We start from the raw sequence: 110697 nt of genomic DNA, 5'->3' as shown, positions 1-110697 counted from the left end.
CCCGTCAGAACTGGGATGAACACGCCCAGATCCTGCAGGCAGTCATCGCCGGGGATGCCGACCTTGCCGCCTTGCTGGCCGCGCGCCATGTCTACAGTGCCGCCAAGGCGGCAGACTTGCCGGTGGACGGGCAGGGCAGGGCAGAGGCGGCCTGAGGGCGTTGGGCCCCGGTTTTTCCTCTCCCGTTTCCAGCATTTCGTTGCATGCCCGGCAACTGGGCATTGCATGCGCCGCCATGGCGCATTGCACCAATTTAGGTATACTGTAGGCATTCCAGATCAATAGGGATTTACCATGCAGTCGCCTGAGCAACGCTATCTTTCGCAACCCGTCGGCCAGCAACTGTTGCACCACTTTGCCGCGCGCAATGCCGTCCGCCATGCCACGCCGCTGCTGCCGCTGCGCCTGCGCGATATCGGCCGCTTCTTCCTGGCGCTGGGCGGCCGCGCCCCACGCCGTGGCCATTGCTGATCCAGCCTGACTGAGAGCCGGCGGCGTCAGCACGCCGCCGCTGCCTCCTGGCAGGCGTTCTGCCTGCCGACCATTCACCTTCTACGCTTTCCACTGCTGGCGTGCTTCAGCGCGCTCGCGCGTGACACTTTCGCTTGCGCTCCGTTCAATACGGAATATAGTATACCAACGCATTCGCAGCACTTCCCGAAGCTTGTCCTATACGCCCCCACCGCGCCGCTGCCGGCTCGGATAATGACAAGGAGTCGATGTGAACCTGTCCGACCGGGCTCCCGGCGGTTTTCCGCCGTTGTGGGAGGTGGCACAGCGGCTCGCCGCCGGCGAAGTCTCCGCGGTAGAACTGGTGGATGGCTGCGAAGCCGCGTGGCACGACTGGCACGGCATCATCAATGCGCTGGTGCTGTCAGATTTCGATGCCGCCCGCGCCGCGGCGCTGGAAAGCGACCGAAGGCGCCGGGCAGGGCAAGCGCGCGGGGTACTCGACGGCGTGCCGTTCTCGGTCAAGGAGTCGTTCGACGTCGCCGGCTGGCCGACCACTTGCGGCAATCCGGCCATGCAGGGCCGTGCGGCCCAGCACGACGCCGCGGTAGTGCAGCGCCTGCGCGATGCCGGCGCCGTCCTGCTCGGCAAGACCAACGTTCCGCTCGGCCTGCGTGACTGGCAAAGCTACAACGCCATCTACGGCACCACCCGCAATCCGCACGATCCGTCGCGCACGCCGGGCGGCTCGTCCGGCGGCAGCGCGGCGGCGGTGTGCGCCGGCCTGTCATATTTCGATGTGGGCTCCGATATCGGCTCCTCGCTGCGCAATCCGGCCCACTACTGCGGCATCTTCTCGCTCAAGCCCAGCCATGGCCTGGTGCCGCTGGCAGGCCACGGGGTGGGTCCGGCGCGCTTCGGCGAACAGGACATCAATGTCGCCGGCCCCTTGGCCCGCAGCGCGCGCGACCTGGAACCGGTGTTGCGCGCCATTGCCGGCCCGCACGGCGACGAGGCGCTGCCCTACCGCCTTGATCTGCCAGAGTGTCCGCACCGACGGCTGGCCGACTTCCGCGTCGCGGTGTTGCCCACCCATGCGCAGGCTGAATCCGACGGCGAGGTTGCCGCGCAGATCGAAAAACTGGGCTACTGGCTGGCCGGGCAGGGCGCGCGCGTGGACTGGCATGTGCGGCCGGATTTCGATGCGGCCGAACTGTGGCACGTCTACGTGACGCTGCTGCGCGCAACCACCGCGGTGCACATGGACGATGCGGCCTATGCCGACGCGTTGAACCGCACCGCCACAGCCGCCGCGGACGACCATGCCTACGCCACCCTCCAGTACACCGGCGCGACCCTGAGCCATCGCGACTGGCTGCGCCTGCAGGTGGCCCGCGAACGCTTTGCCACCGCGTGGCGGCGCTTCTTCTCCACCTATGACGTGCTGCTGTGCCCGGCCGCAGCCACCACGGCCTTCGCGCTGGACGAGGCCGGCCAGCCCTGGCAGCGCAGCCTCACCGTCAACGGCCGCGCGCAGCCGATGACCACGCAATTGTTCTGGGCCGGCCATTCCGGGCTGTGCGGGCTGCCTTCAGCGGTGGCGCCGATCGGGCCGGGCACCAGTAGCCTGCCGGTCGGCGTGCAGATCGTCGCCGGCCGCTACCGGGATCTCACCGCGCTGCGCTTTGCCAGCCTGCTGGAAGGCGCGGGCTACGCGTTCCGGCCCCCGCCGCGGCCGTCTGTCCTGCCGGCGGATCACAACAACTAAGCCACAACACCACACACACCACAGGGAGGGATCATGTTCGACTGGTTCCGTGATTTGTCGTGCATGGAGCGCAAGGGCTTCTATGGCGCGTTCCTTGGGCATGCGGTCGATGTCTTCGACTTCATGATCTATTCGTTCCTTATCTCCACGCTGCTGGGGCAGTGGGGCATGAGCAAGTCGACAGCGGGCGCCATCGTCACCTGGACGCTGGTGTCGTCGCTGGTTGGTGCGATCGGGGCCGGCATCCTGGCCGACCGCTACGGGCGCGTGCGGGTGCTGCGCTGGACCATCGTGGTGTTCGCGGGGGCCTGCTTCCTGTGCGGGCTGGCGCAGTCGCCGGAGCAGCTGATGCTGTTCCGCATGATCCAGGGCCTGGGGTTTGGCGGGGAGTCGTCGCTGTGCATGGTGCTGGTGACGGAGATGATCCGCAATCCGGTCCATCGCGGCAAATACTCGGGCTTTACCGCCAGCAGCTATTCCTTCGGCTGGGGCGCGGCGGCCATCGTGTACGCGATCGCATTCAGCGTGCTGCCGGCGGAGACGGCGTGGCGGGTCTGCTTCTTCCTCGGCATCCTGCCGGCGCTGGTGGTGGTCTACCTGCGCCGCAACCTGGAAGAGCCGGAAATCTTCCTGAAGAGCCGGGCGGCCGGCCGGCAGGGGGCGGCGCTGGCAGGCCTGGGCCGGCTGTTCCGTGGGCCGCTGCTGTCCAAGACCTTGTTGTGCAGCCTGCTGTCGGGCGGGATGCTGGGCGCGTACTACGCCATCGCCACGTGGTTGCCGACCTTCCTCAAGACCGAGCGCGGCCTGTCGGTGTTCGGCACCAGTTCTTACCTGGCGGTCACCATTATCGGCTCACTGATCGGCTACGTGGCGGGCGCCTACGCCACCGACCGCTGGGGCCGGCGGCTGACCTACATCGCCTTTGCGGTCGGGGCGTTCGTGGCCGCGCTGGTCTATATGGTGATCCCGGTGTCGAATACGTCGATGCTGTTCCTTGGCTTCCCGCTCGGCATCCTGATGCAGGGCGTGTTCGCGGGCATCGGCGCGACCATCTCCGAGTCTTATCCCAACGATATCCGGGCAACGGGGTATGGCGTTTCGTATAACGCCGGCCGGGTGATCGGTTCGCTGTTCCCGCTGTCGGTGGGGTGGCTGAGTACGGGGCACACCTCGCTGCCGATCGCGATCGCCATCGTGGCGGGAGTCGGCTACGCGATGGTAGTGGTCGCCGCGGTGCTGCTGCCCGAGACTACCGGTATGGACCTGGGGCAGGCGGGCGGCGGCGGGGAGAAGGAAGAGACCGCGCCGCTGGCGCAGCCCGCAGGCTCAATCGCCTGAGGCCCGTCCCGGTTCTAAGGGCGCGCGCGCCCTTAGAGCACCCACGCCGAAATCGCCGGCAGCATCAGGCTGGCCCCGATCCCGATCAACACCCCGAACGCCACCCTGCGCGTCGTGGCCGGCGAGAACGGCGGCGGAAAACGCCGCCCCAGCAACGTGGCGATCACCACCACCGGCACGGCAATGGCGGCCTGCACGCACACGGCGGCATCGAGCTGCCCCTGCCAGGCCGAGAACAGCGTGCGCACGGTGGAGGTCACGGTAAAGACCAGGATCAGCGCGCAACGGATTTCAACCGGCTTCATCGGCTGGCGGTAGAACTGGAAAATCAGCGGCGGGCCGGAGACGCCGAACATGCCGCTCAGCAGTCCGCCGAATACCCCGCTGACGAAGAAGGTGCCATCGCCGGAGCGTTGCGCCAGCGGCGCGGGCTTGAGTGCGGCGCTGAGGCCGCCATACAGGATCACGGCGCCCAGCAGCAGTTGCAGCAGGGTGGCTGCGCTGGAACTCAGGTACTCCAGCACCAGCACGCCGACCACTACCGACGGCAGGATGCCGATGGCTGCCGCGGCGACGGCGCGCCAGTCGATATGCTGCAGCTTGCCTGGCAGCGCGCAGGCGCTGTTGGCCAGCGTGACCAGGCTCACCACCGCGGCCACGGTGGCCACGGGCGCCAGCCCCAGTCCGCTGGTGACGCCCATCACGATCATGCCAAGGCCAAAGCCGGTCACCGTCTGGAAATAGGTGCCGGCACCGAGCAGGGCCTGCAGGCCCAGCAGCGGCAACAACAGTTCTGCCTTCATGCCGCCGCCTGCTCGCCCTTGCTGGCCTGTTCCGCGGTGGCTTGCGCCTGGACCACGGTGACGGCGATGACATGGAACACATCGTCCGCGCTGCAGCCGCGCGAGAGGTCGTTGGCGGGCTTGTTCAGCCCCTGCAGCATCGGCCCGATGGCCTTGGCGCCACCGACCCGCTCGGCCAGCTTGTAGCCGATATTGCCGGCTTCCAGGCTGGGAAACACCAGCACGTTGGCGTGGCCGTTCACCTGCGAATGCGCGACCTTGCGCGCGGCGATCTCGGCGACGATGGCGGCATCGAGCTGCACGTCGCCATCGATGGCCAGGTCCGGGCGTTGCGCGCGCACGCGCTCGGTGGCGGCCACCACCTTGTCCACTGCCGCATGGCTGGCGCTGCCACTGGTCGAGAACGACAGCATGGCCACGCGCGGCTCTTCCATCAGCAGCGTGCGTGCGCTGTCGGCCGCGGCCATGGCGATATCGGCAAGCGCATCGGCATCCGGATCCACCACCAGCCCGCAGTCGGAGAAGATCAGCCCGCCCTTGAGCGTGTGGAAAGGCTCGCACAGCATCATCAGGAAGAAGCTCGACACCAGCCGGAAGCCGGGTGCCAGCCCGATCAGCTGGATCGCGTTGCGCACCACGTCGGCGGTGGTGTGGTCGGCGCCCGCCACCGAACCGTCGGCGTGGCCAAGGCGCACCATCAGGTTGGCGAAGCACAGCGGATCGAGCACGGCGCGCTTGGCTTCATCGAGCGTCATGCCCTTCTTCTGGCGCAGCGCAAAGAGTTGCTGCGCGAACGAGGGCGTGAGCGCCGAGGTCGATGGGTCGACCAGCGTCATGCCGTCCAGCCCGATGCCGTGGATGGCCGCGGCGGCGTTGATCTGGCGCGTGTTGCCGACCAGCACGATGCGCGCGATGCCTTCCTGCGACGCGCGCTGCGCGGCCTGCAGGATGCGCGGGTCTTCGGCCTCGCACAGCACGATGCGGCGAGGCGCGGCGCGGGCGCGGTCGATGATGCGGAGGATGGCTTTCATGGTGGTTGGCTCGGTAAAACTGAAAAAAGGGCCAGCGACCTGCGCTATGCCCTTGGTGTTCTCCCCTCTCCCGCAAGCGGGAGAGGGAGCACGCCGTCAGCTGGCGGTGTGCAGTACTTCGATCAGACGTAGTCCTTGTACTTGTCCAGGTAACGCACCGGCTTGGCCAGCGCATCGCGGCGGAACGGGTCGCCCAGTTCACGCGTGCACATGATCTCGATGATCGTGGTCTTGCCATGATTCATCTGCAGGTCGATGGCGCGCTTCAGGGCCGGGCCGACATCTTCCAGCCGATCCACCACGATGCCTTCCGCACCCATCGCCTTGGCGATGCCGGCAAAGCTCTGGTTGTCCAGCTCGCCCGCCACAAAGCGGCGGTTGTAGAAGTCCACCTGGTTCTTCTTCTCCGCGCCCCACTGGCGGTTGTGGAACACCACCGCGGTCACCGGGATGTTGTGGCGCACGCAGGTCATGGTTTCCATCAGGCTCATGCCCCAGGCGCCGTCACCGGCGTACGACACGGCCGGGCGGTGCGGTGCCGCGACCTTGGCGCCGATGATGGTCGGGAAGGCGTAACCGCAGTTGCCCCAGCTCATCGCCGCGAAGAAGCTGCGCGGCTTCTCGAAGCGCAGGTAGCTGTTGGCCACCGAGTTGATGTTGCCGATGTCGGTGGACACCATCACATCTTCCGGCATGGCCTTTTCCAGCTCGCGCAGCACCTGGCGCGGATGCAGGTAGTGGCCGCCGGTGGGCGTGCGCTCCTGCTTCTGCTCTTCGATCATGTCCAGGCTGTACGGGTCGCGCTCATGGGTCCAGTCGTCCAGCTCCTTCTCCCACGCGGCCTTTTCGTTGGCGATTTCGGTGGCGCGGGCCTCGCGGCTGGCGTCGCAGGCCAGCGTGCGGCCGGCCAGGCGCTGGCTCAGCGCGACCGCGGCGGCCTTGGCGTCGCCGCAGATGCCCACCGAGATCTTCTTCACCAGGCCCAGCATCTTGTGGTCGGCGTCGATCTGGATGATCTTGGCGTTCTTCGGCCAGTAGTCCATGCCGTGCTGCGGCAGCGTGCCGAACGGCCCCAGGCGCGAGCCCAGCGCGATCACCACGTCGGCGCGCGAGATCAGCTTCATCGCCGCCTTCGAACCCTGGTAGCCCAGCGGGCCGCACCACAGCGGGTGGCTGGCCGGGAACGAGTCGTTGTGCAGGTAGCTGTTGACCACCGGTGCGCCCAGGCGCTCGGCCAGGGCCTTGCACTCTTCGATCGCATCGGCCATCACCACGCCGCCGCCCGAGATGATCACCGGGAATTTGGCGTTGGCCAGCAACTCGGCCGCTTCGTTCAGGCTCTGCTCGCCGCCGGGGCCGCGGTCGAGGCGGCGCGGCTGCGGGATCTCGACGTTGACCTTGCCGTAGAAGTGGTCACGCGGGATGTTCAGCTGGGTCGGGCCCATTTCCGCGGTGGCGCGGTCGAAGCAGCGGGCGGTGAACTCGGCCATGCGGGCCGGGTTGGTGACGTGGCCCTGGTACTTGGTGAACTCCTGGAACATGGGCAGCTGGTTGGCTTCCTGGAAGCCGCCCAGGCCGATGCCCATGGTGCCGGCCTCGGGCGTGACGATCACCACCGGGCTGTGGGCCCAGTAGGCAGCGGCGATCGAGGTCACGCAGTTGGAGATGCCGGGGCCGTTCTGGCCGATCACCACACCGTGGCGGCCCGACACGCGGGCGTAGCCGTCGGCCATGTGGCCGGCGCCTTGTTCGTGCACCACCGGGATCAGGCGGATGCCCGCCGGCGCGAAGATGTCCATCGCATCCATGAAGGCCGAGCCCATGATGCCGAACATGTCGGTCACGCCATTGGCGGCCAGCGTTTCAACGAAGGCTTCCGACGGGGTCATGGTCTGCGGGCCGGCCGGGACCTGGCTCTCCTTCGCGGCGGCCGAGCCACCGGAAACGGCGGGATTCGAGGTGGTATCGAGGTCGCGCATGGCGTTGTCTCCTGATGAGGGTCTTATAAAGTGGAACAGGACGTTCCGGAAAATTGCTTGCTGGAGGAAATGTAGGCGGAAGACTTTGGTTGGTCAATAGGAAGTTTTGATTTACGGAATGAAATTGATGAAAAATTGAGACAAGATGCGGTTTTGAGTGCCTCGTACGGCATTTATAGGGGTCCGTTGGCCGTTCCAGAGCGGCGACGGAAGGTGCGCCGCGGGCGAGGGCTCACCTGCGGTGGCGGAAACAAGGGGGGAGGAGGGTCAGGCGTGCGGCACTCGGATGGCTGCGTGCCGGCCTGGGGGCGGTTCAGTGAATGAAGCCGCCCTTGACGAAGCGCACCGGCTCGGCGTCCATGCGCAGGAGCAGCGCAGTCAGCCCGTCAGCCGCGGGCGAAGGCGCGCGCTGTGCGCCGGCGTCCGGTCCCGAGACGCAGACCAGGTCTGCGTCGGACCATTGCCGCCCCGGAGTGCCGCGGGCGCGCAGCCAGCCGCCGCGGTCGGCCAGCAGCTGGGTGCCGGCCAGGCGCGAAGGCGATTGCCCGGCGATTGCCGCCACGGCCTGCCAGGCATGCGAGGAGACCGCGGCGCAGCCGGCACGGAAGCGCGGCACCTGCGCCGGCGGTTGCCCGTCAGGCGTGACCAGCACGGTCAGGAAGCGGGGATCCTCGAACGGCAACGATGCCATCCCGTCCACCGCCACCAGCCGCACGCGCTGGTCGCCGCGCCATTGCGACAGCGCCAGCGGCGCGGCATCGGCGCAGCGGATTGCCATCTCCGGCAGCCGCAACGGCACCGGCCAGTTGCCCTCGGCACCACCGCCGGCCGACAGCGCTTTCATGTAGTCGATCACAGCCCAGGCCTCGCGGAGGCCGAGCACATTGCCGAAGGCCGGCATGGTGGGCTGGCCGTGACGGTCGCGCATGCCGGCCAGCACATGCCAGAACAGCTCGCCATCGACGCGGCGCGCCAGCAGCGGGCTGACCAGCGTGGGCGGCCACTGCGCCAGGCTGGCGGCCAGCGGCCCTTCTCCGCGCCCGTCCGCGCCGTGGCAGCTGGCGCAATGCTGCGCATAGACCCGGGCGCCGAGCGCGATGGCATCGACGGAGAAGCGGGTAGGGCTGGCGTGGAAGCTGGTCGGCGCAGCCGGCACCAACAGCAGCGCTGCGCTGGGCCAGGGGGCCGCCACCAGGGCGAGCGCACCGGCGGCCAGCAGCACGCCGCGATGGCGTCGCCAGGCCAGCGCGGCGGCAATGGCCAGCACGGCAAAGACAAGGGCGCACAGGCTCAGGCCGACCTGGCGCGCGAGGCCCAGGTCGATCAGCAGGGTTTCGCCCGCCACGCGCCGTGCCCACGGCCAGGCTGGCTGGCCGTGGCTGTCGCCGGTCAGGCCAAGGGCATGCCATAGCGACAACAGGGCCAGCTGGAATTTCTCGATCAGAACCAGCAGTGCATTGAGCCATGCCTGCGGCGGCGGGCCGTTCATCTGGCGGCCCGCGAGGTGAAGCGCAACGCCATTACCAGCTCGCGTCCAGCCCCAGGTGGCGCAGCGCTTCGTGCCGCAGCCCGGTCAGCCGCGGATCGCCGCGATGGCGCGGGTAGGGCAGGTCGACCCGGATCTCCGCCGCGATGCGTGCCGGACGCTGGCTGAAGATGATCACGCGCTGCGCCAGGAACAGCGCTTCCTCCACGTCGTGCGTGACCAGCAGCGCCGAGAAGCGCGAGCGTTGCCACAGTTCGACCAAGTCGCTCTGCATTGCCAGCCGCGTCAGCGAATCCAGCTTGCCCAGCGGCTCGTCCAGCACCAGCAGGCGCGGATCGTTGACCAGCGCGCGCGCCAGCGCCACGCGCTGCGCCATGCCGCCCGAGAGCTGGTGCGGGAAGGCGCGGGCGAAGGTCTCCAGCCCTACGCGCCGCAACGCATCATCCACGCGCGGGCGCTGGCTTGCCAGCACGCCGCGTGCCTGCAAGCCCAGCGCGACGTTGTCCCAAACGCGCCGCCACGGGTACAGCGTGGGGTCCTGGAACACCACGATGCGCGACGGGTCAGGCTCGGCGATCGAGGTGCCGTCCTGCAGGATCTCGCCGGAGGAGGGCTGGTCCAGCCCTGCCACCAGCCGCAGCAGCGTGGACTTGCCGCAACCGCTGGGCCCCAGCAGCGCGACGAATTCGCCCGGTGCGACGCTCAGGTCGACGTCGTCCAGCACCTGCAGCCCGTCGCTGCCGCTGCCGAACCAGTGGCTGACCTGATGGATGTCGATGCGGGCACCGGTCTGGGCTTCCGCGGTGTCGTCTGCCGCCGCGTTAGCTCCCCTCTTCCGCGTGCGGGAGAGGGGAGTCTTCTTCACGTGCGTGTAGGGTCTCGATGCTTTCAACCGCTCAACAACACTCACCATTTCACCGTCCCCTTCTGCCACGACAGCACCCGGTCACGCGCCACGAACAGCAGCGTGATCACGCCCGAGAACAGCAGCGCCATCACGATCAGCGCCGCATACATATTGACGTAAGAAGCCCAGCCCTGCGCCCACGTCAGGTACCAGCCCAGGCCCGACTTCACGCCCATCATCTCCGCCGTCACCAGCACCGAGAACGAAGCGCCCAGACCCATGAACAGGCCGACGAATACCTGCGGCAGCGCCGCCGGGATCGCCACGCGCAGCACCAGGAACCAGCCCGAGGCGCCCATGGTGCGCGCCACGTCGTAGTAGCTCTTGTTGACGCCGGCCACGCCTGACCAGGTCAGCACCGCCACCGGGAAGGCGGTGGCCAGCGCGATCAGGAACACCGCGGCGGAATAGCTCGACGGGAAGAAGTAGAAGGTCAGCGGCAGCAGCGCGGTCGACGGCAGCGGGCCCAGCACGCGCAGCACCGGATGCACCCAGTAGCCGATGCGGCGCGACCAGCCGATCGACACGCCCACCAGGAAGCCGGCCAGCCCGCCATAGGCCACGCCCAGCCCGAGCAGCCTGAGCGTGTTCAGCGCGCTGTCGCCGAGGCGCCGCCAGTCGTCGGCATAGACCTCGATCAGCGCCTGTGGCGGCGCGAAGAAGGGCGTGGGCAGGATGGCGGTCTTGGCGGTCAGGATTTCCCACGCGGCCAGGGCCACGGGCAGCGCCACCAGCCACGGGCCGGCGGCGCGCAGCGTGGCCAGCGCGCGTTGCGCGGCCCGGACCCGCTGGCCGGCCAGCGCAACCAGTGCCAGCAACGCGGCGCCTGCCAGCGCCGCAATCCCCAGCTCTGTCGTATAGGCCCAGTCGCTGAAGCCCACCGCCTGGTTGGGCCACAGCCATGTCAGCGCGCCGAACGCGGCCCACGCCAGCGCGGCGAGGATGCCGGTGGCCCAGACCGGGCCGGACGCGCGCGCGCTTGCGGCGGCATGCGGCACGGGGGCCGCGGCTGGCTTGCGCGCAAGCCCGGCGTCGAATGCAGGTTGGCTTGTCGTCATGGCATCACCCCAGCACATTGGCGTAGACGTGCTGCGCCAGGCGTTTGGCATCGGTGGTCTTCTTCAGCACGCCGATGCGGCGGAAATCATCGGCGTAGAAGGCGATCTCGTCGCGCAGGTCGACGCCGGTCGGGTGGTGGGTATAGGTCAGCGTGGCGTAGAGCTTGCGCAGGTCTTCCGGATTGATCTTGGGCGAGTACCTGGCGAAGACCCTGGCGGCCTCGTTGGGGTTCTCGTTGACATAGTCGGTGGCCTGCACGATGGCGCGCGCCAGCGACGTGGCCGCGGGGCGGTCGTTGCGCACCAGTTCGCCGCGGGCGCCGACCACGCAGCAGACCTTGCGTGCGTACTCGCCGGTGAGGTTGGTGGCCAGTTCCACGTAGGCGCCGTTGGTGCGCTTTTCCAGCAGGTAGAGGTTGGGGTCGCCGTCGGCGATCGCCTGGATCTCGCCCTTGTCCACCGCCACGCCCAGCAGGTCGGCCGGGTACTGGCGCCAGGTGATGTCCTTGTCCGGGTCGATACCGTTCTTGGCCAGCAGGATGGTGAAGAAGTGTTTGCCCGGTGCCGCCAGGTCGCTGACGCCGACTGTCTTTCCCTTCAGCTGCTGCAGGCTGGTGACCCCCGCCGCTTTCGATCCCACCAGCCGCACGCAGCCGCCGTGCGAGCTGCCGATGATCTTGACGTCGAAGCCGGCTTCCAGCGGCTTGAGCCAGCGGTGGATCATGCCGACCGCGGCATCGGCCTTGCCGGTGGCGATCGATTCCAGCAACTGGTCGGTCGAGCCGCTGTAGTTGATCAGGTCGACCTGCAGGCCGTTCTTCTCGAAGAAGCCCTTCTCCTGCGCCACCACGATCGGCGTCAGGCAGAAGGCGTTCTGGTTCCACGCGAAGGTCAGCTTGCGCGGCGCCGACCAGGCCTGTCGGCCCAGGATCAGCGACGGCGCGGCGATGGCCGCGGCACCGGCCAGCCGCAGCACGCTGCGCCGGCGCGGGTCGGCGTGATTGTTGTTGTCCTGGCTCATGGCGAGACTCCCCGTCTTCGTTGTGTGGTGTGGCGAGGCCATCAGGCGGCCTTGCGCTCCGCCTGCTGCGCGGCGCCGTGCTGCGCCACCAGCTCGCGCACGCGCGGGATCAGCTCGCGGCCATAGTCGATGGCGTCTTCCAGCGGATCGAAGCCGCGGATCAGGAAGGTGGTGACGCCCAGTTCGTAGTACGCGAGCAGGGCCTGCGCCACCTGCTCCGGCGTGCCGATCAGCCCGGTGGAGTTGGAGCGCCCGCCGGTCTCGCGCGCGATCGCGGTCCACAGGCGCTGGTCGACCCGGTCGCCTTGGTCGGCTGCAGCGAGCAGGCGCCGTGCGCCTTCGCTCTGTTGCGGGCCGCCGCGGCTGTAGCCGGCCTGCACGCGCAGGGCGCGGGTGTGCTCCAGGATGCTGTCGGCGCGGGCCCAGGCTTTTTCTTCGGTCTCGGCCAGCACCGGGCGGAACGACACCGAGAAGCGCACCGTGCGGCCGTGCTGCGCGGCTTCGGCACGCACGCGGCCGGTCAGCTCGCGCACCTGCTCGAGCGACTCGCCCCACAGCGCGTAGACGTCGGCATGCTTGCCGGCGACGGCCAGCGCCGCTTCCGAGGCGCCGCCGAAATAGATCGGCACATGCGGCTGCTGCGCGGGCTTGACCTCCGAGAAGCCCTGGGTAAAGCGGTAGAACCGGCCTTCGTGGTCGAACGGCGCGGGCTCGGTCCAGATGCGGCGCAGGATGTGCAGGTACTCGTCGGTGCGCGCATAACGCTGGTCATGGTCGAGGAAGTCGCCGTCGCGCTGCTGCTCGCTGTCCGAGCCGCCCGAGATGAAGTGCACCCCGAGGCGGCCGCCGCTGAACTGGTCGAGCGTGGCAATCTGGCGCGCGGCCAGCGTCGGCGCGGTAAAGCCGGGGCGGTGCGCCAGCATGAAGTGGATGCGCTCGGTCACGCTGGCCGCGTAGGCGATGGTCAGCGTGGCCGACGGGCCGGTGGAATGGTGCGGCACCAGGATGCGGTCGAAGCCGGCCTGCTCGTGGGCCTGGGCAAACGCGCGCACATAGTCGCGATCGATCACCGGGCCTGACGGCGGATGGATCTCGGACTGCTTCTGGCTCTGGATCATGCCGATGAAATCGACGCTCATGCGCGTTCTCCTGTATTCGGTGAGGGCGGCAGCGTGACCGCCCGGATGGTGTTGGGCTGAGGCAGAAAGTACGACAGGCGCGCGCGCTCGCTAACGAATAAAAACGACGGTCCATATTCAATAAGCGTCGTTTTCGTAATGCGGTGCCGGCGCTACGCTAGGCGGCATTCGGTGCGGGCCGCGCGCCGGCAGCGCGCCTCGTCGTTGTCCTTCCCGGAGTCTTTTTCCATGTCATTAACGTCTACCCTGCGCAGGCTGCCCAGCAGCGAAGCGCGCCTTGGCGAGGTGCTGGCCGGGCTCTGCGCGCGCTTTGCCGCCAGTGCCGGCGCGCACGATGCCGCTGCCAGCTTTCCGCACGACAACTTTGCGCAGTTGCACGCCAATGGCCTGGTTGCGCAGGTGGTGCCGCACGCGCAGGGCGGCGGCGGGGCAGGCCTGGCGCAGGCGCGCCGCATCGTGGCCGCGGTGGCGGGCGGCGATGCCGCAACCGCGCTGGTGCTGACCATGACCTACCTGCAGCACCGCGCGATCGCCCGCGCCGATTCGCACTGGCCACAGACCGTGCGCGACCAGGTCTTTGCCAGTGCGGTGCAGGACGGTGCGCTGATCAACGCGCTGCGGGTGGAACCGGAACTGGGATCGCCGGCACGCGGCGGCCTGCCGGCCACGGTGGCCACGCGCGTGGCCGACGGCTGGCGCATCAGCGGGCGCAAGCTGTACAGCACCGGCATCCCGGCGCTGCGCTGGCTGGCGGTCTGGGCGCGCACCGATGAGCCTCAGCCGCGCGTGGGCGTGTTCCTGGTGCCCGGACCGGCGGCCGCCATCGCGGGCGTGCGCATCGTCGAAAACTGGAACCACCTTGGCCTGCGCGCTTCAGGCAGCCATGAGACCGTGCTCGACAACGTCTGGATCCCGCCTGACCACGCGGTCGATATCCGTCCGCCGTCAGCATGGGCGCCGACCGGTGCCAGCCAGGCCGACATCGACGCCAACGCCGACCAGCAGGGCTGGATGATCGTGCTGCTGGGCAGCCTCTATGACGCGGTGGCACGCGCTGCCGCCGCATGGATCGGCGATTTCGTTCGCGAGCGCGCGCCCGGCAGCCTGGGCGCACCGCTGGCCACGCTGCCGCGCGTTCAGGAAGCCATCGGCGAGATCGCCGCGTTGCTGCGGGCCAATCAGGTGTTGCTGGACGATGCCGCCGCGCGCACCGACGCGGGCGAGGCGCCCACGCCGGCCGACAGCGGGCTGCTCAAGTACACGGTGACCGGCAATGCGATCCGCGCGGTGGAACTGGCACTGCAGCTCTCCGGCAACCACGGCTTGAGCCGGAACAACCCGCTGGAGCGCCACTACCGCGACGTGCTGTGCAGCCGCATCCATACGCCGCAGAACGATTCCATCCTGGTCGCCGCCGGGCGGGCGCAGCTTGGCCTGTAAGCGCGGGCCTGCCTGGCCGTGCTATGTTTGCAGCAGCACCGCCCCGCGGAGGGCCGCAGCGCAGGCGCCCGCCGCGCCGGCAAACCAGAACGAGACACTCCGGAGTCATTCCCATGGGCAGCACCCCCACCCCCAACCCGCTCGCGCCGCTGCGCGACTTCATCACCGGCCTGGCCGCGCTGCTGGACCAGCAGCCGGACGAGCCCCGCATCCTGCGCGAAGGCGGGGCGCTGCTGGCAAGGCTGGTTGCGCGCGACAACTGGCTGCCCGATGCCTGGGCCCAGCCGCATCCCGAGTACTACCAGCAGCACCTGCTGCATTGCGATTCCGCCGAACGCTTCTCGGTCGTCAGCTTTGTCTGGGGACCGGGCCAGCGCACGCCCATCCACGACCACACCGTATGGGGCCTGATCGGCATGCTGCGCGGCGCGGAAGACTCGCAGCCATTCGTGCTCGACGCCGGCGGCCGGCCCGTGCCGCATGGCGACGCCGTGCGCCTGCTGCCCGGGCAGGTCGAGGCCGTGTCGCCCACGGTCGGCGATATCCACCGTGTCAACAACGTGCATGACGACCGCGTCTCGGTCAGCATCCACGTCTACGGCGCCAATATCGGCGCGGTGCGCCGTTCGGTCTATGCCGAGGATGGCACGCGCAAGCCCTTTATCTCCGGCTATTCCAACCAGACCCTGCCCAACCTGTGGGACCGCTCCCGCGAAGTTGCCCAGTCATGACCAAGATTACTGCTACGCAAGCTGCATCGGTTTTCCCGACCTATTCGCCCGAGGACGTGCGCAAGGCCCTGCTCAACCACGACGAAATCGCACTGATCGATGTGCGCGAGGAAGACCCCTTCGCGCAGGAACACCCGCTGTGGGCGGCCAACTTCCCGCTGTCGAAGCTTGAGATCGAAGCGTGGGCGCGTATCCCGCGCCGCGACACGCTGATCGTCGTCTACGGCGAATACGCTGGCACCGACCTGGCGCCGCGCGCCGCGGCCGTGCTGCGCGAGCTGGGCTATACGCGCGTGCATCTGCTGGAAGGCGGACTGCGCGCCTGGATCGACGGCGGCGGCGAGGTGTTCCGCGACGTCAACGTGCCGAGCAAGTCGTTCGGCGAAGTCGTCGAAGCCAGGCGCCACACGCCGTCGCTTGCCGCCGAGGAAGTGCAGGCATTGATCGACACCAAGGCCGATGTGGTGATCGTCGATGCGCGCCGCTTCGACGAGTACCAGACCATGAGCATTCCCACGGCGACCAGCGTGCCGGGCGCCGAACTGGTGCTGCGCGTGCGCGAGCTGGCGCCCGATCCGAACACGCGTGTGATCGTCAACTGCGCCGGGCGCACGCGCAGCATCATCGGCACCCAGTCGCTGGTCAACGCGGGCATTCCCAACCCGGTGGCGGCGCTGCGCAACGGCACCATCGGCTGGACCCTGGCTGGCCAGCAACTGGACCATGGCGCCAGCCGCCGCGCGCCCGCCGCGGTCAGCGATGCCAACCGCGACAGTGCCCGCCGTGGCGCGCGCGAGATCGCCGACCGGGCCGGCGTTCGCCGCATTGCGCAGGCCCAGATCGAAACGCTGCAGCAGCCCGGGCGCACTGTGTACCGCTTCGACGTGCGCACGCCTGAGGAATTCGCAGACAGCCACCTGCCGGGCTTTGTCAACGCGCCGGGCGGCCAGCTGGTGCAGGAGACCGATCATTCCGCTCCGGTGCGCGGTGCGCGCATCGTGCTGGCGGATGATGACGACGTGCGCGCCAGCATGACCGGCTCATGGCTGGCGCAGATGGGCTGGGACGTCTGGGTGGTGGAACCGGCGACAGCGGCGGAACGTAGCGAAACCGGCGCGGTCAGCGCACCGGTGCCGGCGTCAGCGCCGGTATCGACCGTCACTGCAGCCGAACTGGCCAAATGGATTGACGCAGGCGATGGCAGCACCGCTGTCCTCGACTTCACCACCAGCGCCAACTACGTCAAGCGCCATATTCCCGGCGCCTACTTCGTCATTCGCGCGCAGCTTGCGGACGCGCTGCCGCGCATCCCGCAGCCCAGGCGCTACGTGCTCACCTGCGAATCGAGCCTGCTGGCGCGCTTTGCCGCGGCCGACCTGCAGCGCCTGACGGATGCGGAAGTGCTGGTGCTGGAAGGCGGCACCCAGGCGTGGATTGCAGCGGGGCTGCCGCTGGAAAGCGGGGAAACGCGCCTGGCCTCGGAACGCACTGACCGCTACCGCCGGCCGTATGAGGGCACTGACAACCCGCGCGAGGCGATGCAGGGCTACCTGGACTGGGAGTTCGGCCTGATCGCGCAACTGGAGCGCGACGGGACGCATGGGTTCAGGGTGGCGTAGGGCGCGGTGGCAGGTTATGTTTTGAGCATGCCCGGGTAGTGCTCTTGCAGCCAGTTGTGCATGGCTGCCTCCCCATCCATCGCTGCATATCATGCACTGTCACTGCATGATATGCAGTGGTGCAGAGGCGAAAGGGAGCTCAAAGCTTAAGGAGGAGTCGCAATGCCTCCTCCACTTTACTCATGTAATCAGTCCCCAATCTCGCGACCGGCCGGCCGCCGATGAACCGGCGATTGGACACCGCTCGGACCTGATCGATCAGCAGGTCCGTCTCATAGGCCAGGCCAGGCAGCTTGCCCAGCGCGACCCGCAACGGAAAGCAATCCTCGCGCTCGATTTGTGATGTGCCCGGCACGATGATCGTGGTCGGGTGGCCGGCGTCGTTGAGCAAATCCGTCTGGATGACCAGCGCCGGCCGGTTGCGCTTGGCCGGCTCTTCCCGATGGGTCTGTGGGTTGAGGTCGACCTCCCAGATCTGCCCGCGTTTCAGCTCAGTCAAGCCCGTCTCCGGCCGATGCGTCCATTTCCTCGCTGGCGGCCAGGTGCTTTGCCGAGAGCTTGCGGGAAAGCACGGCGATACGGGAGGCCATTTCCCGTTCGTTCTTCTCGCGCACGGCGTCGCGGATGTAGTCGGAGGTTTTTTGTCCCGATGCCTTTGCCAGCGCGCGAGTCTGGTCGGCCAGTTCTTCGCCGGCGCGGAAGGACAAGGTCGTTCCTTGCAAGCCCTTTCAGGCGCCCGATCTCTCTACAGCAAGGGAACGAACGTAACGATTCCCTGTCAATCGTAATCGTTCAGTTACAATGCTGTCCTGCAGCATCCTGCCGGCCACGCCCCCGACTGGGGACGGCCGGCGGATGCCGTCAATGCCCCCGATTCAATGCGACTGTTGTTCCTGCTGCTGACTGCCATGTGCCTGTCGCTGCTCTCCTTCGGAGCAGTGGCGGACGCGCGCGCGGCGCTGCAGGCGCAGGCCAGCGTTGACCTGGTGGACCTGGCGGCGGCACAGCCTGTCGACGACCTGGGCCGCATCATCGTGCCCGGCGACGACGGCTTGCATGACGACGATATCTGCGACGACCCGCCCCCCGGGTATTGCAATATCTGGTCGGCGGACCTGCTTGACCCCCTCGACCTGCTCGACGAGATCGAGGAATCCAGTGCCCTGATTGCCTTGCCGCCAGTGAAGCTGCTGCTGCCCTCCGGCGATGTCGCCCAGCATCCGCCTGGCCGCGCCGAGCCGCCGCCTTCGGCCTTCTTCCGGCCACCCATTTCCCGCGCCTGAGCGTTTCCTGCGCCCGCACCGCACGCGCTGCAGCATGCCGCCTCCGTGCCGCGGGCCGCGCCCCCTTGCCTGATATCGCCAGCCTGCCTGTTGCCTGACCGCGCGGGCAAGCCGCTGCCGTTGTGCGTCCTGCCGTGATCGCGTCCAAGCGACCGCTCGCCCGGGGCGGGCGGCAGCATGGCGACAGGCAGCCGTATTGCTTGCTTTCCCGACTCATGACAACAACCAAGCTGACCCTGATCGCGTCGCTTTCGCTGATCGCGCTCGCCGCTGCACCGGCCCATGCCGGCGCACAAGGCGGGGTGTCCCCGAAGCCAACGGACGCGGCCGGTGCCGCGCCAGCCGCCCCCGCGCCCCTGACCAAACCTGCTGCCGCACCCATGCCGGGCTCCGCCATCCTGGCGGCTGCGGCGGTGCCGAAGCCCGCATCCGCCGCAGCGGCCGGCGCCCAGGCGGGACCCGCCTACTCGCTGCCCCAACTGCTCGAGCTGGCCCAGTCCACCAACAAGGGCGTGGCCGCCGCCGAGGCCGGTGTCGATGCCGCCAGCGCGGCAATCAGCAGTGCACGTGCCTATCCCAACCCGCAGGTGGAAGTGATGTACGGCCGCTTGTCCGGCAAGCAGCCGGGCGTGACCAGCGGCAATGCGCCCAGCTACGCCGTGGTGCAGAAGCTGGACTACCCGCACCAGCGCAGCCTGCGCGAGGCCATGGCCACCCGCGGGCTGGAGTCGTCGCAGGCCATGCGGCAAGGCTTCCGGGCCGACCTGGCCGCCCGCGTGAAGACTGCCTACTACGACGTGCTGCGCCGCGAGAGCGAGCTGCATGCCGCCGAGGAAGACCTGGCGATGATGCGCCAGATCCATTCGCGGGCGCGCCTGCGCGTGGAGGTGGGCGAGGCGCCGCGCTATGAACTGATCAAGGCCGAGACCGAACTGCTGGCCTCGCAGAAGAGCCAGCAGACTGCCGGGCTGCGTGTCAACCAGGCCAAGGCAGCGCTGCGCCAGCAGGTGGGCGGTGCCATGCCGGGCCAGTTTGCGCTGGCCGGCACCCTGGGCCAGTCGCCCGACGTGCCGCCGCTGCCGGTGCTGCGCGACACCTTGACCGCCAGCAATGCCGAGCTGGTCCAGCGCCGCATGGAGCTGGAGCGCGCGCAGCTGGGCGTGAACTACCAGAAGTCGCTGCGCTGGCCCGAGGTGGCGGTGCGCGCCAGCACCGACCGCCAGCCTGACAACAACGTCTCGCAGATCGGGCTGGTCCTGACCATCCCGCTGTGGGACCGCCGCAGCGGCCCGGTGGGCGAGGCCACGGCGCAGGCCACGCAGGCGCGCAGCGCCCTGGAAGCGCGCGAGTTCGAGCTGACGCAGGAGCTGGAAGCCGCCTACCGCCAGTACGAGATCAACCAGGCCCAGGTGACGGCGCTCGAGTCCGGCATCGTGCGCGAGGCCGAGTCGGCGCTGGGCGTGGCCGAGTCCGCCTACCGCTTCGGCGAGCGCGGCATCCTGGACTACCTCGATGCCCAGCGCGTGCTGCGCGGCGCGCGCAATGACCTGATTGCCGCCCAGTACGACCTCCAGGTGGCCGCCATCCAGATCGAAAAGCTCATGTCGACCGCCCCGGGCGCTACCGCAGCGCCGGGCCTGCAGCCGACCTCCACCATCGAACAGAAATAACCATGCGCCCCAATTTCCTGCTTTCTCTGACGGCCGCTGCCGTCCTGACGTTCAGCCTGGCGGCCTGCTCCGACAAACCTGAGCCCGTCGCCGAAGCGCCCAAGCTGCCGCCGGGCGTGATCCAGCCCGAGGGCAACCTGCAGAAGGGGCTGAAGGTGGCGCCGGTGGCTACTTCCCCGTTCAGCGAGATGCTGCGCGTGGCCGGCCGCGTCGACTTCGACGAGCAACGCGTGGCCCGCATCGGCGCCAGCGTGACCGGCCGCGTGACCGACCTCTATGCCACCCTGGGCCAGGAAGTGAAGGCCGGCCAGGTGCTGGCGCGCCTGCACAGCAGCGAGCTGGGCGCGGCGCAGATGGCCTTCCTGAAGAGCGAGGCCCAGACCGAGCTGCAGGGGCGCAACGCCGAGCGCGCGCGCCAGCTGTTTGCCGCCGACGTGATCGGCCGCGGCGAGCTGCAGCGCCGCGAGAGCGAACTGGCGATTGCCTCGGCCGAGATGCGCGCCTACCGCGACCAGTTGCGCGTGCTGGGCATGTCGCAGGCATCGATCGCCGAGCTGGCCAGGAGCGGCAGCATCAACTCGCATTCGCCGGTGTTTTCCAGCATCAGCGGCACCGTGGTCGAGCGCAACGTGGCGCAAGGACAGGTGGTGCAGCCGGCCGATGCGCTCTACACCGTGGCCGACCTGTCGCGCGTGTGGGTGGTGGCCGAGGTACCCGAGCAGCAGGCCGCCCAGGTGGCCGAAGGGCAGAGCGTCGACATCGAGGTGCCTTCGCTTGGCAACGGTGCGGGCAGCAAGAGCATCACCGGCAAGCTGATCTACGTCGGCCGCACGGTCAACCCGCAGTCGCGCACGGTGCTGGTCCGCACCGAGCTGGAGAACCGCGAAGGCCGCCTCAAGCCTGCCATGCTGGCCAGCATGCTGATCGCCGGCAAGCCGGTCGACCAGCTGGTGATCCCGGCCGCCTCGGTGGTTCGCGACGGCAACGACGAGCTGGTCTATGTCGAGATGCCGGGCAACAAGTACCGCCTCACCAAGGTCAAGCTGGGCGCCGAGAGCGACGGCATGCGCGTGGTGCAGAACGGTGTGAAGGCCGGCGACCGCATCGTGGTCGATGGTGCCTTCCATCTCGACAACGAGCGCAAGCGCCTCGAGCAAGGGTAATCGGCCATGATGAAATCCCTAGTCGAAGCCGCCATCAAGCAGCGGCTGGTGGTGTGCGTGATTGCCGTGGTGCTGTTCTTCTTCGGCCTGCGCGCTGCCACCAAGCTGTCGGTGGATGCTTTCCCCGATGTCACCAACGTGCAGGTGCAGATCGCCACCGAAGCCGCGGGCCGCTCGCCCGAGGAAGTCGAGCGTTTTGTCACCGTGCCGGTGGAAATGGCCATGACCGGCCTGCCCGGCCTGGAAGAGATGCGCTCGCTGAACAAGGCGGGCCTGTCGCTGATCACGCTGGTGTTTACCGACGCCACTGACGTGTACTTTGCCCGCCAGCTGGTGATGGAGCGCCTGATCGAAGTGGGCGGGCGCATGCCGGAAGGCGTGTCGCCGGTGCTGGGCCCGGTTTCCACCGGCCTGGGCGAGGTCTACCAGTACACGCTGGACCGTGCCGACGACGGCAACCGCGAACTGACGCAGGAAGAGCTGGCCGAGCGCCGCATCGCCCAGGACTGGGTGGTGCGCCCGCTGCTGCGCTCGATTCCGGGCGTGGCCGAGATCAACTCGCAGGGCGGCTACGTGCGCCAGTACCAGGCGCTGGTCAACCCGGAACGCATGCGCCACTACCAGATCTCGACCCAGCAGGTGTATGAGGCGCTGGCGCGCAACAACGCCAACTCCGGCGGCGGCGTGCTGCCGCATTATGCCGAGCAGTACCTGATCCGCGGCGTGGGCCTGGCCCGCGGCGTGGATGACCTGGGCAGCATCGTGCTCAAGGAGATCAACGGCACGCCGGTGTACCTGCGCGACGTGGCCAACGTCACCATCGGGCATGAGGTGCGCCAGGGCGCGCTGGTCAAGAACGGCCAGACCGAGGCGGTCGGCGGCATCGTCATGATGATGCGCGGCGGCAATGCCAAGGAGGTGGTCAGCCGCGTGAAGGCGCGCGTGGCCGAGATCAACGAGCGCGGCATGCTGCCGGGCAAGCTGCAGATCGTGCCGTACTACGACCGCAGCGAACTGGTCGACTCCGCACTGTGGACCGTGACCAAGGTGCTGCTGGAAGGCGTGGTGCTGGTGGTGATCGTGCTGTTCCTGTTCCTGGGCGACGTGCGCTCGTCGGTGATCGTGCTGGCCACGCTGGTATTGACGCCCTTGCTGACCTTCATGGTGATGAACGAGGTGGGCCTGTCGGCCAACCTGATGTCGCTGGGGGGGCTGGCCATCGCCATCGGCCTGATGGTGGACGGCTCGGTGGTGGTGGTCGAGAACGCGTTCGAGCGGCTCGGCCACAAGGAGCCGGGCCTCACCAAGACCGAGATCCTGGTCAAGGCCGTGCAGGAGGTGGCCACGCCGGTGATCGTGGGCGTGGGCATCATCATCCTGGTGTTCCTGCCGCTGATGACGCTGTCGGGCATGGAAGGCAAGATGTTCGCGCCGCTGGCGTTCACCATCTCGATCGCGCTGGCGATCTCGCTGTTCCTCTCGCTGACGCTGTCGCCGGTGCTGTCGTCGTACCTGCTCAAGGGCGGCGCCGAGCACGACACGCATGTGATCGCCTTCATGAAGCGCCACTACCTGCGCCTGCTGCACTGGGCGCTGGGCAACAGCCGCAAGACGGTGATCTGCGCGGTGGCGGCCTTCGTTGCCACGGTGGCGATCGTGCCGCTGCTGGGCACCTCGTTCATTCCGGAGATGAAGGAAGGCTCGATCGTGCCCGCGCTCGACCGCGTGCCCAACATCTCGCTGGAAGAGTCGATCAAGCTGGAGAAGGAAGCCAACAAGCTGGTGCTGAGCGTGCCGGGCGTGAAGTCGGTGGTGTCCGGCGTGGGCCGCGGCGAAAGTCCGGCCGACCCGCAGGGCCAGAACGAGTCGACTCCGATCGCCAGCCTTAAGGACCGCGGCGAGTGGCCCGACGGCTGGACCCAGGACGATATCGCCAACGCCATCCGCGAAAAGCTCAAGGCCATTCCCGGCGTGCAGATCGTGATGGCGCAGCCGATCTCGGACCGTGTCGACGAAATGGTCAGCGGCGTGCGTTCTGACGTGGCGGTGAAGGTGTTCGGCGACGACCTGGACAAGCTGCGCGAGCTGGCGGGCGAGATTTCGCGCGTGGCCGGCGGCATCCAGGGCTCGCAGGATATCCGCATCGAGCGCGTGTCGGGGCAGCAGTACCTGTCGATCGAGATCGACCGCCAGGCGATTGCGCGCTACGGGCTGAACGTGTCCGACATCCATGACGTGATCGAGATTGCCATCGGCGGCAAGCGTGCCACGGACATCTTCGAAGGCGAGCGCCGCTTTGCCGCGGCGGTGCGCCTGCCGGAGGAGTTCCGCAACAACGAGCAGGCCATCCGCCAGCTGCTGGTGTCCACCCCCAACGGCACCCAGGTGCCGCTGCAGAGCGTGGCCAAGATCGAGGTCAACGACGGTCCGGCCCAGATCAGCCGCGAAATGGCCAAGCGCCGCGTGGTGGTGATGATCAACGTGAAGGACCGCGACCTCGGCGGCTTCGTGGCCGAGCTGCAGCAGGCCACCGACGCCAAGGTGAAGTTGCCCGAAGGCTACTACCTGGAGTGGGGCGGCCAGTTCCAGAACATGGAACGCGCCATGGGCCACCTGAAGATCATCGTGCCGGTGACCATCGCCGCGATCTTCTTCCTGCTGTTCCTGCTGTTCAACTCGCTGCGCTTTGCCACGCTGATCATCACGGTGCTGCCGTTTGCCTCCATCGGCGGCATCATCGGGCTGTTCGTCACCGGCGAATACCTGTCGGTGCCGGCCTCGGTGGGCTTTATCGCGCTGTGGGGCATGGCGGTGCTGAACGGGGTGGTGCTGGTGTCGTATATCCGCACGCTGCGCGACTCGGGTTTGTCGCTCGATGAAGCGGTGGTGCAGGGCGCGACCCAGCGTTTCCGCCCGGTGATGATGACCGCGACCATTGCGATGCTGGGCCTGGTGCCGTTCCTGTTCTCGACGGGGCCGGGCTCGGAAGTGCAGCGTCCGCTGGCGGTGGTGGTGATCGGCGGGCTGATTACGTCGACGCTGCTGACGCTGGTGATGGTGCCTACGCTGTATCGCTGGTTTGACGATCGCAAGCCGGATCCGACCAGGGATGTGCCGGTGTAAGGCAGCACAGACCTTCAAGTCCCGCTGGTTTGCTCCCTCTCCCGCAAGCGGGAGAGGGAGCACGCAAGTGGTCATTCAGAACCCTGCGCGCTTGCCAGCCGTTACAAGACAAACGCCCCATGCTTGGCATGGGGCGTTTCTTTTTTGCACAGCCGCCTTATTCAATAGCCGTAATACGGCTGCTGCTGTTCGTAATACCCCGACGGCTGCGGGCCGCAAGGCACATAGGCACGGTCGTAGTCGCGGTAGCAATACCCCGGCGGCGCTGCCGGCGGTGCGTATGAGACGGGAGCCGGCGCGTAGGTCACCGGAGCCGGTGCGTACGTGACGGGGGGCGGTGCCGCCATGACCGGCGTCGAGGCCAGGGCCGCGCCAAAGGCCAGGCCGACCAGCGCGCCGACAGCCAGCACCGCTCCGGCATTCGAGCCGCCGCCGTGGTGGTGGTGGCGGCCGCGCGCGGATGCCGGGCCGGCTGCCACCAGCGCCACGCTCAGGGCAACCGCTGAAACGATTCGGGTGGAGGGGCGCATATCGGACTCCTTCTGATGCAGCTTGTGTGCATTCATGATGCACGCAAAGCGCCCCTCAAGGTGTTTCTGCGCGGCCGGCGACTTGTTAGGGTTGTAACGGCTGCTTTAATGCCGGTCAGCCGGCGGCCAGCGCGCGCTCGGGCTCCTGCCCGAATGGCGGCATGTTTTCCAGCCGCAGCGATTGCGGCACCGACAGCGAGATGTCCGCGGCGCGCAGGCGCTTGAGGATTTCGAACAACAGGTCGCTGCGCGTGTTGGCGGCGATGCGCGGGCTGCCGACATAGCCCGTCACCGACAGCGTGATGCCGTTGGGCGCCAGCTGGCTGAACATGACCGAGGGTGCCGGCACGTCCAGGATGCTCTCGTTCTCGCGGTAGACGTCCAGCAGCAGGTCGCGCAGCTGTTCGGGGTCGGTATTCAGGGGGAAGGTAAGTTGCAGCGACGCCACTCCCTGGGTGCTGTTGCTCATGGTCACGTTGCGCAGGTTCTGCGAGATCAGCTGCGAGTTGGGCACGATCACGGTGGAGCGGTCGCCCAGCTGGATTTCGGTAGCGCGCACGTTGATGCGGCGGATATCGCCCTCCACGCCGGCAATGCTGACCATGTCGCCCACCTTGACCGGACGCTCGGTCAGCAGGATCAGGCCGGAGACGAAGTTCTTCACGATCTCCTGCAGGCCGAAGCCGATACCCACCGACAGCGCGCTGACGATCCACGCCAGGTTGTCCCAGCGCACGCCCAGCAGCGACAGCACCAGCAGCACCAGCAACACGTAGCCGACATTGCTGTACAGCGTAATCAGCGAGGCGCGCAGGCCCGGCTCCTTGCAGACCTTGGGCAGCAGTTCTCCATCGAGCCAGCGCCGCACCGAGCGCAGCAGCCAGATGCCGACCCCGAGAGCGACCAGCGCATTCAGGATGCGGTCGGGCATGATGTTGAGGCTGTGCAGCTTCTCGCCGCCCAGCACCATTACCAGGCTGTTGAGCAGGTCCGCGGGTGTGGTGCCGAAGCCGCCGGTCAGCAGCGCCAGCACCGCCACCAGCAGCAGCACGCTGGCGCCGATGCCTGACAGGATGGTGGAGGCCTGCTCCAGGTGCGAATCGTCCACGCCGAACAGCTGCTTGATGACACGGCCGCTGGCGTAGTTGGTCGAGAGCAGGCTTTCGCAGACGTCGCGCGTGACCTGGGTCAGCAGGTACAGGCTGCACAGCACGATGTCGAACCAGACCAGCTCGTAGGTCAGGAAGCGCGCAAAGCTGATGTAGCCGGCCAGCAGCGCCACCACCGACACCAGCACGATGACCGACACGCCGGCGTGGATCATGCCCGCCAGCGTGGCGCGCGCCTCGGGCCGCTCGCCGGCGGCCGCCAGCAGGTTGCGCACGCGATTGGCGCGCAGTAGCGCGGCGCCGATGGTCAGCACTACCACCAGCGAGACCAGCCCGCGTCCCAGCAGCGTGACCTGCACGCTGGTATCGGCAATGCGGTTCAGCTGCTCGAGCGTGCCGGCCAGCAGCAACAGGCCGGCCAGCACGGCGGGGAACGGCTTCATCGCCAGCGCCACCGGATCGGCCAGCGCCGGCAGGCGCCAGGAGGGATGGCGCGTGCACAGCAGCGCGCGCCCCAGGCCCGCGATCAGCGCGCTGGTCAGCGTCAGCTTGAGCAGCTGGCCGTACAGCTCGACCAGGTCCGGCGGCAGTTCATAGCTGCGCGTGAAGGCGTTGTAGACCAGCTGCACCGCCAGCCCGGTGGTGCACACGGTGGCCAGCGTGGTGGACAGTGCCAGGGCGCTGCGGCGCAGGCGCGTCTCCGGCAGCTTGTGCAGGCAGAACCACGCCAGTGCCCGTTCCGCCAGGCGCCGGCCCAGGGTCCATACCGCCAGGGCCAGCAACAGCAAGGCGATGGTGGCGGCGCGCTGTGACGGCTGCCAGGCCAGTTGCGCCATCGGCACCACCTGGTCGGTAAAGGTGGCCAGGCGCGCCTGGTCTTCCTGTGTCGGGCTGACCAGCGGCTTCCAGAACTGCGGGTTCAGGATGCTCTCGGAGCGCAGCGCGAGCTGGTCCTTCATCTGGCCGCGCTGCAGCCGCGCCAGCTGGTCGCTCAGGTTGGCGATGTTCGCCTTGCTCTCTCCTGCCTGCTTGAGTTGTGCGTCAAGCTGGGCACGGCGCGCATTCAGATCGGCGCGCTGCCTGACCACCGCCGGCGCTTCCTTGGTGGTGGCGGCCGCCGGTGGCGGGCCCAGCACGTCCAGCTGCGCCTGCAGCTGCGCCCGCTGCGGCGTCAGCGCCGAAGACAGCTTGTCGACGTCGGCATCGAGCTTCTGCAGCGTTTCTTCGAGTTCATGCAGCCTGGTGTTGCCTTCCGGGTCGGAGGCCTGCTGCTTGATGCGGTCCTGCTCGGTCTGCAGGCGCTTGAGTTCGGCGGCGGCCTCGCCGTGGCTGATGGCGGGCGCCTGCTGGGCGCCGGCCTCGGAAGCCGCTTCTGGTGCCGGGGCGGCCAGTGCGGCCGGCGTCAGGTGGCATAGCGCAGCGAGCGCAAGGCCCAGTGCGAGCCGTGAAACTTTGCTCATGGCGGAATCTCGTCGGATGGTGACTTGCGGCGGCTCCGGCATCGGCAACGGCATCGCGCTGGCACGCGTCGGGTGCGGCGGCGATGGGATGCGGGAACGGCCGGAGCACCGGCAATGAACACGGGAAGGGAGCCGCTCGCTGGCGCTCCCTTCAGCGAAGTCTGGTCAGGGCACGAAGCGCGGCGGGCTGCCTGGCAGGCCGGTGTGCGGGACACGGGACGTGCTGACCGATGGCGGCGGGACCAGAGGACACGAAAAACGGCCTTGCCGCGGTTCGCGAAATTATACGAAAGCGGATACGCCACCCAGCCGTTCCTTGTGTCGGATAGCGCACGGGGTGACATTTTGATACGGATACGCGCGCGGTGGCGCGTGGTCTGCGGGAATCGCATTACCATCACGGTCTTTCGGGCCGCAGGCGGCCCATTTCATTACCAGGAGATGGCATGGCTGTTCCGTCAGGCACGGAAAAGGCGCAGCTCGGCGGCGAGGCCGGGCAGATCGAAATGTTGGTGGACCGTCCCGCCGGCGCGCCGCGAGGCATCGCCGTGGTCGCGCATCCGCATCCGCTGCTGGGCGGCTCGGCCACGCACAAGGTGCCGCACCAGTTGGCCAAGGCGCTGGTGGCACGCGGCTTCCTGACCGTGCGGCCGAATTTCCGCGGGGTCGAGGGGTCCGCGGGGCAGCATGACCAGGGCAGCGGCGAGGCGCAGGACATGCTCGCCGTGGTCGCCCATCTGCGCGAGGCCCATCCCGGCCTGCCGCTGGCACTGGCCGGCTTTTCCTTTGGTGCGTTCGTCATGGCCAATGCCGCCGCCACGCTGGCGGCGCGGTCCGTGCCGATCCGCCACCTGTTGCTTGCCGGCACGCCTTACGGCACCGTCAAGGCGCACCGCAGCTATGACACGCCGGCCGTTCCCGCCGATTGCCTGGTGGTCCACGGCGAGCGTGACGAGCGCGCGGAACTCGGCGCGCTGTTCGACTGGGCGCGCCCGCAGGGGCTGCCCGTGGTAGTGGTGCCGGGGGCGGACCACTTCTTTACCGGCAAGCTGCCGCTGCTGGTCCGTATCGTCGGCGGCTACCTGGATCGTCCCGAGGCCGGGGCGGCCGCCTGACGGCTTAAGGGCGCCAGGCCTCAGGCGTTCGGCATCGCCGGTGCGCCGCCGATCGGGTCGGGATGGATCTGCATCAGCGCGGCGCGCTTCTCCAGCAAGTGCTGGCGCAGGATGGCCGCCAGCCGCTTGCCGTCGCGGGCTTCCAGCGCGTGGATCATCTCTTCGTGATCGTGCACGGCGCGGTCCCATTTGTCGGTCTGGTGGTTGGAGCGGAAACGCATCGCCTTGAGCCGCCGGTTGAGCGTCAGGTAGGTCTGCTGCAGCGTCTGGTTGCGCGCGGCACCGGCGATGCGGTCGTGGATCTCCTGGTTGCGGGCGTAGTAGCCGGGCAGGTCGTTCTGCGCGCGGCAGGCCAGCATGGCGTAGTGCAGCGCCTTGATCTCGGCCAGCTCCGGCGGCGTGATGCGCTCGCACGCCAGCTCCCCGGCAAACGCCTCCAGGCCGCTCATCAGCTCGAAGGCTTCCCAGGCCTCGGCCTCGCTCATCCGTGACACGCTCGCGCCGCGGTTGGGCGAGATCTCGATCAGCCCCTCGGCGGCCAGCACCTTCAGCGCCTCGCGCAGCGGCGTGCGCGAGATGCCCAGCGTTTCACACAGCTCGCGCTCATTGAGCTTCATGCCCGGCGGCAGCACCCCCTCGACGATAAAGTTGCGCAGGTGGTCGACCACGGTGTCGTGCAGCCGCTGGCGCACAACCCTGGGCAGGAGCGGGGCGGCGGCTGCACCGGTGCCGTCCGGAGTTTGCATGCAATGTCCCTGTTATTGGCGTTGCGCCATTCTAAGACATTGCCGGCGGGCGGCGGCCCGCTCCTCGCCTATCGCGCCGGACCGCGCAGCGGCATGCCGTTTTCACGCGGCGCCTGGGAGCCTTCGCCCCGTCCGATCAGCGCCACCGACAACGCCGACACCACCCCCGCAAAGGCAACGTAGGCGCAGATCTGCCAGGGCTTGCCGCCGCCCGACTTGAGCAGTGCCGTGGCGATGATGGGCGTGATGCCGGAGGCGAAGATTCCCGAGAACTGGTAGACGAACGAGATCCCGGTGTATCGCACCCTGGCATCGAACAGCTCGCAGAACAGCGCAGCTTCCGGGCCGTAGACCGCGGCGTAGAGGATGCCGAACGGCACCACGATGGACAGCCACAGCAGCATGGTGTTGCCGCCGCTGTTCAGCATCAGCCAGAACGCCGGGAAGGCGGACAGCGCCGTGATCAGCGAGCCCCAGAAATACACGCGGGTGCGGCCGATGCGGTCGGACAGGTGGCCGAAGAACGGAATGAAGAAGCACATCGCAATGGCCGCCGCCATTACGCCGACCAGCGCTTCAGTCCGGCTGATATTGATGGTCTGGGTCAGGTAGGTGATCGAGAACACGCCGAAGATGTTGAAGAAGACCCCGTCGATATAGCGTGCGCCCATGCCCTTGAGGATATTGCCCGGGTAGCGCCGCATCATGTCGACAAAGGGAATCTGGGTCTCGGCATTGCGCTGCTTGATCACGGCGAATTCAGGTGTCTCCTTGACGTTGAGGCGGATATACATGCCCACGAACACCATCCCCGCCGAGATCAGGAAGGCCACGCGCCAGCCCCACGCCAGAAACTGCGCATCGGTCAGGGTCAGCGACAGCAGCGCCACCACGCCGGATGCCAGGCACAGTCCGATCGCCAGCCCGATCTGCGGCAGCGACGCATAGAAGCCCCGTTTGCCCGGCGGTGCGTACTCATAGGCCATCAGCACCGCGCCGCCCCATTCGCCACCCAGGCCGATGCCCTGCAGCACGCGCAACAGCAGCAACAGGATCGGCGCCAGGATGCCGATGCTGTCATAGGTCGGCACCAGCCCGATCAGGAAGGTGGACACGCCCATGATCATCAGCGTGATCACCAGCATGCTCTTGCGGCCAACCTTGTCGCCAAAGTGCCCGAAGATCACGCCGCCCAGCGGCCGCGTGACAAAGCCCACCGCAAAGGTGGTGTAGGCCAGCATGGTGGCCACCAGCGGGTCATTGCCGGGGAAGTACAGCTTGTTGAAGACCAGGCCGGCGACCACGCCGTACAGGAAGAAGTCATACCATTCGATGGTGGCGCCGATCACGGACGCCAGCGCGACCTTGCGGATCGCCTGTTCGTTGGGGCTTGTCATGCTTGTCTCCTCTGGTGATGGGCGGCGTCCTCTGGAAGGATGGTTATGGACGCCGGATGCACTGCAGGGTTTGGCCTTGTTATGGGTGCCTGGCCTTGGTTGTTCGCAATCAGGATTGGCGCAGGCCGCTCAGGCGGCTGCTGCCATCTTGGTTGCCACGTCGACGGGATGCACTTCCCGCCGTGCGTCTTCGCGGATGAAGTCGGCCGCGCGCTCGGCCATCATCACCACCGGCACGTTGGTGTTGCCTGAGACCAGCGTAGGCATCACCGAGCAGTCCACCACGCGCAGCCCGCCCACGCCATGCACGCGCAGGCGCGCATCGACCACTGCCAATGGATCGGCGGCGGGCCCCATTTTCGCGGTGCCCGACGGATGGAAGATGGTGGCACCGTACTCGCGGCAGAAATGCAGGATCTCGTCGTCGCTGCGCACCTCGTCGCCCGGCCGGAACTCGCGCTTCATCAGGCCGCGCATCGGTTCGGCCTGCGCCACGCGCCGGGCGTAGCGCACCGCTGCCACGGTGCAGCGCCGGTCCAGCTCGGCCGACAGGTAGTTGGGCTGCATCGACGGCGGCTCATACGGATCGGTCGAGCGGATCCGCACCGTGCCGCGCGACTCGGGCCGCAACTGGCATACCGAATAGGTGCAGCCGGAGAAGGGATGCACCGTGCCGCCCGCCATGTCGGCGGACAGGGTCGAGAAATGGAACTGCGTGTCCGGCGTGGCGCTTTCCTGCGGCAGTGCGCGGCAGAACATCGCGCCCTGGTTGATGCCGATCGCCAGCGGCCCCTTGCGCATCAGCAGCCATTCCAGGCCCATGCGCGCCTTGCCCGTCAGCGAGCGCAGCTGGTCGTTGGTGGTGATCGGCTTGGCCACCTCGTAGATCAGTCGCACCTGCAGATGGTCCTGCAGGTTCTCGCCCACGCCCGGCAGGGCATGCACCACCGGTACGCCCAGGTCCTGCAGCAACGGCGCCGGGCCGATGCCCGACAGCTGCAGCAACTGCGGCGACTGCAGCGCGCCCGCGCACAGGATCACCTCGCGCCGCGCCCGCAGGATATAGGGCTGGCCATGCTGGGTGTAGCGCACGCCCACGGCACGCTTGCCTTCGAACAGGATCCCGGTGGTGTGGGCATCGGTCTCGACGCGCAGGTTCGTGCGCCCGCGCGCCGGGCGCAGGTAGGCCACCGCGGTGGAGCAGCGCCAGCCGTTGCGGGTGGTGAGCTGGTAATAGCCCACGCCCTCCTGGTCGCCACCGTTGAAGTCGGTCTTGCGGGGCAGGCCCAGCGCCTGGCCGGCGCCGATGAAGGCATCGACCAGCGGATGCTGCCGGTCGATCGAGGTCGCGTTCAGCGGGCCGTCGGTGCCGCGCGTGGGGCCGGCGCCAAGGTCGTTGTTCTCGAGCTTGCGGAAGTAGGGCAGGCAGTTGTCCCAGCTCCAGCCCGGATTGCCCAGCGTTTCCCAGTGGTCATAGTCCTCGCGCTGGCCGCGTACGTAGATCAGGCCGTTGATGGCGCTGCTGCCGCCCAGCGTGCGGCCGCGCGGCCAGTAGATGCGGCGATCGAGCATGTTGGGATCGGGATCCGTATAGAAGCCCCAGTTCACTTGCTTGTGGAACATGGTCTTGCCATAGCCGATCGGGATATGGATCCACGGGTAGCGGTCGGGCGGGCCGGCCTCCAGCAGGCAGACCGAATAGCGGCCGTCTTCGCTGAGCCGGTTGGCCAGCACGCACCCGGCCGAGCCGGCGCCTACCACGATGTAGTCAACGGTTTGCGACATCGTCGCTGTCTCCTTTTTTGGCCGGCAGGCACGTAACCATCCGGCTTGGATCTATAATCTGAAACATTCTGTTCCGGATTTTATTTTTCAAAGCCGGAATGGAAAGCTCAATCGCGAGGAGACGCCGGTTGTGAAACAGAACGTGCAATTCCCGTTTCAGAATCGCACTGCAGCAGAAGACGGGGCGGTGGAGGACGATGCACGCAGCCTGCGCGTGCTGATGGTGCTGTCCAGCCTGGCCAGGGCGCAGCACCCACAGACGCTGTCCCAGCTTTCGCAGCGGTTGCATGTGCCCAAGGCGACACTGATGCGCCTGCTGGCCGCCATGGAGCGCACCGGCTTCGTGGTCCGCATGCCCGCCGAGCGCGGCTATGTGCCCGGCCCGGGCGCCGCGTCGCTGGCACTGCAGACCCTCAGGAGCCCGCCGATGCTGCGCGAGTGCCGCGCCATCCTGGCCAGGCTGGTGGCGAGCCTGGGCGAGACCTGCAACCTCACCGCGCTCGACGGCGACCGGGTCCTCTATGTGGAGCGGGTCGAGACGCACGAGCCACTGCGCCTGCAGCTGTCGCCCGGCATCCACGTGCCGCTGCACTGCACCGCCAGCGGCAAGCTGTTCCTGTCAGCGATGAACCGGCTGGAGCGCCAGCACATGCTCAGGCGGCTGGACCTGGCCCCGCACACGCCGCGCACGCTGTCCGATGTGCCGGGACTCAACACCGAGCTGGACCGGCTGGGCGCGCGCGGCATCGGCGTGGACCACGAGGAATTCGTGCGCGGCATGTGCGCGGTGGCAGTGCCGGTGCGCGAGCCGGATGGAGAGGGTTCAGGCCGGGTGGTGGCCGCGATTGCCTGTCATGCGCCGACTGCGCGGGCTTCGCTTGAGGCGCTGCTGCAGGCGGTGCCGACGTTGCAGGGCGCGGCGAGGGAGATGGCTGCGGTGCTGTGCGCGCACTGAGCCGGGCCGGCTTCCCGTTCAGCGCTTGCGAACGCCGGCCGCCGCCACCGCGCGCGCGGCCAGCAACGGCACTGGCTCGGCCACGAGGGTCTCGCCGGCGCGACGCATGACGAGCTCGCGAAACAGGCGCGCCGGCGTGCGTGGCGTGAGTTCGTCGTTCCAGACCGCGACCACCGGCTCCACGCGGCTGCCGAGTTCGAAGCGAAGCACTCGCGCCACCTTGGCCAGGGTGAGCTGCGCGGCAATGCGCTCGGGGAACACCGCGAGGAAATGACCCGCCTGCAACAAGCTGGCCGTGGCGGCCACATCGCTGGTGCGGATGCCCAGCGAGGGCGCCGGCGCCCCTAGGGTATGAAACGCCGTGTGCAGCAGGTGAAGCATGCGCGAGCCGGCCACCGGAATGCACCATTGCTGCCCGGACAGTTCCCGCGCCGCCAGCTTGCGGCGCGTGAGCAGCGGATGGTCCAGGCTGGCGACAATCACCACCTTCTGCGCCGGGACTACCGGTGCCGTGCGCAGCGCGGGTAGCGACAGGCGCGGATCGTCATAGGCGAACAGCAGGTCCAGCGAGCCATCCACCAGTTGATCCGCCAGTTCGCCGATGCCGCCTTCGATCACGCTGATCTCCACGCGCGGATGGTCACGGTAGAAGTCGCTCATCGCCCGCGCCAGGAAGGGCTGCACCGACATCGTCCGGAACGCGATGCGCAACGCCCCCTGGCTGCCGGCACGCACTGCCTGCAGCGATTCGGCGAGCCGTTCGAGCTGCGCCAGCAAGACCGCCGCATGGGCTGCCATCTCCCGTCCGGGCTCGGTCAGGTGCAGGCCGCGGCGGCTGCGCTCGAACAGCGGCATGCCCACGATGTCTTCGATCTCGGCCAGGGTCTTGGACACCGCGGCGGGGCTGACATGAAAGCGCGCGGCGACGGCTGCGGCGGTTGGCATCTCGCTCAGCGCCAGCATGATGCGCAGGTGGCGCAGCTTGAGGCGGCCAAGCAGGGTATGGGCGAAGGCTTCGGCGGGCATGGGGCAGGCGACGATCGGCGGGGCCGGGTGGCTCATTCTACAAGTTAACCATTTGCTCAACAAACAGCGATTTTTATTCGCTTTTGGTATCGGAACCGATCCCATATAGTCGGCGCATCACCTGATTCATTCCAAGCCATCACGAGGCAATCAGACCTCAGGAGGAGACCCATGGAAGCCATGAGCCATTTGCGCTCGATCATGCGCGGCATGCTTGCCGGCGCAGCCTTGCTCGCAGCCACTTGCGCAACTGCCGCACCCGCGTGGCCCGACCGGCCGCTGCGCCTGGTGGTGCCGTTCCCGGCCGGTGGTTCCTACGACATCATCGGCCGCACACTCGCGCGCAAGCTGGAACAGCGGCTGGGGCAGCCGGTGATGGTGGAGAACATCGCCGGTGGCGCGACCGTGCCGGGTGTGTCGTCGGTGCTCAAGGAGAAGGCCGACGGCAACACGCTGCTGCTGGCCAGCGACGGCACGCTCAGTATCAATCCGTTCACAATCAAGGGCCTGCGCTATCGCCCCGAGACCGACCTGACGCCGGTGACCATCGTCAGCACCGTGCCGCACTGGATCATCACGCGCGCCGACCGCAAGGAGATGACGCTGGGCGAGCTGAAGACGCATATCCAGCGCAATCCCGGCAAGGTGTCGATCAGCATCAACGTCGTCGCGGGGGCTGCGCACCTCGGCCTGGCCGACTGGAAGCGCCGCAATGGCCTGGATTTCACCATCGTTCCATACCGCGGCTCGCCGCCGGCCATGGCGGACCTGATCGGCGGCCAGACCTATGCGCATGTCGATGTGATCGGCTCTTCGGTCAATTACGTCCAGGATGGCAAGGCCAGGCCCCTGGCTACGCTGCAGGCGGAGCCCGTCACGCAGTTTCCCAGCCTCGAAACGCAGAAGGCGGGCGGCACGGATGTGCTGCAGGTACGCGGCAACCTGGCGCTGGTGGTCAAGGCGGGTACGCCGGCCCCGGTCATCGACCGGCTCTACAGGGAAGTGAAGGCCAGCGTGCAGGAAGCGGACTTTGCCGCGCGCCTGCAGACGCTTGCCTATGAGCCGGTACTTTCCACCCCCGAGCAGGCCCGCCGCTTCCTGCAAGCGGAAACGATCCGCTACGGCGCCATTGCGCGCGCAGTCGATCTCGAATCCAACTGAACCGTTCACGCTGTCGGAGCCAGTCCATGCGTTTTGTCATTGCCCTGATGCGGCATGAAACCAATACCTTTTCGCCGATTGCCACGCCATTGAGCGCGTTCAACCGCGGCAGCACCGCTGGCCCGCTCTACGGCGACGACGCGGTGCGTGCGTGCCAGGGCACCAACAGCGCCGCGGCCGCGTTCATCGACCTGGTACGCCGCCAGGGCGACGAGTTCGTGATGCCCCTGATGGCGAACGCGGTGCCCAGTGGCATGGTGACCGCACAGGCATTCGAGTCGATGGCGGCCAGCATTGTCGAGGCGGTGGGCGCGGGCTGCGATGCCGTGATGCTGGACCTGCACGGCGCCATGGTGGCCGAGGGCTATCCGGATGCCGAAGGCGAACTGCTGGCACGCATCCGTGCCGCCGCGCCCGAGGTGCCGATCGCGGTATCGCTGGATTTCCACGCCAACTTCAGCGCTGCGCTGGTTGACAATGCGACCGTGATCGCCGGCTACTGCACCTATCCCCACGTGGACGTGTACGAGACCGGCGCACGCGCCGCCCGTACCCTGATGGCGGCGCTGCGAGGCGAGGCCCGCCCGGTCCTGTTGTGGCGCACGCTGCCGATGCTCACCCACATGCTGCGCCAGACCCCGCGCGCGCAACCCATGAAGGACATCATGGAGCGTGCGATGGCGGCCGAGCGCGATGGCGAGGTGCTCAACGCCTCGGTGTTTGGTGGTTTTCCGCTTGCCGATATCCCGCATACCGGCCTGGCCGTGGTGATCGTGGCGGATGCCGCCAGGGTCGACGCAGGGCGGCGCCTGCTCGACGAGCTCTGCGGCATGGCGTGGGAACGCCGGGCTGATTTTGTTTTTCCGATCGAGCCGATGGAGGAATCCATCGCGCGCGCCAAGACGCTCACGCAGGGCCCGGTCGTGCTGGTCGACCATGGCGATAACTGCGGCGCTGGCGGGCCGACGGATGAAATGACGGTGCTGGGCGAAGTCCTGCGCCAGGGGCTCGAAGGCGTGGTCGCCGGGCCGTTCTGGGACCCGGGCGCGGTGGCGGAACTGATTGCCGCCGGCGTCGGGCAGTCCGTCACACTGGATGTGGGCGGCAAGACCGACATGCCCGCGCTGGACCTGAAGGGCCGTCCGTTGCGGCTGAGCGGCCGGGTGCAGTGCATTACCGACGGCAACTACCAGGTCACCGGCCCGATGTTCACAGGCATGAAGCTGAGCCTGGGCCGCACCGTGGTGCTGGATGTCGCCGGCACGCTGGTCGTGATCTGCGAGAAGCCGCAGGAGCCGTTCGATACCGGCGTGTTCACGCATGCGGGCATCGACCTGTCGCGCCGCAGGTACATCCTGATCAAGTCGCGCCAGCACTTCCGCGCAGGGTTCGAGCCGATCGCCAGCGAGATCGTGCTGGTGGCCGGCCCCGGAGTCTGCAGCTCTGACTACAGCCAGTTCCCGTTCCGCAACCTGCGCCGCCCGATCTATCCGCTGGAAGTGCACACTGCGCTCGAGGCCGCCTGAGCGCATCCGCCGCCGTCAACCGGAGTAATCCGTATGCTATTTCCGAACCCCTTGCGACGGCTGGCCGCCGCGCTGGCATTGGCCCTGGGTGCCAGTGCCGTTCCTGCCATGGCTGCCCCCGCCAGCGGCGACGCGCCCGTGCGCATCGTGGTCGGCTTCGCGGCCGGTGGCGCGCTGGACATCTTCGCGCGCGCGCTTGCTGAAAAGCTGCGTGTTTCGCTCGATACGCCTGTCCTGGTCGAGAACCGCCCCGGCGCATCGGCGCGGCTGGCGCTGGAGAACGTCAAACGCGCGCCGCCGGACGGCAAGACGGTGCTGATCTCGCCCGCGCCGCCGTTCACCATCTTTCCGCTGACCTACAAGCGCCTGGCCTATGACCCCGACAAGGACCTGGTTCCGGTCGCCTACCTGGCCGACGTGCCGCTGGTGGCGTCCGCCAGCGTCAACCAGCCCTATCGGACCATGCCGGAATACCTGGCATGGGTGAAGCGCAACCCGGACAAGGGCGGTGTCGGGCTGGTCACGCTCGGCGGCAGCATTCATTTCGGGGTGCTGTCGCTCAGCAAGTCGATTGGCGTGCCGTTGCTGCCCACTGCCTATCGCGGCGCCGTCATGATGCTGACCGATGAGATCGGCGGCACGCTGCCGCTGGGTATCGATGCGGTGGGGGGGCAGATGGAGCTGTACCGGGCGGGCAAGATCCGTTTCCTCGGCGTCACCGGGACCCGCCGGTCGGCGCTGCTGCCTGATGTGCCAACGCTGGCGGAGGCGGGCGCGCCGGGTTTCGAGGCGGCGTCAGGCTGGTACTCGGCCTTTGTGCCGGCGGGGACGCCGCCGGCTGCGGTGGCGAGGATCGAGAAAGCGCTGCTCGACGCCGTCAAGGATCCCGTGGTGCGCGACAAGATGTCGGCGCTGGGCATGGAGATGAACGGCAAGCCGGGGGATGCCCTGCGCAAGCTCATCCAGGCGCAGCGCATGCAGTGGGGACCGGTGGTCGCGGCTTCGGGCTTTACGGCCAGCGAATGAGGTGAGCGGGCCAGGCGACGGTGGCGCGGGTATCGCTTGCTGCCTACCCTGATTGCGCAGGGCCGTGCCGCAACAGCCGGCCAACCCGCTCACGCAACATCGGCAGCACCTCGTCCTCAAACCAGGGATGCTGCTTGAACCACGGCTGGTTGCGCGGTGACGGATGCGGCAACGGCACGAAGCCGGGCGCGTAGTCCTTCCATGCCCTGACGGTCTCGGTCAGCGTCGGCTTGCGGCGCGCCCCGAGGAAATGGCGCTGCGCGTACTGGCCGACCAGCAAGGTCAGCTCGATCGACGGCAGTTGCGCCAGCAGCCGGTCGAGCCACAATGGCGCGCACTCGCGGCGCGGCGGGTTGTCGCCGCTCTTGCCGCGTCCGGGATAGCAGAACCCCATCGGGATGATCGCGAACTGCGATTCGTCGAGGAAGGTGGCGGCATCGACCCCGAGCCACTGCCGCAGGCGGTCGCCGCTCGCATCGTTCCAGGGAATGCCGGTTTCATGCACGCGTATCCCCGGCGCCTGGCCGACGATCAGGATGCGCGCGTCGGCCCCGACGCGCACGATCGGGCGCGGGCCCAGCGGCAGGTGTGGCGCACAGGCGCGGCAAGCCCGCACTTCGGTCAGCAGGGCATCGAGCGAGGCGTAGCGGAGCCGGCTCATCGTCACTGCGCCATCACGCGTGGTTGCCTGCCACCTGCCGCGACAGGAAGCTGCAGGTGGCCACCAGCACTTTCGCGCACTCAGGGATGCACGTCTCCATCCGGTTCTTCGGCCCTGCCACGGCAATGGCCAGGGTCTCATTGTTCAACGTGAGGAAGGTCGCGACGGCCCAGACGTCGCTGACGTTCTCGCCGCGCGTGACGAAGTAGCCGGCGCGCCGGCTTTCCTGGATGTCGCGCACGAGGGCCTCTGGGTCGGTCTTGGTGGCCATGGTGATGGCGGGCAGTTCCCGGCCGGCCAGCCAGCCGCGCAGCTCCTGCTCCTTCAGGCCGCCCAGGATGGCCTTGCCGATGGAGCTCGAGTGCAGCGGCTTGAACTCCCCCGGCTTGGCCGTGTAGCGGATCGCGTGCACGCCTTCGATGACCTGCAGGTAGATCACGGATTCACCCTGCCGCTTGCCAAGGATCACGGTTTCCCGCGTGGCGTCGCGCAGCCGCTCCAGCACCGGCGTGGCGCGTTCCACGAACGGGTCTTTCTCGGTGATGTCGCGCGCCACGTCATAGATGCGCCGGGTGGGATAGAGCGCGCGCGGACGGGTGAGGGAATAGAGGTAGCCGCGTGCCATCAGGGTCGAGACGATGGCGTGGCAGGTGCTCTTGGGAATGTCTATCGCCTCCGCCAGCTCCGTCAGCGACAGCGGCCGCTGGTTTGCCTGGAAGGCTTCAAGGATATCGATCACCCGCTCGATGGCGGTCACCGTGACGCCGGACATAGTCCCCTCCTTTCGCTTGCACCTGGCTGGAAGAAATTCGGCCGGCTGAACAAACGCCGGCGGCGTGGCCGTATTCCGCTGCATTGTACTCATTTGTTCGAGATACGGAACTAGCGTTCTTGTGCCGGAATAAACCCCCGCCTAGCATCCATTCAAACCAGTCGGGAGGCAGAACAGCGTGTACGCAGCTAAGGACATCACCGTGGAGGAGCGCGCCGGCGGCGCGCTATGGATCACGATCGACCGGGCGCAGAAACACAATGCGCTGGCCCGCCACGTGCTGGCGGGATTGGCGCAGGTGGTGAGCGCCGCGGCGGCGCAGCCCGGGGTGCGCTGCATCGTGCTGACCGGCGCCGGCCAGCGCTTCTTTGCGGCAGGCGGCGATCTGGTCGAGCTGTCCGGCGTGCGCGACCGGGAGGCTACGCTGGCCATGAGCGAGCAGGCGCGCGGTGCCCTGGATGCGGTGCGCGACTGCCCGCTGCCGGTGCTGGCCTACCTGAACGGCGATGCCATCGGCGGCGGCGCCGAGCTGGCATTGGCCTGCGACATGCGGCTGCAGTCGGCGAGCGCGCGCATCGGCTTTATCCAGGCGCGGCTGGCCATCACCTCGGCCTGGGGCGGCGGCCCCGACCTGTGCCGGATCGTCGGCGCGGCGCGGGCCATGCGCATGATGAGCCGTTGCGAGCTTGTCGATGCGCAGCAGGCGCTGCAGTGGGGCTTGGCCGATGCGGTGGTCACGGACGGACCCGCCGGCAAGGACATCCACGCCTTCCTGCAACCGCTGCTGGGCTGCGCCCCGCAGGTGCTGCGCGGCATCAAGGCGCAGACCGCGGCCAGCCGGCGCGGCGAGTCGCATGACGCTGCCCGCACCATCGAGCAGCAGCAACTGTTGCATACCTGGCTCCATGCGGACCATTGGAACGCTGCCGAGGGCATCCTCTCCAGGAGGGCCCAATGAGCAACGCTGAGCTGTCCATGACGGATGCGGGCGCCGAGCCGGCCTTGCGGCCGGTCAGCCAGAGCGGCATCGAGGTTCCGGCGAGCGTGGATGCGGCGGCGGTCCATCCGGACAGGATCGGGGACCCCGGCAGCTACCCGTTCACGCGCGGCATCTTTCCCGATGGCTACCAGGGCCGGCTGTGGACCATCCGCCAGTACTCGGGATTCGGCACCGCGGAGGAGTCCAACGAGCGCTACAAGTTCCTGCTGGCGCAGGGCCAGACCGGCCTTTCAGTGGCGCTGGACCTGCCGACCCAATGCGGCTTCGATCCGACCCACCCGATGGCCCGGCCGGAAATCGGCAAGGTCGGCGTGTCGCTGTCGAACCTGAGCGAGGCCGAGATCCTGTTCGACGGCCTGGACCTGTCAAGGATCTCGACCTCGTTCACCATCAACGGTACGGCCGCGATCGTCTATGCCATGTACCTGGCCGTCGCAGACAAGCAGAACGTGCCGCGCAGCAAGCTGACCGGCACGATCCAGAACGACATCCTGAAGGAGTACGTCGCGCGCGGCACCTGGATCTTCCCGGTGCGGCCGTCGATGCGGCTGATCGCCGATTCGATCCTCTATTCGAACGAGGTCTCGCCACGCTTCAACCCCATCAGCATCGCCGGCGCCCATGTGCGCGACGCGGGGGCCACCGCGGCCGAGGAAATGGCGTACACCCTGGCCAACGGACTGGCCTATGTGGACGAGCTGCGTGCCCGGGGCGGCGACGTGGAGAAGTTTGCCAAGCGCCTGTCCTTCTTCTTCTACGTGCACATGGACTTCTTCGACGAGATCGCCAAGTTCCGGGCGGGCCGCCGGCTCTGGGCGCGCCTGATGAAGGAGCGCTATGGCGCCAGGGATGCGAAGGCCCAGCATTTCCGCTTCGGGGTCGTCTGCGGGGGATCGTCGCTGGTGGCGCCCCAGCCTTACAACAACGTGGTGCGGGTGGCGGTGGAGACCATGGCCGCGGTGCTGGGCGGGGCCCAGTCGATCTTCACCTGTGCCTTCGACGAGGCCTTCCAGATCCCGACCGAGTTCTCCGCCGAGCTGGCCGTGCGCACGCAGCAGATCATCGCCTATGAAAGCGGCATCGGCCGGACCGTCGATCCGCTGGGCGGCAGCTACTTCCTGGAGCAGCACACCGACCGGATGGAGGCGCAGATCGTCCACGTGATGGACGAGATCGAGGCGTACGGCGGCGTGATCCCTGCCATCGAGGATGGCTGGATCCAGATGCGGCTGGCCGAGCGGGGCCTGCAGCGCAAGCTGGACACCGATTCCGGCCAGACCGTCATCGTCGGCCAGAACCACTTCAGGAAGGAGGGGGAGGAGATCCGGGTCGGCGAGGTGTTCACGCTGGATCCGACCGTCGCGCAGCGGGCCCTGGAGAAGTTCCAGCGCGTGCTGGATACGCGCCAGCAGTCAGCCGTGGACGCATCGCTGGCCCGGCTGACGGCCGCGGCCGCCAGGGACAGCGAGAACGTCATGCCCTATCTGGTGGATTGCTGCCATGCCTATGCCACGGTCGGAGAGATGGTGGCTTGCCTGAAGCAGCAATGGGGCGAATTCAAGGAGCCGGTGAACCTATGAACACCTTGCAAGCCGCCGGCGCGTTGTCCGGCAAGCGGATACTGATTGGCAAGCCCGGCCTGGACGGCCACGATATCGGCGCGAAGATCATCGCGCTGACGTTGCGCAATGCCGGTGCCGAAGTCATCTACACCGGCCTGCGCCGCAGCCCATTGCAGATCGCGCAGGTCGCTGTCGACGAGGGCGTTGACGCAGTCGGCCTGAGCATCCTGTCTGGCAGCCACAAGGAGCTGGTGGGGGAGGTCATCGCCCAGCTGCGCGAACTCAATGCGCATGACATCAAGGTCTTTGTCGGCGGCACCATTCCCGCCGAGGACCAGCCCTTCCTGCGGACGCTGGGGGTCACCGCTGTGTTTACCGCCGACATGCCGCTGGAGACGGTGGTCAGCAATCTGGGCAGGAGCCTGGCGTGAGCGCGCCCCTTGCCGGCATCCGCATCATCGAAGTCGGCCACATGCTTGCCGGGCCCTACTGCGGGCTGATGATGACCGACCTGGGCGCCGAGGTGATCAAGATCGAGACCCCGGAAGGTGATATCGGCCGCACCATCAGCCCCCATTTCATCGGCCCGCACAATGCCTACTTTGCCAGCCTGAACCGCAACAAGAAAAGCGTGGTGCTCGACCTCGCCAGCGAGGCAGGGACGCTGGCACTCGGGCGGCTGTTGCGGCAATCCCATGCGCTGGTGACCAACCTGCGTCCGGCGGCGGTGCGCAAGCTCGGGCTCACCTACGAGGTGCTGCGCCAGTGGAATGAGCAGCTGGTCTGCGTGGCCGTCACCGGCTACGGCCTTGACGGCCCCTATTCGGACAGCCCGGCATACGACTATGTGATCCAGGCCATGACCGGGGTCATGGCCTTGACGGGAGATCCGGCGGCACCGCCCACCAAGGCCGGCTACTCGGCGGTGGACAACTCGGCTGGCCTGGTTGCCGCAGTGGGCTTGCTGGCGAAGATCGTGCAGGGGCGGGGTGGGCAGGTGGACGTGGCCATGTACGACGTGATGCTGTCACAGCTCAACTACCTTGCCGGGGCCGCCCTGAACGCGGGGGAGACCATCGAGCGGCTGGCCGACTCGTCGCATCCCTACCTGGTGCCCGCACAGATCTTCCCGACCGCCAAGGGCTGGCTGACGCTTTTCATCACCCATGACCGCTTCTGGAAGACCTTCTGCGAGGAGGTGGACCGGCCGGCGTGGACCACGGATCCGCGCTTTGCCACCATGGCGGGCCGCCGCGCGCACCGTGCCGAGGTGATACCCGAGATTGCCGAGGTGCTGCGCTCCGCCCCGGCGGCGCAATGGGTGCGGCGCCTGGGGCCACAGGGCGTGGTGGTGTCGGAGGTGGGCACATTGAATGAGGCGTTGGGCAGCGACATCACCGCTGCGCGCTCGCTGATCGTGGCGCTGGGACAGGGCGAGTTGCCGCTGCGCGCGGTGGCAAGCCCGATCCGCTTCTCGGATTACGAGCCGAGCTATGGCCTGCCGCCGTTGCTTGACGAGCATCGCGATGAAGTCCTGGGCAAGGTGGCGCCATGAACCCGTCCTCGCTCGACCGGGGCGCGCTGGGCCGGACGCTGACCCGCATCGCCAACGCCACGCCCGCGGAGCTGGTGCAGCGAGCGCAGCGGGATACCCCGCTGCATCCGGCCAGGCGCATCGGCATGACCGGTGCGCCCGGCGCGGGCAAGAGCACCCTGTTGGGCCACCTCGCCATGGCGCGCGCGTCTAAGGGGCGCCTCGGCGTGCTCGCGGTGGATCCCAGCAGTCCCAGGAGCGGCGGCGCCATCCTCGGGGACCGGATCCGCATGGATGAGCTTGGCACCAGCCCGGAACTCTACATCCGCTCGCTGGGCTCGCGCGGCACCTCGGATGGCCTGGCTGACAACCTCCCGGAGATGCTGGATGCGATGGATGACTTCGGCTTTGCCGAGGTGCTGCTGGAAACGGTCGGTGTCGGCCAGACGGAATACGCGGCGCGCGCGCAGGTCGATACGCTGGTGCTGCTGTTGTTGCCGGACAGTGGGGACATGGTGCAGGCGATGAAGGCGGGAATCATGGAAATGGCCGATATCTTCGTCGTCAACAAGGCAGACCTGCCGGGCGCCCAGCGCATGGCCACGGATATCCGGCGCATTGGCGCCATCACGCGGCATGCGCAGGGCGCGTGGGTTCCGCCGGTGCTGCTGACCGCGGCATCGCGTCCCGCCTCGGTCAGTGCCCTGTCCGATGCCATCGACCGGCACCAGGCGTGGCTGGCTGCCGCCGGGCGGCAGGCGGCCTTGCGCAGGCAGCGGGCCCGCTACCGGCTGAAGCGCCTGCTCGAGGTCCAGGTCGCCGAGGTGGTCGCCAATCAGGACGATGAATTCCTGGCCCTGCCACTGCGGCAGCAGCTGTCCCAGGCCTGGACCCAGCTGGGCAAAGCCATTGGCGCGTAGCGCTGCCAGTCCGAACAACGCCGGAGCCGCAAGCACCATGTCGCGCGAAAGAATCAAGGCACTCAAGAAAACCATCCGCACCGCCGGCCGCGCCGAAACCCCGGCGCACCAGGTGCCAGATGTGCGGGCGGCCGCGCTGGCGCTGCTGCGGCACAGCGTCAGGATGCGGCACGAGCGGCTGGCGGTAATCCGCCTGCTGGACGCGATCAGGCTGCGTGCCGACATAGACGGGGAACTGTGGCGCTATTTCGAAACGGTGGAAAGCGTGCGGGCAAATCCGGGGCAGTTGCGCAGGCTCAGGAAAGCGCACCTGTCCGCATTGGCCAGCCCGGCCGGGGCAGAGGCAGCGCCACCAGGCGGGATGCGGGCGTGAACGGATGCAGTGCAATCTGTCGACAGGAGGGGAGATGCGGATAAATAGAAAACGAGTGCCTGAAGGCCGGGCAAGGCGGATCAGGTGGCCGGCTGCGTTGCTGGGCATGGCCGGCCTGGCCCTGGCCGGACCGGCTGCGGCCCAGTTCAGCGACGAGTCGGTGAAGATCGGCGTGCTGGCGGACATGTCAGGGCTTTACTCTGACATGGGCGGCAACGGCCTGGTCGAGGCAGTGCGGATGGCGATTGCGGATGCCGGCGGCGAGATCAACGGCAAGCGCATCGAGCTGGTCCACGCCAACCATGCCGGCAAGCCCGATACCGCGGCCACGCAGGCCCGCGAGTGGTTCGACCGGCAAGGGGTGGACATGATCATCAGCGGGCCCAGTTCCGGCACCAGCCTGGCGGTGGCCAAGGTCGCAGCGGAAAAGCAGCGCCCGGTCATGGTGACCGGCGGCGTGGCGGCGCAGCTGACCAATGAGGAGTGCTCGCCCTATACCATCCACTATCTCTATGACACCGTGGCCCTGGCCAGGGGCACCGGTGCCGCCATGACCAGGCAGGGCGGACGGTCGTGGTACTTCCTGACGGTGGACTATGCCTTTGGCGCCTCGCTGGAGAAGGAGACCGCGGCGGTGGTCACCGCCGGCGGCGGCAAGGTCCTGGGCAGCGTCCGGCATCCTTTGTCCGCCTCCGATTTTTCCTCCTTCCTGCTGCAGGCCAAGGCATCGCGGGCCCAGGTCCTGGGGCTGGCCAACGGCGGCGGCGACACCATCAATGCGATCAAGGCGGCCAACGAATTCGGCATCTCCAGGTCGATGAAGATCGCGGGGCTGATGCTGTTCATCACGGATGTGCACGCCCTCGGCCTGGGACTGACCCAGGGCATCACCCTGACCGAAGCCTGGTACTGGGACCAGAGCGATGACTCAAGGAAGTGGGCAGGGCGGTTCCAGGACAAGATGAAGAAGAAGCCCACCAGCATGCAGGCGGCCAGCTACTCGGCGACACAGCACTATCTGCGCGCGGTGAAGGCTGCCGGCACGGATGCCGCCGCGAAGGTGATCGCCGGCATGAAGGCCACCCGCATCAACGATATGTACGCCCAGAACGGCTATATCCGCGGAGACGGACGCATGGTGCACGATCTGCGCCTGATGGAAGTGAAGAGCCCGGCTGAATCACGCCAGCCGTGGGACTACTACAAGGAGGTGCAGCGGATTCCCGGGGAGCAGGCCTTTGCTTCCAGGGCGGAATCCCGATGCGCGTTCTGGAAGTGAGATGTGTGCAGTGGAAGTTTGATCAAGCCGATCCACCGTATCGGCGGGCAAGGCAGCACGTTCCCCGTATCAGTCAAACCATAGGAGACACCGATCATGACAGCAATGCCATCCCGGGCTGCGGCCCAGCCGTTGCAGGCCGCTCCCTCAGAGCAGGTGCGCGCAGCCATAGCGCGCGGGACCGACCTGCCCATTCTCGACCTGGGCCCCTACCTGGCTGGCGTGCCCGGCGCGCTTGAGCAACTGGCCGCCGACGTCAAGCTGATCCAGGAGGAGCTGGGGTTCTTCTCGGTGATCAATCACGGCATCCCGCACGCCCTGATCGACGAGTCGTTCCGCCAGACCGCCAAGCTCTTCGAGATCCCGATGGAAGAGAAGCTCAGGCACCGGGTCGGCTATCACCACCAGGGCTACCTGCCGCCGAAGGCATCCATCCTGAAGTCCGAGGCGATCCGGACCAAGATTGCGGAGAACACCAAGAAGGATACCAATTCGGCCTGGCTTTTCATGCGCAACCGCACCGAGGACGACCCCCAGGTGCGGGCCAATGTGCGTCATCGTGGCCTGAACCAGTGGCCGGAGAGCCTGCCGGAGTTCCGCCAGACGCTGTACGACTACCAGTTGTCGATGGAGCGCCTGGCGCTGAAGTTCCTGCCCATCTACGCCAGGGCGCTGGAGCTGCGCGCGGACTATTTCGACAGCATGTTCAAGGCGCCGGAATACTACCAGCGCTGCGCCTACTACCATCCTGAGGAACACCTCGACGAGGGCCAGTACGCGCTGGCGCCGCATTCCGACGGCAGCTTCCTGACCTTGCTGCCGATGACCCCGGTGCCCGGCCTGCAGGTCATGACCCCGTCGCGCGAGTGGCTGAGTGTCAGCTACGTCAAGGACGCGCTGATCGTCAACACCGGCCAGATCCTGAACCGCCTGTCCAACGACCGCTTCATCGCCACGCCGCACCGCGTGGTCAATCCGCCGATGAAGCGCTATGCGCTGACCTTCTTCTTCTACCCGGACGATGACGCCAATGTCGGGCCGATTCCGGAATGCGTCAGGCCCGGGGACGAGATCAGGTATGACTCGCGCTCGTTCTATGACTTCTTCGTGCCCTACCTGGACGATCTCTATCACTACAACGACGCGGAGTTCATGAAGGAGTCGGAGTCGCCGGGCTCGCTTGCGCGGAGCCAGTAGGGGAGCAGACCGATTTCCATGGGCTGAGGCGGTACCGCTGGCCTGCGCGAGGCGCACAGGCCGGGAGTGGCCGCGGTGACGATAGATGTGCTGTTCAGGAGCGGCGGGTGAAGACGTTACTCATCGGAGGGAAATGGCTCGGCGCCATCGATGGCGAGACCATCGACGTGATCGATCCCAGTGACGGCATGGCGTTTGCGAAGATCAGCCGCGGCCGCGCCGCGGATGTGCAGCAGGCGGTGAGCGCGGCGCAGGATGCCTTGCAGGGCGAGTGGGGCAGCAAGACCGCGACCGAACGCGGGCGCATCCTGCAGCGGCTGGGACAAGGCATTCTCGATCACGCGGAAGAGCTGGCGGCAATCGAGGCGCAGGACACCGGCAAGCCGATCTCGGCCGCGCGCGCCGATGCCAGGGCGGTGGCCAGGTACTTCGAGTTCTACGGTGGCGCCGCCGACAAGGTCCACGGTCAGACGATTCCGTACCTGGACGGATACAACGTGAGCGTGGTGCGCGTCCCGCATGGCGTGACCGCCCACATCATTCCCTGGAACTACCCGGCGCAGATGATGGGGCGCACGCTGGCGCCGGCACTGGCGATGGGCAATGCGGCGGTGCTGAAGCCATCGGAGGATGCGTGCCTGAGCGTGATCCGGATTGCCGAGCTTGCCATGGAAGCCGGGCTGCCGCCCGGAGCCCTCAACCTGGTGACCGGGTATGGCGCGGAGGCAGGCGCCGCGCTGACATCGAACCCCGGCATCCATTTCGCCACCTTTACCGGCTCGCCCGAGGCCGGCGCCCTGGTGCAGCAGGCAACCGCGGCCAACCACGTCCCCTGCGTGCTTGAGCTGGGCGGCAAGTCGCCGCAGATCGTCTTCGACGACGCGGACCTGGACAAGGCGGTGCCGGCCGTGGTCAAGGCCATTGTCCAGAACGCCGGGCAGACCTGCTCGGCGGGCAGCCGGCTGCTGGTGCAGCAAGGCATCTACGATCGCTTCGTCGGCATGGTGGCGCAGGCCTTCCGTGCCCTGCAGGCGGGCGTGCCGGCCGCCGATCTGGATTGCGGGCCGATCGTCAGCGAGCGGCAGTACCGGCGTGTGATGGGGCTGGTGGAGGCCGCGCGGGACAGCGGCGTGCCGGTTATCGCCGAAGGCGGGTTTGCGGCGGATTTGCCCCGGGGTGGGTACTTCGTCAGGCCGGTCCTGTTCGGTCCGGTGCCGCGCGACCACGCGCTGGCGAATATCGAGGTATTCGGGCCAGTGCTGTCGGTGATGCCGTTCACGGACGAAGAGGATGCCATCCGGCTGGCCAATGCCACCGACTACGGCCTGGTCGCCGGCGTGTGGACCGAGAACGGCAGCCGGCAGATGCGGGTCAGCCAGCGGCTGCAGAGCGGGCAGGTCTTTATCAATTGCTACGGTGCCGGCGGTGGGGTCGAACTGCCCTTCGGCGGCGTCAAGAAGAGCGGGTACGGCCGGGAAAAGGGCTTCCTCGCGCTGGAAGAGATGAGCACCACCAAGACCATCGTGCAGCACTACCAATAGGGAGACAACATGTCGGAGCTATCAGACCAGGTTGCCATTGTCACGGGCGCAGGCAGTGGCTTTGGCGCCGCGATTGCGCGGGCCTTTATCCAGGCGGGAGCGAAGGTCGTGCTGGCCGATATCGATCGCGATGCCGTGCAGAGACTGGCGGACGAGTTGGGGCCGAATGCCAGTGCGGCCGCGTGCGACGTCACCAGCCCGGCGCAGATCAACGCCGCGGTGCAGCACTGCTGCGACCATTTCGGCGAGCCGGACGTGGTCGTCAACAATGCCGGCACCACGCATCGGAATCAGTCGATGCTGGAAGTCGACGAAGCGGTCTTCGACCGCGTCTTCGCCGTCAACGTCAAGTCGATCTACCACATGGCACGCGCGGTCGTGCCGCTGATGAAGCAGCGCGGCAAAGGCGTGATCCTCAATATCGGCTCGGTCGGCAGCCACCGGCCGCGCCCGGGGCTGACCTGGTACAACAGCTCGAAGGGCGCGGTGAGCGTGATGTCGAAATCGATGGCTGTTGAACTGGCCGCGCACGGGATCCGGGTCAACCTGATCTCGCCCGTGATGGCGGCGACCGGGCTGCTGCAGGACTTCATGGGGGTTGCCGACACCGCCGAGAACCGCGCCCGCTTTGTTGCCACCATACCGCTGGGGCGAATGTGCGAGCCGGCCGACGTGGCCAATGCCGCGGTCTTCCTGGCAAGCCCGGGTGCCCGCTTCCTTACCGGCATCGACATGCCCGTTGACGGAGGCCGGGCCATCTGAGCGAAGCCGGCGGCGTTTCCGGCATCGCTCATGCCGTCTGGAAACTCATCCGCTTTGCCTGCGAGATCGACATGGCCGCCACTTGCACATGCGGGGCCAGCTTGGCCTGGGCGGTTTCCAGCGTCCAGCGCGTGGACGGGACTGAGATATTGATGGCCCCGACCGGCAGCCCGCGGTGGTCGGTGATTGCGGCTGCGACGGAGATGTCGCCGACCACGGTCTGGTTCATGGCCACGGCATAGCCGCGTTCACCGGCCTCGCGGATCGCCGTCATCAGCTTGTCGGGGTCGGTTTCAGTGAACGGCGTGATGGGGTTCAGTGCGGTCGCCCGCACCACCTCCAGGCGCTGCGCTTCGGGCAGCTTCGACAGGATCGCAATCCCGGACGCGGTGTACACGGCCGGGAGCCGGTACCCGACCCCGAAATCGACGTTGATCAGGTGCTGCCCGGGGAAGCGGGCCAGGAACACGATTTCGTGCCCGTCGAGTTCCTGCAGGTTGGCGGTTTCTCCCAGCGTGCGGCTGATATCGAGCAGGTAGGGCGATGCGCGCTCGACCAGGTCGTTGGAGCGCAGGTAGTTGTACGACAGGCCCAGTGCCTTCGGCGCAAGCCCATACATCGCCGAATCGGGCAGGCGCCGGATGTAGCCCAGCTGTTCCAGTGTGTGCACCAGCCGCTGGGTGGCGCTGCGGTCGAGATCGGCCGCCCGGGCGATTTCCGCCATCGACATCAGGCGGCGGTCCGGGCCGTGGAAGGCTTCCAGCACCTGGAAGGCCTTTTCCACCGAACCGACGAACAGGGACGAACGCTCGCGCCTTGTGCGCAGCCCGTTGCCTTCATTACCTGAATCCACACAACCTCCTGCTCGTCCTTGTCATTGTTTTCATGGCTTACAGTGCGGCCAGCCGCGCGGCATGGTCGTCCGAGAGCGCGGCAGCGTCCAGCCTGGCTGCCTGCGGAACGCCGAGCAGCCGCAGCGTGGTCTCGAATTCTCCACGCAGGATGGCCAGGACTTCCGCCACGCCGCGGGGACCGCGCGCCGCCAGCCCGTACAGCGGTGCGCGCCCCACCAGCACGCCGCGGGCGCCCATTGCCAGCGCCTTGGCGATGTCGGCGCCGCGGCGCACGCCGCCATCGACGAATACGTGCATCCCGCCCGCCGCCGCGACGATGGCGGGCAGCATCTCGACCGCGCTGGGCGCGCCTTCCAGCTGGCGGCCGCCGTGGTTGCTGACCACGATGCCATCCAGGCCCTGGCGGGCGGCGATTTCCGCGTCGGCCGGCGTAAGGATACCCTTGATGATGACGGGCCCGTGCCAGTGCCGGCGCAGCCAGGCGATGTCGTCCCAGCACAGCGACATGTCCATCTGCCGGCTCAATCCCGCCGCCTGCGCCTTCAGGTCGTTGGCCATCCCGCTGCTGCGGGCCAGGTTGACCAGCTGCGGCGAGCCGCCCTGGCGCAGCATGCGCAGGCACCACCGCGGATGTGCCGCGAGGTCGGCCAGCAGCCGCGGCGTCCACGGCACCGGCATGCGAAAGCCGTTGCGGATGTCATGGTCGCGCTTGCCGTGCACCATGGTGTCGACGGTCAGCATCAGCGTGCTGAAGCCGGCGGCGCGTGCGCGCGCCATCATGCTCTCGGCGATGGCGCGGTCGCGCTGCACGTAGAGCTGCAGCCACAGGTCGCCGTCGCTGGCTGCGCGCACGTCTTCGATCAGCGAGGTCGATGCAGTCGACATCACGAAGGGCAGTCCTTCAGCGTGTGCGGCCCGTGCCAGCGCCTCTTCGGCCTTCGGCCAGTACAGTCCGTTCAGCCCCGTGGGGCCCACCAGCAACGGCAGGCGGTACTTGCGGCCGAAGATCTCCATGCCGGGATCGGTCTCCGTGACGTCGCGCAGCACGCGCGGCCGGAACAGCAGTGCCTGGTATGCGGCCAGGTTGCGTGCCAGCGTGCGCCCGTCCTCCGCGCCTCCCTCCAGATAGTCGAAGGCGAAGCGCGACAGCCGGCGCCGCGCCAGGTCCCGATAGTCCTTGATGGCCGGCAGCATGATCGTCGGCGCCTCAGGCGAGGGCGGCCTCGGCTTGCAGCCGCTGCGTCAGTTCGGCACGCAGCTGTGCCTGCAGCCCGGGTGCCGGCGCTACCAGCGGTGCCAGCACCTTAGGCGCGGTCACGCCCACCAGGTCGAGCACGGATTTCAGCGGCCCAGGATTGGTTTCGGAGAAGGCCAGGTCCAGCAACGGAATCAGCTGGCGGTGCAGGCGTACCGCTTGCGCGGTATTGCCGGCCACGCCGAGCTCATAGATGGCGCGCCAGGTGCGCGGCAGCACGGAGGCGGTCACGACCACGCCACCCCTGGCACCCGCCGCCATGTGCAGCGGGAACAGGCTGTCCTCGCCGCTGAACACGCTGAAGCTGTCGTCGACACCCGCCACCACCTTGAGGAAGTGGTACATGTCGGTGTTGCAGGCTTTCATGCCGATGATGTTTTCGTGGCGCGACAGCTCGTGCAGCACCTCCGGCGCGATCGCGATCCGCGTGCGGTAGGGGATCTCGTAGATCATGACCGGCACCGGCGAGGCGTCGGCATAGCGCAGGAAGTAGTCGCGGATGCCTTGCTGGGTCGGCGAGGTGTAATAGGGCGTCAGCACCATCAGGGCAGAGGCGCCGACGCCGGCAAAGGCCTTGCCCGCATCCAGCGCATCGTGGAACCCCGGGTCGAGCACGCCGGGAATGACGGGAACCTGGCCAGCCGCTGCTTCGACACAAAGGGCTGCCATGCGGACGCGCTCCTCGCGCGACAGGGCACCGTATTCGCCGGTGCCGCCCAGCGGCACCACGCCGGCAACGCCGTTGGCCAGCAGGTAGGCCATCAGCTTGCGCGTGGCGTCCTGGTCGATCCTGTCGTCGGCCGTCACGGGCGTCGGGATGGCGGGGAAGATGCCGCGCAGGTCGGCGGCGGTAAGCTTGTTGTTCATGGATAAGGTTCTCAGCGCCCGGCGCTCTTGCGGCGCAAGCGCTCGGCGCAGGTGATCAGGAGGGTAACGAAGACGAACAGGCAGGTAGACACCGCGGCAATCACCGGTGAAAGCTGCAGCGTCACCTCGTCCCAGAACTGCTTGGGCAGGGTGGCGCTCAGTCCGCCAGAGGCAAACAGGGCGATCGTCAGCTCATCGAACGAGGTGGCGAAGGCGAACAGGAAGGACGAGAACAGGCCGGCGGCGAGGATCGGCAGCGTCACGTAGCGCAGCGTCTGCCAGGGCCTGGCGCCCAGGCTTTGCGCCGCCAGGTCGAGCCGCGTGTCGTAGTTGCGCAGCACCGCCATCATCGTCATGACGACGTAGGGCACGGCAATGACGGTGTGGCCGATCATCAGGCCGAGCGAGGTGCCGACCAGCCCGACCCTGGCGAAGAAGTAGAACATCCCCACCGCGATGATCATGCGCGGGATGATGATCGGCGACAGCACGAACGCCAGCAGCAGCGACTTGCCCCGCATCTGCGAGCGCGCCAGCAGGAACGCCACCGGCGTGCCGACCAGCAGCGCCAGCACCGCGGCGCCAAGGCCGACCAGCAGCGAGCGCAGCCCGGCCTGCATCCACAGCGGCGAGGCGAGCATGTCCTGGTAGTGCTGCAGCGTGAAGCCGCGCGGCGGCCAGTTCAGCCCCGACTTGTCGGCGAACGACAGCGGGATCATCAGCAGCGCCGGCACGCTCAGGAACAGCAGCACCATCAGCACGATCGTGCGCAGCGGCAGCGAGTCGCCCGGCTGCGGCTCGCGCCGGCCGCGCGGCACCAGTGCCAGCAGCTTGTCGCTGACCGCTCCCAGTGCGCCCAGCACGCTGTCACCGAGCCGATGCAGCACGCCATCGTGCGCGGCGGCGGAGCGGGTGCGTTGCTCCGCTCCGCCTGCCATCGACGAGAGCCCGAGCACCTTGTCATACAGGGCGAACACCGCCAGCACGACCAGCAGCAGCAACACCGAGATCGAGCCGGCGAAACCCCAGTTCATGGTCTGCTGCACCTGGTCGATGATCAGCTGGGCGACCATGATCTCTTTGCGTCCGCCCAGCAGCGCGGGCACGATAAAGAAGCCGACGGCGGTGACGAACACCATGATGGCGCCGGCCGCCACGCCCGGCATCGAGAGCGGGAAGTAGACGCGCCAGAACGCCGTGCCAGGCCGTGCCCCAAGCGTAAGCGCCGCGCGCGGGAGGTTGCGGTCGATGTTCTCCATCACCGACAGCATGGTCAGCACCGCCAGCGGCATCAGCGCGTGCACCATCGCCACCAGCACGGCGCCGAGGCTGTACAGCAGGTTGGAAGGCGCATCCTGGATGCCGGCGGCGCTCAGCAACTGGTTGACCACGCCGTTGCGGCCCAGCATCACGATCCAGGCAAAGGCGCGCACCAGGAAGCTGGTCCAGAACGACAGCAGTACCCAGAACAGCCACTTTGCCTTCCTGTCCTTTGACAGCGAGGAGATCAGGTAGGCCACCGGATAACCGGCGACCACGGAGAGCAGCGTGGTCCAGAGCGAGATCTTCAGCGTGATCAGCATCACGTCGACGTAGACCGATGACGCAAACAGCTGGCGGTACTTGGCCAGCGTGAAGGCACCGTCGCTGTAGACGCTCAGCAGCAGCAGCTGGCCGACCGGGTAGACCAGCAGCACCACGAACAGGAGCACCAGCGGCGCGGCCAGCAAGGCGGGCCGCAGCCAGGGTAGGGGTCGGCGTTGCAGGGCGACGGCGGTCATAGCGAATCCGGGACGGCGACAGCGTCGCTGCGCTGCCAGGTAAGCGTGACTTGCTGCCCGACCGCATGCCGGGAAGCGCCCATCGAGGTGGGGTAGGACAGCACCACCGGGGCCTGGCCGGCGGCATCGGATTCCACGTACAGCTTGGTCAGGCTGCCGGTGATCATGCTGTCAAGCACTTTGCCGCTGACCGCATTGGCGGCGGTGACGCCGTTGGCCATGGCGATGTTCTGCGGCCGCACCATGACCCGCACCTTGCCCCCGGCGGCCACCGGCGCATTGGTGACCGCGTGGGCGACGGCGCCGCCCTGTGCCAGCGCCACCTCCACGTGGTCGCCGCGCACTTCCGTGACGGTGCCCTCGAACAGGTTCGATTCGCCCAGGAAGTCGGCCACGAACAGCGTGCGCGGGCGGAAGTACAGGTCCGACGGCGTGCCAAGCTGCTCGATCTTGCCGCCGTTCATCAGGCAGATGCGGTCAGACATCGTCATCGCCTCTTCCTGGTCGTGGGTGACATAGACGATGGTGGTGCCCAGCTCGCGGTGGATGCGCTTGATCTCCAGCTGCATGTGGTCGCGCAGCTTCTTGTCCAGGGCGCCCAGCGGTTCATCCATCAGGATGATCGATGGCTTGTAGACCAGGCAGCGGGCCAGCGCGATGCGCTGCTGCTGGCCGCCCGAGAGTTCCTTCGGGAAGCGCGCCGCGACGTGGGGCAGGCGGACCATTTCCAGTGCTTCCAGTGCCTGGCGCCTGGCCGTGGCCGCGTCGACCCGGCGCATCTTCAGCGGGAAGGCGATGTTCTCCGCGATCGTCATGTGCGGGAACAGCGCGTAGTTCTGGAACACCATGCCGATATCGCGCTCGTAGGGGGCGCCAAAGGTCACGTCCTTGCCATTGATCAGCAGCTGGCCGCCGTCCGGCACGGCCAGCCCGGCGATCAGGCTGAGCAGCGTGGTCTTGCCCGAGCCCGAAGGGCCCAGGAGGGTAAGGAATTCCCCCTCGGCCACTTCAAGGTCGGTCGGGGCCAGCGCGACGAAGTCGCCATAACGCTTGGTCAGCCCGGAAATCTTGAGTTTGGAATTCGGCATCGTGTCGTTGCTTGTGGTGTCTGGTGAAGAGGTTCAGATCACTTGAGGATCCAGCCGTTGAACTTCTCCATCACCGCGGCCTGGTTATCGAGCCAGTACTTGGCGTTGATCTGCACGCCCGACTTGATGTTGTCGGGGTGGGTCGGGCAGTTCTTCGCAACCTCGGGCTTGATGTACTTGAAGGCATCCGGCTGGGTCACGCCTGCCGGGAAGTACTCCACCAGCGAGGCCATGCGCTTGGGGTCGGACGCGAACTTGATGAATTCGCGGCAGGCTTGCGCATTCGGCGTGCCGGCCAGGATGGACCAGTTGTCCACGCCCCACAGGTTCTGGTTCCAGACGATGCCGACCTGGGCACCGGAGGCGGCCGCGCTCTGTGCGCGCGACACCCAGGTGGCCACCATGTCGACCTCGCCGGACTTGAGCATCTGCTCTACCTGGGCGCCGGAGTTCCACCACACGTCAACGTTGGCCTTGATCTTCTCCAGGTTGGCGATGGCCTGGTCGATATTGAGCGGATAGAGCGCGGAGGTCGCCGTGCCGGCGGCCATCAGCGACTCTTCCAGCGTGTCGAACGGGTGCTTGCGCAGGGCGCGGCGGCCGGGGAAGTCCTTGACGTTCCAGAAGTCGGCCCACGACGACGGTGCCTTGCGGCCCTTGAAGGCGTCGGTGCGATAGGCCAGGACCGTGCTGTAGACGTTGGTGCCCACGCCGTAGGGCGACATGAAATGCGCCGGAATGGTCTTGATGGTGGCGTCGCCCTCCAGGCCGTGCTTCTCCAGGTAGACCTTGCCGCCCTGCGTCAGCAGCAGGATGGCCGGCTGGCTGATCTTGGCCATGTCCCAGGTGTAGTTCCTGGTCTCGACCATGCTGCGGATCTGCGCCACCGGTTCGGCGTTGGCCTGCACGCCCACGACCTCGATGCCGGTCTTCTCGGTGAACGGCTTGTAGTACACCGCGCTGTAGGCCTTGGTGTAGATGCCGCCGTCGTCGCGCACCACGATGCGCTTGGACTGCGCGCGCGCATATTGCAGCACTGCGGGCGCGGCAAGCGTGCCAAGGCCGGCAGCGGCGACCTTGAGGGCACGCCGGCGAGAAGAGTTGATGGGGCTGTGGTCGTTCATGCGAGCTCCTTGATTGCCGTTATTGCTGGGAAGGTGGGGACGGCAGCAGCCGGCCGGGGTTGAACAGGTCGCGCGGGTCGAGCATGCGCTTGATGCCGTGCATCATGGCGATCTCGACCGCCGGCTTGAACTGCGCCATTTCCTCGGTCAGGACCTGGCCGATGCCATGTTCCGCGCTGAAGGTGCCGCCCAGTTCGTAGGCCACCTGGTCGATGGCGTGCTTGATGCGGGCGGCCACGGCATCGCGCTCTGGCAGCGCTTGCCACTGCGGGAAAGGCACCAGCGGGATGAAGTGGACGTTGCCATCGCCCAGGTGGGCCACGACGATGATCGGCAAGTCCGGCAGGACCGCATGCGCCGCCGCGGTGGCGCGCTCAATGAACTGCGGCACCGCCGAGACCGGCACGGCGCAATCGGTGTTCAGGCCCAGGCCCGCCTTCTTGTTGCCTTCGGAGACGCTATGCCGCACCTGCCACATGGCTTCGCGCTGCGCGCCGCTGGCGGCCACCACGGCATCGTCGACCAGGCCTTCGGCCACGCCTTGCTCCAGCACTTCCTGCAGCACCTCGTCGAGCAGCTCGCGCCGGCCGGTGTCGGCAAGTTCCACCAGCACGTGCCAGGGATGGCTGGCAGGCAACGGCGCACGGCGGCCGGGCACGTGATCGAGCACGATCTGCAACTGCACGTCATTGAGCATTTCAAACGCGGACAGGGTGGCGCCACAGCGCTGCTGGAAGCGTCCCAGCATCTCCAGCGCCGCCTGCGGCGTGCTCACCGCCAGCCACGCCATGGCGTGCGCGGTGGGCAGCGGGTGCAGCTTGAGCGTGGCGGCGGTGATCACGCCCAGCGTGCCTTCGGAGCCGATAAACAGGTGCTTGAGATCGAGGCCGGTGTTGTTCTTGCGCAAGCGGTACAGGCCGTTCCAGACCTGGCCGTCGGGCAGGACCACTTCAAGGCCGAGCACGTTGTCGCGGGTGTTGCCATAGCGCAGCACGCCGGTGCCGCCCGCATTGGTGGCGATATTGCCGCCGATCTGGCAGGAGCCTTCGGCGCCCAGGCTCACGGGATAGAGGCGCCCCTGTTCCGCCGCCGCCTGCTGGATCGCGGCCAGCACGCAGCCTGCCTCGACTTCCATCGAGTTGTTGGCCGCATCGATGGCGCGGATGCGCCGCATGCGTGCCAGGCTGATGACGATGGGCGGCGTGCCGTCCGGGGCCGGCACCGCGCCGCCGCACAGGCTGGTATTGCCGCCTTGCGGCAGCACGGGCACGCTGGCCTGGACCGCGGCCTGCACCACCGCGGCGACTTGCGCGGTGGAGGCCGGCAGCACCACGCACAGCGCCGGGCCCTTATAACGGCCGCGCCAGTCCTCGATGTAGGCGGCTACGTCCGCGGGTTCGGTGAGAACCGCATCGGGTCCCAACAGGTCTTTCAGCTTCAATACAAGTGACATCGCCTTGTGCCCTCGTGCTCGATTGAAGCCATACTAGTCGATTGTCATGAGCATATGTATAGGTGAAATCCACATACTAGTAATCGCAATGCGATTACTTTGTCGCTCGACAGGCAAAGGGCTGCAGACCAGATGTCGGGGGTTCCTTGTGCGAACGGCCTTCCGTGACAGCGGCCCGGCGGCGTGCCGCCCTACAATCTGATCCTGTCCTGACAACGAGGCTCACCATGTTCACCGCCTGTCCCACAGAAAGAAGCCGTGTCATTGCCGATCGCGTCGAGCGCTTTGTCCGCGACGTCGTGGTGCCCTATGAGCGCGACGTGCGCTGCGAAGCCCATGGCCCGACGGCCGGGCTGGTCGCCGAGCTTCGCGACCTGGCGCGCGCGGCCGGCGTCATGACGCCACATATCCTGCCCGACGGCTCTCACCTGACCCAGCTCGAAACCGCGGCCGTGCTCAAGCGCTCGGGCTTGTCGCCCCTCGGGCCGGTCGCGGTCAACACCATGGCCCCGGACGAGGGGAATATGTTCCTGCTGGGCAAGGTCGCCACGGAGGCACAGCAGCAGCGCTTCCTTGCACCGCTGGTCAGCGGCGAGGCCCGCTCCGCATTCTTCATGACCGAACCGGCGGAAGAAGGCGGGGCCGGTTCCGATCCGTCGATGCTCCAGACCACCGCGGTCAGGGACGGCGACGAATGGGTGATCCGCGGCCGCAAGAAGTTCATCACCGGAGCCGAAGGGGCCAGCGCCGGCATCCTGATGGCGCGCACCGGCGATGGTGAGCGCGCGCAGGCCACCATGTTCCTGGTCGACCTGCCGCATCCGGCGATCCGCATCGAACGCCTGCTTGACACCATCGACAGTTCCATGCCGGGCGGACATGCGCAGGTCCTGATCGACGGCCTGCGCGTGCCGCAGGACCAGGTGCTGGGCGAGGTGGACGAGGGCTTCCGTTATGCGCAGGTTCGCTTGTCGCCGGCGCGGCTGTCGCATTGCATGCGCTGGTTCGGGGGTGTGGCGCGTGCCGACGAGATCGCGCGCGCCTACGCCACCACGCGCAAGGCTTTCGGCAAGCTGCTGATCGACCACGAGGGCGTGGGCTTCATGCTCGCCGAGAACCTGATCGACCTGCAGCAGGCCGCACTGATGATCGACTGGTGCGCCGGGGTGCTCGACGGCGGTTCCCTGGGTACGGCCGAGAGTTCGATGGCCAAGGTGGCCGTGTCCGATGCCTTGTTCCGCGTGGCCGACCGCTGCGTGCAGATCCTCGGCGGCATGGGCGTGTCGCGCGACACCATTGTCGAACAGGTCTTCCGTGAAGTGCGTGCGTTTCGCATCTACGACGGCCCGACCGAAGTCCACAAGTGGTCGCTGGCAAAGAAGATCAAGCGCGATACCCTGGCAGCATCGCATCATGGTTGAGCGCCGCCCTGGCGCCGGGCCTGCCTGAGGGGGCCCGGCAGGTGCCATCGCGCCCATCCCCGATCCAGCGCGCCCTGGCCGTGCTGCGCGCGCTGTCCGATCCGGAAGTGCGCCGCATGAGCGACGTGGCGCGCGCCACCGGGCTCGATCCGGCCACGGCTTCGCGCATGCTCGACCTGCTGGTGCAGGAGGGGTTCGCCACGCGCGACCAGGCGCGCCGCTACGGCATCGGGCCCGAGATCTTCCAGCTGGCAGACGTGGCGCAGCGGCGCGTGGACTTGCGCAAGCTGGCGCGTCCGGCGCTGGAACGGCTGGTGGAGGCGTTCGAGGATACCGCCGTGCTGACCGAGGCCAGCCGTGGCGAGGCGGTGTGCACCGACCTGGAACCCGGCACGTATGCGATACGGGCGAACTACGTGACGGTCGGCACGCGCCGGCCGCTCGGCGTGGGCGCCGGCAGCCTGGCGGTGCTGGCATGGCTGCCCGCGCCCGAGCGCGCGCGCCGGCTGCAGCAGACCACGCGCAAGCTTGGCAAGCACCCGCGGCTCGATGCCGCGTGCATCGCCGCGGAAATCGAGGCAGCCCGGGCGCGCGGGCATGTGCTGTTTCTCGATTGGGTGGTCGACGGCATGGGCGGCATTGCGGTGCCGATTCTCGACTATGAGGGCCGGCCGATCGGTGCCTTGAGCGTGGCGGCGACGAGCGCGCGTATCCGCTCGCGCGAGGCCGCGCTGGCACGCAAGCTCAAGCAAGAGGCGCGACGCATCACCAGCGCCTGGACGCGCACCGTGATACCGCCGCGGGCCGACGCATGCACCGACGGCCGGCGTGCCAGGGGGCGCCAGTCCGGCGGTGGCTGACGCCTACCCCGGCGAGCCTATGACGCCGGCCCGCGCAGCAGGCCGGCCAGCGCGTCAGGTATCTCGACTTCGAAACGCAGCACGGCACTGGCCAGCGCCTTGCCGTAGTTGTCGATCGCGAGGCTGCGCGACACACCGCCGCCGAGCGCGCCCTCCGCGACGAAGTTGAGCACCTGCAGTCCATCCACTTCATGGCGCGTGACCGCGCCTGTGATCAGCGTGCCGTACAGCGCCTTGAACGCGGGTGCCGTCAGCTGTGCCTTGATATGCGGGTAGAACTCCGGCGCGTAGGCGATGACCGCCGTGTTCGAAGTATTGCCCTTGTCGCCGGAGCGGCTGTGTGCGAGACGTCGCAGTGGTACACGCATGGCGAATCCTCAGAGATAGTGGACCTGGGAGGTGATCAACGCGCGCGGCACCAGTGCCGACCAGACGCCGATGATCTCGCGCGTGCGCTCCTGGTGCGGCACGCGCTTGCCGGTGGAGGCCAGGCCGCAGACCGCCATGCCGTCGATCTCGCGGCCAACCTTGGCGGCTTCGTCGCGCGTGCGGGTGCGCGCGGCGACGCGGACCGCGATTTCGTTGGGCTCGCAGACAGGTTCGGGCGAGGCCGCGCCGTGCACGGCGTTGACGCCGAGGAAGTCGATGCGCACCTCATCCGCCTGCAACCTTGCCATGGCAAAGCGCGCTTCGAGGATGCGTTTGGCCAGCCTGGCCTTTTCCAGGCAACCCGGCCCCGCGTAGAAGAACATGTCTTCACCGATATGCCCTTCGGTGCAGCCCAGCGACACCTTGAGCGTATCGGTGCGCGGCTGCCCGCTCACACCGCTGATACGCACGCGGTCCGGCCCTACCTGTTCGAGCACCGCGGTCGAGAAGTCGACCACCACGTCCGGCGTGATGTAGCGGCGCGGGTCGTGGACCTCATAGAACATCTGCTCCTTGACGGTCTGCTGGTCGATGCGTCCGCCGCTGCCATCCACCTTGCCGATCACGGCGCTGCCGTCGGCCTCCACCTCGGCGATCGGGAAGGCCAGGTTCCATGGTTCCGGCACATCCTTGTAGCCGGGGTCGCCGAAATATCCCCCCGTCACCTGCGCGCCGCACTCGAGCAGATGGCCGATGGCGCTGCCGCGCGCAAGCCGAGTCACGTCGTCCGGCGACCAGCCGAAATGATGGATCATCGGCGCGAGGAACAGCGACGGGTCGGCCACGCGCCCGGTGATCACGATCTGCGCGCCCGCGCGCAATGCGGCGACGATCGGTTCGGCGCCTTCGTATGGTTCGGCGCTGATCAGGGTTTCACGCAGCGAGGAAACCGGTGCGCCGCTTTCCAGCAGGGTGAGATCCAGCTCGCAGATGCTCCCGGTCAGGTCCGTGGTGGTGACCGCGGCGATTCTGACGCCGGGCAGGCCCAGTTCCTCGCAGAGCTCGGCCACGCGCCGGGCCGCGCCGAGCGGATGAATCCAGCCCTGGTTGCTGATGATGCGCGTGCCATTGGCGATGCACGGGGGCAGCACTGCGCGCATGCGTTCGTCGAGATAGGTGTCGTAGCCGGCGAAGGCCGGGTCGCGCCGCTTGCGCACCTGCGCGGCGGATACCGTGGCCTCGGCCATGGTCTCGAAGCACAGGTAGTCGAGCTTGCCCAGGCGCGCCGAACGCTCGGCCGGCTCGACGCGGTCGCCCCACCAGCCCGATCCCGAGCCGATGCGAAGGGTGTTGGTCTTGGTCATGATTGTCCTGTATCAGGGGTTGGCGCTGCCCAGCCGCGTCATTGCGGCTTGATGCCGGCGGTCTGGATCACGCGCGACCATTTTTCCGTATCGCTCCTGATCTGCGCCGCGAACGCGGCGGAGCCTTCGCCGCCCGGCTCGGCGCCAAGCTGTTCGATGCGCTTGCGCACGTCGGGCGTGGCCAGCACCTTGTCCACCGCCTGCTGGAGCCGGCGCACGCGCTCGGGCGGCGTGCCGGCCGGCGCGAGCAGCCCGAACCAGGAATTGACTTCATAGCCCGGCAGCCCCGACTCGCGCACGGTCGGCACGGAAGGCAGCACCGAGGCCCGCCTGGCACTGGTGACCGCCAGCGCCGTCACCTTGCCAGCCTGGATCTGTGCGAGCGCGGACGGCAGGTTGTCGAACATCAGGTTGACCTGGCCCGCGAGCAGGTCCGTCATGGCGGGGGCGGCCCCTTTGTACGGCACGTGCTGCATGCTGACGCCCGCCATCATGTTCAGCAACTCGCCTGACAGGTGGGGCGACCCGCCGGTGCTGGTCGAGGCATAGTTGATCTTGCCCGGCTCGCGCCTGGCCAGCGTCACCAGTTCGCCCACCGACCTTGCGTTCAGCGTGCTGTTGACAAGCAGCACGTTGGGGGAATTGGCGACCAGCGTCACGGGCACGAAGTCCCGGGTGCTGTCGTACGGCATGCGCGGGTAAATGAACTGGTTGGTCACCTGCGTGCCCAACGTGCCCATCAGCAGCGTATAGCCGTCAGCCGCACTGCGCGCCACGGCCTCAGCGCCGATGTTGCCGCCCGCGCCCGGACGGTTGTCGACCACGATCTGCTGGCCCAGCGCCTCGCCGGCCTTCTGCGCAACCAGGCGCGCCAGGATGTCAGTGGTGCCGCCGGGCGTGAAGGGCACCACCAGCCGGATCGGACGCGAAGGAAATGCCTCTGCCGCGCAGGCCGGTGCGGACCAGGCGCACAAGGCAGGCAGGGTGGCGAGCGCCGCAACTATGGCACGCCGCGGGCGGGAATGACGCTGCATCGGGTTGTCTCCTGGGCGCGAGGCGGTGCGCGCGCATCTGGTTTCGTTGAGGGAAACTCTGTGCGGGAGATCTTAGGGAGGGGAGCGAACGAGCGTCAAACGAATGCCATATATTTTCATTGGTTGAAAATTTCAGGCGATTTCAAGCGGACCAGTGCCGTGGGCGCGTGGCGATGGAGAGCTGAACATGAAGCCTCGACCTGCGCCGGAAGATGCGCCATGGTGGCGGGCGGATGCCGCCATCTGCAAGAGTGACCAGCGCAGCAAGCTTGTGTCGTCCATCGCCATGCTGGCCCGGGAGACCTGCGACTTCGGGCAGAAGTTCCCGACCGGGTGGTCGGCTGGCGTGCGTTCGGCCTGGCCGTATGGCCCGTTCGATAAATCCGGATTGTCCTCCGGTGCCGCTATCCCGCACTCTAGCGCTGTTTGATAAACCGATCGGCGCGACACAGTCAGCGTGCCGGCGACATGGAGACGGTGATATGTGCGTTCAAGCGGGCAAGGCCACGCTGGCCGGTATGAAGTGGATCACGTGCGGAGCGCTTGGACTGGCGTTTTCCGCGGGGGCGCTGGCAGCGGATGCCTATCCGTCCAAGCCCATCACGCTGGTGGTGCCGTTCTCGGCCGGCGGCCCGACCGATGTGGTGTCGCGGGCCCTTGGCCAGGCCATGTCGAAGGATCTGGGACAGAGCGTTGTCGTGGAGAACAAGCTCGGCGCCGGCGGCACGGTGGCGGCCGCATTCGTGGCGCGGGCGCAGCCCGACGGCTACACCATCCTGATCCACCACAATGGCATGGCGACGGCGCCGGCGCTGTACAAGAAGCTCTCCTACAGTCCGATGAAGGACTTCGAGTACATCGGGCAGGTGGCGGATGTGCCGATGACGCTGCTGGGCCGCAAGGACCTGCCGCCGGCCAACGCGGCGGAGCTGATCAAGTATGTCTCGCAGAACAAGGAGAAGGTCTCGCTGGCCAATGCCGGCCTTGGCGCGGTTTCGCAGCTATGCGGCCTGCTGTTCGAGGAGGCAGTCAAGGTCAAGATGACTTCCATTCCCTACCAGGGCACCGGCCCCGCGCTGACGGCCTTGCTGGGCGGGCAGGTGGACCTGCTGTGCGACCAGACCACCTCGACGCTGCCGCATATCAACGCCAACCGCGTCAAGCTGTATGGCGTGACGACGCCTAGCCGCATCAAGGCACTGCCCAATGCGCCGACGCTGCAGGAAGGCGGCCTGAAGGGCTTCTCGATGAAGGTGTGGCACGGGATCTATGCGCCCAAGGGCACGCCGCCCGAGGTCACTGCCAGGCTGACCAGGGCGCTGCAGCAGGCACTGAAGGATCCCGCCGTGGCCAAGCGGCTTGACGACCTGGGTGCGGAGGTTGTGCCGGTAGACAAGCAGACGCCGGAAGGGCTGCGCACCTGGCTCAAGGCGGAAAGCGACAAGTGGCAGCCGCTGCTGAAGACGATGAAGGTGGAGGCCGACTGACATCCTGCAGGCGGCAAGCGCGCCAGCGCTTGCGTTCCGTTGCACCCTGAATGTACGCCGCGCGACGATGGCTGCGCGGCGTACTTGCGCTTACGCGGCGCCCGCGGAGCAAGCTTCGGGTTAACACCGCAGTAGAAGCCCCAGGCATGCCGCCCCTTGATAGCAGCAGCGGAATTTTCTATTTCACCGTCGCCACGGTTGCTCGCTACCATCGTTTCAAAGGGTGTCGACGCGCAATGCGCCACCCAATCAAAACTATCTTCGTGGAAGAGACATGAAACGCTTGCTTGCTCAAGTAGGGATCGGTGCGCTCATTTCGTTCAGCGCGCACGCCTAGGCTGCTTATCCTGACCATCCCGTCCGCCTGGTCGTACGCTTCGCCGCCGGCGGCAGCACCGACGTGGTGGCGCGCATCGTGTCGAACAAGCTCGGCGCCTTGCTCGGGCAGCCAGTCGTAGCCTGGAGATTCCGGCGGAGAACCTGATCGGCGAGGAACCCCCAGCGTTTGCAGCAAAGCTCAGTTCTCCTGCCACGGCATCTCTTTCCACAGCTGACGGAAGCCCGTCTCCCCGCGCTCCAGCTCCGCGCTGTAGGCGGCCGGCGCCAGATAGTGCAACGGCGCATACATCGCTTCGGCCTGCTGGCGGAACTGCGGATCCGCGACCACGCGCGCCATCGCCTCCACCAGTTTCTTCCTGACCGGCTCAGGCAGGCCCTTGGGCGCCGCCAGGCCGCGCAGCGAAGCCAGCTCAATGTCGAAGCCCTGTTCGCGGAAGGTGGGCACGTTCGGGGCCAGCGTTGCCCGTGTTGCGCCCATTTGGCCAAGGAACTTGATCGGCGAGCCGCCTTTCTGGTACTGCAGCGCTTCGCCCACGTTAATGGCCCCGATGGTGAGCTGCTGCCCGACCAGCGCCGCACGCACGTCGCCTGCGCCCTTGTAGCCGACATGGGTGAGCTTGACGCCCGCGGCCCTCTCGAACAGCAGCATGGCGAGGTGGTCGTCCGAGCCGACGCCGGTGGTGCCGACTGACACCTCCCCCGGATGCGCCTTGGCATGGCGGATCAGCGCGGCCAGCGAGTCGATGCCGTTGCTGTTGTGCACCGTGAAGCCGCCCGGATCGTCGACCAGGTTGCCGATCAGGTCGAAGCTGCGCCAGGTGAAGGTGGTCTTGCGCTCGATGGGAATGGTCAGCAGGTTCGGCGTATTGATAAAGCCGATGGTGTAGCCGTCCGGCGCGGACCGTGCCAGTTCGGCGAAGCCGATGGCGCCGCCCGCGCCGGGCTTGTTCTGCACCACCACCGTGGCGCCGCCGAGTTGCTTCTCGAGGTGGCGGGCCAGCAACCGTGCCACCAGGTCCGTCCCGCCCCCGGGACCGTAGGCCACGATCATCTGGATAGGGCGGTTGGGATAGGGCGCCTCTGCCTGTGCGCCGGTCGCGGCGGCGAGGCCGCAGGCCAGCGCGAGCGCGCCGGCCAGGCGAAGGGGAAAGCGCCGGCGCCATTGGTCTTGGGTCGGGTGCATGGTTGGTGTCTCCTCGCCGGTCTGGTATGCCAGCGTGTTATGTGTAAAGAATAGTCTGCGGAATTGCGGGCTAAGGTGTGACCGATGACAGGGCGGCAGCCTGCATCACCGCCGCAATGCGCAGGCGCGCTTGCGGCCAGACTTCGGGATTGACCAGCCGCTCGGGCCGCTCGCCACTGGTCAGCAGCGTGACGATTTGAGTGGCGGCCAGTTCGGCGTTCCTGCGCCGTGCCTCGTGAGTAACGCCAGCGGTGTGGAAGGTGGCGACGACGTTGTCCAGCGCGAGCAAGGGGTGGGCGCGTGGTGGCGGCTCCTGGTCCCACACGTCCAGACCGGCGCCGGCAAGATGGCCGCTGGCCAGCGCCGCATGCAGCGCGCCCTCATCGTGGATGCCGCCGCGCGCGGTGCTGACGAAGATGCTGCCCGGCCGCATCGCGGCAAAGGCGGCGCCATCCATCATGCGCAGCGTGGTGGCATCGCGCGGGCAATGCAGCGAGACGATGTCGGCACTGCGCAGCAATTCCTCGAAGGACACGGCCTGTGCGCCGCGTGCGGACAGCTCCGCCGCATCCAGCGCCGGGTCGCACCCGATCACGCGCATGCCCAAGGCGCGGCCGAGTGCGGCGACGCGGCGGCCCGCGTGGCCCACGCCGACCAGGCCGAGCGTGCGGCCGCGCAGTTCGTGGCCCATCAGGTCCTCACGGCTCTCGCAGTTGTGCGCGCGCAGGCTGCGGTCGGATTCGGCGATGCGGCGCAGTACCGCGAGCATCAGGCCCAGCGTCATCTCCGCCACCGAGTCGGCGTTGCCGCCGGCCTGGTTGAGCACCGCGACGCCGGCCTCGGTGCAGGCATCGATGTCGATGGTGTCGCAGCCGGAGCCGCTGGACGACACCGCCAGCAGGTTCGGGCAGCGCGCCAGCAGCGCGGCGTCGGCGAACCAGCGGCGCGGGATCTCGTCCTTGGCGGCCGAGATCTGGTAGACATGGGCGCCGGACAGCCGGTCCCAGGCGGCCGCGTCGGCGCCTTCGCGGGCGCAGGTGTGCAGCGTCAGGCCTGGCGTGGCCGTAATGATGCGGTCAAAGGCTGCGTCCAGCCAGTGGTCGAAACGGACCACCGTGCCGGCGGCAGGCATCAGCAGGACGGGCGCGTTCATACGACCACCCCCTTTTCGCGCAGCGTGCGCTCGACCCAGCTCCGATCGGCGCGGCCTTGCGCGATCGACTCGAGCACCGCTGCTTCGGTGCGTTGTACGTTCTCCACGCGCGCGGCGATTTCCTCGGCATCCTCGGCCGCAACGACCAGCAGGCCGTCGCCATCGCCCAGCACCAGGTCGCCGGGGCGCACCACCATGCCGTCGATGCAGACGGGCACATGCAATTCGCCGGGACCGTCCTTGTAAGGACCGCGGTGCGAGACCCCGCGCGCATACACGGGCAACGTCTCCTTGCCGATCGTATCGCTGTCGCGGATCAGGCCGTCGATGACGAAGCCCGCTGCGCCGCGCGCGATCGCCAGCGCCAGCATGATCTCGCCGATGATGGCATTGGGACCGGCGCCGCCGGCATCGACGACGATCACATCGCCGGGTCCGCAGAGGTCGAGGGCCTTGTGCACCATCAGGTTGTCGCCCGGGCGCGTGCGCACGGTGAGGGCGCGGCCGGCCATGACGCCATCGCGCCGGTGATAGGGCCGCAGCCGCGTGGTGCCGACGGTGCGGCACATTGCGTCGCTGACATTGGCCACCGGGAAGCTGCGGTAGCGTTCCAGCAGCGCGTTGCTGACAGTCGGCGCCGGCTTGGGGTGGATGCGAAAGCCGTGAAGCGTGCTCATCGATAAGTCTCCGGGTGAGGGGGCATGTGGGGTAGTGAAGCGGCAGGCCGGATGCAGGCAGGGCCGATGTCTGCCAGCCGGGTCAGGCCGAGCATTGCCATATCGCGCGAGATCTCGGCCTGCAACAAGTCGATGGCGTGCGCCACGCCGGGGGTGGACCCGACCGTCGCCGCATAGGCGAACGGCCGGCCGACAAAGACGCAACGCGCGCCGAGCGCGAGCGCCTTGATTACGTCGGTGCCGCGGCATACGCCGCTGTCGAGCATCACCGGCAGGTCGGGCACGGCGTGCACGATCTCAGGCAGGACGCGCAGCGGCGCGATGGCGCCGTCGAGTTGCCGGCCGCCGTGGTTCGAAACGATGACCCCGTCCACACCGTGCCGACGCGCCAGCAAGGCGTCTTCCGCGGTCAGGATGCCCTTGACCACCAGCGTGCCTTGCCAGCGCCGGCGGATGGCTTCAAGGTGCGTCCAGGTGAAATGCGCGCGGTCGGAGAAGTCGCGCAGCACGCGCGATGACAGGATAGGCGCGCCGCGGTGCGCATAGGCGTTCTCGAAGTGCGGCATGCCGTGCCGCAGCAGCGTGCGCGCAAAAGTGCCGAGCAGCCAGCGCGGATGCGTGATGCCTTGCCATGCCAAGCGCAGGCTTGGCCGCAGCGGTGTCGAGAAGCCGGCGCGCACGTTGTTCTCGCGATTGCCCGCAACGGGCGTATCGACGGTGATCACCAGCGTCGATACGCCTGCCGCCTCGACGCGCGACAACAGCCCGTCGATCTGCGCCACGTCGCCGGGCAGGTAGGCCTGGAACCAGGTGCCGGGCGCGGCTGCCATCACTTCTTCCAGCCGGATCAGCGATGAACCGCTCATGATCGCCGGCACCGCGGCCTGCTGCGCGGCCTGCGCGAGCACGATATCGCCGCGGTAAGCGAACAACGCGGCGATGCCCATGGGCGCAACGCCGAAGGGGGCGGCATAGCGCCTGCCGAACAGCTCGAAGTCCAGTTCGCGCGTGGCCACGCCGGCAAGCACGCGTGGCCGCAACGCGATCTCGGTGAAGGCGCGGCGATTCTCCGCCAGCGAGACGCTGTCCTCCACCGCACCGCTGACGTAGGCGTACAGCGGCCGGGGCAGGCGGCGGCGGGCGAGCGGTTCAAGGTCGTTCAGCGAAAGCACTTGGCGGCGCAAGGTACCTGCGCCGCTTGCGCTTGCAGTCGTCACGCGCGGCGCGGAAGCGGTGCCGACGGCATCTGTGGCGCGGTCAGCGGCGTTTTCTGCAGCAGGGGCATGAAGAGCTGACATGATCGATAGGGGGCCAAGGCGACGACGAGGCTTCAATCTAGCAACCGCAAGGAATCGATAAAAGCGAAAAATAACGAAGCTATAATTTCGCTTTTAGGAAACTAATAATCGCCGCCCGCGGCGCGGATCCCATGACCCTCAAGCAACTGGAAGCCTTCTACTGGGCCGCGACCTGCCTCAACTTCTCGGTAGCCGCCGACCGCTGCCATCTGTCCGTGTCTTCGCTGTCCAAGCGGGTGGCCGAGCTTGAAACCTCCCTCGGCGTGCAGCTGTTCGACCGAAGCGGCCGCCGCGCCGAACTGACGGCGCAGGGCGAGCAGATGCTGCCGCGCATCCGCGAATTGCTGCGGGTCGCGGCCGAGTTGCAGCAGTCAGCGGGGCAGAGCCGTGGCCTGCAAGGCCGTTGCCGCGTGGGCCTGGGCGAACTGAGCGGCCTGACCTGGCTGCCCCGGCTGGTACGGCAGACGGCCATCCGGCACCCCGAGCTTCAGCTCGAGCCCTACGTCGATATCGGTCAGGTGCTGGAGCAGCGCCTGGAAGATGGCGAACTCGACCTCGCGGTGATCGCCGGGCCGTCATCGCGCAGCAGCCTCGCGTCGGAGCGGATCGCGCAGGTCGACTTTGTCTGGGTCGCGAGCGAGTCTTTTATCGACCAGACCGGCACCGACGATCCCCGGCGGCTGATGGCGGAGCAATTGCTGCTGTCCCTGCCGGTCGGCGCGGGCGGCACCCGGGTGCTCGACCAGTGGCTGGCCACCCGTGGCATGGCGGTCAACCGTCGCCTGGTGTGCAACAGCTGGGGCGCTGTGGTCGGCATGGTGGCGGAGGGGCTGGGTTTCGCCTTCATGCCAAGGCAGTGGGCCGAAGCGCTGGAAGCGCGCGGGGTGTTGCAGATCCTGACGAAGGGCGGCGCGCTGGAACCCCTGCACTATGTCGTGCAATGGCGTCGCGACGACGCGCGCCTGCTGATCACGGAGATGCGCGATGTCATCAAGGACGTGATCGAATTCCAGGCGCCGCGTTGCCTGGTGTAGACCGCGTCTCGCAGGGTAGATTTGGCCCAAGGTGTGCAGATTTCGCACGCGGCAGTACAACCGTCGCCTCTATGAGTGGCAGTGGCGCGCCAGTTGCACGCCTGGAACGACCTTTGCGAGGGATTTTTTTAACCCGCCGGCAGATGGCGGGCCCTGAACAGCGCCGCGGACATTGCATCTGCCATGGCCCGTGCCGGATGACCGCGGCCGTCATGGAGACGACCATGCCAAGGGCATCGAGCATAGCCAAAGCCAGGGCAGACAAGAGAGCAGGCAAGTCGCCGACCACCCAGGCCGGCCATTTCGTTCACGACGAGATCGAAGCCGTGCGAAAGGGTAAGCACGGCGTGCGCTCGGCCAAGCAGGCCATAGCGATCGGTTTGTCGGAGGCACGCCGCGCTGGCGTCGATGTGCCGCCAAAGAAGGGCGCGACCAAGGCGGAAACCAAGGCTGCTGCCGCCAAGGCTGCACCGCGACGGGCGAGTTCAGAAAGCACGGCCAAGCGGTCCCAGGCCGCGCTCAAGGCACTCAAGCGCGAGAGCACCGCCGGTGCTTCTCCCAAGGCGCTGTCTGCCCAGGCCAAGAGCGCGGCAAGCAAGCGCACGGCGACCGATCGCTCGGCTGCCGCGAAGAAGGCCGCCAGCACCAAGGGAGCTGCCGGTCGCTCCGAAGCGGCCCGCAAGGCCGCTAGAACGCGTGCGGCAAGGAAGGAGTCAGCCCGTTAGCGAACCAGCGTACCGCTGTCGGCAAGCTGCGCGCCTGGCACGCCGCGTTCTCCGGCGTTCACCGCACTGAACCGACACGGAGGTAAGCCACCCACTCTCTCGCCGGCTTCGACTGTGCGGTCGAGCAGCGAGTAGGTCTCTTCGGCCAGGGGGCTGGCGTAGAATCTGTCGGTGCGCCCTCGGAGCCCGGAACGCCGGGGACACCGGCTTCGATCATGGCGCGTTTGGCGCTGACCTTGTCGCCCATGCGCCGGATCGAAGCCGCGGTAGGCCCGATGCCCAACCCGTCCCTTCCAACGGCTTTGGCAAAATCCGCGCTCTCGGACAAGAACCCATATCCGGGATGCGATGGTCTTTCACGTCGTGTGTCCGAGGCTTCCCCCAACGGAATCAACTTCTCCGCCCCCCCTGAATTGAGAGCCATAGATGCGATCGCCCCGCAAGCTGTTTCACATGGCCGCCCTGCTGGCCTCACTTGCCGTCGTCGGCCAGGCGCCCGCGGCGCCCTACCCGGATCATCCTGTCGAACTCGTGGTGCCAAGCACGGCGGGCGGTGGTACCGACACGGTTGCGCGGGCCTTCAGCGAAGCCATGCGAAAGTACCTGCCGCAGCCGCTGACCGTGGTGAACAAGCCAGGTGCCAGCGGCGCCATCGGCATGACGGAAGTGGCCCGCGCCAGGCCCGATGGCTACAAGCTCGGCATCATCATCGCGGAAGCCGTGATCGTCCCGCATCTCGGGCCGACCACCCTCGACGCCGCCGAGCTGGTGCCGATCGCGCGCCTGAATGCCGATCCGTCGGCGATCACGGTCAAGGCCGACTCGCGCTGGAACACCATCGAGGCGTTCCTGGCATTCGCCGCGGCGCACCCGGGGGAGGTGCAGGTCGGGAATTCCGGCCCGGGCTCGATCTGGCACCTGGCGGCGACGGCGCTGGAGGACAAGGCGCACGTCAAATTCAATCATGTGCCGTTCTCCGGTGCGGCGCCGGCCCTGGTGGCGTTGATGGGCGGGCATATCGACGCGGTGGCCGTCAGTCCGGCCGAAGTATCGGCCTATGTGGCCGCAGGCAAGGTGAAGACGCTCGCGGTGATGGCCGGGCAGCGTGTCAGGGGCTTCGAGAACGTTCCGACGCTGCGTGAGCGCGGTATCGACCTCTCGATCGGCACATGGCGCGGACTGGCCGCGCCCAGGGGCACGCCACCTGAAGTGCTCGAAACCCTCGCGGCCGCCAGCCGCAAGGCGGTGGCGGACCCTGTCTTCGTGGCGGCGCTGGGCCGGCAGAACCTTGGGATTGCCTATGCCGACGCGGCGACCTTCAAGGCGATGATCGCGGCAGACAACGCGGTGATGAAGGTACTGGTGGCCAGGACCAACCTGCGGAAGTGAGGCAGCGTGTCCGTATCAGGCGGCTGCCCGGGCGGCAAAGGCCGCGAGGTCGAAGCGCGCGGCGGGCTGCCGCCCGGCGAGCGTGTCCAGCAGGTTGCGCGTGGCGAGTTCGGCCATGGCGCGCCGGGTCTCATGCGTGGCCGAGCCGATATGGGGCAGGGCTGTCACCCTGGGATGGCTGCGCAGCGGTGAATCCTGCGGCAGGGGCTCGGTGGCGAAGACGTCCAGCCCGGCCGCGCGCAGGTGGCCGCTGTCGAGCGCCGCGAGCAGCGCGTCTTCCTGCACGATCTGGCCGCGGGCGCCGTTGACGAAGATGGCGCCCGGCTTCATCAGCGCGAACTCGCGCCGGCCTATCAGGCCACGCGTGCTGTCGGTCAGGGGCAGCGTGACGGCGACGATATCGGCGCGCCGCAAGGCATCGTCGAGATCCGTCCGGGTGGCGCATCCCACCAGGTCACGCGGTTCCGCCGCGGTCTCGTTGACGTAGAGCACCCCCATGCCGAAGCCGAGCGCCGCGCGTCGCGCCACGGCCTGGCCGATGCGCCCGAAGCCCAGGATCGCCAGGGTCTTGCCGTGCACGTCCCAGCCGAACAGGCTTGCGCCGATATTGGCGGTCCAGCGGCCTTCGCGCACATGGGCCGCAAGCTCGACCAGGCGGCGGCTCGTGGCCATGATGAGCGCGAAGACGGTGTCGGCGGTGGTCTCGGTGAGTACGCCGGGCGTGTGGCACAGGGTGATGCCGCGCCGGTGCAGGCAGGGGAGGTCGTAGTTGTCGACCCCCACCGAAATACTCGAGATCACCTCCAACTGGCCCGCTTCGGCCAGTTCCGCTGCGCCCAGCTTCACGCTGGAGCCGATCAGGCCATGGGCGTTTGCCAGCGCGGCGCGGAAGGCAGGCAGTTGTGCCGGCTGGCGCGGGTCGGCCACGATCACATCGTGCTCCGATTCGATCCTGGCGAGCAGGTCATCAGGAATCGGGCGGAACACCAGGACATTCTTGCGCATCGGTAATCCTTGCAGTGGCTTCACAAACTGGCGGCCGCCAGCTGGGCATGGGTCGGCAGGCCTTCGGTATCGCCGCGCACCTGCACCGCGCGGGCGCCGATCCAGGCGCCGCGCCGGACGGCGTCGCGCACTGGCCGGCCCTCCAGCAGCGCGCTGATCACGCCGACGGCAAAGCCATCGCCGGCGCCAACGGTATCGACAACATGCTCGACGCTGAATGCCTCGACATGGCCGGTGCCGGCCTCGCCATCGAAGTAGGCGCCGTCGGCGCCCAGCTTCACCACCACCAGCCTGGCGCCGCGCGCACGATAGAAGGCGGCAATGCGTTCCGGCTCGGCGTGGCCGGTGAGGAAGCGGCCCTCTTCGATGCCGGGCAGCACCCAGTCGCACTGCTGCGCCAGGTCGTTCAGCGTCTCCCGCATCAACTCGGGAGACGCCCACAGCGTGGGCCGCAGGTTGGGATCGAACGAGATCGTGCGGCCGGCGGCCTGCATGGTGGCGATGGCCTGGCGCGTGGCGGCCTGCGTGCCTGCGGCCAGCGCGGGGAACACGCCGGTGACGTGCAGGTGCCGCGAGCGCCGCAGCCACCTGCCGTCCAGGTGCTCCGGGTTCATGCGGCTCGCCGCCGAGCCGCGGCGGTGGTATTCGACGGGGGGATCGCTGCCGTCGTCGACCCGGCCCTTGAACTGGAAACCGGTGCGCTCACCGGGCTCGCACACCACCTGGCTGCAATCCACGCCTTCGCGCTGCATTTCGCCGAGCAGGTAGCGGGCCATCGAGTCGTCGCCCAGCCGGCTGGCCCAGCCAACCTTCAGGCCCAGGCGCGACAGGCCGATGGCCACATTGGTCTCGGCACCGGCGGTGCGCTTGTGGAAGGTCTGCGCGCCTTCGAGCGGCCCGGCTTCGCCGGCGACCAGCATCAGCATCGCCTCGCCCAGCGTGACCACGTCAAGATCGGTGCTCATGCGGGAACCTCCACCGAACGCAGCAGTTCGACATGACCGCGCGTGACCTGCACCAGGTCTTCGCCTTGCAGCGGGAATTCGATCGCACGCGCAACGTGCGCTGGCAGGCGGCGCAAGACGCTGCGCCAGGGTGCCGCCGACTGGTCCAGCGGCACCGCGATCCATTTGGCAGGCGTGCGCTGCACGCCTTTGCAGTGCACGTAGCCGACGCCGGCGCCGAAGACCTGCGCGGCGTCGAGCGGGTCTTCGCCGGTCCAGTGCCAGTTGCCCATGTCGAAGGTCATCGGCACGTTCTCGCCGAGCGCCGTGATACGCGCGAAGAAATCGCGCAACGGCGGCACGGTGCCGGCCTGGGCGGTCTGGTCGTTTTCCACGACGAGTTCGATGCCATCGTGCCGCAGCCAGGGAAGCAGTGCTTCCAGTGCCGTGCCTTCCCGATAGCCGCCAAGCGACATCTTGACCCGGGTCGCACCGAGCGCCAGCGCGGTCGTGAAGGCACGGTCGAGCGCGGCGGCATCGAGGCTGCCGGCTTCGCTCCAGAGGCCTTCCGGGCTGGACCAGACCACGCTCAGCCCATGCTGCCGGGCGACCTCGCGCTGTTCAATGACTTCATCCTTGTGCCCGCGCTGGAGTTCGCCGCGGAATTCCACGCCGTCCGCGCCGGCTGCCGCGGCAATCCGCGCGAGTGCGGCCTGTCCGTCGCGCAGGGCGAAGTCGGCGCCATAGGCTGTCAACGAGATCAGCACCGGCGGGCGCGAAGCACCATCTGCTTGCCAATGGCTCATTTCAGTGCTCCCGCGCCGAGGAATTGCTGCAGTTCCGGTGTCCGCGGCTGCGCGAACAGCGCCTTCGATGGCCCCGCCTCGTGGACCTTGCCCTGGTGCATGAAGATGGTGGTATGCGCCATGCGGCGCGCGAACTCCATTTCATGCGTGACCAGCACCATGGTCATGCCGGAGGCAGCGAGGTTCTCCATGACCCGAAGCACTTCCGCTGTCAGCTCGGGGTCGAGCGCGGAGGTGACCTCGTCGAACAGCATCACCTTGGGCTCCATCGCCAGCGAACGGGCGATGGCCACGCGCTGTTGCTGGCCACCCGAGAGCTGCTCGGGGTAGCAGTCCTTCTTGTCGAGCAGGCCGACCTGGGTCAGCACCTGGTCGACGATGCCGTCGATCTTGCTGGCTGCCATCTTCTTCACGATGGACGGCGCCAGCGCGATGTTCTCGCCCACGGTCAGGTGCGGAAACAGGTTGTAGCTCTGGAACACCATGCCCACGTCGCGGCGCAGGTCGAGCAAGCGCTTGCGGTCGTGATCCAGCTTGTGCCCGGCGACGGTGATGTCGCCGGCGTTGATCGTCTCCAGGCCATTCAGGCAACGCAGCATGGTGCTCTTGCCGGAGCCGCTGCGGCCGATGATGGCGACCACCTGGCCCGGCTCGATCGCAAACGAAACGCCCTTCAGGACTTCGACAGCGCCATATGACTTGTGCACGCCTTGTGCTTCAACGATTGACATGGAGCCTCCTTTCCATGCGCCGCGCCGCCGCCGACAGCGGGAAGCAGAGCGCGAAGTAGATAAGTGCGACGACGACGAAGACCGCGAAGGGCTGGAAGGTCGCGTTGTTGATCAACTGGCCGGCGCGGGTCAGTTCGATGACGCCGATGATGGAAGTGATCGAGGTGTTCTTGACCAGCTGGACCGAGAATCCCACCGTGGGCGGCAAGGCCAGCCGCACGGCCTGCGGCAGCACCACATAGCGCAGCTGCTGCCAGCGGGTGAGGGCGAGCGCTTCACTGGCTTCCCACTGTCCTTGCGGCACGGCCTCGATGCAGCCGCGCCAGATCTCGCCAAGGTAGGCGCTGGCGTAGATCGACATCGCCAGCATGGCCGCGACCATCGGCGACAGCTTGAGCCCGAGCACGGAGAGTCCGTAGTAGCTCAGGAACAGCACGATCAGCACCGGCGTGCCTTGCACGACCTGGATATAGGCCGTGCTGGCGAGGCGCAGCATCGGGCTTCTGGAGGTACGTGCCAGCGCCACCAGGAAGCCGGCCAGCGTGCCGCCGACGAAGGCGAGCAAGGTCACCCACAGCGTCCAGCGCGCTGCCAGCAGCAGGATTTCAAGATGATTCCAGGAGAACTCGGTGATCATTGCGCGCTCCCTGCAGCCGCTGCCGTCAGTTCCGCCTGCGCCATTGGCGCGATGCGGGCTGTGCGGGCCAGCTTTCGTGCGCGCGCCACCACGCGGCGCCGCTTGAACACGAGGTTGCCGATCAGGCCGAATATGGCGCGCAGCATCAGTGCCAGGCCGATATAGACGAACATGACCAGGATGTAGCTCTCGAAGGTGCGGAAGGTCTGCGAATCGACCTGGCTGGCGACCGCCGTCAGCTCTTCCACCGAGATCGTCGACACCACGCTCGACGTCAGCATCATCAGCGTGAACTGGCTGGTCAGGGCCGGATAGACCTTCTCGAAAGCCGGCACCAGGGCGACGTGGCGGATCAGCTGCCAGCGTGTCATGCCCAGCGCGGCGGCGGCCTCGAGTTGCGAGCGGTGAACTGCCTGCAGGCCGGCCCGGATGATTTCCGTCGAGTAGGCGCCGAGGTTGACGGTCATGGCAATCACCGCGGCGGTGACGGCATCGATCTGCAGGCCCACGGTTGGCAAGCCGAAGAAGATGATGAAGAGCTGGATCAGGAAGGGCGTGTTGCGGATGGCTTCGACATATGCCCTGGTGGCACGCTGCAGCCAGGGGCCGCCAAAAGCGGCGGCAATCGCGCCGGCGGTGCCGACCACTGTGCCAAGCAGGATCGAGCCGAAGCTGAGCGCCAGCGTCATCGCCGCGCCTTCCGCGAAGCGGTCCAGCTGCGACAGCACCGGGGTCCATTCGAATTGGTAGTTCATGGGGGTCTCCTGGCACGCCGGCTGGCGCCGGCGCGCAACCTCAGACGGCCTGGTTCAGAACGCTTGCAGCGCAGGCAGCGCCTTGCCGGTCCACTTCTGCGCAATGGCGTCGAGTTCGCCATTCAGCTTGACGTAGGAGATGGTGGTGTTGAGCCACTGGCGCAGCTCGAAGGCGTCGCGGCGCACGGCCATTGAATTGGGCTGCACCGAGAACGCGAACTTGGCGTCGAACTTGCCGGCACCGCGCGCCTTCATGATCTCGTTGCCGGTGGTATTGGGCAGGGCAATGGCTTCGACCTGGTTGCTGATCAGCGCCTGCGCGCAGGTGGCATCGTCCTCGAAGCGGACGATGTTCATGCCGGGCACGGCCAGCCGGGTCAGCGCGGTGTCCTGCGTGGTGCCGCGCGTCACGCCCACCTTCTTCTTCCCGAGTTCCGTCAGCCTGGCGTACTTGGCAGCGACGGGCGCGAAGATGGTCAGCTCGAACGCGCTGTAGGGTGCACTGAACATGATGGCCCGCGCCCGCTCGGGCGTCGGCGCCAGCGTGGCGACCAGGAAATCGACCTTGCCGGCCTCCAGCGCCGGAATCCGGCTGGGCGAGGTGAGCGGAACGATATCGACCGGCACGCCCAGATACTTGCCGAGCAGGTTGGCCACGTCGACGTCATAGCCGGCGGGCTTGCCGGTGGCGTCCGTGGTGCCGAAGGGCGGGGCGCCGGTCACCACGCCGATGGTGACCCTGCCCTTCTTGACGATCTCGGCGACGGTCTGCGCCTGGGCGGTGAAAGCGGCGCTGGTCAGGACCAGCAGAGTCAGCACGGGCGCGGCTGCGCGGCGCAACAAGCGTTGGACGTTCATCATGTCTCCTGCACGTTTATGGAATGTGTCGCTGGCGTCGCAGCGTTGGGCAAGCACCGTCTTGAAACCGGTTTCAGGATTATAGGAAACCGGTTTCAGAGATCCAGCAGTGGAAACCCTTACGGTCAAAAACTGCGTTTGGCGGATGTGGAAACAGGCACGTCAGGCACCCGCTGGACGTGCGCAGCGGGTGCAGGCGTGGATCAGGCGGGCACGGCGGGCGCCGGTGGGGAAGGGCTCTGCGATCAGGCGCGGCGGGTCGATCCGCGCGTGACCAGCGTGCCGGGCAACAGCACCCGGCGCGGCGGCAGCTGCGTGCCTTGCAGGCGCTCTATCAGGCAGTTGGTGGCAACGCGCCCGATATCGTCGGTGGGCTGGGAAATGGCGCTGAGGCCGGGACCGACCAGTGCAGCCCATTCCGGATCATCGAAGCCGATCAGGCCCAGGTCGGCGCCAAGCTGCCACCCTAGTCTGGCGGCCGATGCGGCCACGCGCAGCGAGATCACGGCGTTGGCCGCCAGCACGGCAACGGGTGCCTGTCCGGCGCCACGGCGCAGCGCGCGCAGCGCTTCATCCAGGGCATCGTCGTCACCCCGCTGGGCTTCAAAAACGGTCCCTCCAACCGTGTCCACGTGTTCGGCGACAAAGGCCTGGAACGCGCGCGCCCGCTCGTTGCGCGAGCTGATGGCCTTGATCGGCTCGCTGATGAACAGCAGGCGCCGGTAGCCGGCTTCGACCAGGTGGCCGGCGGCTTCCTGGACGGCGGTCTGGTTGTCCAGGGCCACCAGGTCGACTTCGGCATCGCCGACCTTGCGGTCGACCAGGACCACTGGCTTGCCCAACTGCGCCGCATCGGCCAGGGCGCCGGCATCGTGGCCCAGCGTGTGCAGGATAAAGCCCTCAACCCGGTAGGCCGACAGCGAGCGAATGGCTTCGCGCTCCAGTTGCTCGTCATTGCCGAGGTTGAACAGCATCACCATGTAGCCGGCGTCGCGACAGGCCTTCTCAACGCCGCGCAGCACGGCCACCGAGAACGAATTGGAGACATCCGCGACCACCAGGCCGATCAGGCGCGACTTGCCGCGCTTGAGCCCCTGCGCCATCGGGCTGGGGCTATAGCCGAGCGCGCGGATGGCCGCGGCGACGCGCGCCTCCACGTCCGCGGAAAGCTGCTCGCCGCCCCGGTTCAGGTAGCGCGATACGGTTGCCTTGGACACGCCCGCATAGTCGGCAACGTCCTGGATGGTGAGTTTCTCTGCAGGTTTCTGGTCGGACACAGGTCGGATAACAGGGCGCGGCATAGGGTTCGGGTCTCGGTGAAACCAGTTTCACGATTATGCCTCGGGCGTGTCGGGATGTGCCAGCCTCCGGGGCGATTGGGCTCCGATACCTGGTGCGGCAAACCGTCGAAGGGCCAGACCCTTCGACGGTTATCCCGAATGAGCCAGCGCTACCGCATCGGCACCTGCCGGAAACCGAAGCAGCCCGGACCTGTCGTTGGCGGCACGCCAAACCGCTTCGGCCACCTCGGCCTCGGTCGTCACCGCTGCCGGTTGCGAGAGGGAAGCAAAGATGCCCTGCGCGCAAGACGCGTATGCCTCGGGGATCAGGCCCTCCATGCGCGGTCCCCCGTTGCTGGTAAAGCGCGTGGTCGGTCCGTAGCCTGGCTCGACCAGCTTCACGCTCACGTTGAACGCTTCGAGCTCGAACGCGAGCGATGCGGTGAAGCCTTCGATGGCCATCTTGCTCGCGGTGTAGACGGCTACCATCGGCATCGGCGCCAGCGTCGTGCTCGAGGTCACGTTCACCACCACGCCCGACCTGCGCGCACGGAACTGGGGCAGCACCGCCTGGGTCATCGCCATCACGCCGAACGTGTTGGTCTCGAACACCTCGCGCGTCGTGGCCATCGGAGTGGCCTCGAAGGCGCCAAACAGGCCGATGCCCGCGTTGTTGACGAGCACGTCGATGGCTCCGCTCGCTGCAAGCGTGGCGGCGATGCTGTCGGGCTTCGTCACGTCGAGCGCCAGCACGCGGATCCGGTGGGATCGGGGCAAGAGTTCTTCGTTCGGCGTTCGCATGGTGGCGATGACGTTCCAGCCCTGCGCGTGGAAGTGGCGCGCGGTTTCAAGGCCATAGCCAGAGGAGCAGCCGGTAATCAGCACGGTTTTCATGAGGGTTTCGGTGGTGGTTTGGATGCCGGCAACGATAGCGGGGATGCGACGGACTGCCTACAATGAAAAGTCCAGATTTCATTTGCAATCGTCCGGCGATGAGCGATCCCCTGTCAGAAGTCATCTCGCTGCTTCAGCCGCGTGCCGTGTTCTCGAAGTCCATCAGCGGCGCCGGCCGCTGGGGTGTTCGCTACGCTGACTTCGGCCAGCCAAGCTTCTGCGCCGTGCTCGAGGGCAGTTGTCGTCTCGCCGTCGACGGCCAGCATGCCCTCACGCTTGAGACGGGCGACTTCGTGCTCCTGCCGGCAACGCCGGGCTTCACCTTGTCGGGCTTTGAGCCGGTGGCGCCCGAGCGCATCGACCCCAAAGTCACGCCCGCGCCGATGGGCGAAGTTCGTCACGGCAGGCGCGGTGGACGCCCCGATGTGCGACTGCTCGGCGGCTACTTCGTCTTCGACTCGTCCAATGCTGCGTTGCTGGTGTCGCTGCTGCCGGCGCTGGTGCATGTGCGCGGCGCCGAGCGGCTTTCGGCAATCGTGCGGCTCGTCAGCGAGGAATCGGGTGAACGGAGGTCGGGGCGCGAGCTCATGCTCACGCGCCTGGTGGAGGTGCTGCTGATCGAAGCGCTGCGCTCAACTTCGGGGGAGGACGCGCCCCCGGGGCTGCTGCGTGGCCTGACCGATACGCGACTCGCGTCAGCGATGCGGCAGATGCACGCCGATCCCGCGCGCTCGTGGACGGTGGCCCAACTTGCCAGGAAGGCAGCGCTGTCGCGCTCGACCTTTTTTGAGCGCTTCACGCGCGCCGTGGGAATGCCACCGATGGAATACCTGATCGCCTGGCGCATGGCCGTGGCGAAGGACCTGCTCCGTCGCCATGACATCGGGATCGCCGAAGTGGCTGAACGGGTCGGCTACGGCTCGGCAACTACCTTCAGCACCGCGTTCAGCCGGCACGTCGGCCAACCACCGAGTCTCTACGCGCGCAAACGCTAGAACGTCGTGTTCCACGCAGGGGCGAAGAAACCCTGATAGACGCAGATCGACTCACCGTCGAGCGCATCGCCAGCCTGACGGGCTTCACCGACCCGAACGCATGCGGCGGGCATTCCTGCGAATCTTCGGCGAACCCACCTGCACGAAGACCTCTCGGTTGAAAGGCTCGCAGATTCCGTGCATATGAGCCCACGCCACTTCGGCCGCGAGTTCCGGCTGAACACCGGTCAATCACCCGCACGTGCAGTCGAGCAGCTGCGCGTTGAAACGGCGCGCATCCTGGCAGCCAGGAAGATAAAGATTGCACTGCCAGAGAACGTGGCCATCGACGCCGAAGTCGACCTCGGCATGGCGGGCGATGCGTATTGCCTGCAGGCGCGCCTCAACGTGCACGTCCCAGGCGTGGAGCGCGAGACCGCGGAGGCCCTGGCGCACGAGGCGCATCAGACCTGTCCGTATTCCAAGGCCACGCGGGGCAACATCGACGTCACGATCAACGTGGTCTGAGGGGCGCGCGCGTGAAAGCGATAGGCGATCCCGCGCCGGCTCGGCTGAGCGTTGCCTGCTCGGCGCAGACAAGCCGGCTCAAACTGCGCGCGCCAGTCGCGCCTGCAGCACGTTGCTGATACCGGCGCCGATCGCGCCGAGCACACCGGCAGCGGCCAGCGCCCCTAACAACATCAGCGACGGTGGCTGGCTCGCAGCAAAGAAACTGATCAGGCCAAGGAAATAGGCAAGCGGATTGTTGATCCGTGGCAGCGCGCGCAGGCTGAGCACGAGTACCACGTCGCCGAACACCGCGAGCGGTGTAGCCAGGTCACCGAAGCGCGGCGTCAGCCATCCAATCAGCAGTCCGGTCGCAGCACCGAAGACGATGCCGAGCAGGAATGCCGCAAGGTTCGCTGCGCCTTCGCGCGCCGTCTGCGAGCCTGTGTTGAATGCGACCCAGCCAAGGAACATGGCCCAGGCGGGTAGCGCTGCGGTGAGCGTCAGGAAAGTCGTAACGGCAGCCACCACGGCCCCGATCAGGGTAATGCCATGGAACGTGCCTGGCGGGATATTCAGTGCCGCAGCCTGTACCGAAATGCCAATCTTCGGCATGGGAGCCTCCTTCCGGAAGATGACCTGCCCGGTTGGCCTCAGGCAGGTCACGGTGTGTGTCAGACCAGGTTGGTCTCGACGTGGATGTTGCCGTGCAGGGCCTTCGAGTATGGGCAGGTCCGGTGCGCGGTATCCACCAGTGCCTGGGCCACTTCACGGTCGATGCCGGGGATGTGGACATTGAGCCGGGCCTGCAGCAAATAGGCCTCGCCAGCCATGCCCAGGTCAACCTCGGCGTCGACCGAAAGCTCGGCCGGCAGCTTCACTTTCATCTTGCCGGCGGCCAGCCCGATCGCGCCGATAAAGCACGCCGACCATCCCGTGGCGAGCAATTGCTCCGGGTTCGTGCCCGGGCCTTTGGTGCCCGGCGAGGACAGTTGAAGGTTCAGCCGGCCGTCATCGCTATGGGCTTCGCCGTCGCGTCCGCCTGCGGTGATGTGGACTTTGCCGGTGTACAGCACTTTTTCGATACGGGTCATGATGCGCTCCTTGTTTATTCAGAAAGTCGGGGTTCAGGCGTAGGCGCCGTCAAGATAGGGGTCGACACTGCGCGCCGGGTCCGCTGAAACGCCGGTGCGGTCCAGGCCGGACAGGGTGCGTGCGCCGTCGTAGTACGGATCGACGTTGCGCGCACCGTCCGTGAACGGGTCGACGGCACGCGCGCCGTCGCTGTACGGGCTGCGTGCCTCTTGCACGGAGCGGGCACCGTCGGTGAAGGGGTCTCGCGCGCCCGGCTGGGACAGTGCGGCGGCCTGCGCACCGGCAGCGGCGGCAACCAGGGCGATGGCGAAGACAAAGCGCTTGGCGATGTTGTGGGTAGTCATGATCGTCTTCCTTAAAGGTTTGGGTTCGGTATTGCGCGGCAGGGACTGGCTTTGTTGAGGTTCGCCGCCGGGCCACGGAATGCATTTAAGGCGATCGATGTATCTGGCCCGTAGCGCGTGAGGGGTGTCTCTGTCGAAACACGTATCGTTGCAGCTGCGTGATACAGACGGGTACAAATTCATGCGCGAACGGGCTGGGGAGCCGCATCGGCAGGGGACTCGGACAGGCTTATGCGCCACATTCTGCGCCTCTGCATGCACCTAGGGTTTCTCCCGAAAATCCTCCGTACGCCCTTGTTTTGATTGTGATTCTGGTTGAACGGCAGCCGTTGCTAGTCGTGGCGGTGACCAACTTCGACCTTGACCATCCGTCGAAACCGCCGATAATGCAAACGTTTGCAAAGGAGGCAAAACATGGAAACTTCCAGCGAGCGGCAGGCGCCACAAGGCGAGCGTCTGGCGCTGATCGAGGACGAACACTCGGTGACAGGCGTGGTCCAGGCGGCCATGGCCAATACCGCCAATCCCCGCCTGCGCTTCATCATGGATTCCCTGGTGCGGCACCTTCACGGGTTCCTGTCCGAGGTGCGGCTGTCCGACGAGGAATTCGAGCTTGCCCTGGGGTATATCGCCAGCCTGGGCCATGCGACCAATGCCAAACACAACGAGGTTGTGCTGGCTGCCGACGTGCTGGGGCTGTCGACGCTGGTGACCGTCATGAATAACAGCACCAGGGACGGGCGCACGCCCGGCGCGCTGCTGGGCCCGTTCTATCGCGCCAACGCGCCGCGCTATGACTGCGGTGACTGCGTGGTGCAGGACGACGCGCCTGGCTTGCCGCTGCTGGTCAGCGGCACCGTGCGGGCGACCGATGGCACGCCGCTGCCAGGCGCCCTGGTCGAGATCTGGCAGGCGTCGCCGGTGGGACTGTATGACAACCAGGATCCGGCCCAGCCCGACCGCAACCTGCGCGGCTGCTTCCATACCGATGAAAGCGGCGGCTACCACTTTCGCACGGTACGGCCTGCCGGCTATCCCGTGCCGACCCACGGCCCGGTAGGCACGCTACTGGCCGAGCAGCAGCGCCATCCGTACCGGCCGGCGCATATCCATTTCATCGTCGCGGCGCCGGGTTACCGGACGCTCGTCACCCAGGTGTTTGCCGACGCGCCGGACAAGCTGGAATCCGATGTCACGTTCGGCGTGCATCGGCAGCTGGTTGGCGATCTCCGGCTGCACCACCAAGGCCCCAGCCCGTGGGGCGATGTGCCGGCGCCGTTCTACACACTGGCGTTCGATTTCACGCTCGAGCCCGGCGAGCAGACCTTCCCGAAGCCGCCGATCGACTGATCGCCGGATCGGCTTCCCCTGACCCATTCCCACATTGAAACCATGAGTGCTACTTTTCTTTCCGGCAAGGTGGCCGTGATCCTCGGCGGTACCGGCGCGATCGGCTTTGCCGCCGGTGAAACGCTGGCGCGCCTTGGCGCAAGCGTCGTGCTGACCGGGCGCGACGCCGACGAGGCGGCCAGTGCCGCGGCGGCCTTGCCGGCCGGCAACCATCTTGCCGCTGTGGCCGAGGTTGCCGACAGCGCCTCGCTGCGCGCGCTGGCCGACGAGGTCAGCCATCACTACGGCCGCGTCGATATCCTGGTGAACACCGCAGGCTTTACGCGGGCGATCCCGCACGCCGACCTGGACGCCCTGGACGATGCGCTGATCGATGAACTGTTTGCCATCAACTGGCGCGGGCAGTTTGCTGCGATCCGTGCGTTCGCGCCGCACCTGCGCGCCAATGGCGACGGGCTGGTGGTCAATGTCGGGTCCATCGCCGGCCGTACGGGGCAGGGCAGCAACGTTGCGTACTGCGCTGCCAAGGCCGGGCTCGATGTCATGGCGATGTCGCTCGGGCGCGCGCTGGCGCCGCATATCCGCGTGCTGAACGTATCACCGGGCGTGGTCGATACCGCCTTCGTGCCGGGACGCGACAGCGGCTTCAACGAGCGCGCCGCCAAGTCGACGCCGCTCAAGCGCGTCGGCCAGGCACAGGACGTGGCCGATGCCATCGCGGCCTGCGCGACGTCGCTGCGCTTTGCCACCGGCACCACCATCGTCGTGGACGGCGGCCGCCAGCTTGGATAGGCCGGGCCCCGCTTGTTTACCCAACCGAATTTCCATCACTGACCTTCGCTCATGCACGCACGCAAGACCATCATCACCTGCGCGGTGACCGGTAATATCGTCACCCCGGAGCAGCACCCCGGCTTGCCGGTCACGCCGGCCCAGATTGCCGACGCCGCGCTGGAAGCCGCCGAGGCCGGCGCAGCCGCCGCCCACATCCACGTGCGCGACCCCGAAACGGGGCGCCCGTCGATGTCGCTCGACTACTACGCCGATGTCATCGACCGCATCCGCAAACGCAACCGCTCGCTGATTATCAACCTCACCACCGGGCCCGGTGGCCGCTTCGTGCCGAGCGAGGACGAGCCGCGCGTGGCCGCGCCGGGCACCACGCTGCTGCATCCCGCCAAGCGCGTCGAACACATCGCGGCGCTGCGCCCGGACGTCTGCTCGCTCGACCTGAACACCATGAACTCCGGCGGCGACGTGGTCATCAACACGCCCACCAACGTGCGCAAGATGGCCGGCGTGATCCGCGCGGCCGGTGTCATGCCCGAGCTGGAGATCTTCGATTCCGGCGACCTCAACATGGCGCTCGACTTCATCCGTGAAGGCGTGCTGGACGGCCCCGGCCTGTGGACCCTGGTGCTGGGCGTGAAGTACGGCTTTGCGGCCACGCCGGAAACCATTTTCTACGCGCGCAACATGCTGCCCGCCGGCGCCCACTGGTCGGCCTTCGGCATCGGCCGCGCGGAGTTCCCGATCGTGGCCCAGGCATGGCTTGCAGGCGGACACGTGCGTGTCGGCATGGAAGACAACATCTATCTGGAGAAGGGCGTGCTGGCGCCAAGCAACGCGGCGCTGGTCGCCAAGGCGCGCGACATCGTCAGGTCGCTCGGCGGCGAGATTGCGTCGTCGGCCGAGGCCCGGCGCACGCTTGGCCTGCGCGAGGCCTGATCCCGGCCATACCGAACCAAACATTTCAGGAAGGAAGCACCATGAACACCATTCGAGTCAGCGAGAAAGCCGCCAATATCGACGCCCTGCAGCTGGAGCTGCTCGGCGTGCCGCGCCCGGAAGCGGCGCAGGGTCAGGTCATCATCGAAGTGGCCAGTGCCGGGGTCAATCCGAGCGACGTGAAGGCAACGCTCGGCCTGATGCCGCATGCGGTCTGGCCGCGCACGCCAGGCCGCGACTACGCAGGCCTGGTGGTCGACGGACCCTCCGAGCTGCTGGGCCAGCCGGTCTGGGGTAGCGGCGGCGAGCTCGGCATCCGCCGCGACGGCACGCATGGCAAGTATCTGCGCATCCAGGCCAGCGCCGTGCGCGCCAAACCGGCGTCGGTGTCGCTGCTGGAAGCCGGCGCCGTGGGGGTGCCGTTCATTACCGCCTATGAAGGGCTGCGCCGCGCGGGCATGCCGCAGGCTGGCAGCACCGTGCTGGTGTGTGGCGGCAATGGCAAGGTGGGGCAGGCTACGATCCAGATCGCCACCGCGCTCGGCGCGCGTGTTTTTGCGGTGGAGCGCACCGCGGAAGCCTATCGCGGCCATGCCAGCGGCGACGTGCGCATGATCGATGCCAGCAGCGAATCCATTGCCGCGGTGGTGCGCGAAGAGACCGACGGACACGGTGCGGACATCGTCTACAACACGGTGGGAAGCCCCTACTTCGAACAGGCCAACCAGGCCATGGCGATCGGCGCGGCGCAGATCTTCATCTCGACCATCGAGAAGCCGGTGCCGTTCGACATCTTCGCCTTCTATCGTGGCCAGCACACCTATGTGGGCGTCGACACCCTTGCGCTGGACAGCAACGCCTGCGCGGGCATCCTTGACCAGCTCGCACCGATGTTCGCCTCGGGTGCGCTGCGGCCGTTCCCGGTCTTCTCCGACTACACCTATTCGCTCTCCGACGCCAAGGAGGCCTACCGGGCGGTCCTGCAAGGCGCGACCGAACGCGTGGTGCTGAAGCCGTGAACACGACCCGGTTCGCGCAGGCGCCGGCCTACTTTCCGGCCAATCATGAAGGCATGCACTGCCTGCGCCTGCAAGGGCATGAAGCGGGACCGTCCGAAGCCTTGTGGATGGGGGTCTCGGTGCTGTTGCCGGGCGGCCATACGTCGATGGATGCCGCGCCCGTGGAAAAGCACTACGTCGTGCTGGAAGGCGAAGTCTGCATCGCCACGCCCGACGAGCGCGTGACGCTGGCCCAGTTCGATTCCGTGCGCGTGGCGCCGGGTGAGGCGCGGCAGGTGTTCAACCCGGGCAATCGGCCGGCGATGCTGTTGCTGGCGATGCCGTATCCCAAGAGCTGATGTTTTTGGGCCGGACTGCAAACGATTGCAAAAGAGCGGGGCAGACGGCCCGCCCACAACAACCACGACAAACCAGGGGAGACAAATGAAGTCCATCAGAAAGCCCAGCCATCTGCTCATGCTGGCCATGGCCGCAGCCTGTGGCGGCGAGGCCAGCGCGCAGTCGGCCGTGACGCTGTACGGGCGCATCAATACGGCACTGGAGTATTCCTATGCCAACACCGCGACCGACGGCACCCGCCTTGGCGGCGTGGGGCGCCTGACCAACAACCGCTCAGTCTTCGGCATGCGCGGCGAAGAAGGCCTGGGCGGCAGCCTGAAAGCCATCTGGCAGATCGAAAGCAATTTCTCGCTCGATACCGGCCAAGGCCAGGTGGCCGGGCGCAATACGCGGGTGGGGCTGCAGGGCGATGCCGGCACGCTGTTCCTGGGGCATTGGCAGACCCCATACACCGAATCGACAACGGCCTACGATCCGTACTATCCGACCACCGCCGGCTATATGGCGCTGATCGGCAACGGCTCCACGTCCAGCTCCGACAACGTCCAGGACACCAGCTCGTTCGACCGCCGGCAGAAGAACATCATCGTCTACAAGTCGCCGTCGTTCGCCGGCTTCAGCGGCGCCGCGGCGTGGGGCGTGAATGAGGAGAAGACCACCGTACCGCGCAATCCCGGGTTGTATTCGTTCTCGGCGGCCTACGACAACGGCCCGCTCAACGTGGTGCTGGCCTATGAAGTCCACCAGCACTACCAGACCGCCGGCCGCAACGATGATGCGATGAAGGCGGGCGTCTCGTACAAGTTCCCCACCACCACCGTGGCGCTGCTCTATGAACGGCTCCACTACCGCACCGCGACCGGCGACCTGACCCGCAACGGGTACTACGCGTCGCTGGTGCAGAAGCTCGGGCCGGGCAGCGTGCGCGTCGGTTTTGGCCTTGCCAGCAATGGCGCGGGCAATGCGACCGAGACCGTGGGCTTCTTCCGCAGTGGCGCGGAAACGGGTGCCACGCAGGTCACGGTCGGCTACGACTATCCGCTGTCCAAGCGCACCGCGCTGTATGCGTACTACAGCCGCATCAACAACAAGCGCAATGCGATCTACGACTTTGCCATCAATGAACTGGGCGTGAGCGCGGGTTCAGACCCGCAGACGGTCGCGCTCGGCATGCGGCACTTCTTCTGAAGCAGGGCGGCACGCCCGGCATGGGCATGCCGCATTCATCGGCGACGCGCGGTGTTCGCGCTCGCTTCTGGAGTGAGGAGACACAGAATGATTCGATCCATCCAAGGCACCGTGCTGGCGCTGGCGTCATCGCTCATGCTGGCGGCCGCACCCGCCGCCCACGCGCAACCGCAATATCCCAGCAAGCCGATCCGGCTGGTGGTGCCGTTCTCGGCCGGCAGCGCCACCGACATCCTGGCGCGCATCATCGGCAGCAAGATGGGCGAGGGCGGCACTTACCAGGTGATCGTGGACAACCGCCCCGGCGCCGGCGGCACCCTGGGTGCCACCGGCGTGGCCAAGGCGGCGCCGGATGGCTACACGCTGATCCTGGTTTCGGTCGGGCACGCCATCAACGCCACGCTGTATCCCAAGCTCTCGTATGACACGGTGAAGGACTTCGCGCCGGTCTCGCTGGTGGCCACGGTCCCCAATGTGCTGGTGGTCAATGCCGCCAGCAAGTACAAGTCGGTGCGGGACGTCGTCAACGCCGCCAAGGCGACGCCGGGCGGGCTGAATTTCGACTCGGCGGGTTCGGGCAGCTCCACCCACCTGAGCGGCGAGATGTTCAAGATGCAGGCCGGCATTGACATCGTCCATATCCCGTACAAGGGCACGGGCGAAGCGCTGACCGACGTCATGGCTGGCCGGGGCGACATGATGTTTGCGCCCAGCGTATCGGCCATGCCGTTCGTCAGGCAGGGCAAGCTGCGGGCGCTGGCGGTCACCACGGCCAGGCGCGCCAGCGCGCTGCCGGAGATTCCCACGGTGGCGGAGTCCGGCTTCCCCGGCTACGCGTTCGACTCCTGGTTCGGGGTGCTGGCGCCCGCCGGCACCCCGAAGGAAATCGTCGATGCGCTCAATGCCGAGATCGGCAAGGCCTTGGCCGCGCCGGATGTGCGCGAGCGCCTGGCCGCCCAGGGCGCGGAGCCAAAGCGCTCGTCGCCGCAGGAGTTCGCTGCCTATATCCAGGCGGAGATCGGCAAGCTGGCGCCGGTGGTCAGGCAATCCGGCGTGAAAGCGGGGCAGTAGCGGCACCCGGCAGGCGTGCGGCGACGGCGCGGGGCTGGCTTAGAATGGTGGTTTCCAACCCTCCCCGGGCTGCCGCCCCGCCAACTGCCGTCATGCCTGAGCGCAAGCGCCTCACCCTGAAAGACCTGGCTGCCGAGATCGACGTGCATTACTCGACCATCTCGCGAGTGATGAACCCGGCCACGCGGCACCTGGTGGCTGAGGACGTGGCGGCCCGCATCCTGGAGGTTGCCGAGGCGCGCGGCTTTCGCCCCAACCGCATCGCGGCGGGGCTGCGCACCCAGCGTTCCGGACTGGTGGGCGTGGTGCTGCCCGATATTTCCAACCCGGTGTTTCCGCCCATCCTGGCCGGGATCGAATCCGTGCTGGCGCAGCAGGGCTACGTGCCGATCGTGGTCAATGCCGGTACCGACAAGAGCCGGCAGCGCTTTGTCATCGACCAGATGATCGGCCGGCAAGTCGAAGGACTGGTGCTTGCCACCGCGGAACGGGACGATCCGATCCTCGCCTACTGCCTTAAGCAGCATATCCCCGTGGTCACGGTCAACCGGGGCGATGACACGGGCCGGGTGTCCTGCGTGGTGAGCGACAACCTGCTGGCCATGCGGCAGACGGTCGACCACCTGGTCGGCCTGGGCCACCGCCGCATCGGGCATATTGCCGGGCCAGCCACGCTGTCGACCGGCTTCCTGCGTCGCGAGGGCTTTCTTCAGGCGGTCAAGCGCCACCGCCTGCGCCGCGGGGAATGGCAAGTCATGGAGGCCGCCAGCTATTCGCGCGAGGCCGGCCGGCTCGCATGCGAGCAGCTCTTCGCGGCATTTCCGCAGGTGACCGCTATCGCCGCCGGCAATGACCTGGTGGCGATGGGCTGCTACGACTACCTGCGCGAGCACGGCATGCGTTGCCCCGAGGATGTCTCGGTGGTGGGCCACAACGACATGCCTTTCGCCGACGCCCTGACGCCGCCGCTGACCACCGTGCGCATTGCCGTCCACGAAATGGGCGAGGAGGCTGCCCGCCTCCTGCTCAGGAAGATCGACAAGCCAGCCTCCGATGCCGTCACCGTGCAACTGACGCCGCAGCTGATCGTGCGGGGTTCCACGGCTGCGCCGCGCGCAGCGGAATAGCCGAGGGTCAATGCCCTGCTATCAGGCGTGGGCGCCGTCCTGGTAGGGATCGAAGCTGCGCGCCGGATCAGCGGACGGACCCGTGCGGTCCCACCCGGCCAGGATGCGTCCACCCTTGTCGTACGGATCGACATTGCGCGCGCCCTCGGTGTACGGGTCGCGTGCGTCCTGCACGGCGCGGGCGCCGTCGGTGAATGCGTTGCGTGCGTCCTGCACGGAACGTGCGCCTTCGCTGAACGGATCGCGCGCACCGGGACCGGCGGCCTGGGCGCCGGCGGCGGCAGCTGCCAGGGCGAGGGCGAGAACAATGCGCTTGGTGAGATCGGTAATCATGGTCGGTTTCCTTGAGGTCTGGGTTGAACTGCGCGGCCGGGGGATCGTCTTGTCGACGCATGCCGTCGGTCCACGAGATGCATTAAAGGAAACCGGTGTATCTGCGCTATAGCGTGGAGACCCTGTTTCTGTCAGGGCACGTATCGTCCCCTGTGCTTGATACATAGCGATACAAAAGGACCATGGGAGGCGCCTGCTGGCGTAGGCGGCAGGGAGGAGGCGCGCGGCGGCCGGAGCGCTTGCCGGATACCGCGCGCCCCGGGGAAGGTGGTGTAAAGGCCGCGCGCGTCCGCGAGCCGTCAGTTACCGGGCAACGCCGTACCGGGTAGCGGGCTGGTCACGCGAAAGATTGGGGCCGAGCGCGGCGCGTGCCGCCTCGAACGTGTTCCAGTCGGCCACGTCGGGCAACGACGGCACGGTAATCACCTCGCCCTGGTCCAGCCCTGCCAGGGCCGCGTCGACCAGGTCGTCGCCGCTCATGACTATCGATTGCGGCAGGTTCTCGACCGGCTGGCCGGCGGTGTCCCAGAACTCGGTGCGGGTGGCCCCCGGCAGGACCGCCTGGATGCGCACGCCCTTGCCCGCAAGCTCATGTTGCAGCGACTGGGTAAAGGCCAGCACAAACGCCTTGGTGGCGCCGTAGACACCGTTCAGGACCTCGGGCGCGACCGCCACGATCGAGGCGATATTGATGATGGTGCCCTCGCCGCGCGCAACGAACGCCGGGGCGGCGGCGTAGGTGAGCCGGGTCAGCGCCGTGACGTTGAGCTCGATCATTGCCTGCATGGTGTCGACATCCGATTGCAGCAGCGGTGCAGCGCCGCCGAAGCCGGCGTTGTTGACCAGCGTGGTGATGCTTGCATCCGTGCGCAGGATCTCTTCGATGCGTCGTACATCGGCTGCCTGGCCAAGGTCCGCGGTCACGATTTCGACCGAGCGGCCGGTATCGTCGGTAATCCGGCGGGCCAGTGCTTCCAGCCGCGCGCGGTTACGCGCCACCAGGATCAGGTCGTGGCCCCTGCGCGCCAGGCGCTCCGCATAGATGGCGCCGATGCCGGAAGAAGCACCGGTGATGAGGGCGGTGCCGGAATGGTTGTGCGTGGTCATGTCAAAGCTCCAGATTCAGTGAGGGGGGATGTTGGTGGCGGTCGGCGCTGGATCGGCCGGCTGCGTGAAGCCAAGATTAGGCGCACAATGGCGTTGGCACCAATGTCATAGATGCCACCTTTTCTGCCATCCGGGAAGGACACCTTCCTGCTGCCCTCGGGAGATCGACATGCATCACGTGGCCCTTGCCCTCTATCCCGGCTTCCAGGCGCTGAACCTCGCGGTCTCGACGGTGCTGGAGTTCGCCAACCGCTCGCTCGGAGAGCCGCTGTACAAGGTCCACCTGCTGTCCGAGCATGGCGGCCCCGTGTTGAGTTCCGGTGGCTTTTCCGTCGGCACCGAGCCGTTCGGCAAGCGTCGCTTCGACACCGTGCTGGTGGTGGGAGACAACGACGTGCTGCCCACGCCGCCCGCCCTGGTGAAGTTCCTGCAGCGTGCGGCGCGGACTTCGCGGCGCATCGGCGCCACCTGCACCGGTGCCTTCAACCTGGCCGAGGCCGGGGTGCTGGACGGCCGCCGCGCCACCACGCACTGGTACTACGCGGAGCAGTTGCGGCGGCGCTTTCCGAACGTCGGCGTGGAAGAGGACCGCATCTTCATCATCGATGGCCCGGTCTGGACCTCGGCCGGGATGTCGGCCTGCATCGACCTGGCGCTGGCGCTGGTGGAGAAGGACGCGGGCGCCGCGGTTGCGCGCGATGTGGCGAAGTTGCTGGTCGTGTATCACCGGCGCGCCGGCGGCCAGTCACAGTTCTCGGCACTGCTGGACCTGGAACCGCGCTCGGACCGCATTCGTGCCGCGCTGGATTTCGCGCGGCAGAACCTGCAACAGGAACTTTCGGTGGAACAACTGGCGGATGCGGCGCACCTGAGCCCGCGGCAGTTCGCGCGCGCATTTCGTGACGAGACCGGGCAGACCCCCGCCAAGGCCGTGGAGCACCTGCGCGTGGAGGCGGCCAGGCTGATGATGGAAGGCGGCCGCCATGCCATCGATGTGGTGGCGCGGGATACCGGCTTCGGCGACCGCGAGCGCATGCGGCGTGCGTTCCTGCGGGCGTTCGGCCAACCGCCGCAGGCGATCCGGCGCATGGCGCGCGGCGACGAACTGCAGACCGCGTAGGGGCGGCCGTGCCGGTACAGGGGCATGCAAGGAAGTCGGGTATCCGACTTGTTACCCCAGGTACCAATTCCTGTTCCGCGCCATGCCTTTATCCCAGGCTGGCGCGCACATAGAGTTGGTCGCGTGACCCTCACCTGATTGGAGCCAGCATGTCTGTGCAAGAACGTCTCGCAGCGCGCGGCCTGGTGCTGCCGCAGCCACCGCAGCCCCTGGGCAGCTATACCGCGGTCAGCCAGGCCGGCGACCTCCTGTTCATTTCCGGGCAGTTGCCCTTGCAGGATGGCAAGGTGGTCTGGCAAGGCCAGGTCGGCAAGGACCTGGATGTCGGGCAGGGCAAGCGTGCCGCCGAGCTGGCGGCGCTCAACGTGCTGGCGCAGATCCATGCCTACCTGGGTGGCTTCGAGCGCCTGGACCACATCGTCCGCGTCGACGGGCACATTTCCAGCGCGCCCGGCTGGTTCGGGCAGCCGGCGGTGCTCGACGGTGCCTCGGACCTGTTTGGCGAGGTGCTGGCAGAGAAGGCCGGCCACGCGCGCACCATTTCCTCGCACTTCCAGCAGCCGGCGAATGCGGCCGTGATCCTCGTGGTCATTGCCCAGATCCGGCCTGAATAAGCGCGGCGTGAGCCGCTACGCCGAGAACTTCTCGACCAGGAAGTCGACGAACGCCCGTACCCGGCGCGAGACGTGGCGCGCGGACGGGTACAGCAGCACAAAGGGGCGCGTACTGCCGCCGTAGTCCTTCAGCACCTCCACCAGCGTGCCGTCGCGCAGGTCCTGTTCCACGACGAAGCGGTAGGTCTGGAACAGGCCCGCGCCGGCGCGCACCAGCGTGGCCCCGCCCAGGATGTCTTCTGACGCCGCATACGAGCCGGCGGTCACGATATCCGTGTCCTCGCCGTTGACCCGGAACGTCCATGGGATCCGCCGGCCGCTGCTCGGGCGCTCGAACTGGATGCACTCATGCCTGAGCAGGTCCTCCAATGACTGCGGTGTGCCGGCACGCCGCAGATAGCCAGGCGTTGCCACCACCACCAGCTCCGCGTCTTCCAGCTTGCGCGCGATCAGGTTCGAGTCATCCGGCGCACGCCCGCGCACCGACAGGTCATAGGTGTCATCGGCGAAATCCACGTTGCGGTTGCTGATGTGCACGTCGATCTCGACTTCGGGGTAGCGCTCGCGGAATGCCGGCAGCACCGGCAGCACGCGATAGTGCGCGTAAGGGGTCGGCAGGCTGATCCGCAAGCGCCCCGCGGGGGCAGCCTGCTGGCCGCTGATCTGCCGCTCCGCGTCCACCAGCTGCGCCAGTGCGCCGCGGCTCTGCTCGAAATACACCCGGCCTTCGTCGGTCAGGCGGATCTGCCGCGTGGTCCGCACGAACAGCCGCACCCCCAGGCGCTCTTCCAGCCTTTGCACAGTGCGGCTGACTGCGGGCGGTGTCACGCCCGCGGCCACTGCCGCCGCGGTGAAACTGCCCAGCTCCGCGGCCAGGCAGAACAGCTCGATGCTGCCAAGCTGAAGGTCATCGAATTGCCGTTTCATTTCTTTGCTTGCGACCGCAGGCCGCACCGGATCAAGCGATGTATCCATCATATGTGCGCCACTGGCAGAAGTCGATGTCCGGGCCGTGGCCTGCGCCGAAGTGACCACGAGGCTGCGCACGCCAGGCGCGCCGGAGGATTCGTCCCGCTCCATTTGTGCTTGTGGCGCAAGACTGTTTGTGCCGCCAGGGTCTTCGAATACGGAAGCGAATTGCCTAGATTGGAACCCATCGGAGCCGCCGGCCCGATCGGCAAACAAGCCGATTCAATCTACATCGAGGTTCAAGAAAATGAGTGCAGCACAGAAAGTCGTAGTCGTCACGGGCGCATCGCAAGGCATTGGCGCCGAACTGGTCAAGGCGTTCCGGGAGCGCGGCCATCGCGTTGTCGCCACGGCGCGCACCATCAAGCCGTCGGACGACCAGGACATCCTGGCAGTCGCCGGCGATATCGCCGATCCGTCCACGGCGCGCCGCGTCGTCGCCGAGGCCGTGGCAAGGTTCGGCCGCATCGACACCCTGGTCAACAACGCCGGCATCTTCGTCGCCAAGCCGTTCACCAGCTATTCCGACGAGGACTACGCGGCCGTCACCGGCATCAACCTGACGGGCTTCTTCCATATCACGCAGCTGGCCATTGCCGAAATGGAGAAGCAGCGCAGCGGCCACGTGGTCAGCATCACGACCAGCCTGGTCGACCATGCGATCAGCGGGGTGCCGTCGGTGCTGGCCTCGCTGACCAAGGGTGGCCTGAACGCCGCGACCAAGTCGCTTGCCATCGAGTACGCCAGGACCGGCATCCGCGCCAACGCGGTCGCGCCCGGCATCATCAAGTCGCCGATGCATGCGCCGGAAACCCATGAGGCGCTGGGCGCCCTGCACCCGGTGGGTCATATGGGCGAGATGCGCGATATCGTCGATGCTGTCCTGTATCTCGACAACGCGCCGTTCGTCACGGGCGAGATCCTGCATGTAGACGGCGGCCAGAGCGCAGGGCATTGAGCGGACACCCCCGCGGCGCGCGCCGGCGCACCGCGGGTGTTACCCGACGGCGCGACGGGGGAATACCCGTCGCGCCGTATTGCGTTAATCTTTCGGTGCCCGGCGCCGCGCCTGGCGGTTTTCAATCAATCTGCCAAGGTGACGCCGATGGAAGCACACACCGACCACATCCTGATCGTGGATGACGACCGCGAAATCCGTGAACTGGTCTCAACCTACCTCACCAAGAACGGCTTGCGCGTTACCGTGGTGCCTGACGGGCGGCACATGCGGTCGTTCCTGGACGTCAACAGCGTCGACCTGATCGTGCTGGATGTAATGATGCCGGGCGACGATGGCCTGGTGCTGTGCCGTGAACTGCGGGCGGGCAAGCACAAGGCCACCCCGGTGCTGATGCTGACCGCGCGCAGCGACGAGACCGACCGCATCATCGGCCTGGAAATGGGCGCCGACGACTATCTTGCCAAGCCGTTCGCCGCACGCGAGCTGCTGGCCCGCATCAAGGCGGTGCTGCGGCGGACCCGGATGCTTCCGCCCAACCTGCAGATCACCGAGGCCGGGCAGCTGCTTGCATTTGGCGACTGGCAGCTCGACACCACCGCGCGCCACCTGATTGACCAGGATGGCGTCATCGTCGCGCTGAGCGGCGCGGAATACCGGCTGCTGCGCGTCTTTGTCGACCATCCGCAGCGCGTGCTCAACCGCGACCAGCTGCTCAGCCTCACGCAGGGCCGCGAAGCGGAAATGTTCGAGCGCTCGATCGACCTGCTGGTCAGCCGCTTGCGCCAGCACCTCAGGGACGACGCGCGCGAGCCCCGCTACATCAAGACCGTGCGCAGCGAGGGCTATGTCTTCTCGACGCCCGTGGAGATCCGGGAGGCACGCCAGTGAATCTCCGTGCCTTGCCCTGGCCCCGTACGATGGGCGCGCGGCTGTTCCTGATCCTGCTGGCCGGCCTCATCGTCGCCCATGGCCTGTCGTTCGGCGTCCTGTTTGCCGAGCGCTACATCACCGCGCGCAAGGTCATGCTCGGCACCCTGGAGACCGACGTCTCCACCTCGATCGCCATCCTCGACCGCCTGCCCGCGGCGGAGCGCCCGCAGTGGCTGCGCCACGTGAATCGCGGCGCCTACCAATACATCCTGGGGCCGGGGCTGCCGGGCGTGCCAGAGATGTCCGCGCAGGCCACGGAAGTTGCCGACCGGATCATGGAAGCAAGCGGCGGCCGCTTCCCGGTCAGGGTCGAGTCCATCCCCGGCCAGGGCAAGCGCATGCAGGCCCACCTGACCCTCAGCGATGGCAGCCCGCTGACCATCGACGTGCATCCGAAGCCTACGCCGGTGGCGCAATGGCTGCCTTATGTGCTGCTTATCCAGTTGCTGCTGCTGATCCTGTGCTGCTGGCTTGGCGTGCGCCTGGCGATCCGCCCGCTGGTGGCGCTGGCCAATGCCGCCGACGCGCTCGACCCGAATGCCAGGACCCAGCCGCTGGGCGAGACCGGGCCCACCGAACTGGTGCGCGCCGCGCGCGCATTCAATGCCATGCGCGAACGCATTGCCCGCTTTGTCGAGGAGCGCGTGCAGATTCTGGCCGCGATTTCCCACGACCTGCAGACGCCGATCACGCGGATGAAGCTGCGCGCAGAAATGACGGAAGACTCTGAGGAAAAGAGGAAGCTGGTGCAAGACCTCACCGAGATCGAAACGCTGGTGAAGGAGGGGCTGGCCTACGCGCGCGCCATGCATGGCGATGGCGAGACGCCGTCGCGGATCGACATCGGCTCGTTCGTCGAGAGCCTGGTCTACGACTACCAGGACACCGGCAAGGCCGTCACCATCCTGCAGCGTGCCGGCGGCACCCTCGACACGCGCCCGCACGCCTTGCGCCGCATCCTGACCAACCTGACCGACAACGCCCTCAAGTTCGGCGGGGCGGCGGAGCTGAGCGTGCACCGCGAGGACGGCGGCGCGGTGACCATCAGCGTGCTCGACCGCGGGCCCGGCATCCCGGCTGAGCAGCTGGAGTCCGTGCTGCAGCCGTTTGTCCGGCTTGAGGCATCGCGCAACCGGGAGACCGGCGGCACCGGCCTGGGCCTGGCGATTGCGCACCAGCTTGCGCTGGCCATCGGCGGCTCACTGACGCTGCGCAATCGCGAGGGCGGTGGCCTGGAGGCGCGGCTCAGGGTGGGTTGAGCCGCCGCCCGCTACGTTACCAGCCACCCCCCAGCGCACGGAACGTTGCCACCGCCGCGCGGGCATTGTCGGCGCCCACACGTGCCTGCTGGTCGCGCGCGGCCAGCAGCAGGCGGTCTTCCTCCAGCACTTCGAACAGGCTGACCGCGCCGCCCTTGTAGGCGTCCTCGGCGGCGCCGCGCGAGCGCGCGTGGGCAGCCACTTCCACTGTCAGCTCCTTGCCCTGCAGCTCCAGCTGGGTCAGCGTGATGATCGCGTTTTCCACGTCCTCGGTGGCGCGCAGCATGGCCTTGCGGTAGGTGGCCAGGGCTTCGGCGTTGGCGCCTTTGGCCTGCGCCACTTCGGCATCGACCCGGCCGAAGTCGAACAGCCGCCAGCGCAGTCCCGCGATCGCGGCGGGCTGGAAGGCGGACCCGGTGAACAGCTTGCCGGCGGAGAGGCTCTCGAAGCCGAGCAGCGCTGACAGCGACAGCTTCGGGTAGTACTCGGCAGTGGCCACGCCGATGCGGGCACTGGATGCCGCCAGCCGGCGCTCCGCGGCAATCACGTCCGGGCGGCGTTGCAGCAGGTTGGCCGGACCTTGCGCCACGGCGATCTGCGGCACGGCGGTGCGCTCGGTCGGCGTCAGGAGTTCAGCGGCATAGGTGCCCGGATGCGCGCCCATCAATACATCGAGCCGGTTCAGCTGTGTCTCCAGTTCGATCTGCAGCGGCGGGATGGTCACGCGGGTCTGTGCCAGCTGTGCTTCCGCCTGCGCGCGTTCCCGCTCGGCGCCGATGCCATCGGCCAGCCGCAGCTGCACCAGCTCGAGCAGCTTTGCATTGGTCCGCACCTGCTGTTGCGCGATGGCGATGCGCTGCTGCGCGCCGCGCACGCGGAAGTAGGCATCGGCCGCTTCGGCGGCTACCAGCACGCGCACGCCCATGTGCTCGGCTTCCGCGGCCTGGGCCTCCGCGCTGGCGGCCTCGGCGCCGCGCCGCAGGCCGCCGGCCACGTCGATCTCCCAGCTTGCTCCCACACCAGCGCTGTACACCGTCTTGTTGCGCTCAAAGCCCGGCGCGTTCTTGCCGAGGCTGCCCAAAGGCCCTTCCAGCGACTGGCGCTGCCTGGCCACGCTGCCGGACAACGATGCCTGCGGCAGCAGTTCGGCGCCGGCGTGGCTGGCCGCGGCGCGGGCCTGGTCGACCCGCGCAATCGCCGCCGCCAGGTCGAGGTTCTGCTCCAGCGCGCGCTGGATCACGCGCGTCAGCGCGGGATCGTCAAAGCCCAGCCACCAGCTGTCCAGTGACGGCGCGGGCTGCGTGGCCTCGCGGGCGTCCAGCGCCGCTGCGTGCGGGTAGGCCGCGGGCATGTCCGAGGCCGGCATGTGGTAATCGGGGCCGGCCGCGCAGGCCACCAGGGCGGCCGCGGCGCTGGCCGCAAGCAGGGTGGGGAGGAGGCGGGCGATACCGGCGCGGGTGCGCCGGAGCGGGGGGCGGAATGGACTTTGGGGCATGACGGACACCTTTCAACAGCGACGAATAAAGCACAAGCCAAAAACTAACTTGCATGATGATAGTTACTACTCTAGACTAACTTTCAAATTGATAGCAACCCCAATTTCGGAGGAAGCCACTCATGCAGAGAAAGCCGCTTGCTGAGACGCCTTGCCCCATCGCTCGCACGCTGGCCTGCGTTGCCGACAGCTGGAGCGTCCTGATCCTCCGCGAAGCCTTCTATGGCGTGACGCGCTTTGATGAGTTCCAGCAGAACCTGGGCATCGCCCCCAACATGCTGACCCGCCGCCTGAACTCGCTGGTCGAGGACGGCTTGCTGGAGCGCCGCCCGTACTGCGACCGCCCGCCCCGTTCCGAGTACATCCTGACCGAGCGCGGCCATGACTTCCGCCCGGTCCTGCTGGCCATGCTGGCCTGGGCCAACAAGCATCTCGCGCCCGAGGGCCAAAGCGTGCAGCTGGCCAACCGACTCACTGGCGAGCGTGTCGAGCCGGTACTGGTCGATGCCGCCAGCGGCCGCCCCGTCACCGACCCCGATTTCCACATCGTCCCCGGGCCGGCGGCTACCGACGGCCTGCGGCGCCGGCTGGACCGCTCGGCCGAAGCCTGACCCGAACTATCCCGAACCCTACCGAACCCTCCACCCATGCCGCCTCGCAGGCGGGATAAGTCCTGAAAGCAGAAAGGAAGTGCCATGAGCAGTAATACGCTGACTGAACGGGCGGGTACCGAACCCGTTCCCGCTTCGAAATCCAAGGCCAGCCCCAGGCGGCTGCTGGCGACCGGCGCGCTGGTTGTGGCCGGATTGGCCGCAATCGGATACGGCTACCACTGGTGGACATCGGCTCGCCACCTGCAGCGTACCGACGACGCCTACGTCGGCGGCGATGTCACGGTGATCGGCGCCAAGGTCGGGGGCTACATCGCGGAAGTCGCGGTGACGGACAACCAGACGGTCCACGCGGGCGATGTGCTGGTGCGTATCGACGACCGCGACTACCGCGCCGCACTGGCCAAGGCCGAAGGCGCCGTGGCGGCGCAACAGGCACTGCTGGCAAACCTGGATGCCACCGCGCGCCTGCAGGAGGCGGTCATCGCCCAGGCCAAGGCCGGCATCGCGGCCACCAATGCCGACACCGTACGGGCGCGCGACGACCAGGTGCGCTACGCCAGCCTGGTGGCGAAGGCGGCTGTCTCCATCCAGAGCTCGCAGAAGGCTGACTCGGACTACAAGCAGGCCCAGGCCAATGGCGAGAAGGCGCGTGCGGCGCTGCTGGCCGCGCAGCGCCAGCTGGACGTGATCGGCACGCAGAAGCAGCAGGCGCAGGCGTCGCTGGCGCAGGCGACCGCCGAGCGCGACATCGCGAAGCTGAACCTTGGCTATACGGAACTGCGCGCGCCCGTGGACGGCACCGTGGGCAACCGGCGCGCCCGCGTCGGCGCCTTTGCCGGTGCCGGCAGCCAGTTGCTGTCCATCGTGCCGGCCAGCGGGCTGTGGGTGGACGCCAACTTCAAGGAAGGGCAACTGGCGCACATGCGCCCCGGCATGCCGGTCGAAATTGAAGCCGATGTGCTGCCGGGGCGGGTCTTCCATGGCCACGTCGCCAGCCTGGCGCCGGCCACCGGTGCGCAGTTCAGCGTGTTGCCGCCGGAGAATGCCACCGGCAACTTCACCAAGATCGTCCAGCGCGTTCCGGTGCGGATCCGCCTGGACGAGCAGGATGCCCGGCTTGGGGTCCTGCGCCCGGGGCTGTCGGTGATCGCCCAGGTCAACACGCAGCCAGGCAAGCAGGTGCAGTGATGACCACGGCTACCCTGACCACCCCTGCGTCCGCCGTGGCGATGCCGGACGAGATGTCCACTGCCGCCAAGGTGTTCGCCTTCAGCACGATGTGCGTGGGCATGTTCATCGCCTTGCTCGATATCCAGATCGTCTCCGCCTCGTTGCGCGATATCGGCGGCGCGCTCTCGGCCGGCGCCGATGAAACCGTGTGGGTGCAGACCAGCTACCTGATCGCCGAGATCATCGTCATTCCCTTGTCCGGCTGGCTGTCGCGCGTGATGTCGACGCGCTGGCTGTTCGCCGCCTCCGCGGCGGGCTTCACGGTGGCCAGCCTGCTGTGCGGGGTGGCGTGGGACATCAACAGCATGATCGTGTTCCGGGCGCTGCAAGGTTTCCTGGGCGGCTCGATGATCCCGATGGTGTTCACCACGGCCTTTGCCTTCTTCGTCGGCCCCCAGCGTGTCATCGCCGCCGCCACGGTCGGCGGGCTGGCCTCGCTGGCGCCGACGCTGGGGCCCACCATCGGCGGCTGGATCACCGATCACTATTCCTGGCACTGGCTGTTCTTCATCAACCTGGTGCCGGGTATCTTCGTCACCATCGCCGTGCCGCTGCTGGTCAAGATCGACCGGCCCGACTGGTCGCTGGTGCGCGGTGCCGATTACCTGGGCATGGTGCTGATGGCGCTGTTCCTGGGTTGCCTCGAATACACGCTGGAGGAAGGGCCGCGCTGGGACTGGTTCGGCGACGACGTGATCCTGGCCACCGCCTGGATCTCCGGCCTGTCGGGCGTGGGCTTCATCTGGCGCACGCTGACCTATGCCAACCCCGTGGTGGACCTGCGCGCGCTCAAGGACCGGAACTTCGCGCTCGGCTGCTTCTTCTCCTTTGTCACCGGCATCGGCATCTTTGCCACCATCTACCTGACGCCGCTGTTCCTGGGGCGCGTGCGCGGCTTCAGCGCGCTCGATATCGGGCTGGCGGTGTTTTCCACGGGCGTGTTCCAGATGGCATCGATCCCGCTCTATGCCTTCCTGGCCAACCGGGTCGACCTGCGCTGGTTGATGATGATCGGCCTGGGGCTGTTCGCGGTGTCGATGTGGTACTTCGCGCCCATCACGCACGACTGGGGCGCGGCGCAACTGCTGCTGCCGCAGGCGCTGCGCGGCATGGCCCAGCAGTTCGCGGTGGCGCCCACGGTGACACTGACCCTGGGCAGCCTGCCGCCGGAGCGGCTCAAGCTTGCGTCCGGGCTGTTCAACCTGATGCGCAACCTGGGCGGGGCCATCGGCATCGCCGCCTGCGCGACCGCGCTCAACAACCGCGGCAACCTGCACTTCCTGCGCGAGGCAGAGCACCTGAACATCCGTAATGAAGCCATGGGCAACCTGTTGCAAGGGATCAGCGACCAGTTCGTCGCGGTCGGGCACGATGCCCTCGATGCGCAGACCGCCGCCCTCAGGCAATTGTGGGGACTGGCCTGGCGCGAGGCGCAGACCCAGACCTTTGGCGACATCTTCCTGCTGATCCTGGTCTGCTTCGCGATCGCCACCGCCATGGTGCCGCTGATGCGCAAGGTTGCAGCGCCGAAGGGTCCGTCGGCAGACGCGCATTGATTGTGGAACGACCATGAAAGTCAGTCTGTGCAATCGGCTCCTGCCTGTCGCGCTGATCGTGGCGAGCGCCACGGTGGCATATGCGGGGGAGCGCCCGCGCGAAAACGGTGTGGCGTGCGCTCGTGCAGCTAATGCCTATTGCAATCTTCCAGATCAGGGCAACAGGCCAATGCCGCAAGGCGTGCCGCAGGGAGAGTTCGCTTGACCGGCGTGCCAGTCCTTCAGCCGGGCTGCTTTGTATCGAAGTATGTCGCCATCGCGGATACATACACAGCGATACAAATCCCCTGAAATCCGACACATTCCGCTTGCCATGGCCTCCTAGACTCGTGCTCACATTGATCACGCAAACGGGAGAAGCAAATGTCGAAGACAGTCGATCTACCTCGTCGAGGCTTTCTGGGTGCAGCGGCAGTGACGCTGGCCACCGCGCCGTTCGGGCTGCCGCAGGCCGCCCGCGCGCAAACCGGTGTGTCGAAGGCGCCGGCGCTGCCCTTGACCACGCCGGGCACCCATGCCAGCTTCGCGCCGGTCAGGCAAGTCAACGCCGGCGTGCTCAATATCGGCTACGCCGAGGCCGGCCCTGCCACCGGGCCGGTCGCGCTGCTGCTGCACGGCTGGCCCTACGACATCCACAGCTTTGTCGACGTGGCGCCGCTGCTGGCGGCCCGCGGCTATCGCGTGATCATTCCCCACCTGCGTGGCTTTGGCTCGACGTCCTTCCTGTCTGCCGACACCATGCGCAACGGCCAGCCCGTAGCGATAGCCGCCGACATGATCGCGCTGATGGACGCGCTGAATATCCGCAATGCCGTAGTGGCCGGCTTTGACTGGGGCGCGCGCACCGCCGACATCATGGCGGCGATCTGGCCGGACCGCTGCAGGGGGCTGGTCGCGGTCAGCGGCTACCTGATCGGCAGCCAGGCAGCCGGCAAGCAGCCGCTACCGCCCGAGGCCGAGCTCCAGTGGTGGTACCAGTTCTATTTCTCCACCGACCGGGGCCGCGCCGGCTACCAGAAGTACACCCACCAGTTCGCCAGGCTGATCTGGAAACTGGCATCGCCGCAATGGCAGTTCGATGATGCGACGTTCAACCGCAGCGCCGCCGCCTTCGACAATCCCGACCACGTCGACATCACCATTCACAACTACCGCTGGCGGCAGGGGTTGGCCAGCGGGGAAGCCAGGTTCGACAACCTCGAGAAGCGGCTCGCCACGGCCCCCACCATCGGCGTGCCCACCATTACCATGGAAGGCGATGCCAACGGCGCGCCGCACCCCGAGCCGAGCGCCTATGCCAGCAAGTTCACGGGCCGCTACGAGCACCGGAACCTGACGGGCGGGATCGGCCACAACCCGCCGCAGGAAGCGCCCACCGCATTTGCGCAGGCGGTGCTCGATGTAGACAGGCGCTGACGCATGAGGGGCGCAATGCGCAGATTGCTGATACTGGCTGCCATGACGCTGTCGGCGCTGGCATCGGAGCTGGGCGGCGCTGGCCATCGGTGCACATGGTCGGGCATGCCCCGGACCATGCGCCCGGATAAGCGGGCACGAAACAAGGGCGGCCCGGGGGCTGAGGGCATTGCCATGCCCCAGCGCCCGCCGCCGCCCGCCTGCCGCGCTCAGCGCAGCGACCTGAACGCTGCGCGCAACTCTTGAGCGAACAGCTGCGGCTCTTCCCATGCCGCGAAGTGGCCACCCTTGTCGACCTTGTTGAAGTAGGTCAGCCTGGGGTAGGCGCGCTCGGCCCAGCTGCGCGGGGCTTGATAGAGCTCGCCGGGAAATACCGTCACGCCTACAGGCACCTTGATCTGTGCGGTCATCTGCTCGGCGGCGTTGAAGTTGTTGGTGTTGTTTTCCCAATATAGCTGTGCTGACGACGTGGCGCTGTTGGTGAGCCAGTAGAGCGTGATGTCGTCGAGCATCTCGTCCCTGGTCAGCGAGCGCTCGGGGTTGCCACCGCTGAAGGTCCAGGCGGCAAACTTGTCATAGATCCATGCCGCCTGCCCTGCGGGGGAATCTGCCAGGCCATAGCCCACGGTCTGCGGGCGGGTCACCATCATCGCGGCATAGCCGCCGCCCAGCGTATACAACTTGTTCATCGACTCGAAGGCTGACCTTTCGGCGGCGGACAGGCCGGCCGGCGCTGCTTCGCCGTTCTTCAGCGCCCGGGCGACGTCCGCTGGCACGGTGGCGGGCATATTGACGTGAATGCCGAGCAAGCCCTGTGGTGCCTGGCGGCCCTGCGCATGCGCCACGACCGAGCCCCAGTCGCCGCCCTGTGACACATAACGTGTGTAGCCCAGCCGCTTCATCAACACATCCCACGCACCTGCAATGCGGTCGGGACCCCAGCCGGTCCCGACGGGTTTGCCGGAGAAGCCGTAGCCGGGCATCGACGGAATCACCACATCGAAGGCGTCCTCGGCACGGCCGCCGTAGGCGGTGGGATCGGTGAGCGGGCCAATCACCTTCAGCAGTTCAAAGACCGAGCCCGGCCAGCCGTGGGTGATGACGAGCGGCAGCGCATTGGGATGGCGCGATCGCACATGCAGGAAGTGGATGTCGAGCCCGTCGATCCTGGTGACGAACTGGGGGTAGGCGTTCAGCTTTTGCTCTGCCTTGAACCAGTCGTAGTCGTTGCCCCAATAGCGCACCAGTTCCTGGATCTTCGCCAGCTGCACGCCCTGCGATTGATCGGATACCGTCTCGCGGTCTGGCCAGCGCGTGGCGGCGATGCGCTGGCGCAGGTCGGCCAGTGCCGCTTGCGGGAAGCTGGCGTGGAAGGGGCGAATGGATGCGTCCTCGGTCGCCGCGCGTTGCGGGATTGCGCCGCCTTCGGCGGCCGGCGATGCCTGGGCGTGGCTTGGCAAGGCCAATTGAGCCAGGCATAAAGCGATCGTGGCGATGGCAGGTGCCGTGCGTGCTGCGTGGAGTTTCATGTCGATACCAGGTAGAGGGAAAGTGGAATACGGTCAGCGGCGTGTCGTTGGCGGGTGCACGTCGGGTTTCGGCTGATACACCGCGGCGGCGTAGATGGCATCCGCAACCTGCTTCGGCCTTGACAGCTGCGGTACGTGGCTCGTCGGCAGTGTCACGATGCGGGCGGAGATCTTCTGTGCCATCGCTTTCTGCAAGGCGGGCTGGATCATGTGATCCTGCTCGCTGAGGATGTACCAGGACGGCCTGGTCCGCCATGCGGCAACCGTGACCTTGTCCTCGAAGCTCTTGCCGCTGACGGGTCCCTGTGTCGCCGCCATGATCCGGGTCTGGGCCGCTGGCACGTCCTGGGCGAAGTGTTTGGACATCCCCTCGGGCGTCAGCGTCAGGAAACCGTCCTTGTCAGCGACGATGAAGCTGGATCCCTCGGGCTTTGGGTAATCCTTGGCCAGGTCCGCCACCGACTGGTTTTCCGAAGGTGCAAACGCCGCGACATAGACCAGGGCCTTGACGCGCTCATGCTGTCCGATTTCAGAGATCACCACACCGCCCCAGGAATGCCCCACCAGCACGACCGGTCCGGCCTGCTTGTCGAGCGCGCGGCGCGTGGCTGCCACGTCGTCGGCCAGGGAAGACAGCGGGTTCTGGACCGATACAACATGAAGCCCCTTGGACTGGAGCAGGGCAATGACCTTGTCCCAGGCCGATCCGTCGGCAAAGGCGCCGTGCACAAACACCACCGTGGTAGCGCGGGTGTCAGCAGCCGGTGCGGCGGCGGCTGTGCTCGCAGCGGCTGCAAGGCTGCTGACGGTGGCAACAAGCGCCGCAGTCCTGATGAACGTATTCAATGTCTTCATGCGATTCCCCTTAAGGGTCAGGTACTAATGGGATTGGAGAGTGGCCGCTCTGCCGGCATCGGCAGCCCGGGTCAGACGGTGAGGGCGGCCACGCAAAGGGCTGTCCCGAAGGCATACGTTCCCAGGGCACCAACGGCGCGGGCCGGATTCGGCCTGGACATGGAGGGCCAGGCAAGCAGTGCAACCACCAGGAGCACGCGACAGGCAGTTGCACCTGCCATGCACCAGACCGCCCAGCCAGGCGGATGCTGAGTTCCGAGGTACAGGAAGAGCACCGCAAGGAACGGCGCGTACTCGGTGGTGTTGCCGTGAGCGCGAATCAGCCGTGCCAGCAGTTGATCGGGCTCGGATGGGTAGCCGCTCAGCACGCCGATCCTGGACCGCTGCACCGAGGTGGCGAGTCCGAGCGAGAACAGAAGCAGACCGAGGACAGTGGTGCAGGCCAGCGCAATGATGTTCATTCGATACCTCGTGGATGGTCGATAGCGCGCATTGGGAGAAGCCCATCGGGAGTTGATTGACAGTTTCAGGATAGGGTCCTAGCCTTTGTCCTGAATGACGAACTTCCCTCGTTTCAGGACAACATGAACCAAATCGGCCTCGTGCTCTTCCCCGGCTTTCAGATGCTCGATTTGGCGGCGGTGTCGGTCTTCGAGATGGCTAACCTCGAAGTGCGGGTCCCGGCCTACGAAATCCATGTCGTCTCGGAACGCGGCGGGGCCGTGAAGAGTTCAATGGGCACGGCGATCCAGACCACCGCGATGGATCCGCTGGCTTTTGACACGCTGATGGTTGGGGGCGCTACCTCGGTGCCGGCGCCATCGCCCAGGCTGCTGCGCCTGCTAGGCCATGCACTCGAGCCGACCAGGCGCATGGCCAGCATCTGCACAGGGGCGTTCATCCTCGCCGAGGCCGGCATCCTGGACGGCCGGCGGGCTACTACGCATTGGCACCATGCCAGTACGCTGCGGCAGCGCTTTCCTGCGGTGCGCGTCGAAGACGACCGCATCTTTGTCCGGGACGGAACGGTGTGGACATCGGCCGGCATGACGGCATGCATCGACCTTGCGCTGGCACTGGTAGAGCAAGACCTGGGGACCGACGTGTCGCGCGCAGTCGCGAAGAAGCTCGTGGTTCATCACCGCCGTGCCGGGGGGCAGTCCCAGTTCTCGATGCTGTCGGAACTGGAATCGAGGTCAGAGCGCATACAAGCGGCATTGACCTACGCCAGGAATCATCTGCACCAGGATCTGTCGGTGGAGCTGCTCGCCAGCGCCGCCAACATGAGCCCGCGGCATTTCAGCCGCGAGTTCCGGCAGAGCACGGGCCAGTCCCCGGCACGTGCCGTCGAGCGCTTGCGCGCCGACACGGCCCGCCTGCTCGTGGAAGCCGGCACGCTGACGATCGAGCGCATCGCCAGCAAGACCGGCTTCTCCGACCCGGAGCGCATGCGCCGGGCGTTCTTGCGGATTTTCGGCGAGCCGCCGCAATCCCTCAAGCGTGCCGCCCGTGCGCGGCGCAGCGAAGAGCCGGCCGCCGTGTGACGGACGGCCAGGCGCTGTGCGTCACGCTATTCGGGACACCGGCGCATGATAATATTCGCATGCGAACGAAATCTCACCCTTTATGACGCACCAGACATGGAACATCGCCTCGTCTACCTGTTGAACGTGGGTCAGCGGCGCCTGCAGCGGTGGTCACAAGCGCGCACTGCCGCGGGTGGCGTGACATCAGCCCAGGCCGGACTGCTTTTCTTCCTGGGCAGCAACGATGGCGCGCTGACGAGCGAGGCTGCCGCGGCGCTGGACCTGGGCGCGCCCGGGATGAGCGGCCTGGCCGACCGGACCGAAAGGGCCGGCCTGATCGAGCGCCGGCCGGACGAGAACGACGGCCGTGCCTCGCGCCTGTGGCTGACGGAGGCAGGGCGCCTGGCGCGCCAGCGTTCCAAGGCGAGCATGAAGGCATTGAATACCAGGCTCACCGAAGGTTTCACCGCCGCCGAGATCGACGTGGTGGCGCGCTGGCTGACCAGCCTGCAGACAAAGTTTCCGGCCGCGGACGAGGGCGAGGTGTAGCCTCGCAGCGGCCGGAGAGCGAGGCAGTCGACTCACTGCGCGGCAACCCTGGTGAAGTCTGGTTTGCGCTTTTCGGCGAAGGCCGAGAATGCTTCCCGGGCTTCCGCACTGGCCAGCCGCTCCTCGAACCTGGCGCTTTCGCTGTTCATCTGCGAAACCAGTTTTTCCGCATTGCGCATGAGCTGTTTCATTGCGCTCAGGGAGCCGGCCGGCCTGGCGGCAATCTTCTCGGCCATCCGGCGCGCATCCGTGCGCAGCTGGTCATTGGCGCAAACCTTGTTCGCGATGCCCCATGCCAAGGCCGTTTGCGCGTCAAGCGGCTCGCCCAGCGCGAACATCTCGAAAGCCCTGACGTGCCCGATCCGCAGCGGGAGCAGGTAACTCGAAGCCGCTTCGGGAACCAAGGCGAGATTGACGAAAGGCGTGATCAGTTGCGCGTCCTGGCCGAGCACCACGTAATCACAATGCAGCAGCATGGTGGTCCCGACGCCGACGGCCTTGCCATTGACCGCGGCGACAATCGGTACGGTCGAATTGGCAAGGGCGCGCAGGAAGCGATGCACGTGACGTTCGCTGGGGCCATTTCCCGACGCGATCGCCGCGAATTCGCCGAGATCATTGCCGGCCGTAAAGCTGTCCCCGTCCCCCTGCAGCAGCAATACCCGGATAGCCCGGTCCTGCTGTGCCTGCTCGATGGTGTCGGCAAGTGCGCCGTACATCTCGTTCGTCAAGGCGTTCATTTTGTCCGGCCGCGCAAGCGTCATGGTCAGCACGCCGCCGGTGAGGTCAATGCGGATTTCGGGGGTCATTGGTCGGTCTCCAGGTGAGAGTTGCACGCTGCCGTGCAGGCATCGCGATTAAGTTCGCATGCGAAGTATATAGATAGTTCGTGTGCGAAGTAAACGGTTGAGGCCGGGCAGTGTGCGGAATCGGCGTCTGGGCGGCGGCGCCCTCCACATAGACGGTGTGGGCAGGGGCGTGCTTCCGGTGCCTCGCGGGCGCGGAATACAGCACAAGCGAAGAACGAACTTGCATGATGATAGTGACTACCCTAGACTGACTTTCAAATCGATAGCAAGCAGGTCTCTCGAGGAAGCCAATCATGCAGAAGAAGCCACTTGGCGAAACGCCGTGTCCGATTGCTCGCACCGCGGCCCGCGTCGCCGACAGCTGGAGCGTATTGATCCTGCGCGAAGCCTTTTACGGCGTGACCCGGTTCGACGAGTTCCAGCAAAACCTGGATATCGCGCCCAATATGCTCACGCGTCGCCTGAACTCGCTTGTCGAAGAAGGCATGCTTGAGCGTCGCCAGTACTGCGACCGCCCGCCCCGCTCCGAGTACATCCTGACCGAGCGCGGGCGCGATTTCCGCCAGGTGCTGCTGGCGATGCTGGCCTGGGGCAACAAGCATCTCGCGCCTGAAGGCGAAAGCGTGCAGTTGACGAACCGGCGCACCGGCGTGCGCGTGGAGCCTGTGCTGGTCGACCCTGCCAACGGGCGCCCGGTCACCGATGCCGACTATCACCTTGCACCCGGCCCCGCCGCCAGCGACCGCGTGCGCCAGCGGCTGTCGCGCTCGACAGACGCCTGAGCCGGATTTCCCGCGCAGCCAATTCTTGTTGCAACCTTCAAGACCCGGCTACCGGGCGCATACCGCATGGAGTGCGTGCGGCCGATTGAAACTGATTGTTTGGTAGGGAGAATGCGATGCATGCAAGAGATGTCGTGCTGTGCCAGCCGGTGCGCACCGCCATTGGCGCCTACAACGGCTCACTGAAGGC

107 protein-coding genes and 1 pseudogene (1 of these 108 only partly in view) are annotated in these 110697 nt (G+C 67.3%); 55 read left to right on the top strand and 53 right to left on the bottom strand.

What is annotated here, in order from left to right:
* From AC3WRI_RS06565 to AC3WRI_RS06550, 4 genes are all read left to right on the top strand, one after another.
* Positions 1–155: the final stretch of a GntR family transcriptional regulator gene (locus AC3WRI_RS06565; protein ID WP_010810356.1), read on the top strand. Its footprint begins 553 nt before the window's first position; only the last 155 of its 708 coding nucleotides appear in the window; its start codon lies off the left edge, out of view; it ends in the stop codon at positions 153–155.
* A gap of 139 nt (positions 156–294) precedes the next feature.
* A complete protein-coding gene (locus tag AC3WRI_RS06560; RefSeq protein ID WP_010810355.1) occupies positions 295–471 on the top strand; it encodes a hypothetical protein in 177 nt (58 codons plus the stop codon).
* A gap of 250 nt (positions 472–721) precedes the next feature.
* Entirely contained in the window at positions 722–2218 is a 1497-nt protein-coding gene (locus tag AC3WRI_RS06555; RefSeq protein ID WP_010810354.1) for an amidase, read from the top strand.
* Positions 2219–2251: 33 nt separating this feature from the next.
* Positions 2252–3556: an MFS transporter gene (locus tag AC3WRI_RS06550; protein WP_010810353.1), complete on the top strand. Its 1305-nt coding sequence runs from the start codon at positions 2252–2254 to the stop codon at positions 3554–3556.
* Positions 3557–3588: 32 nt separating this feature from the next.
* Here AC3WRI_RS06550 and AC3WRI_RS06545 read toward each other — a convergent pair whose 3' ends face one another.
* The 8 genes from AC3WRI_RS06545 to AC3WRI_RS06510 all read right to left on the bottom strand — a co-directional run bounded on the left by AC3WRI_RS06545 (position 3589) and on the right by AC3WRI_RS06510 (position 12980).
* Entirely contained in the window at positions 3589–4359 is a 771-nt protein-coding gene (locus AC3WRI_RS06545; protein ID WP_011617520.1) for a sulfite exporter TauE/SafE family protein, read from the bottom strand.
* On the bottom strand, positions 4356–5390 hold the full coding sequence (gene pta / locus AC3WRI_RS06540) for a phosphate acetyltransferase (RefSeq protein WP_011617519.1): 1035 nt from the start codon (positions 5388–5390) through the stop codon (positions 4356–4358). The genes AC3WRI_RS06545 and pta overlap by 4 nt, the downstream gene beginning before the upstream one ends.
* Before the next feature lie 122 nt (positions 5391–5512).
* Complete coding sequence (gene xsc, locus AC3WRI_RS06535) at positions 5513–7279, bottom strand: sulfoacetaldehyde acetyltransferase (RefSeq protein WP_037023447.1); 1767 nt, start codon at positions 7277–7279, stop codon at positions 5513–5515.
* Between the two features lie 403 nt (positions 7280–7682).
* A complete protein-coding gene (locus AC3WRI_RS06530; RefSeq protein WP_492292886.1) occupies positions 7683–8858 on the bottom strand; it encodes a c-type cytochrome in 1176 nt (391 codons plus the stop codon).
* A gap of 31 nt (positions 8859–8889) precedes the next feature.
* Positions 8890–9768, bottom strand: a complete 879-nt coding sequence (locus tag AC3WRI_RS06525; RefSeq protein ID WP_492292884.1) for an ABC transporter ATP-binding protein — start codon at positions 9766–9768, stop codon at positions 8890–8892.
* Positions 9762–10820: an ABC transporter permease gene (locus tag AC3WRI_RS06520; protein WP_010810347.1), complete on the bottom strand. Its 1059-nt coding sequence runs from the start codon at positions 10818–10820 to the stop codon at positions 9762–9764. The genes AC3WRI_RS06525 and AC3WRI_RS06520 overlap by 7 nt, the downstream gene beginning before the upstream one ends.
* Before the next feature lie 4 nt (positions 10821–10824).
* Positions 10825–11841: an ABC transporter substrate-binding protein gene (locus tag AC3WRI_RS06515; protein WP_010810346.1), complete on the bottom strand. Its 1017-nt coding sequence runs from the start codon at positions 11839–11841 to the stop codon at positions 10825–10827.
* A gap of 41 nt (positions 11842–11882) precedes the next feature.
* Positions 11883–12980 (bottom strand): LLM class flavin-dependent oxidoreductase, encoded by a 1098-nt coding sequence (locus AC3WRI_RS06510; RefSeq protein ID WP_492292882.1) that lies wholly within the window; start codon positions 12978–12980, stop codon positions 11883–11885.
* Between the two features lie 228 nt (positions 12981–13208).
* On the opposite strand from AC3WRI_RS06510, the gene AC3WRI_RS06505 reads away from it, so the two are divergent.
* From AC3WRI_RS06505 to AC3WRI_RS06495, 3 genes are all read left to right on the top strand, one after another.
* A complete protein-coding gene (locus AC3WRI_RS06505; protein WP_011617514.1) occupies positions 13209–14420 on the top strand; it encodes an acyl-CoA dehydrogenase family protein in 1212 nt (403 codons plus the stop codon).
* A gap of 113 nt (positions 14421–14533) precedes the next feature.
* Complete coding sequence (locus tag AC3WRI_RS06500) at positions 14534–15151, top strand: cysteine dioxygenase family protein (RefSeq protein ID WP_454749679.1); 618 nt, start codon at positions 14534–14536, stop codon at positions 15149–15151.
* Complete coding sequence (locus tag AC3WRI_RS06495) at positions 15148–16770, top strand: rhodanese-related sulfurtransferase (protein WP_492292880.1); 1623 nt, start codon at positions 15148–15150, stop codon at positions 16768–16770. The genes AC3WRI_RS06500 and AC3WRI_RS06495 overlap by 4 nt, the downstream gene beginning before the upstream one ends.
* A 139-nt stretch (positions 16771–16909) precedes the next feature.
* Here the strand turns inward: AC3WRI_RS06495 and AC3WRI_RS06490 are convergent, their stop codons facing one another.
* Entirely contained in the window at positions 16910–17269 is a 360-nt protein-coding gene (locus AC3WRI_RS06490) for a type II toxin-antitoxin system PemK/MazF family toxin (RefSeq protein ID WP_011617512.1), read from the bottom strand.
* Positions 17262–17492, bottom strand: coding sequence for an antitoxin (locus tag AC3WRI_RS06485; RefSeq protein WP_037023349.1), 231 nt, complete (start codon positions 17490–17492; stop codon positions 17262–17264). Before AC3WRI_RS06485 ends, AC3WRI_RS06490 begins: the two co-directional genes overlap by 8 nt.
* A gap of 156 nt (positions 17493–17648) precedes the next feature.
* Here AC3WRI_RS06485 and AC3WRI_RS06480 point away from each other — a divergent pair, with 156 nt between their 5' ends.
* From AC3WRI_RS06480 to AC3WRI_RS06465, 4 genes are all read left to right on the top strand, one after another.
* On the top strand, positions 17649–18053 hold the full coding sequence (locus AC3WRI_RS06480; RefSeq protein WP_010810337.1) for a hypothetical protein: 405 nt from the start codon (positions 17649–17651) through the stop codon (positions 18051–18053).
* Positions 18054–18268: 215 nt separating this feature from the next.
* Positions 18269–19723 carry a TolC family protein gene (locus tag AC3WRI_RS06475; protein WP_492292878.1) on the top strand — a complete coding sequence of 485 codons (1455 nt, stop codon included), beginning with the start codon at positions 18269–18271 and terminating at the stop codon, positions 19721–19723.
* Positions 19724–19725: 2 nt separating this feature from the next.
* Positions 19726–20886: an efflux RND transporter periplasmic adaptor subunit gene (locus AC3WRI_RS06470; protein ID WP_058696508.1), complete on the top strand. Its 1161-nt coding sequence runs from the start codon at positions 19726–19728 to the stop codon at positions 20884–20886.
* Between the two features lie 6 nt (positions 20887–20892).
* Positions 20893–24009 carry an efflux RND transporter permease subunit gene (locus tag AC3WRI_RS06465; protein ID WP_010810334.1) on the top strand — a complete coding sequence of 1039 codons (3117 nt, stop codon included), beginning with the start codon at positions 20893–20895 and terminating at the stop codon, positions 24007–24009.
* Between the two features lie 161 nt (positions 24010–24170).
* On the opposite strand, the gene AC3WRI_RS06460 is transcribed toward AC3WRI_RS06465, so the two are convergent.
* Positions 24171–24539: a hypothetical protein gene (locus AC3WRI_RS06460; RefSeq protein ID WP_011617510.1), complete on the bottom strand. Its 369-nt coding sequence runs from the start codon at positions 24537–24539 to the stop codon at positions 24171–24173.
* Positions 24540–24654: 115 nt separating this feature from the next.
* Entirely contained in the window at positions 24655–27108 is a 2454-nt protein-coding gene (locus tag AC3WRI_RS06455; protein WP_492292876.1) for a DUF3772 domain-containing protein, read from the bottom strand.
* A 446-nt stretch (positions 27109–27554) separates the two neighbouring features.
* Between AC3WRI_RS06455 and AC3WRI_RS06450 the strand changes: the two genes are divergently transcribed.
* Positions 27555–28223, top strand: a complete 669-nt coding sequence (locus AC3WRI_RS06450; RefSeq protein WP_492292875.1) for an alpha/beta hydrolase — start codon at positions 27555–27557, stop codon at positions 28221–28223.
* A gap of 20 nt (positions 28224–28243) precedes the next feature.
* Here the strand turns inward: AC3WRI_RS06450 and AC3WRI_RS06445 are convergent, their stop codons facing one another.
* The 3 genes from AC3WRI_RS06445 to AC3WRI_RS06435 all read right to left on the bottom strand — a co-directional run bounded on the left by AC3WRI_RS06445 (position 28244) and on the right by AC3WRI_RS06435 (position 32151).
* Positions 28244–28969 (bottom strand): GntR family transcriptional regulator, encoded by a 726-nt coding sequence (locus AC3WRI_RS06445; RefSeq protein ID WP_011617507.1) that lies wholly within the window; start codon positions 28967–28969, stop codon positions 28244–28246.
* A 68-nt stretch (positions 28970–29037) separates the two neighbouring features.
* The gene (locus tag AC3WRI_RS06440; protein ID WP_010810329.1) at positions 29038–30366 is read right to left on the bottom strand and encodes an MFS transporter; all 1329 of its coding nucleotides are present in this window, start codon (positions 30364–30366) and stop codon (positions 29038–29040) included.
* A gap of 129 nt (positions 30367–30495) precedes the next feature.
* On the bottom strand, positions 30496–32151 hold the full coding sequence (locus AC3WRI_RS06435) for a GMC family oxidoreductase (RefSeq protein WP_010810328.1): 1656 nt from the start codon (positions 32149–32151) through the stop codon (positions 30496–30498).
* A gap of 130 nt (positions 32152–32281) precedes the next feature.
* On the opposite strand from AC3WRI_RS06435, the gene AC3WRI_RS06430 reads away from it, so the two are divergent.
* Complete coding sequence (locus tag AC3WRI_RS06430) at positions 32282–33106, top strand: IclR family transcriptional regulator (RefSeq protein WP_058696504.1); 825 nt, start codon at positions 32282–32284, stop codon at positions 33104–33106.
* Positions 33107–33124: 18 nt separating this feature from the next.
* On the opposite strand, the gene AC3WRI_RS06425 is transcribed toward AC3WRI_RS06430, so the two are convergent.
* Entirely contained in the window at positions 33125–34168 is a 1044-nt protein-coding gene (locus AC3WRI_RS06425; RefSeq protein ID WP_234788061.1) for a LysR family transcriptional regulator, read from the bottom strand.
* A 135-nt stretch (positions 34169–34303) separates the two neighbouring features.
* Between AC3WRI_RS06425 and AC3WRI_RS06420 the strand changes: the two genes are divergently transcribed.
* Genes AC3WRI_RS06420 through AC3WRI_RS06410 form a run of 3 tightly spaced genes read left to right on the top strand, consistent with a single transcriptional unit; the run spans position 34304 to position 37845 of the window.
* Positions 34304–35293: a Bug family tripartite tricarboxylate transporter substrate binding protein gene (locus AC3WRI_RS06420; RefSeq protein WP_439671996.1), complete on the top strand. Its 990-nt coding sequence runs from the start codon at positions 34304–34306 to the stop codon at positions 35291–35293.
* A gap of 26 nt (positions 35294–35319) precedes the next feature.
* Positions 35320–36819 carry a M81 family metallopeptidase gene (locus AC3WRI_RS06415; protein ID WP_010810324.1) on the top strand — a complete coding sequence of 500 codons (1500 nt, stop codon included), beginning with the start codon at positions 35320–35322 and terminating at the stop codon, positions 36817–36819.
* Between the two features lie 33 nt (positions 36820–36852).
* Complete coding sequence (locus tag AC3WRI_RS06410) at positions 36853–37845, top strand: tripartite tricarboxylate transporter substrate-binding protein (protein ID WP_492292873.1); 993 nt, start codon at positions 36853–36855, stop codon at positions 37843–37845.
* A gap of 43 nt (positions 37846–37888) precedes the next feature.
* Here the strand turns inward: AC3WRI_RS06410 and AC3WRI_RS06405 are convergent, their stop codons facing one another.
* Both AC3WRI_RS06405 and AC3WRI_RS06400 read right to left on the bottom strand, forming a co-directional pair.
* A complete protein-coding gene (locus AC3WRI_RS06405) occupies positions 37889–38506 on the bottom strand; it encodes a uracil-DNA glycosylase family protein (protein WP_011617504.1) in 618 nt (205 codons plus the stop codon).
* Positions 38507–38519: 13 nt separating this feature from the next.
* A complete protein-coding gene (locus AC3WRI_RS06400; protein WP_010810321.1) occupies positions 38520–39278 on the bottom strand; it encodes an IclR family transcriptional regulator in 759 nt (252 codons plus the stop codon).
* Between the two features lie 178 nt (positions 39279–39456).
* On the opposite strand from AC3WRI_RS06400, the gene AC3WRI_RS06395 reads away from it, so the two are divergent.
* The 10 genes from AC3WRI_RS06395 to AC3WRI_RS06350 all read left to right on the top strand — a co-directional run bounded on the left by AC3WRI_RS06395 (position 39457) and on the right by AC3WRI_RS06350 (position 49446).
* Complete coding sequence (locus tag AC3WRI_RS06395; protein ID WP_011617503.1) at positions 39457–40236, top strand: enoyl-CoA hydratase/isomerase family protein; 780 nt, start codon at positions 39457–39459, stop codon at positions 40234–40236.
* Positions 40233–41858, top strand: coding sequence for an acyl-CoA mutase large subunit family protein (locus AC3WRI_RS06390; protein WP_010810319.1), 1626 nt, complete (start codon positions 40233–40235; stop codon positions 41856–41858). Before AC3WRI_RS06395 ends, AC3WRI_RS06390 begins: the two co-directional genes overlap by 4 nt.
* A complete protein-coding gene (locus AC3WRI_RS06385) occupies positions 41855–42271 on the top strand; it encodes a cobalamin B12-binding domain-containing protein (RefSeq protein WP_010810318.1) in 417 nt (138 codons plus the stop codon). The genes AC3WRI_RS06390 and AC3WRI_RS06385 overlap by 4 nt, the downstream gene beginning before the upstream one ends.
* The gene (locus AC3WRI_RS06380; RefSeq protein ID WP_010810317.1) at positions 42268–43395 is read left to right on the top strand and encodes a CaiB/BaiF CoA transferase family protein; all 1128 of its coding nucleotides are present in this window, start codon (positions 42268–42270) and stop codon (positions 43393–43395) included. Before AC3WRI_RS06385 ends, AC3WRI_RS06380 begins: the two co-directional genes overlap by 4 nt.
* The gene (meaB, locus tag AC3WRI_RS06375; RefSeq protein WP_010810316.1) at positions 43392–44294 is read left to right on the top strand and encodes a methylmalonyl Co-A mutase-associated GTPase MeaB; all 903 of its coding nucleotides are present in this window, start codon (positions 43392–43394) and stop codon (positions 44292–44294) included. The genes AC3WRI_RS06380 and meaB overlap by 4 nt, the downstream gene beginning before the upstream one ends.
* Before the next feature lie 37 nt (positions 44295–44331).
* Entirely contained in the window at positions 44332–44667 is a 336-nt protein-coding gene (locus tag AC3WRI_RS06370; RefSeq protein WP_010810315.1) for a hypothetical protein, read from the top strand.
* Between the two features lie 106 nt (positions 44668–44773).
* Positions 44774–45946: an ABC transporter substrate-binding protein gene (locus AC3WRI_RS06365; RefSeq protein ID WP_037023437.1), complete on the top strand. Its 1173-nt coding sequence runs from the start codon at positions 44774–44776 to the stop codon at positions 45944–45946.
* 96 nt (positions 45947–46042) lie between these two features.
* Positions 46043–47143, top strand: coding sequence for an isopenicillin N synthase family dioxygenase (locus AC3WRI_RS06360; RefSeq protein WP_492292871.1), 1101 nt, complete (start codon positions 46043–46045; stop codon positions 47141–47143).
* A 107-nt stretch (positions 47144–47250) separates the two neighbouring features.
* A complete protein-coding gene (locus AC3WRI_RS06355) occupies positions 47251–48684 on the top strand; it encodes an aldehyde dehydrogenase family protein (protein ID WP_010810312.1) in 1434 nt (477 codons plus the stop codon).
* 9 nt (positions 48685–48693) lie between these two features.
* A complete protein-coding gene (locus AC3WRI_RS06350) occupies positions 48694–49446 on the top strand; it encodes an SDR family oxidoreductase (RefSeq protein ID WP_010810311.1) in 753 nt (250 codons plus the stop codon).
* A gap of 28 nt (positions 49447–49474) precedes the next feature.
* Here AC3WRI_RS06350 and AC3WRI_RS06345 read toward each other — a convergent pair whose 3' ends face one another.
* From AC3WRI_RS06345 to AC3WRI_RS06315, 7 genes are read right to left on the bottom strand one after another with little or no spacing between them, the layout of a single operon-like run.
* The gene (locus AC3WRI_RS06345; protein ID WP_010810310.1) at positions 49475–50299 is read right to left on the bottom strand and encodes an IclR family transcriptional regulator; all 825 of its coding nucleotides are present in this window, start codon (positions 50297–50299) and stop codon (positions 49475–49477) included.
* A gap of 37 nt (positions 50300–50336) precedes the next feature.
* On the bottom strand, positions 50337–51494 hold the full coding sequence (locus tag AC3WRI_RS06340; protein ID WP_010810309.1) for an alpha-hydroxy acid oxidase: 1158 nt from the start codon (positions 51492–51494) through the stop codon (positions 50337–50339).
* A gap of 13 nt (positions 51495–51507) precedes the next feature.
* Positions 51508–52422: a 4-hydroxy-tetrahydrodipicolinate synthase gene (dapA, locus tag AC3WRI_RS06335; protein ID WP_439669232.1), complete on the bottom strand. Its 915-nt coding sequence runs from the start codon at positions 52420–52422 to the stop codon at positions 51508–51510.
* 11 nt (positions 52423–52433) lie between these two features.
* The gene (locus AC3WRI_RS06330; RefSeq protein ID WP_011617497.1) at positions 52434–54203 is read right to left on the bottom strand and encodes an ABC transporter permease subunit; all 1770 of its coding nucleotides are present in this window, start codon (positions 54201–54203) and stop codon (positions 52434–52436) included.
* Positions 54200–55291, bottom strand: coding sequence for an ABC transporter ATP-binding protein (locus tag AC3WRI_RS06325; RefSeq protein ID WP_011617496.1), 1092 nt, complete (start codon positions 55289–55291; stop codon positions 54200–54202). The genes AC3WRI_RS06330 and AC3WRI_RS06325 overlap by 4 nt, the downstream gene beginning before the upstream one ends.
* A gap of 38 nt (positions 55292–55329) precedes the next feature.
* Complete coding sequence (locus AC3WRI_RS06320) at positions 55330–56415, bottom strand: ABC transporter substrate-binding protein (protein WP_011617495.1); 1086 nt, start codon at positions 56413–56415, stop codon at positions 55330–55332.
* Positions 56416–56434: 19 nt separating this feature from the next.
* Positions 56435–57868: an FAD-binding oxidoreductase gene (locus tag AC3WRI_RS06315; RefSeq protein ID WP_058696497.1), complete on the bottom strand. Its 1434-nt coding sequence runs from the start codon at positions 57866–57868 to the stop codon at positions 56435–56437.
* 227 nt (positions 57869–58095) lie between these two features.
* On the opposite strand from AC3WRI_RS06315, the gene AC3WRI_RS06310 reads away from it, so the two are divergent.
* Positions 58096–59289, top strand: coding sequence for an acyl-CoA dehydrogenase family protein (locus tag AC3WRI_RS06310; protein WP_010810303.1), 1194 nt, complete (start codon positions 58096–58098; stop codon positions 59287–59289).
* Positions 59290–59330: 41 nt separating this feature from the next.
* Positions 59331–60149 carry an IclR family transcriptional regulator gene (locus AC3WRI_RS06305; RefSeq protein ID WP_010810302.1) on the top strand — a complete coding sequence of 273 codons (819 nt, stop codon included), beginning with the start codon at positions 59331–59333 and terminating at the stop codon, positions 60147–60149.
* Between the two features lie 17 nt (positions 60150–60166).
* Here AC3WRI_RS06305 and AC3WRI_RS06300 read toward each other — a convergent pair whose 3' ends face one another.
* Genes AC3WRI_RS06300 through AC3WRI_RS06290 form a run of 3 tightly spaced genes read right to left on the bottom strand, consistent with a single transcriptional unit; the run spans position 60167 to position 62916 of the window.
* On the bottom strand, positions 60167–60517 hold the full coding sequence (locus AC3WRI_RS06300) for an AtuA-related protein (RefSeq protein WP_010810301.1): 351 nt from the start codon (positions 60515–60517) through the stop codon (positions 60167–60169).
* 9 nt (positions 60518–60526) lie between these two features.
* A complete protein-coding gene (locus AC3WRI_RS06295; protein ID WP_010810300.1) occupies positions 60527–61882 on the bottom strand; it encodes an acyclic terpene utilization AtuA family protein in 1356 nt (451 codons plus the stop codon).
* Positions 61883–61920: 38 nt separating this feature from the next.
* Positions 61921–62916: a Bug family tripartite tricarboxylate transporter substrate binding protein gene (locus AC3WRI_RS06290; RefSeq protein WP_454749669.1), complete on the bottom strand. Its 996-nt coding sequence runs from the start codon at positions 62914–62916 to the stop codon at positions 61921–61923.
* Between the two features lie 482 nt (positions 62917–63398).
* Between AC3WRI_RS06290 and AC3WRI_RS06285 the strand changes: the two genes are divergently transcribed.
* Positions 63399–64403 (top strand): tripartite tricarboxylate transporter substrate-binding protein, encoded by a 1005-nt coding sequence (locus AC3WRI_RS06285; RefSeq protein ID WP_439671986.1) that lies wholly within the window; start codon positions 63399–63401, stop codon positions 64401–64403.
* Positions 64404–64920: 517 nt separating this feature from the next.
* On the opposite strand, the gene AC3WRI_RS06280 is transcribed toward AC3WRI_RS06285, so the two are convergent.
* The 4 genes from AC3WRI_RS06280 to AC3WRI_RS06265 form a co-directional block, all read right to left on the bottom strand.
* Positions 64921–65925 carry a tripartite tricarboxylate transporter substrate binding protein gene (locus AC3WRI_RS06280; RefSeq protein ID WP_010810296.1) on the bottom strand — a complete coding sequence of 335 codons (1005 nt, stop codon included), beginning with the start codon at positions 65923–65925 and terminating at the stop codon, positions 64921–64923.
* A 70-nt stretch (positions 65926–65995) separates the two neighbouring features.
* Complete coding sequence (locus AC3WRI_RS06275) at positions 65996–67078, bottom strand: hydroxyacid dehydrogenase (RefSeq protein WP_492292869.1); 1083 nt, start codon at positions 67076–67078, stop codon at positions 65996–65998.
* A complete protein-coding gene (locus AC3WRI_RS06270) occupies positions 67075–67755 on the bottom strand; it encodes an RraA family protein (protein ID WP_058696494.1) in 681 nt (226 codons plus the stop codon). The genes AC3WRI_RS06275 and AC3WRI_RS06270 overlap by 4 nt, the downstream gene beginning before the upstream one ends.
* Complete coding sequence (locus AC3WRI_RS06265) at positions 67752–68927, bottom strand: alpha-hydroxy acid oxidase (RefSeq protein ID WP_011617489.1); 1176 nt, start codon at positions 68925–68927, stop codon at positions 67752–67754. The genes AC3WRI_RS06270 and AC3WRI_RS06265 overlap by 4 nt, the downstream gene beginning before the upstream one ends.
* 257 nt (positions 68928–69184) lie before the next feature.
* Here AC3WRI_RS06265 and AC3WRI_RS06260 point away from each other — a divergent pair, with 257 nt between their 5' ends.
* Together AC3WRI_RS06260 and AC3WRI_RS06255 are read left to right on the top strand one after the other, a co-directional pair.
* Positions 69185–70087 carry a LysR family transcriptional regulator gene (locus tag AC3WRI_RS06260; RefSeq protein ID WP_454749667.1) on the top strand — a complete coding sequence of 301 codons (903 nt, stop codon included), beginning with the start codon at positions 69185–69187 and terminating at the stop codon, positions 70085–70087.
* Between the two features lie 224 nt (positions 70088–70311).
* A complete protein-coding gene (locus AC3WRI_RS06255) occupies positions 70312–70812 on the top strand; it encodes a DUF6496 domain-containing protein (protein WP_041688505.1) in 501 nt (166 codons plus the stop codon).
* A gap of 163 nt (positions 70813–70975) precedes the next feature.
* Here the strand turns inward: AC3WRI_RS06255 and AC3WRI_RS06250 are convergent.
* Positions 70976–71161, bottom strand: a pseudogene (locus AC3WRI_RS06250) (biotin carboxylase N-terminal domain-containing protein); the annotation flags it as partial.
* Between the two features lie 77 nt (positions 71162–71238).
* Here AC3WRI_RS06250 and AC3WRI_RS06245 point away from each other — a divergent pair.
* Complete coding sequence (locus AC3WRI_RS06245; protein ID WP_011617487.1) at positions 71239–72201, top strand: Bug family tripartite tricarboxylate transporter substrate binding protein; 963 nt, start codon at positions 71239–71241, stop codon at positions 72199–72201.
* Between the two features lie 15 nt (positions 72202–72216).
* Here AC3WRI_RS06245 and AC3WRI_RS06240 read toward each other — a convergent pair whose 3' ends face one another.
* The 9 genes from AC3WRI_RS06240 to AC3WRI_RS06200 all read right to left on the bottom strand — a co-directional run bounded on the left by AC3WRI_RS06240 (position 72217) and on the right by AC3WRI_RS06200 (position 80111).
* Positions 72217–73206 carry a 2-hydroxyacid dehydrogenase gene (locus tag AC3WRI_RS06240; RefSeq protein ID WP_492292867.1) on the bottom strand — a complete coding sequence of 330 codons (990 nt, stop codon included), beginning with the start codon at positions 73204–73206 and terminating at the stop codon, positions 72217–72219.
* Between the two features lie 20 nt (positions 73207–73226).
* Positions 73227–74171 (bottom strand): sugar kinase, encoded by a 945-nt coding sequence (locus tag AC3WRI_RS06235; protein ID WP_010810288.1) that lies wholly within the window; start codon positions 74169–74171, stop codon positions 73227–73229.
* Positions 74168–74956 (bottom strand): sugar phosphate isomerase/epimerase family protein, encoded by a 789-nt coding sequence (locus AC3WRI_RS06230; protein ID WP_439671975.1) that lies wholly within the window; start codon positions 74954–74956, stop codon positions 74168–74170. Before AC3WRI_RS06230 ends, AC3WRI_RS06235 begins: the two co-directional genes overlap by 4 nt.
* A complete protein-coding gene (locus AC3WRI_RS06225) occupies positions 74953–75687 on the bottom strand; it encodes an amino acid ABC transporter ATP-binding protein (protein ID WP_010810286.1) in 735 nt (244 codons plus the stop codon). The genes AC3WRI_RS06230 and AC3WRI_RS06225 overlap by 4 nt, the downstream gene beginning before the upstream one ends.
* A complete protein-coding gene (locus AC3WRI_RS06220) occupies positions 75674–76324 on the bottom strand; it encodes an amino acid ABC transporter permease (protein ID WP_010810285.1) in 651 nt (216 codons plus the stop codon). The genes AC3WRI_RS06225 and AC3WRI_RS06220 overlap by 14 nt, the downstream gene beginning before the upstream one ends.
* Positions 76321–77079, bottom strand: a complete 759-nt coding sequence (locus AC3WRI_RS06215; protein WP_010810284.1) for an amino acid ABC transporter permease — start codon at positions 77077–77079, stop codon at positions 76321–76323. The genes AC3WRI_RS06220 and AC3WRI_RS06215 overlap by 4 nt, the downstream gene beginning before the upstream one ends.
* A gap of 54 nt (positions 77080–77133) precedes the next feature.
* A complete protein-coding gene (locus AC3WRI_RS06210; RefSeq protein ID WP_010810283.1) occupies positions 77134–77937 on the bottom strand; it encodes a transporter substrate-binding domain-containing protein in 804 nt (267 codons plus the stop codon).
* 245 nt (positions 77938–78182) lie between these two features.
* Positions 78183–79238, bottom strand: coding sequence for a LacI family DNA-binding transcriptional regulator (locus AC3WRI_RS06205; protein ID WP_011617484.1), 1056 nt, complete (start codon positions 79236–79238; stop codon positions 78183–78185).
* Between the two features lie 129 nt (positions 79239–79367).
* Positions 79368–80111, bottom strand: coding sequence for an SDR family oxidoreductase (locus AC3WRI_RS06200; protein WP_010810281.1), 744 nt, complete (start codon positions 80109–80111; stop codon positions 79368–79370).
* A gap of 98 nt (positions 80112–80209) precedes the next feature.
* Here AC3WRI_RS06200 and AC3WRI_RS06195 point away from each other — a divergent pair, with 98 nt between their 5' ends.
* Positions 80210–81106: an AraC family transcriptional regulator gene (locus tag AC3WRI_RS06195; RefSeq protein ID WP_492292865.1), complete on the top strand. Its 897-nt coding sequence runs from the start codon at positions 80210–80212 to the stop codon at positions 81104–81106.
* 138 nt (positions 81107–81244) lie between these two features.
* A complete protein-coding gene (locus AC3WRI_RS06190) occupies positions 81245–81613 on the top strand; it encodes an AraC family transcriptional regulator (RefSeq protein WP_255266277.1) in 369 nt (122 codons plus the stop codon).
* Positions 81614–81691: 78 nt separating this feature from the next.
* Here AC3WRI_RS06190 and AC3WRI_RS06185 read toward each other — a convergent pair whose 3' ends face one another.
* Genes AC3WRI_RS06185 through AC3WRI_RS06175 form a run of 3 tightly spaced genes read right to left on the bottom strand, consistent with a single transcriptional unit; the run spans position 81692 to position 83031 of the window.
* Positions 81692–82207, bottom strand: a complete 516-nt coding sequence (locus tag AC3WRI_RS06185) for a DUF1097 domain-containing protein (RefSeq protein ID WP_010810278.1) — start codon at positions 82205–82207, stop codon at positions 81692–81694.
* 59 nt (positions 82208–82266) lie between these two features.
* Positions 82267–82686, bottom strand: coding sequence for an organic hydroperoxide resistance protein (locus AC3WRI_RS06180; protein WP_010810277.1), 420 nt, complete (start codon positions 82684–82686; stop codon positions 82267–82269).
* 33 nt (positions 82687–82719) lie between these two features.
* Positions 82720–83031 (bottom strand): hypothetical protein, encoded by a 312-nt coding sequence (locus AC3WRI_RS06175; RefSeq protein WP_010810276.1) that lies wholly within the window; start codon positions 83029–83031, stop codon positions 82720–82722.
* A 414-nt stretch (positions 83032–83445) separates the two neighbouring features.
* On the opposite strand from AC3WRI_RS06175, the gene AC3WRI_RS06170 reads away from it, so the two are divergent.
* The 8 genes from AC3WRI_RS06170 (at position 83446) to AC3WRI_RS06135 (ending at position 90853) form a co-directional block, all read left to right on the top strand.
* Entirely contained in the window at positions 83446–84381 is a 936-nt protein-coding gene (locus AC3WRI_RS06170) for a dioxygenase family protein (protein WP_010810275.1), read from the top strand.
* 42 nt (positions 84382–84423) lie between these two features.
* Positions 84424–85173, top strand: a complete 750-nt coding sequence (locus AC3WRI_RS06165) for an SDR family NAD(P)-dependent oxidoreductase (protein ID WP_439671967.1) — start codon at positions 84424–84426, stop codon at positions 85171–85173.
* 51 nt (positions 85174–85224) lie between these two features.
* The gene (locus AC3WRI_RS06160) at positions 85225–86109 is read left to right on the top strand and encodes a beta-keto acid cleavage family enzyme (RefSeq protein ID WP_010810273.1); all 885 of its coding nucleotides are present in this window, start codon (positions 85225–85227) and stop codon (positions 86107–86109) included.
* Positions 86110–86150: 41 nt separating this feature from the next.
* Entirely contained in the window at positions 86151–87128 is a 978-nt protein-coding gene (locus AC3WRI_RS06155) for a quinone oxidoreductase family protein (protein ID WP_011617479.1), read from the top strand.
* Entirely contained in the window at positions 87125–87466 is a 342-nt protein-coding gene (locus AC3WRI_RS06150) for a cupin domain-containing protein (RefSeq protein ID WP_010810271.1), read from the top strand. The genes AC3WRI_RS06155 and AC3WRI_RS06150 overlap by 4 nt, the downstream gene beginning before the upstream one ends.
* Positions 87467–87551: 85 nt before the next feature.
* A complete protein-coding gene (locus AC3WRI_RS06145; RefSeq protein WP_010810270.1) occupies positions 87552–88655 on the top strand; it encodes a porin in 1104 nt (367 codons plus the stop codon).
* Positions 88656–88742: 87 nt separating this feature from the next.
* Positions 88743–89726, top strand: a complete 984-nt coding sequence (locus AC3WRI_RS06140; RefSeq protein WP_010810269.1) for a tripartite tricarboxylate transporter substrate binding protein — start codon at positions 88743–88745, stop codon at positions 89724–89726.
* Between the two features lie 92 nt (positions 89727–89818).
* The gene (locus AC3WRI_RS06135; protein ID WP_010810268.1) at positions 89819–90853 is read left to right on the top strand and encodes a LacI family DNA-binding transcriptional regulator; all 1035 of its coding nucleotides are present in this window, start codon (positions 89819–89821) and stop codon (positions 90851–90853) included.
* A gap of 21 nt (positions 90854–90874) precedes the next feature.
* Here the strand turns inward: AC3WRI_RS06135 and AC3WRI_RS06130 are convergent, their stop codons facing one another.
* Positions 90875–91186: a hydroxyquinol 1,2-dioxygenase gene (locus AC3WRI_RS06130; RefSeq protein WP_454750941.1), complete on the bottom strand. Its 312-nt coding sequence runs from the start codon at positions 91184–91186 to the stop codon at positions 90875–90877.
* Between the two features lie 303 nt (positions 91187–91489).
* Entirely contained in the window at positions 91490–92293 is an 804-nt protein-coding gene (locus AC3WRI_RS06125) for an SDR family NAD(P)-dependent oxidoreductase (protein ID WP_010810266.1), read from the bottom strand.
* A 169-nt stretch (positions 92294–92462) separates the two neighbouring features.
* Here AC3WRI_RS06125 and AC3WRI_RS06120 point away from each other — a divergent pair, with 169 nt between their 5' ends.
* Both AC3WRI_RS06120 and AC3WRI_RS06115 read left to right on the top strand, forming a co-directional pair.
* Entirely contained in the window at positions 92463–93413 is a 951-nt protein-coding gene (locus AC3WRI_RS06120) for a GlxA family transcriptional regulator (RefSeq protein ID WP_010810265.1), read from the top strand.
* Positions 93414–93562: 149 nt separating this feature from the next.
* Complete coding sequence (locus AC3WRI_RS06115) at positions 93563–94027, top strand: RidA family protein (protein ID WP_010810264.1); 465 nt, start codon at positions 93563–93565, stop codon at positions 94025–94027.
* 15 nt (positions 94028–94042) lie between these two features.
* Here the strand turns inward: AC3WRI_RS06115 and AC3WRI_RS06110 are convergent, their stop codons facing one another.
* Positions 94043–94954 carry a LysR family transcriptional regulator gene (locus AC3WRI_RS06110; RefSeq protein ID WP_010810263.1) on the bottom strand — a complete coding sequence of 304 codons (912 nt, stop codon included), beginning with the start codon at positions 94952–94954 and terminating at the stop codon, positions 94043–94045.
* Positions 94955–95243: 289 nt separating this feature from the next.
* On the opposite strand from AC3WRI_RS06110, the gene AC3WRI_RS06105 reads away from it, so the two are divergent.
* The 3 genes from AC3WRI_RS06105 to AC3WRI_RS06095 all read left to right on the top strand — a co-directional run bounded on the left by AC3WRI_RS06105 (position 95244) and on the right by AC3WRI_RS06095 (position 98146).
* Positions 95244–95954, top strand: a complete 711-nt coding sequence (locus tag AC3WRI_RS06105; RefSeq protein WP_492292863.1) for an SDR family NAD(P)-dependent oxidoreductase — start codon at positions 95244–95246, stop codon at positions 95952–95954.
* A gap of 147 nt (positions 95955–96101) precedes the next feature.
* Positions 96102–96845, top strand: a complete 744-nt coding sequence (locus AC3WRI_RS06100; RefSeq protein ID WP_011617473.1) for a response regulator — start codon at positions 96102–96104, stop codon at positions 96843–96845.
* Entirely contained in the window at positions 96842–98146 is a 1305-nt protein-coding gene (locus AC3WRI_RS06095; protein WP_011617472.1) for a sensor histidine kinase, read from the top strand. Before AC3WRI_RS06100 ends, AC3WRI_RS06095 begins: the two co-directional genes overlap by 4 nt.
* A 16-nt stretch (positions 98147–98162) precedes the next feature.
* On the opposite strand, the gene AC3WRI_RS06090 is transcribed toward AC3WRI_RS06095, so the two are convergent.
* Positions 98163–99641, bottom strand: coding sequence for an efflux transporter outer membrane subunit (locus AC3WRI_RS06090; protein ID WP_439671963.1), 1479 nt, complete (start codon positions 99639–99641; stop codon positions 98163–98165).
* A gap of 122 nt (positions 99642–99763) precedes the next feature.
* Between AC3WRI_RS06090 and AC3WRI_RS06085 the strand changes: the two genes are divergently transcribed.
* The 5 genes from AC3WRI_RS06085 to AC3WRI_RS06065 all read left to right on the top strand — a co-directional run bounded on the left by AC3WRI_RS06085 (position 99764) and on the right by AC3WRI_RS06065 (position 104457).
* Complete coding sequence (locus tag AC3WRI_RS06085; RefSeq protein WP_492292861.1) at positions 99764–100252, top strand: winged helix-turn-helix transcriptional regulator; 489 nt, start codon at positions 99764–99766, stop codon at positions 100250–100252.
* An 84-nt stretch (positions 100253–100336) separates the two neighbouring features.
* The gene (locus AC3WRI_RS06080; RefSeq protein ID WP_010810257.1) at positions 100337–101443 is read left to right on the top strand and encodes an HlyD family secretion protein; all 1107 of its coding nucleotides are present in this window, start codon (positions 100337–100339) and stop codon (positions 101441–101443) included.
* Positions 101443–103041 carry a DHA2 family efflux MFS transporter permease subunit gene (locus tag AC3WRI_RS06075; protein WP_010810256.1) on the top strand — a complete coding sequence of 533 codons (1599 nt, stop codon included), beginning with the start codon at positions 101443–101445 and terminating at the stop codon, positions 103039–103041. The genes AC3WRI_RS06080 and AC3WRI_RS06075 overlap by 1 nt, the downstream gene beginning before the upstream one ends.
* Before the next feature lie 13 nt (positions 103042–103054).
* The gene (locus AC3WRI_RS06070; RefSeq protein WP_492292860.1) at positions 103055–103246 is read left to right on the top strand and encodes a hypothetical protein; all 192 of its coding nucleotides are present in this window, start codon (positions 103055–103057) and stop codon (positions 103244–103246) included.
* Between the two features lie 158 nt (positions 103247–103404).
* Positions 103405–104457 (top strand): alpha/beta fold hydrolase, encoded by a 1053-nt coding sequence (locus AC3WRI_RS06065; RefSeq protein WP_492292858.1) that lies wholly within the window; start codon positions 103405–103407, stop codon positions 104455–104457.
* Positions 104458–104666: 209 nt separating this feature from the next.
* On the opposite strand, the gene AC3WRI_RS06060 is transcribed toward AC3WRI_RS06065, so the two are convergent.
* The 3 genes from AC3WRI_RS06060 to AC3WRI_RS06050 all read right to left on the bottom strand — a co-directional run bounded on the left by AC3WRI_RS06060 (position 104667) and on the right by AC3WRI_RS06050 (position 107302).
* Positions 104667–105986, bottom strand: coding sequence for an epoxide hydrolase family protein (locus AC3WRI_RS06060; RefSeq protein ID WP_492292856.1), 1320 nt, complete (start codon positions 105984–105986; stop codon positions 104667–104669).
* Between the two features lie 33 nt (positions 105987–106019).
* Entirely contained in the window at positions 106020–106841 is an 822-nt protein-coding gene (locus AC3WRI_RS06055; RefSeq protein WP_011617467.1) for an alpha/beta fold hydrolase, read from the bottom strand.
* 71 nt (positions 106842–106912) lie between these two features.
* Positions 106913–107302, bottom strand: a complete 390-nt coding sequence (locus AC3WRI_RS06050) for an MAPEG family protein (RefSeq protein WP_011617466.1) — start codon at positions 107300–107302, stop codon at positions 106913–106915.
* A gap of 123 nt (positions 107303–107425) precedes the next feature.
* Here AC3WRI_RS06050 and AC3WRI_RS06045 point away from each other — a divergent pair, with 123 nt between their 5' ends.
* Entirely contained in the window at positions 107426–108385 is a 960-nt protein-coding gene (locus tag AC3WRI_RS06045; protein ID WP_010810251.1) for a GlxA family transcriptional regulator, read from the top strand.
* A 96-nt stretch (positions 108386–108481) separates the two neighbouring features.
* Positions 108482–108916, top strand: a complete 435-nt coding sequence (locus AC3WRI_RS06040) for a MarR family winged helix-turn-helix transcriptional regulator (RefSeq protein WP_010810250.1) — start codon at positions 108482–108484, stop codon at positions 108914–108916.
* Between the two features lie 32 nt (positions 108917–108948).
* Here AC3WRI_RS06040 and AC3WRI_RS06035 read toward each other — a convergent pair whose 3' ends face one another.
* Positions 108949–109725, bottom strand: coding sequence for an enoyl-CoA hydratase (locus tag AC3WRI_RS06035; protein ID WP_010810249.1), 777 nt, complete (start codon positions 109723–109725; stop codon positions 108949–108951).
* A gap of 293 nt (positions 109726–110018) precedes the next feature.
* On the opposite strand from AC3WRI_RS06035, the gene AC3WRI_RS06030 reads away from it, so the two are divergent.
* The gene (locus AC3WRI_RS06030; protein ID WP_492292854.1) at positions 110019–110507 is read left to right on the top strand and encodes a winged helix-turn-helix transcriptional regulator; all 489 of its coding nucleotides are present in this window, start codon (positions 110019–110021) and stop codon (positions 110505–110507) included.
* The last annotated feature ends 190 nt before the right edge of the window (positions 110508–110697 follow it).

The organism is Cupriavidus sp. FW305-27 (assembly GCF_058787995.1).
Note: the sequence above shows the minus strand (reverse complement) of the source record. Positions and strands in the feature narration are given on the sequence as shown.

What these genes read in the sequence shown, in the direction of transcription:
- AC3WRI_RS06085 (WP_492292861.1), top strand. Translation starts at nt 99,764, where the DNA reads ATGCAGAGAAAGCCGCTTGCTGAGACGCCTTGCCCCATCGCTCGCACG.
- AC3WRI_RS06410 (WP_492292873.1), top strand. Translation starts at nt 36,853, where the DNA reads ATGCTATTTCCGAACCCCTTGCGACGGCTGGCCGCCGCGCTGGCATTG.
- AC3WRI_RS06455 (WP_492292876.1), bottom strand. Translation starts at nt 27,108, where the DNA reads ATGAGCAAAGTTTCACGGCTCGCACTGGGCCTTGCGCTCGCTGCGCTA.
- AC3WRI_RS06230 (WP_439671975.1), bottom strand. Translation starts at nt 74,956, where the DNA reads ATGAGCCATTGGCAAGCAGATGGTGCTTCGCGCCCGCCGGTGCTGATC.
- AC3WRI_RS06160 (WP_010810273.1), top strand. Translation starts at nt 85,225, where the DNA reads ATGCACGCACGCAAGACCATCATCACCTGCGCGGTGACCGGTAATATC.
- AC3WRI_RS06175 (WP_010810276.1), bottom strand. Translation starts at nt 83,031, where the DNA reads ATGACTACCCACAACATCGCCAAGCGCTTTGTCTTCGCCATCGCCCTG.
- dapA (WP_439669232.1), bottom strand. Translation starts at nt 52,422, where the DNA reads ATGAACAACAAGCTTACCGCCGCCGACCTGCGCGGCATCTTCCCCGCC.
- AC3WRI_RS06405 (WP_011617504.1), bottom strand. Translation starts at nt 38,506, where the DNA reads ATGAGCCGGCTCCGCTACGCCTCGCTCGATGCCCTGCTGACCGAAGTG.
- AC3WRI_RS06055 (WP_011617467.1), bottom strand. Translation starts at nt 106,841, where the DNA reads ATGAAGACATTGAATACGTTCATCAGGACTGCGGCGCTTGTTGCCACC.
- AC3WRI_RS06135 (WP_010810268.1), top strand. Translation starts at nt 89,819, where the DNA reads ATGCCTGAGCGCAAGCGCCTCACCCTGAAAGACCTGGCTGCCGAGATC.
- AC3WRI_RS06370 (WP_010810315.1), top strand. Translation starts at nt 44,332, where the DNA reads ATGTCGCGCGAAAGAATCAAGGCACTCAAGAAAACCATCCGCACCGCC.
- AC3WRI_RS06360 (WP_492292871.1), top strand. Translation starts at nt 46,043, where the DNA reads ATGACAGCAATGCCATCCCGGGCTGCGGCCCAGCCGTTGCAGGCCGCT.
- AC3WRI_RS06050 (WP_011617466.1), bottom strand. Translation starts at nt 107,302, where the DNA reads ATGAACATCATTGCGCTGGCCTGCACCACTGTCCTCGGTCTGCTTCTG.
- AC3WRI_RS06475 (WP_492292878.1), top strand. Translation starts at nt 18,269, where the DNA reads ATGACAACAACCAAGCTGACCCTGATCGCGTCGCTTTCGCTGATCGCG.
- AC3WRI_RS06195 (WP_492292865.1), top strand. Translation starts at nt 80,210, where the DNA reads ATGAGCGATCCCCTGTCAGAAGTCATCTCGCTGCTTCAGCCGCGTGCC.
- AC3WRI_RS06080 (WP_010810257.1), top strand. Translation starts at nt 100,337, where the DNA reads ATGAGCAGTAATACGCTGACTGAACGGGCGGGTACCGAACCCGTTCCC.
- AC3WRI_RS06500 (WP_454749679.1), top strand. Translation starts at nt 14,534, where the DNA reads ATGGGCAGCACCCCCACCCCCAACCCGCTCGCGCCGCTGCGCGACTTC.
- AC3WRI_RS06465 (WP_010810334.1), top strand. Translation starts at nt 20,893, where the DNA reads ATGATGAAATCCCTAGTCGAAGCCGCCATCAAGCAGCGGCTGGTGGTG.
- AC3WRI_RS06215 (WP_010810284.1), bottom strand. Translation starts at nt 77,079, where the DNA reads ATGAACTACCAATTCGAATGGACCCCGGTGCTGTCGCAGCTGGACCGC.
- AC3WRI_RS06315 (WP_058696497.1), bottom strand. Translation starts at nt 57,868, where the DNA reads ATGTCACTTGTATTGAAGCTGAAAGACCTGTTGGGACCCGATGCGGTT.
- AC3WRI_RS06460 (WP_011617510.1), bottom strand. Translation starts at nt 24,539, where the DNA reads ATGCGCCCCTCCACCCGAATCGTTTCAGCGGTTGCCCTGAGCGTGGCG.
- AC3WRI_RS06420 (WP_439671996.1), top strand. Translation starts at nt 34,304, where the DNA reads ATGGAAGCCATGAGCCATTTGCGCTCGATCATGCGCGGCATGCTTGCC.
- AC3WRI_RS06070 (WP_492292860.1), top strand. Translation starts at nt 103,055, where the DNA reads ATGAAAGTCAGTCTGTGCAATCGGCTCCTGCCTGTCGCGCTGATCGTG.
- AC3WRI_RS06100 (WP_011617473.1), top strand. Translation starts at nt 96,102, where the DNA reads ATGGAAGCACACACCGACCACATCCTGATCGTGGATGACGACCGCGAA.
- AC3WRI_RS06325 (WP_011617496.1), bottom strand. Translation starts at nt 55,291, where the DNA reads ATGCCGAATTCCAAACTCAAGATTTCCGGGCTGACCAAGCGTTATGGC.
- AC3WRI_RS06295 (WP_010810300.1), bottom strand. Translation starts at nt 61,882, where the DNA reads ATGACCAAGACCAACACCCTTCGCATCGGCTCGGGATCGGGCTGGTGG.
- AC3WRI_RS06495 (WP_492292880.1), top strand. Translation starts at nt 15,148, where the DNA reads ATGACCAAGATTACTGCTACGCAAGCTGCATCGGTTTTCCCGACCTAT.
- AC3WRI_RS06240 (WP_492292867.1), bottom strand. Translation starts at nt 73,206, where the DNA reads ATGCGCAAGAATGTCCTGGTGTTCCGCCCGATTCCTGATGACCTGCTC.
- AC3WRI_RS06075 (WP_010810256.1), top strand. Translation starts at nt 101,443, where the DNA reads ATGACCACGGCTACCCTGACCACCCCTGCGTCCGCCGTGGCGATGCCG.
- AC3WRI_RS06545 (WP_011617520.1), bottom strand. Translation starts at nt 4,359, where the DNA reads ATGAAGGCAGAACTGTTGTTGCCGCTGCTGGGCCTGCAGGCCCTGCTC.
- AC3WRI_RS06225 (WP_010810286.1), bottom strand. Translation starts at nt 75,687, where the DNA reads ATGTCAATCGTTGAAGCACAAGGCGTGCACAAGTCATATGGCGCTGTC.
- AC3WRI_RS06400 (WP_010810321.1), bottom strand. Translation starts at nt 39,278, where the DNA reads ATGTCCGGCGTCACGGTGACCGCCATCGAGCGGGTGATCGATATCCTT.
- AC3WRI_RS06280 (WP_010810296.1), bottom strand. Translation starts at nt 65,925, where the DNA reads ATGCACCCGACCCAAGACCAATGGCGCCGGCGCTTTCCCCTTCGCCTG.
- AC3WRI_RS06530 (WP_492292886.1), bottom strand. Translation starts at nt 8,858, where the DNA reads ATGAACGGCCCGCCGCCGCAGGCATGGCTCAATGCACTGCTGGTTCTG.
- AC3WRI_RS06290 (WP_454749669.1), bottom strand. Translation starts at nt 62,916, where the DNA reads ATGCAGCGTCATTCCCGCCCGCGGCGTGCCATAGTTGCGGCGCTCGCC.
- AC3WRI_RS06220 (WP_010810285.1), bottom strand. Translation starts at nt 76,324, where the DNA reads ATGATCACCGAGTTCTCCTGGAATCATCTTGAAATCCTGCTGCTGGCA.
- AC3WRI_RS06515 (WP_010810346.1), bottom strand. Translation starts at nt 11,841, where the DNA reads ATGAGCCAGGACAACAACAATCACGCCGACCCGCGCCGGCGCAGCGTG.
- AC3WRI_RS06510 (WP_492292882.1), bottom strand. Translation starts at nt 12,980, where the DNA reads ATGAGCGTCGATTTCATCGGCATGATCCAGAGCCAGAAGCAGTCCGAG.
- AC3WRI_RS06165 (WP_439671967.1), top strand. Translation starts at nt 84,424, where the DNA reads ATGAGTGCTACTTTTCTTTCCGGCAAGGTGGCCGTGATCCTCGGCGGT.
- AC3WRI_RS06145 (WP_010810270.1), top strand. Translation starts at nt 87,552, where the DNA reads ATGAAGTCCATCAGAAAGCCCAGCCATCTGCTCATGCTGGCCATGGCC.
- AC3WRI_RS06425 (WP_234788061.1), bottom strand. Translation starts at nt 34,168, where the DNA reads ATGAGCCACCCGGCCCCGCCGATCGTCGCCTGCCCCATGCCCGCCGAA.
- AC3WRI_RS06450 (WP_492292875.1), top strand. Translation starts at nt 27,555, where the DNA reads ATGGCTGTTCCGTCAGGCACGGAAAAGGCGCAGCTCGGCGGCGAGGCC.
- AC3WRI_RS06505 (WP_011617514.1), top strand. Translation starts at nt 13,209, where the DNA reads ATGTCATTAACGTCTACCCTGCGCAGGCTGCCCAGCAGCGAAGCGCGC.
- AC3WRI_RS06120 (WP_010810265.1), top strand. Translation starts at nt 92,463, where the DNA reads ATGCATCACGTGGCCCTTGCCCTCTATCCCGGCTTCCAGGCGCTGAAC.
- AC3WRI_RS06105 (WP_492292863.1), top strand. Translation starts at nt 95,244, where the DNA reads ATGAGTGCAGCACAGAAAGTCGTAGTCGTCACGGGCGCATCGCAAGGC.
- AC3WRI_RS06310 (WP_010810303.1), top strand. Translation starts at nt 58,096, where the DNA reads ATGTTCACCGCCTGTCCCACAGAAAGAAGCCGTGTCATTGCCGATCGC.
- AC3WRI_RS06210 (WP_010810283.1), bottom strand. Translation starts at nt 77,937, where the DNA reads ATGAACGTCCAACGCTTGTTGCGCCGCGCAGCCGCGCCCGTGCTGACT.
- AC3WRI_RS06415 (WP_010810324.1), top strand. Translation starts at nt 35,320, where the DNA reads ATGCGTTTTGTCATTGCCCTGATGCGGCATGAAACCAATACCTTTTCG.
- AC3WRI_RS06235 (WP_010810288.1), bottom strand. Translation starts at nt 74,171, where the DNA reads ATGAGCACCGATCTTGACGTGGTCACGCTGGGCGAGGCGATGCTGATG.
- AC3WRI_RS06275 (WP_492292869.1), bottom strand. Translation starts at nt 67,078, where the DNA reads ATGAACGCGCCCGTCCTGCTGATGCCTGCCGCCGGCACGGTGGTCCGT.
- AC3WRI_RS06285 (WP_439671986.1), top strand. Translation starts at nt 63,399, where the DNA reads ATGTGCGTTCAAGCGGGCAAGGCCACGCTGGCCGGTATGAAGTGGATC.
- AC3WRI_RS06320 (WP_011617495.1), bottom strand. Translation starts at nt 56,415, where the DNA reads ATGAACGACCACAGCCCCATCAACTCTTCTCGCCGGCGTGCCCTCAAG.
- AC3WRI_RS06560 (WP_010810355.1), top strand. Translation starts at nt 295, where the DNA reads ATGCAGTCGCCTGAGCAACGCTATCTTTCGCAACCCGTCGGCCAGCAA.
- AC3WRI_RS06245 (WP_011617487.1), top strand. Translation starts at nt 71,239, where the DNA reads ATGCGATCGCCCCGCAAGCTGTTTCACATGGCCGCCCTGCTGGCCTCA.
- pta (WP_011617519.1), bottom strand. Translation starts at nt 5,390, where the DNA reads ATGAAAGCCATCCTCCGCATCATCGACCGCGCCCGCGCCGCGCCTCGC.
- AC3WRI_RS06520 (WP_010810347.1), bottom strand. Translation starts at nt 10,820, where the DNA reads ATGACGACAAGCCAACCTGCATTCGACGCCGGGCTTGCGCGCAAGCCA.
- meaB (WP_010810316.1), top strand. Translation starts at nt 43,392, where the DNA reads ATGAACCCGTCCTCGCTCGACCGGGGCGCGCTGGGCCGGACGCTGACC.
- AC3WRI_RS06045 (WP_010810251.1), top strand. Translation starts at nt 107,426, where the DNA reads ATGAACCAAATCGGCCTCGTGCTCTTCCCCGGCTTTCAGATGCTCGAT.
- AC3WRI_RS06030 (WP_492292854.1), top strand. Translation starts at nt 110,019, where the DNA reads ATGCAGAAGAAGCCACTTGGCGAAACGCCGTGTCCGATTGCTCGCACC.
- AC3WRI_RS06035 (WP_010810249.1), bottom strand. Translation starts at nt 109,725, where the DNA reads ATGACCCCCGAAATCCGCATTGACCTCACCGGCGGCGTGCTGACCATG.
- AC3WRI_RS06550 (WP_010810353.1), top strand. Translation starts at nt 2,252, where the DNA reads ATGTTCGACTGGTTCCGTGATTTGTCGTGCATGGAGCGCAAGGGCTTC.
- AC3WRI_RS06385 (WP_010810318.1), top strand. Translation starts at nt 41,855, where the DNA reads ATGAACACCTTGCAAGCCGCCGGCGCGTTGTCCGGCAAGCGGATACTG.
- AC3WRI_RS06110 (WP_010810263.1), bottom strand. Translation starts at nt 94,954, where the DNA reads ATGAAACGGCAATTCGATGACCTTCAGCTTGGCAGCATCGAGCTGTTC.
- AC3WRI_RS06185 (WP_010810278.1), bottom strand. Translation starts at nt 82,207, where the DNA reads ATGCCGAAGATTGGCATTTCGGTACAGGCTGCGGCACTGAATATCCCG.
- AC3WRI_RS06260 (WP_454749667.1), top strand. Translation starts at nt 69,185, where the DNA reads ATGACCCTCAAGCAACTGGAAGCCTTCTACTGGGCCGCGACCTGCCTC.
- AC3WRI_RS06060 (WP_492292856.1), bottom strand. Translation starts at nt 105,986, where the DNA reads ATGAAACTCCACGCAGCACGCACGGCACCTGCCATCGCCACGATCGCT.
- AC3WRI_RS06435 (WP_010810328.1), bottom strand. Translation starts at nt 32,151, where the DNA reads ATGTCGCAAACCGTTGACTACATCGTGGTAGGCGCCGGCTCGGCCGGG.
- AC3WRI_RS06155 (WP_011617479.1), top strand. Translation starts at nt 86,151, where the DNA reads ATGAACACCATTCGAGTCAGCGAGAAAGCCGCCAATATCGACGCCCTG.
- AC3WRI_RS06115 (WP_010810264.1), top strand. Translation starts at nt 93,563, where the DNA reads ATGTCTGTGCAAGAACGTCTCGCAGCGCGCGGCCTGGTGCTGCCGCAG.
- AC3WRI_RS06525 (WP_492292884.1), bottom strand. Translation starts at nt 9,768, where the DNA reads ATGGTGAGTGTTGTTGAGCGGTTGAAAGCATCGAGACCCTACACGCAC.
- AC3WRI_RS06130 (WP_454750941.1), bottom strand. Translation starts at nt 91,186, where the DNA reads ATGATTACCGATCTCACCAAGCGCATTGTTCTCGCCCTCGCCCTGGCA.
- AC3WRI_RS06390 (WP_010810319.1), top strand. Translation starts at nt 40,233, where the DNA reads ATGAGCAACGCTGAGCTGTCCATGACGGATGCGGGCGCCGAGCCGGCC.
- AC3WRI_RS06180 (WP_010810277.1), bottom strand. Translation starts at nt 82,686, where the DNA reads ATGACCCGTATCGAAAAAGTGCTGTACACCGGCAAAGTCCACATCACC.
- AC3WRI_RS06300 (WP_010810301.1), bottom strand. Translation starts at nt 60,517, where the DNA reads ATGCGTGTACCACTGCGACGTCTCGCACACAGCCGCTCCGGCGACAAG.
- AC3WRI_RS06170 (WP_010810275.1), top strand. Translation starts at nt 83,446, where the DNA reads ATGGAAACTTCCAGCGAGCGGCAGGCGCCACAAGGCGAGCGTCTGGCG.
- AC3WRI_RS06330 (WP_011617497.1), bottom strand. Translation starts at nt 54,203, where the DNA reads ATGACCGCCGTCGCCCTGCAACGCCGACCCCTACCCTGGCTGCGGCCC.
- AC3WRI_RS06440 (WP_010810329.1), bottom strand. Translation starts at nt 30,366, where the DNA reads ATGACAAGCCCCAACGAACAGGCGATCCGCAAGGTCGCGCTGGCGTCC.
- AC3WRI_RS06365 (WP_037023437.1), top strand. Translation starts at nt 44,774, where the DNA reads ATGGCCGGCCTGGCCCTGGCCGGACCGGCTGCGGCCCAGTTCAGCGAC.
- AC3WRI_RS06040 (WP_010810250.1), top strand. Translation starts at nt 108,482, where the DNA reads ATGGAACATCGCCTCGTCTACCTGTTGAACGTGGGTCAGCGGCGCCTG.
- AC3WRI_RS06340 (WP_010810309.1), bottom strand. Translation starts at nt 51,494, where the DNA reads ATGCTGCCGGCCATCAAGGACTATCGGGACCTGGCGCGGCGCCGGCTG.
- AC3WRI_RS06480 (WP_010810337.1), top strand. Translation starts at nt 17,649, where the DNA reads ATGCGACTGTTGTTCCTGCTGCTGACTGCCATGTGCCTGTCGCTGCTC.
- AC3WRI_RS06445 (WP_011617507.1), bottom strand. Translation starts at nt 28,969, where the DNA reads ATGCAAACTCCGGACGGCACCGGTGCAGCCGCCGCCCCGCTCCTGCCC.
- AC3WRI_RS06205 (WP_011617484.1), bottom strand. Translation starts at nt 79,238, where the DNA reads ATGCCGCGCCCTGTTATCCGACCTGTGTCCGACCAGAAACCTGCAGAG.
- AC3WRI_RS06125 (WP_010810266.1), bottom strand. Translation starts at nt 92,293, where the DNA reads ATGACCACGCACAACCATTCCGGCACCGCCCTCATCACCGGTGCTTCT.
- AC3WRI_RS06200 (WP_010810281.1), bottom strand. Translation starts at nt 80,111, where the DNA reads ATGAAAACCGTGCTGATTACCGGCTGCTCCTCTGGCTATGGCCTTGAA.
- AC3WRI_RS06140 (WP_010810269.1), top strand. Translation starts at nt 88,743, where the DNA reads ATGATTCGATCCATCCAAGGCACCGTGCTGGCGCTGGCGTCATCGCTC.
- AC3WRI_RS06065 (WP_492292858.1), top strand. Translation starts at nt 103,405, where the DNA reads ATGTCGAAGACAGTCGATCTACCTCGTCGAGGCTTTCTGGGTGCAGCG.
- AC3WRI_RS06255 (WP_041688505.1), top strand. Translation starts at nt 70,312, where the DNA reads ATGCCAAGGGCATCGAGCATAGCCAAAGCCAGGGCAGACAAGAGAGCA.
- AC3WRI_RS06090 (WP_439671963.1), bottom strand. Translation starts at nt 99,641, where the DNA reads ATGCCCCAAAGTCCATTCCGCCCCCCGCTCCGGCGCACCCGCGCCGGT.
- xsc (WP_037023447.1), bottom strand. Translation starts at nt 7,279, where the DNA reads ATGACCCCGTCGGAAGCCTTCGTTGAAACGCTGGCCGCCAATGGCGTG.
- AC3WRI_RS06470 (WP_058696508.1), top strand. Translation starts at nt 19,726, where the DNA reads ATGCGCCCCAATTTCCTGCTTTCTCTGACGGCCGCTGCCGTCCTGACG.
- AC3WRI_RS06270 (WP_058696494.1), bottom strand. Translation starts at nt 67,755, where the DNA reads ATGAGCACGCTTCACGGCTTTCGCATCCACCCCAAGCCGGCGCCGACT.
- AC3WRI_RS06350 (WP_010810311.1), top strand. Translation starts at nt 48,694, where the DNA reads ATGTCGGAGCTATCAGACCAGGTTGCCATTGTCACGGGCGCAGGCAGT.